Source organism: Streptomyces sp. NPDC096311 (genome assembly GCF_044763085.1).
Classification (GTDB): Bacteria; Actinomycetota; Actinomycetes; order Streptomycetales; family Streptomycetaceae; genus Streptomyces.
Genome location: NZ_JBIWFN010000002.1, coordinates 443,541 through 557,514 on the forward strand (window position 1 = coordinate 443,541; position 113,974 = coordinate 557,514).

A 113,974-nucleotide genomic window follows, 5' to 3' on the forward strand; every position below is an offset into this window, starting at 1 on the left:
GCCCGAGCCCGAGCCCCGAGGCGTGGTCGGGACCGAGACCGCAGGCGCGGCCGAGCCCGAGGCCGGAGACGAGGGCGTGGCTGAGCCTGTTGCTCCCCCGGCCGCCCTCGGCGACCCCGGCCTCCCCGCCACCGGCTGGGACGCGGTCCGGCACGCCCGCTCCCCCGAACGCCCCCGGGCCGCCGCCTACCTGGACGCCTACTTCTCGCGCCGCGCCGCGATCAGCGGCGACCGCTGCGGCGGCAGCGACGACGGCATGCTGTGCGGGTTCGGTTCCGGACCCGCGGGGCGGACCGTGGCGTACGCCGCCCAGTGCGGGACCGCGACCCGCCCCGCCGGATACCGCACCGCCGCCCGGCTGATCCGGCTCGCCGGCCGGCTCGGCATCCCCGTACTGACGCTGGTGGACACCCCGGGCGCCGCCAACGACGCGGACGCCGAGCGGCAGGGCGCGGGCTCGGCGATCGCGGATCTGTTCGCCGCGGTGGCCACCGCCCGTACGCCCGTCACCACCCTGGTGATCGGAGAGGGCGGCTCGGGCGGCGCGCTCGCGCTGGCCGCGCCCGGCAACACCTGGGCCACGCCGGACAGTTACTTCTCCGTCATCGCGCCGGAGCTCGCGGCCGCGATCCTCAAGCGCCCGGCGAGCGAGGTGCGCGACACGGCGGACCAACTCCGGATCCGGCCGCAGGACCTGGTGGAGCTGGGGGTGATCCGGGGCATCGTGGAGCACGCGGGGCGCTGAGCGTGCCACCCGGGCAGTGACGCCGCGGCGGCGCCGGCTCCCCCCTCCCAAGGGGAACCGGCGCCGCCCGTCCAGAGGGGACCGCGGGCTTACCGCACCCCCACCGCCCGGATGACCTCCTGGCTCACCGAGCCGCCCCGGTCGTCCCGTGCGGAAGCCCGCAGGGAGATGAACTCCGCGCCGCGCGGCACGCTCAACGTCCCCTTCCAGGACGCCGCGCCGCCACCGCCCGACAGCGCGACCGCCTGCCACGACTTCCCGTCGTCGTAGGACACCTCCAGCTTCCCGCCCCCGATGGTTCCGGTGCCGGACGCGCCCTTCACGTACTCGGCGTGGATCCCCACCGGCACCCGGCCGCCGCCGCGCACCGCGCCCGCGAGGTCGGTGTCGATGTCGTAGCCGAGGTTGATGAGCGGAAGGAACGTCCAGCGGTCCGCGGGCGTGGCCGCCGAGCGGAGGGTCCACTCGGAGTGCCCCTGGGTGGACAGCGTCCAGCGGTCGGGGTCGAGGGTGGTGTCCGTGACGACCTTGTAGGTGTGTTCGTCGGCGGGCGCGTCCCACACATACGCGCCGGAGCTCTTGCGCCGGTCGACCAGGGTGCCGTCCTGGTACACGGACGTGAACTGGGTCATCCCGGTGTCGTCGCTCCACACGTCGCCGAAGCCCGTGTGGTCGGGCCCGGAGTCGCCCCAGCCGGGCGTGTTGAACTGGATCTGGTTGCCCGCGCGCTGCTGTCCCCAGCCGAGCCCGGTGCCGAGCCACGCGTGCCAGACCGGCTTGAACCAGTTCAGCGTCGCGTGCGAGCCCCCGCGGTAGTGGACGAGCCCACTGCGCTCCTCCAGCGCGCCCGCCCCGAGGTTCACGGACTCCATCCACGTCTGTCCGGTGCCCGTGGAGACGTAGTCGGTCCGCTCGGCGGGGTAGTCGATCCGCTCCTGGAAGCCGATCCCGATGGGGAAGGCGTCGGTGACCGAGTAACGGAACTCGCTGCCGGAGACGGGCTTGACCGCGTGGAACCTGGTGTCCAGCACGGCGAGGTCACGCGCGCCCGGTTCGTACGTCAGGTCGCCGCGCGGAATGGCCCCCTCGTGCCCTTCCGAGAGGTCGTAGACGTACGGCGTGTCGCGCGTCCCGGTCATGTCGAGATGTCCAGCATCCCGCAGCCGTGCCGCGTCCGCCGCGTTCACCGTGGCGATCTGCAGCGGCCGGTCCGCGCCGTCGTCCGTGCCGAACCAGGCGTTGAGCCGCCCGGCCGCGCCATCGGTGACGAACAGCGCCCTGGCGCCCGCGTCCTGGGCCGCCTGGGCGAGCGCGGCGGGCTCGACACCGTCGGCGAGTGTCGCGAGCACGGCCTTGCCGCTCACCCCGGTGAACGGTCCGGTCCCGACGTCCACCAGCGGCAGCTTGCTCCGGCCCTCGATCAGGGTCCCGCCCGGCTGGGCGACGGCCTCACCGACGCCCTTCACCTCCAGCAACGGCTTCCCCAGCCGCCACACGGTCCGGTACTCGAAGGTGCCCTGGGTGACCTTCGAGGTCGGCGCGGCGAAGATGCTGTCGTACTTCACGGGCACCTGGACGGCGCCGAACTGGTCGGAGCCGCCCGCGTTCCGGTCGTACTCCATGAGCAGCTGCCGGGTCTCGGTCCGCCGCTTCACCTCGGCCCGGATCTCCCGGAGCTGCCGTCCGTCGAGGGTGACCTCACGGTCCCGGTCGAGGGTGATCCCGGGCGCGGCGAGGAAGCCGAGCCCGAGCGAGTCGGCGCCGTGACTGCCGTGCACGTCGAGGAAGGAGGTGAGGCTGTACGTCCCCGGCCTGAGCCGGAGTTTCAGGGTGCCGGAGTCGTCGACCGAGGCCGGGAACGGGTCCACGCCCGCCGCGAGTTGCTGCACCGCGAGGTAGGCGGCGGTCGGCTCGCCCGCGCGGTCCTTGACGTGGACGGTGAGCGTGTACCGCTCCTCCTCCTTCACCAGCCCGAACACGGTGTGCGCGACGGGCGTGCCACCGACGGACGCGACGATCTGCCCGGAGGTGTCGCCCACGGGCGCCTTCGAGCCGTCGCCCGTCACGGTCGTCGACGCGCTGCCGTGCGCGGGCACGGTGAGCGTGGAGTCGGCGAGGGTGGCCACCCCGTCGTCGGCGCCCCGCACGGCGAGGCTCAACTCGACGTCGGAGTCCGAGGAGTTGGTGTAGGTCACGGTCTTCGTGACGGGATGGTTCGCCTCGTACGGCCAGCTGTAGAAACCGAGATCGGCGCTCCCGGTGGCAGTGACCTTCGCGTCGATCGCGTCCGGCACACTCACCCGGCCCGAGCCCAGCACATAGGCGGACGCGTCGAGTTGCTTCGACGTCGACATCAGGGCGTCCTTGAGCTGGGCGCCGGTCCAGTCGGGGTGCTTCTCGGCGAGCAGGGCGGCCACACCGGCGACATGCGGCGTCGCCATCGACGTACCGCTCATGGAGGTGTAGTAGCCACTGCCGGCGACGAGCTGGGAGCGGGCCGCCAGGATGTCGACGCCGGGTGCGGACAGGTCGGGCTTGAGGGCGTTGTCGCCGTAGCGCGGTCCTGCACTGGTGAAGTAGGCGGCCTGGTCGGCGGAGTCCACCGCGCCGACGGTCAGCGCGGCGTCGGCGGCGCCGGGCGAGCCGATGGAGGAGGGGGCGCCGGTGTTGCCCGCGGCGACGACGAAGAGGGCGCCGGTCTCCTTGGACAGCGTGTTCACCGCCTGGGCCATGGGATCCGTGCCGTCACTCGCCTCGGTCGAGCCGAGGCTCATGGAGATCACCTTGGCGTGCACGTCCCGCGCGGCCCACTCCATGCCCGCGATGATCTGCGAGTCGCTGCCCGAGCCCTGGTCGCTGAGTACCTTGCCGACGGCGAGCGTCGCGTCGGGCGCGACACCCCGCTCCTTGCCGTCGGAGGCGGCACCGCTGCCGCCGACCGTGGACGTCGTGTGCGTACCGTGCCCGTTGCGGTCGGCGACCTCCTGCCCGTCGATGAAGCTCTTGCTGACGGCCACCCGTCCGGCCAGGTCGGGATGGTCGGCGTCCACCCCCGTGTCGAGCACGGCGACCGTGACGCCCTTCCCGGTGAGCCCGGCCTCCCAGGCCTGTGGCGTACCGATCTGGGCGTTGCTCTCGGCCAGGTCGGCGTGCACACGCCCGTCGAGCCAGACCTTGTCGACCGTCCCGCCCTGCCGGGTGAGGGACTGCCAGAAGGTGCGCCCCTTGTCGGCGGCGACGGCGGCGCCCCGGATGCTGGGCAGCGCGCGCTTCTGCTCGGCCCCGCGCAAGGTGGCCGCGCGCCCCTTCCCGTACGTCACGATCAGCGGCAGCTCGGCCGTCTTCCGGTCGGTGAGCCCCTGACGTATCAGCTCGCTCACGTCGAACAGCCGCCGGTCGAGGGTGCCCGCCCGCAGATAGGGCAGGGCCTCGTCCGGTACGACGGTCACGGCGCCGTTCGTCACCTGGGTGCGGACCGCCCCCGTGGCGCCCCGGGGCCGCTCGACCGCGACCGTCTTCTTGCCGGCGCCGAGGTCGGTGACGGTCACCTTGTCGCCGGTGACGAGCGTGACGGTGCGGGTGACGGAGGCGGCGCGCGTCGGGGCCGGGGCGGCTGCCTCGGCCGCGCCCGCCCGCCCCGTGGGCAGTACGGCGAGCACGAGCCCGGCGGACAGCAGAGCCGCCCCCCGTCTGACTGGTCCTCTGGTCATGGATGACCTCTCCTCGTCGGCACGTGGTGGCTCCGGTGCTGCGAAGAGTTTCGGGGGGCCGGTGGTGCGCGGGAGTTGACGGAACCTGGCGAGAAACTGCCCTGGCGGGTTTCCGCCAGGGCGCCGAGATCACCGATCCGGACAAGACCGCCCATCCGGCATCCGGACAGGACCACCCATCCAGCGGCACCCCGCCCGGCCCCCCACAAAAGGCGCCTGGTCCGGCGCCCGTCCACGATGCGAGGAAGGACCGCCACTCGGCGGAGCCCCCACGGTCTGCTCTCGGGAGGACCTGCCATGACCGCCAGTCTCGAGCGCTTGCGCCGCTGCCACTTCGCCGTCGACCTGGGCGCGGCCCGGACCCGGGTGTATGTGAAGGGCGCGGGCCTGGTCGTCGATCAGCCGAGTGTCGCCGCGATCAACACCAGGAACGGCGCCCTGATCGCGGTCGGCGAGTTCGCGGAGAAGATGACGGGCCGTACCCCCGACTACATCCGGGTCATGCGGCCGGTGTCCGGCGGCACGGTCGTCGACATCGAGATGGCCCAGCGCATGCTGCGCCAGTTGCTCGGCGACAAGGTCCGCCGTTCCCTGCGCCGCAAGCCCCGGCTGCGCGCCGCGGCCTGCACCCCGCACGACGCGGATCCGCTGGCGCAGCGCGCCGCGATCGAGACGCTGGTCGGGCTGGGGGCGCGGCGGGTCGAGCTGGTCGACACGCTGATCGCCGCCGCCGTCGGGTGCGGGCTGCCCGTCGAACAGCCGGAAGCCACCATGATCATGGTGTGCGGAGCGGCCGCCACCCAGGTCGCCGTGCTGTCCCTGGGGTCCATCGTGACCGCCGAGCGCATTCCGGTGGGCGGCGAGGCCGTCGACCGCGCGATCGTGCAGCACCTGCGCCACCAGCACGAGCTGATGCTTCCTTCGCAGTCGGTACGGCCCCTGCAGCTCGCCCTCTCCGGCAACGGGCTCACCCCGCACGGCCCGGCGTCCACGGAGATCCACGGGCGGGACGTGGCGACCGGCCTCGCCCGGTCCGTACAGGTCGACACCGCCGCCGTACGCGATGCCATCCAGACCCCGCTGACCGCCGTACTGGACGGGATCGGGAAGGTGCTGCGGGCCTGCCCGCCCGACCTGGTGGCCGACCTCGCCGACCGCGGCATCATGATGGTCGGCGGCAGCGCGCTGCTGCCGGGCCTCGACCAGATGCTGCGGCAGGCGACAGGCATGCCGGTGCACATCGCCGAGCGTCCCGACGTGTGCGCGGTGCAGGGCCTGGGCTACATGCTGGAGGGCAAGATCGAGCCACTGATGCTGGACCCGCTGGCGCTCTGACGGCCGGGCCCGGAACGAGTCCCCGGTATGCACGACCTGGTCCCCCGCCTGCCTTCGCTCCTGGAAGCCGTCCTCAGCGTCGGTACCGACCTCGAACTGCGGGCCACGCTCCAGCACATCGTGGACGCCGCCGCCGAGCTCACGGAGGCCCGGTACGCGGCGCTGGAGATGACCGATCCGGGACGGGACGGGCTCAGGGGGATCCGTACGGCGGAACGGCCCGAACCGCCGGAAGCGCCCGAGCCGCCCGCGCCGCCGGAAGCGCCCGAGCCGCCCGCGCCGCCGGAATTGCCGGAGCCGCCGGAACTGGTCGTGCCGATCCACGTCGACGACGAGGTCTTCGGCGACCTGCGCCTCGCCGGGAAGCGCGACGGCCCGTTCACGGACGAGGACGAGCAACTCGTACGGGTCCTGGCGACCCAGGCCGGCATCGCGATCGGCAACGCCCGGCTGTACGAGACGGCACGGCAGCGTGAGCGCTGGATCGAGGGCGCGGCGGCCGTCACCACCGCGCTGCTCAGCGGCGAGAGCGCCGCCGACGCGCTGATGACGGTCGCCGAACGGGCCCGGCGCCTGGCCGAGGCCTCGGCCGGTGTCATCCTCCAGCCCACCGAGAGCGGCGGCATGGAGATCGTCACCGCCTCCACGCTCGACGACCCCGGTGACATCGTCGGCACCGTGATCGAGCCGGGCAGCCCTGTTCTCGAACAACTCCTCGGCGGTGAACCGGTGTTCATCGACGACTTGGCGACCGACCCCCGGATGACCACGCATGTAGGGCACCGGTTCGGGCCGAGCATGATGCTGCCGCTCCAGGCGGGCGGCCGTCTCCTCGGCACGCTCGCCCTCCCCCGCCGGCGCGGCGGCCGTCCCTACACCGCGGTGGAGCGCCTGCTCGCCACCCAGTTCGCCTCACAGGCCGCGCTGGCGCTGGTGCACGCCGCGGCCCAGCACAGCAGGGAGCGGCTCGCGGTCTACGAGGACCGCGACCGGATCGCCCGCGACCTGCACGACCTCGTCGTCCAGCGGCTGTTCGCGACCGGCATGATGCTGGAGTCCACACAGCGCAGGAGCGCCGGAGCAGGCGATACGGACAGGGATGTGCACACGATGCTCGGCCGTGCCGTCGACGAACTCCAGTCCACCGTCCAGGAGGTCCGCACGGCGATCTTCGCGCTCCAGCAGCCGCCGGCCGACGCCCCCACCACCTTCCGCGGCAAGGTCCTGCGCGAGGCGGCGGGCGCGGGCGCGGTGCTGGGTTTCCAGCCGTCCACCCGGTTCACCGGCGCGGTGGACAACCGTCTCGCGGAGCCCGTCGCCGGCCGGCTGCTCACCGCACTGCGCCGCGCCCTGGCCGCCGCCTCCCGCCGCGCCGGTGTCTCCCGCGTCGAGATCACGGTCGACGTGACGGCGAACCTCCCCGACGGACGTCCCGGGGTCCGCCTGACGGTCTTCGACGACAGCGGCGCGGGTACGACGGTCACCTGGCAGTCGCCTCTGTGAGCCGCATCCACCACTCACTTGACGTCCCCTCAGGGCCTCCGTAGCGTCGCAGCTCGTACGCCCACATGACCAATATTCACATCCGAGGACGGGATGGCCATGACTCAGCGACGTGTGGTGGTGTCAGGCGGCGGTACCGGGATCGGCCTGGCGACGGCGGAGGCGTTCGCCGCGGACGGGGACCGGGTGGTGCTCCTCGGCCGCCGCGAGGACGTGTTGCGCAAGGCTGCCGACACCTTGAACGGCCAGTACGGCGAGTCGACGGCGAGCTGGTGCGCGGCGGACCTCGCCGACCCCGAACAGGTGGGCCGGGCAAGGGATTTCATCACGGCGGACGAGACCCCGGTGGACGTGCTGGTGGCCAACGCGGGCGGCAACGTGGCCCGTGAGCCCGACGGCACGCTCGCCTCCCTCGCGGACAGCTACCGCGACAACTTCGACGCCAATGTGCTGACCGCGGTGCTGCTCACCGAGGCCCTGCTCCCCCACATGCGCCGCCCCGGTGGCCGTATCGTGCAGCTCTCCTCCATCGCCTCGCTGCGCGGGCCCGGCTCGTACGGCGGCTCCAAGGCCTGGGTCAACACGTACACCTACGCCCTCGCGCAGCGCGTCGGCCCCGAGGGCATCACCGTGAACGCGGTCGCCCCCGGTTTCGTCGGCGACACGGAGTTCTTCGGCGCCCGCGCGACACCGGAGTTCATCGCCTCCCGGGTCGGCCAGACCCTGACCGGCAAGCCGGGTCACCCTTCCGAGATCGCCGCCGCCGTCCGGTACGTGGCGTCACCGGAGGCGGCGTACCTGACGGGGCAGTTGCTGCACATCAACGGGGGCGCGGCGTTGGGCCGTTAGAGCCTGTCTTCTGGATCAGGCCGGGGACGCCTGGACGGGCGGGCGCGGCGTCACGGTCACCTCCGGGATGGTGCCGCCGCAGCGCAGTACGACGTCGAGGACACGGAGGAACTCCGCCACGTCGAGCAGGGAACCCGTCAGATAGCCGCGCTGCCGCCAGACCGGGTAGACCTGGGCCGCGTACTCCCGGTCCCAGCCGTCGCTGAACCCGGTCCTGGCGTCCCCTTCCCCGCCCGCGCAGTCCCCGACCACGAACCGGGTGAAGCCCACGCTCGGGTGCTCGACGCGGAAGGCCTCGACGAGCTTCTCCAGGGCCGCCTTGCTCACGTGATAGGCCGCGAACCCCGGCCAGGACGGCGTGAGCGAGCCGCCGATGGAGGACAGGTAGGCGGCGACCCCGCCCGACTTCGTCAGATGCGGCAGCGCGGCGCTCGTGACCAGCGCCGCGCCGATCACATTGGTGTCCATGGCGCGGCGCCAGGCGTCGGCGTCGAGCTTCTCGACCGGGGCGAGGGGGCCGATGCCGGTGGCGTAGACGAGCGCGTCGATGCCGCCCAGCCCGGCGGCGGCCTCCTCGACCGCCGCCCGGCAGGACGACTCGTCGGTCACGTCACAGGCGACGGCGAGCGCGTCCGGGCCCGCCTCCTTCGCCGCGTCGACCAGCCGGTCGCGCCGGCGTGCCAGCAGGGCGACCCGGTCGCCGCGGCGCCCGAGATCGACCCCGATGCAGCGACCCAGTCCACTCGACGCCCCGACCACGACAGCCTTCATGCCAGAACCTCATTCTCAGTATCCGACAATCCCCTTCCGCCGCTTCTATCACGAGTCGAGGCCGATGGGCAGACCCCCCGCAACGCCTCTGCGCCTCCTCACGCGCGCACGCCGACGCCTACACACTCATGGCTGCGCCTACACACTCATGGCTACGCACTCGCGCGCAGATACCCCGAGTTCGCCACCTGCCCGAGGAACGTCAGCCGGGTGTCGGTCGCCATGTGCTTGTCGAAGGCCTCCTTGATACCGGGCCACTTGGGGTGCCCGAAGTCGTCGAGTACGACGATCCCGCCGGGCGCGACGATCTGCTCGGCCCACTCCAGGTCCGCGGCGACACCCGAGGCGGAGTGGTCACCGTCGACGATGATCACCCCGTAGGAACGGTCGGAGACCAGGGCGCGCACCTCGGGGTCCTCGGAGAAGCCCTGCTGGACGCGGGCCGCGGCACCGGCCGCGCCGACCAGGGCCAGATTGGCGCGCACCGCGGCGCCGCGCACGGGAGTGCCCGTCGGGTCGGCCCCCTCGGTGGTGCCGGGCTGCAACTGGAGGCCCGCGAGCGGGTCCACGATCGTCAGACGCGGGTCACGTCCCGCGCGCTCCATCATCCGGATCAGGGCCGCGCCGAACATCCCGTACAGGGTGCCGATCTCGAGGATCTCGTCGTTCGGCGGGTCGAGCAGCGGGACGGCGGAGAGCTTGCCGCAGATGTTCATGGTGCCGCCGGCGATCCGGCCGACCCCGAGCGCCTCCAGAGCGATGAGCAGCCGGAACGCCTGGGAGATGTTCCGCTCCGCCCCGCTCTTGTCTCCGCTCACCTGCGCCAACTCCTCGATGGCGCGGTCGAGATGGATCTGGGCCGGCATGCGCGACACGCCGCGCCCCGTCCCGTCGATCAGCAGTTCGAGGGGACGCTGACGATTGCGCAGTGTCGCCAGCTCGCGCTGGAGCCCGCCTTCGGATCCGTCCCCGATGGAGCGGCGGATCTGGCGTTCGATGCGCTGATCGATGAGGTCGGCGATCGGACGCAGGGCACGCCTGGCGGCCTTGGTGGTGAGTAACGCTCGCATGGCTCTTTGACCCTCGCAGGTATAGGAGAAGTGCTGCGTACACGGGGGGACAGAAGGTGCGCACACCCTGATGACGACTGGTTGCGCAGTGGGGATCCAACGCCCAAAGGACGGTAAAGCGTAAACGTCCCACAGATAAATCACAGCGAACACCGGCCCCCCAAAAGGGGACGTGTGGATGATGCTTGGGCCACGGGAGGGTTACGTGCGCCGATATGTGCCGCGCCACCAGCTGAATGACGGGTCAGGAGGGAGCGGGGGTTCACGGAGCGGGGTCGGGCCGCGACACCCCGCGCCCGGTGGATCTTCCTCGTACCGTGGAGCTCTCTCCCCCATCCCTCCCTCCCCCCCGACTCCACGAGGACCGCTCATGACGACCGTGACACTCCTGCACCCCGGCGCCATGGGCGCGGAGGTCGGCGCCCAGGCACACCGCGCCGGGACCCGGGTGCTCCACGTCCCCACCGGCCGTGGTTCCGCCAGCGTCGAACGGGCCAGGAAGGCCGGCCTGGAGGCGGCCGCATCACTCGGGTCCGCCCTGGCCGTCAGCGACCTGGTCCTGTCGATCTGCCCACCGCACGCGGCGGAGGACGTCGCACGCGAGGTCCTCGAGCACGCCTTCACCGGTGTCTACGTGGAGGCGAACGCCATCAGCCCCGACCGGGCCCTCCGTATCGACGGGGCCTGCCGCGAACGCGGCGTCGTCATGGTCGACGGCTCGATCATCGGCGCTCCCCCCGGAGCGGACAGCACCCCGCGGCTGTACCTGAGCGGCGAACAGGAGGCTGTCGGCCGGGTGGCCGCGGTGTTCGAGGGCACCGCCGTGCTCGCCAGACCGCTCGACGCCGGGGTCGGCGCCGCGTCGGCGCTGAAGATGGCCTTCGCCTCCTTCCAGAAGTCCGCCCGCGCCCTGGCCGCCGTCTCGCACGCGCTCGCCACACGTCACGGTGTGGATGCCGAACTGACCCTGGAGGCCGAGTCGATCACCTCCAGGATTCTCGCCGAAGTGGAGTACCTGCCCAGCGTCGCGGCCCGCGCCTGGCGTTGGGCCCCCGAGATGGAGGAGATCGCCGCCACCCTCCGCTCCACCGGCCTCCCGCCCGACCTGGCGGAGGCCAGCGCCACGGTTCTGCGCCACTGGACCGCCGACAAGGACCGCTTCGACCTCCCCCTGGAGGAGGTCCTCGCCCACCTTCACACACCTGACGACCTGGACTGACGGACCGACAGGCCCCCCGCCGGGCAGCGGACATCTCCAAGCCGTCGAGTACGACCCCGCCGGGCACCCCCTGAAGCTCACGCCCTTCACCCTCGCCGTCCCCAAGGACGTTACGTGCGGGAAACCTTGACGATCACTGTCCCGGGTGCCACGATTCCGGCGCCGCCATGTTTACGTAAACATCGCCACCGACCCAGCCCCGGCCATGAGAACAGGCCTCGCCGTGCCGGCCGATGTTTACGTAAACACAGCGTTCCGGTCGGTGGATCAGGGAGGAGCGGACGGATGGGTTCAGCGCCGCGGGCAAGGGTGCACGGCGCCCGGTGGCCGGTGGCCGTCGAAGCCGAGACGGCGCAGGAACCGCGCCTCGCACCTGCCTCGAGTACGCCGAGGCCCACCCGCGCGGGGCGACAGGACCGCCCTCGCACTCCCCCACCGGTGAAGCAGCACCGGTAAGCACCACCGCACCACCGATTCAGCACCGGTCGTCACCAGGCCCACGACGGCGAGCCGACGCGCCCCGCGTCCCGTCCGGCCCGGCGAACCTTCCGACGGCCGCCCAGCCCCGCGCAGGCTCCGCCGGGCGCTGAGCCGCAGTCACCTGAAAGGGCAAGTCGATGCGCAACACCCCCGCCAGAACCCGCCTCACGCCCCGCCTGCGCGCCGCCTTCGTGGCGCTTCTCATCGCCGGCACCAGCGGCACGGCCGTCGCCGCGACCAGTGGCACGGCCGTCGCCGGCGGCACGTCCCACGCCGCGCCGGGCAAGGACACGACCCAGTTCAAGGGCGTGAACTGGGCCGACCCGCGCGACAACTTCGCCGACGACCCCGTCGTACTGTCCGGCCTGTCGACCTCCGACAGCTACGCCCGGACCTACGCCAAGGCGAGCCGGATCATCTCGGCGTTCCGCGCGAACCTCGGCGCCAACACCGTCCGGCTGCCCATCAACCCGTACACGGTCAACGGCTCGTACTGGAAGTCCTACCGCGGGGTCATCGACGCCGCGTCGGACAAGGGCTTCAAGGTCATCGTCTCCTACTGGGAGGGCACGGGCGCCCGCAAGGACGGCTTCATCGACGACCCCGCCACGTTCTGGCCCATGTGGAACACGGTGGTCAAGACCTACAAGAACGACAAGCAGGTCTACTTCGAGCCGATGAACGAGCCCCACGGCTACACCGACACCGAGTGGGCCGACATCGCGGCGAAGTGGCTGGCCACCTACCCCTCCGTCCCGCGCGACCGGGTGTTCGTCAGCGGTGCCGGCTACAACGACCACGTCACCTCCGTCTGCGCCGATCCGCGCCTGAAGGGCACCTACCTCTCCCTGCACCACTACGGCTTCTGGAAGGACTACGCCACCTACGACCAGTGGGTGTCCGACCTCAAGGAGCGCATCGGTGACTGCGCCGGCCGTACCGTCGCCGACGAGTTCGGCGCCCCGATGACCACCGGCCTCGACTACAACAAGCCGGACGCCTCCAACAACTACGTCAACTACGTCCAGGCCGTCACCGACACCTTCCGCGAGCTGAAGATGGGCTCCGTCTACTGGCCCGGCCTGCGTACCGACGACACGTACTCCCTGCAGACCCTGACGGGTGACCCCGCCCGCCCGTGGCTCGCCACCACCAACCAGTCCGGCGCCGACCGCCTCGCGTGGGCCTGGGGCCGCGGAAAGCCCGTCCAGCCCTGACCCGGCCCCCCGGCCCGCGCGTCCCTCGCGGGCCCGATCGGGCCACTCCCGGCTCGAACTGACGTCACGCCAGGGAACGGCGATTCCCCGGTCGTTCCCCCGGACGAGTACAAAGAACGCGAAACGCACGACTGCGGCCCCCGGATCAGCTCCGGGGGCCGCAACCTCGTTGCCGGCACACCACGAACGCGGCGGGTGGGACTCGAGCCCACGGCCGCCCGGATGACGAGTCCTTCGGGGATCTCGGCGCGAGAGCGGAGCCCCACCCCCGGACGGGGGGCGGGGACGGCCGCGGGTGGCTCAGGGCGACTCGGTCGTCGCTCCGGACGGTGCGGCGAGCTCCTTCAGGTGCCGGCGCCACGCCGCCGTCACGTTCGGCGGGATCTTCGTGGTCAGGCCTGCCTTCTTGGTGAACGCGAGCCCCCGGCTGTAGGCGCCACCGCCGCAGCCGTCGGACTGGCGGGTGAGCTTCACGTCGGTGGACGCGTCGATCTCGGGGCGGGTGCTCCCCTTCGGGGTGACCCGGAAGCGCACCGAGCCGCCGTCCGGGTCCACGTCGTCCGGGAGACCGAGGTTCACGCGCGTGATGTCCTCCTGCCGCAGCTCGCCCTTCGCGCACGTGCCCCGCGCACACAACTCGTAGGAGGCACCGGCGAGGTCGCCGTATCCCTCCCGCAGGAACATCACGCCCACGCCGGACGTGACGCCGACCCCAGCGCACGGCTGGGACGACGTCGTGCAGGCGGACACGGCCGCGAGCAGGGCGGACACGCCGACGAGCACGCGCAGTCGAATCATCCGTCTCACCATTTCCTGACTCCTCCGGGGAGCGCCTTCTCCGCCAGCGCGATGTCCGTGAAGATCACCTTGCACTTGCCGTCCCAGGCGTCGCTGCCCGCAGCAGTCCTCGTCCGCTCGGTTCAGCCAAGGAGAGGGAACCTTCGCACGGCGGATTCCCTTACCGACGCGCCGACGCTCCACCCCTGGTACCGGGGTAGAGCATCGTCCCTGACGTCCACCGGCTCGTCCGATCAGTCGGCGGACGTTGCCCCGAACACTTGGGCCGGGATATCGGCCCTACGAGCCACCGCGAAGGCATCGCTCCAGGCCGCCCTCGTGCGTCAGTCCGTTCTGATGCTGTCCAGCACGTTCAGCCTCGCGGCCCGTCGGGCCGGCCACAGCGCTGCCAGCAGGCCCACCAGGGCCGCACCGGCAATGTACGCGGCGAGCTGCGCGTACGGGAAGACGGTCGTGAGTCCGGTCATCGCACTGCTCAGCAGCCGGACGCCGGCCCAGGCCAGGAAGCTGCCGACGGCGATGCCCAGTGCCGCGCCGAAGGACGCGATCAGGACCGCCTCCAGACGGACCATCCGCCTCACCGCACCGCGGGGCAGTCCGACCGCTCTGAGCATGCCTATCTCGCGCTTCCGCTCCAGTACGGCCATGGCGAGGGTGTTGACGACGCCCAGGGTCGCAATGATCACGGACATGGCGAGCAGTGCGTACATGGCGTCCAGCAGCAGGTTGATCTGCGAACTGAAGTGGTCCCGCATCTGCTGTTTGGTGCGGACGTTGATGAGCGGGTTGTCGCCGGTGGAATCCTTGAGCGCCTGCTGCAGTGACGCTGTGGCCCCGGTGACCCCTTTGACCAGGACCGTGCTGTAGAACGGCGCGGTGGTGTGCGGGCTCAGCACCGACCGGCTCATCAGCACGGATCCGAGTACCTCGCTGTTCTGGTAGACCCCGCCGACCGTCAACCGGCCGCTGCTGCCGTCCGGATAGGTCACCGGGACCGTACTGCCGACGGTCCAGTCGTCGTCGACCAGGTGGTCCTGGTCGACCAGGATCTCGCCCCGCCGGAGGGCCATGGTGGAGCCGCTGACCATGTTCGGGACGATCAACTGGTCGAAGCTCTTCGCGTCGACGCCGGTGACGGGAAGGTCCTTGCCGCCCGAACGGAGGCGCTGGTCGTCCAGCGCGCTGTACGCGGCCACGCCCGGGGTCCTGGCGATCGCGGGCAGCAGCGTCGGAGCGACCGGCAGACTGAGCAGCGCGCTGACCGCGTAGTCGGCCCTCATGTTCTGGGTGACCTGCTTGTCGATGGCGTGGGTGACGGACGCGCCGAGGACCGTCAACGCGCTGATCAGGGTGATACCGACGGTGAGTGCCGAGGCGGTCGCGGCGGTACGCCGCGGGTTGCGCACCGCGTTCTGCCGGGCCAGTGTGCCGGAGATCCCGAACAGCCAGGTGCAGAGCGGGCCGGCCAGCGCGATCGCCGGCCGGGACAGCGCGGGGGTGAGAACGAACACTCCGACCAGCGTGCTCACCGCACCACCCGCGACCAGCAGGTCACCGGCCGAGCCGCCCCTGACGGCCCCCCAGAGGACCAGTGCCAGGCCGGCTCCGGCCAGGGCGACGCCGATGCTGTTGCGAACAACGAGGCTTTTGTGGGTGGCCGGGGTGTCGTTGCTGCGCATCGCGGCGACCGGGGCCACGCGGGAGGCACGCAGACCGGGCAGCAGAGTCGCGAGGGCGGTGACCATGGTCCCGGTGAGCAGGGTGACGAGAACAGTGGCGGGCGAGACGACCAGCGTGCTGGTGGAGACATGGCTGCCCATGGAGCCCATGAGGCCCTGGAGTGCGGCACCGATCCCGATGCCCGTGACCAGACCGGCCACCGAGGCGCTGACACCCACGAGCAGGGCTTCCAGCAGCACCGAGTGGGTGATCTGGCGGCGACTGGCTCCGATGGCCCGCAGCAGAGCCAGCTCACGGGTGCGCTGTGCGATCAGCATGGTGAAAGTGTTGGCGATCAGGAAGACGCCGACGAACAGAGCGATCCCGGCGAAGGCCAGCAGTACGTTCCTCATCCCGGACATGTCGCTCCGCGCCTTTGCGGCCATGTCCGCGTTGAGCCGGGCGCCGGTCTTCACCGTGATGTTCCCGCTGTGCGGGACGACCGGCAGGATGTCACCGCGCAGCTCGTTCTGGCTGGTGCCGGGCGTCGCGACGACCTGGATGCTGTCGTACTGGCCCGGCTCGAGGTAGAGGCGCTGCGCGGTGGCGGTGTCGAACAGGACGAGTGAGCCGCCTGCCCTGACCTGTGGGTCGTCGGTGGTGAAGATGCCGGTGACCGTCATCTCCAGCACGGGCCCGTTGACGGCCGCCCGCACGGTGTCGCCGACCTTGAAGTCGTTGTCGCTCGCGGTCCTGCGATCGATGGCGATCATGCCTGCCGAGGCCGGTCCGGCGCCCTGTGCCATCGGGTACTCGGGGTCCTGTCCGCCCGCGGAGGGAACCCAGTTGGCGCCCTGGGTGTTGCCGCGGCTGCCGATGAGATCGCCGTGCGGGTCGGAGAGCCCGGCGAAGCCGGTGACGGTGCCGCGTGCCGAGCGCGTCCCCGGCAAAGCGGCGATCCTGCGCACCGTGGACTCGGTCAGCGGGCTCCGGGCGCCGGTGTTCTGTCCGGCCCCCGAGTCCGTGTCCGTGCTCACGGCGGTGTCGGTGACCTGGGCCGAGATCCGTGAGTAGCGGTCGGAGACGCCGTCCTTGACGGACTGTCCGATCGCGTCGGAGAAGATCAGGGTTCCGGCGACGAAGGCGGTGCCGAGGAGCACAGCCAGCATCGTCATCAGCAGACGGCCTTTGTGGGCCCGCACATGGCGAAGTGCGGTGCGATACATGGTGGTCGGCTCCTCTTCAGCTGGTGCGGGCCACGGCGTCGAGACGACGCATCCGGTCCAGGACGCTGTCCGCGGTCGGGGCCCGCAGGTCGTCGACGATGCGGCCGTCCGCGAGGAACACCACGCGGTCCGCGTACGAGGCGGCGATCGGGTCGTGGGTGACCATCACCACGGTCTGTCCGAGGTCGCGCACGCAGTCGCGGAGGAAGGCGAGGATCTGCGCGCCGGAGCGCGAGTCCAGGTTGCCGGTGGGCTCGTCAGCGAAAACGATCTCCGGTTTGGAGGCCAGAGCACGGGCGCAGGCCACCCGCTGCTGCTGGCCGCCCGAGAGCTGGGACGGTCGGTGGCCGAGGCGGTCGGCCAGGCCGACGGTCGCCACCACCCGGTCCAGCCACGCCTGGTCGGGCTTTCGTCCGGCGATGGCCAGGGGAAGGGTGATGTTCTCCAGCGCGGTGAGCGTCGCCAGCAGGTTGAACGACTGGAAGACGAAACCGATCCGGTCCCGGCGCAGCGTGGTGAGCCGCTTGTCGTCGAGGCCACCCAGTTCGGTGTCGCCGATCCGGGCAGAGCCCGCGGTGACCGGTTCCAGGCCGGCCATGCAGTGCATCAGTGTGGACTTGCCGGAGCCGGACGGACCCATGATGGCGGTGAACTGCCCCCGCAGGAACTCGACACCGAGGTTGTCCAGGGCAGTGACGTGGGTCCCACCCTCGCCGTAGATCTTGCTGAGGCCGACAGCAGACGCTGCTGCTGTGAGGGAATCGTTGGTCACCAGGCTTCTCCCGTCGTAAGGGGCTCTCAAGGTGGCGGGCGGGCGGTACCCGGCGCATCTGCCTGGAGGCATACGCCGCAGGGCCGATGCCCCCGCCCTCCCCGCGCGCCTACGCTCGGGCCATGCGTCCTGATCCGAGCCCCCCGCTGCCGGCACGGCTGCGGCCGGGTCACCGGCTCGCGCTGGAGCTCGCGGGTTCCACCGCGTACGGCCTGTCGGCCTGGGGTCTGCCTGCCCACGGCACCGGCCTTCGGCTCGTGGCGGCAGCCGCCGCAGCCGTACTGCTCACCGCGGCATGGGCAGTCGGCCGGCACTGCCCGCTCGCCGCCTTCGGCGCGGCACTGACGGCCTTCTGGCTGACCCCGCTGGCCGAAGTCCCGCCGGGCGCGACGCTCGGATTCCTGGCGTTGGGGCCGATGGCATGGGTGCTGTACCTCGTGGCCACCAACTGCCGCATCCGTACGGCGGCGGTCGTGCTCGTCCTCTCCCTCTCCGGTGCGGTGGCCACCGCGCTGCCGGACTTCACGCACCGCGGCGGGATCGTCCCCTTCGGGCTGGTCCTCGTCACCGCCTGGACGACCGGCTACGCGGTTCGGCAACGGCGCGGGTACGCGCGGGAACTGCTCGCGCAGACCATCGCCCAGGAACGGTTGCGGATCGCCCGGGAGCTGCACGACGTGGTGGCCCACGGCATGAGCGTGATCACCGTCCAGGCGGGCTACGGCCACCTGGTGATCGACGACCGGCCCGACCGGGCCCGCGCCGCGCTCGACGTCATCGAGACCACGGGCCGCGAGACAACCACCGAGATGCGCCGGCTGCTCGGCGTTCTGCGTACGGAGGACACCGCCCCCGCGCTCGCCCCGGCCCCCGGGCTGGCCGACCTGGACCGGTTGCTGGCATCGACGGCCGAAGCGGGCGTACGGGTCGAGCTGGTGATCACCGGCAACCCGCGCGCCCTGCCCGTCGGGATCGACACATCGGCGTACCGAATCGTCCAGGAGGCCCTCACCAACGTCGTGAAGCACGCCGAAACCTCCCGCGCCTGCGCCCGTATCGGCTACGGGCCGGACGAACTGCTCATCGAGATCACCGACCAGGGGCAGGGCCGCCCGGGCCACATGGGACCAGGACATGGCCTCATCGGCATGCGGGAACGGGCTGCCATGTGCGGGGGCGACTTCCGGGCCGGGCCGGTGCCCGGCGGCGGTTTCCAGGTCTGCGTCCAACTGCCGCTCACCGCCCGGGACTCCACCGGACGCCGCGCATGACGGTCCGCGTCGTCGTGGCGGACGACCAGGCCCTGGTACGCGCCGGCCTGTGCGGCATCATCGGCACCGCACCGGACCTGGCAGTGGTCGGCGAGGCGGCCACCGGCACCGAAGCCGTCGCCCTCGCCCTCGACACACACCCCGACGTCGTCCTCATGGACGTCCGGATGCCCGACATGGACGGCATCGAGGCCAGCCGGCTCATCACGGGCACCGGCACCGTACGGGTACTCATGCTCACCACCTTCGACCTGGACGAATATGTCTACGGTGCGCTGCGCGCCGGAGCCAGCGGCTTCCTGCTCAAGGACGCCCCGCCGGCGGATCTGCTCGCCGCCGTCCGCGTGGTCGCCGCCGGGGACGCACTGCTCGCCCCGGGCATCACCAGGCGGCTGATCAAGGAGTTCGCCGCCCGGTCCGCCCCCGCACCCACGATGCCGACAGGCATCACCAAACGCGAACGCGAAGTCCTTGTCCTGGTCGCCGAGGGCCTGTCCAACTCCGAGATCGCCCGGCACCTGCACATCACCCAGGGAACCGCCAAGACCCACGTGGGACACCTGCTGACCAAACTCGGGGCCCGCGACCGTGTGCAGTTGGTGGTCCTCGCCCACCGCACCGGCCTCGCCGACGGGAGCTCATAGGGCTGCCACGGAGTAGTGGAACGCCACCGACCAACCCGGCAGATCATGGGGCAGACAACGCCACTGACCGCCCCCGGCTCTGGTAGAAGATCGCGTTCACGACCTCCCGGAGACCACAGGTGCCGGGCCCGTCTCCGACCGGCTCATCCGGTCCTGTTTCCAGGCCGTGGTCATCGGCTCGATCAACGCCCACTGCTCGTCCGACAAGTCGCTCGGTCAGGGTCTTCGCTCCATGCCCCGCATCCCAGCATGCGCAGGAAGGACCTTGGAGAACCCGACCACCGCGCCGGGACGCCGCCCTGCCCAAGCGGTGAAAACACCCCGACCACGCGCCGGTCGACGATCAACGACGTCTCATCACCCCAACGAAAAGGCCGGGTTAGTCTGCCGGAATGGAGATCGCCGAGCGGTCGCCCGCCGTCGGCGTGGGGCAATGAACGGCTTCGCGGGGCACGTGTGGGTCCTCTCCCTCGTCGCGGCGGTCTGCGCGCTGATCATGGTCCATCTGCTGGCCGTACGCAGGACCGCCGGTTCCTCCCTCACGGGAGCCGTCGTGCTCACGCTGGCCGTCGCCGCGATCCCCGCCGTACGCGGTGAACCGCCGCACTACGTGGCGGGGGTCGCGCTGACGGCCGGTGGGGTGGTGGCGGTCGTCTGGGCGACGGGCCGCTCCCGTCGGCACCGGTCGGCCCGCCGGTCCGCGCTGGCGGACTTCGAGGCCGGCACGGCGGCGGTCCCGCTGTTCGCGGCGCTGGCGGAACGGGACCGGCTGGCGGCGGAGCTGCACGACGTGGCCGCGCATCGGCTGACCGGGATCGTGGTGGCCGCGGGCGCCGCGCTCCGGCTCGCCGACCGGGAACGGACCGGTGACGCGCTGCGCCACGCCGACGAGGCGGGCCGGGAGGCCGTCCGCGAACTGGAGCGCCTCACCGAGCTGGACGCGACCGCGGCCGGCTTCACCGAGGTCGACGCGCTGGCCGCCGCGCACGCGGTGGACTACCGGCGCACGGTCGACAAGGCACCGGCGGGCAGTACGGAAGCGGCGTACCGGGTCGTCCGGGAGGCGTTGACCAACGCGGCCCGGTACGCCGAGGGCGCGACCGTGCGCGTCCGGATCGAGCCGACGGACGACCGGGACGAGCCCGTACGGGCCGGCGGCGATCACCTGTTCGTCGTCACCGTCACGGACGACGGCGGTACGGCCGTCGAGCCGGGCCTGGGGACCGGGCGCGGTCTCGCGGGGCTGGCGGCCACGGTCACCGCGACGGGCGGGACGTTCCGCGCGGGACCCGTGGGGCAAGGCCGCCGAGAGGGCTGGAGCGTGCGGGCCTCGCTGCCCGCGGCGACGGTTCTTCCCCTCCGCCGGTGGCCCCTGTGGCGTGGGACGGCCGCGCTCGACTACGCGCTGGTGGCCCTGGCGATCGCGCTGTCGCTCGGTGCGAGCCTGCTGTCGGCCGACGTCCCGGCTCCGTTCGGCGGCCTGCTGCCCGCACTGGTGACCGTCGTGCTGTCGGGCCTGCACGCCGTGCCGCTGGCCTGGCGCTCACGGGCGCCCGGCCGCGCGCTCGCGGCGGTGCTGTCGGCGCTGCTGCTGTGGTGGGCCTGCGACCGGGCGGGCTGGACCCAGCCGCCGGTGAGCGACATCTTCCTGGTGTACGGGTGGGTCGAGCTGACGCTCGTCCACAGCGTCGGGGTGCGTCTGCCGTGGCGCCGAGGCCTGTTCGCGCCGCTCGCCGTGGCCGCCGTGGGCGGGCTCGCGCTGGCGAGCGGCAGCGGCATCACCGGCAGCCGTACGGCGGCCTGGGCCGTACTGGCGGGCGTGCTGGCCCTCCCCGCCCTCGCCGTCTGGTCGTGGGGGCGCCGGACCGCCCGGCGGCATGAGCGGCTGCGGGCCGCGGACGCCCGGCGGCGGGTCCTGCTCGACGGGGACGCCGACGCGGCGGTGTCCGCGCAGCGTCTGCTGTTCGCCACCGGGCTGCGGGACACGGCGCTCCGGCACGCGCGGGCGGTCGTCGCCGCAGCGGAGGAGGGGGACCTGCGGGCCGTGCGGGAAGAGGCCCGCGCCGGACTGACCGCTCTGCGGGACCTGCTGTCCGGGCTGCGCGCAGGGGACGCCGCCGACGACGCCCCTCCGCCCACCGTCGCCGGGATCACCGCGCTGGCCGCGCGCTACGGCGCCGTCGTCCGGTACGTCGGAGCACGCCGTCCGCTGCCCGCCGCCGTGGAGGTCTTCGCGTACCGGACCGCCTGCGCGCTCATGGCCGTGGGCGTCACCCTCACCGTGCGCACGCTCTCCGACGGCGTGGAGGTCTCCGGTCCGGCACCCGCCGTTCCCGCGGTCGAGCGGCGGCTGCGCGCCCTCGCGGACGCCGCCGGCGGTACCCTCTCGACGACCGACCGCGGTGCGGTACGCGTGTGGCTCCCGGAGGCGTTCCCATGGCGATCAGAGTGACCGTCGCGGACGACCAGGCCGTCGTACGGGCCGGGATCGCGGCGATCCTCGACGCGGAAGACGACCTGTGCGTCGTCGGGCAGGCGGCGGACGGCGACACGGCGGTCGAACTCGCGCTGTCGGCGCGGCCGGACGTCGCGCTGATGGATGTCCGCATGCCGGGGATCGGCGGGCTCGCGGCGACCGCCGCGATCACCGAACGCAGCCCGGCGACCCGTGTTCTGGTGCTCACCACCTTCGGTCTCGACGAGTACCTGTTCGCCGCGCTGCGCGCCGGGGCCGCCGGTTTCCTGCTCAAGGACGCCGAGCCGGAGCGGGTGATCGACGCGGTACGGGTGGTCCACGGGGGCGCCGCGCTGCTCGATCCGGCGGTGACCCGCAGGCTGATCGACCGGTTCACGGACGGGCCCGGTCCGCTCGATGCGGCCCGGCTCGACCTGCTCACCCCGCGCGAGACGGAGGTGTTGCGGCAGGTCGCGCGGGGGCTGTCCAACGCGGAGATCGCGGCGGTGCTGGGGGTGAGTCCGCCCACCGTGAAGGACCACGTCTCCGTCCTCCTCGGCAAGCTCGGCGTACGCGACCGGGTGCAGGCGACGATCGCCGCGTACGAGACGGGGCTGATCCGGCCCGGCAGCGGGCCGTGAGGTGACTCGGCAGCAGGCCGTGAGGTGAGTCGGCACCCCGCCGTGAGGTGGGGGTGACACCCCGCCGCAGGGCGGCCCTCGCACGCGGCGGGACCGTCCCTGAGCTGGACGGATCGCCCGCGTCGGCTTCCTAGCCTCGAAGGCATGTCACGCATACTTCTCCACCGTGTCGCCGGCGGGGTCCTGCTGTTCCTGGCGCTCTTGCTGACCCCCGCCGTGGCGGTGGCCGGTTTCCTCGCCGCGGCGTTCGTCACCGCGAGCGTGCCGGTCCTGGTCATCGTCGGTCTCGTCTGCGGCGCCCTGGCCGGCGGGCTGCTGGGCCGGGCGGCGTTCGCCCTGTTCGGCCTCGACCGCCGCCCGGCGCGGCGGGCGTCCGCGTTCCTCACGGTCGGCCTGACCGCGGCCGTCGCCGTCCTCGCCGCCGTCACCGTCCTGCGTCCGATGCCCACCACGACGGCCGCCCCCGCCCCGCCCGGCGTGCGGTTCTGGGATCTGCCGACCGGTTCACGCATCGCCTACGTCCACGCCCCCGCCACAGGCAAGGCCAGACCGACCCCGGTGATCTTCCTGCACGGCGGTCCTGGCACCCCCGGCGAGGGCGTCCCCACCGGGGGCCGTGAACTCGCGGCGGACGGCTTCGACGTCTACTCCTACGACCAGCTCGGCGCCGGCCGCTCCACCCGGCTGCGGGACGTCACCGGATACACCGTCGCCCGCCAGGTCGCCGACCTGGAAGCGATCCGGCGCACACTCGGCGCCGACCGGATCATCCTCGTCGGCCAGTCCTGGGGCGGATCACTCACCGCCCAGTACCTGGCCGCCCATGGCGAGCACGTCGCCAAAGCGGTCTTCACCTCGCCGGGCGCGCTGTGGGGCCGTCAATACCCCGGCTCCAAGGCCGGGGAACCCTGGAACCGCCTCTCCCCCGCACAGAACGCCCGGCTCGACCGGCTGAACAGCGCACCCCGCATCATCGCGGCGAGCCTGCTCCTCCAGATCAACCCCGGCGCCGCGCACGCGCTGGTCGGCGACCACGAGGTCGACCACTGGATGCACCAAGTCGCCCTCCAGGGAAAAGACAGCACCTCGTGCGAGGACGCTCCGCCCGCCACGGCGCACGACAACCCTCAGGGCTTCTACAGCAACCAGATGACCGTCAAGGACTTCGAGCAGCTCCCCGACCCACGGCCCCGTCTGCGCACCCTGAGCGTCCCCTCTCTGATCATGCGAGGGGAATGCGACTTCATCAAGCCCGCCGTGACCGCCGAGTACCAACACACCCTCGCATGCTCCGAGTTGGTGACCGTCAAGGGAGCCGGACACTCCATCTCAGGCGAACAGCCCGGCCGCTACACCGCACTGCTGCGGGCCTTCCTCCTGGACGAACCGCTGCCGACGGGCACCGGCTGAGTCCGGAACGGGCGGTCGGGTCGGGTCGGGTCGGGTCGGGTCGGGTCGGGTCGGGTCGGGGGGAGCTTCGTGCGGGCCGTCGGCGCCTCCGGTCTCCAGGATCTGCCGGGGTCCTGGTGACCGAAGCGGCCATCCGGTGTTCAGCCGAGGTGGCAACGAATCGTCCCGGAGAAACCGTCGGCCTGGACACGGCTGCGCCGTCCCGGCCCCTGTACGGCCGCGCTCATCGACGACGTTTTGCCTGGTCAGACCAGGTAAAACGGGTCGACATCCCTTCGTCTTTGTCGGTCTGTTCCTCTCTATACGTCCCGAACGCGTCCCGAACGCACCCAGGGTGGACGTCCTCGGCGAACGCGGAGACGATCAAGCCAGCTCAGAAAACGGTCTCGACCTCGCCCTCAGCGGATTGACCTTCACACGCGCTGAGGCTCCACCCCATCGATCCATCACCCACTACGCCGTGGCGGGTTGAGCCGCAGGTACCCTGCGGCTTCGTACCGGGTCAGCAGCAGTGCGGCCGGGGCCGTCGGCGTCCTGGCGACCCCACCGATCAACGCCTCGGTGGTGGTCTGAGCGCGGACCTTGATCCTTCTCTCACCAAGTCAAGCCAGGAGAACCCAGAAGGCGGAGGGCCGAGCAGGCAAGGCGCCACATCATCTGCTGTCGTGGCCGGGCGCCTGCGGGCCGGCGGGTGCCGGTGATCAGCAGGGTGTGACGCCGCCGCGCGGCACGTGGCGTGCCCAAGACCGAGGCCGTGCAAGCGGTTACGTCAGATCAGATCGGGCGCGGGGGCACGCATGACCAGGAACGCCTGGTCGATGAGGGCGCCCAGGTCGTCGGCCCCGTCGGTCCGTGCCCAGCGCAGGGTGGCCAGTTCCAGGGCGGTCAGGGCGGCCGCCGACCGTAGCACCGTCTCGAAGTCGTCCTCGCCACGGCCGAGCCGTTCGGCCAGTACGCCGCTGAGCGTTCCTTGCCAGCGGCGGTGCTTCTCCATCTCATGCGTCCGCAGCGAGGGCGTCGACTCGATCAGACGGGCCAGCGCGAGCCCGCCTTCGGGGTCCTCGTTGCGAGCGTCGGTGATCACGTCGAGGGCGCGCCGCAGCGCCGTCCACGCGTCTTCGCCGGCCGGTCGAGCGGCCAGGGCTTCGGCGATCCTCGCGCCGTATCCGTCGAGTGCGGCGAGGACCGCGTCCTCCTTGCTGCCGAAGTAGCGGAAGAAGGTGGCGCGCGATACACCGGCGGCCGCGGCGATCTCGGGCACCGTGACGTTCTCGAAGCCACGCGCGGCGAACAGGCCCGTTGCGACTCGGGCGACCTCGGCCCGCATGGCTTGGCGCATGCGGGGCTGGAGCGGCGTTGACGACTCGGTCATGACTCCATACTGTAGTAGTGAGACCCAGTCTCACCGAGAGATTGAGTCTCATCATGGAAGGGAAGCAATCACCATGTTCAAGCTGCCGCCCCTGCTGCACATCGGCCAGGTCGTGCACGACGCCCGCGCCGCGGTCAAGGATCTGCAAGACCGCTACGGACTTGAGGAGATCCGCCCTGCCATCGAGCTGACCCTCAACAACCAGGTCGATGGCAGCGAGCACGGCGTCTTCAACGCGCGCTACCACTTCCTCGGGCTCGGCAACACCGAGTTGGAGATCATCGAGCCCGTGGGCAGTGCCCCCTCCCCGTACACCCAGTTCCTGGAGGAATTCGGTGAGGGCCTGCACCACCTGGCCTTCAATGTCGACTCGATCGAGGAGCACCTGGCCGCCGCCCCCTCGGCGAAGCTGCTGGTCGACGCGCCCATGCCGTACGACAGCCGGATGGTGTACGCGCAAGGGCTCGTGCCCGGCGCCCTGATGGAGCTGATCGAGGTTCCGGGCGACTTCGCCGAGGCCGTCGCCCGCTACAGCCAGGACGGCTGACAACGGACCCGGCGACAGGAGGGCCCTGAACTCCCTTGGAAACCCGCCCGACTCCCGGGCCCTCCTGTCGGCTGCTCCACCCACCACGACAGCCACATCTCACCCTGAACCATCCGCCCCTTCGTGCCACCGGAAGGCTCGAACCATGAAATGGACCGCAGCCCAGGTCCCCGACCTGTCCGGACGGACCTTCGCCGTCACCGGGGCCAACAGCGGCCTGGGCCTGGCCACCACCCGCACCCTCGCCCAGCACGGCGCGCGTGTCGTCATGGCCGTCCGCAGCCTGAACAAAGGACATGAAGCCGCCGCACGGATCCACGACGAACACCCCCGCGCGCGTCTGGAGGTGCGCGACCTGGACCTGGCCGATCTCGAGTCAGTGCGCGGCTTCGTCACGGCCCTGCACGCCGACGGGGTCCGCGTCGACGTGCTGATCAACAACGCGGGCGTGATGGCACCGCCCCACTCCCTGAGCCCACAGGGATTCGAGAGTCAGTTCGCCGCTGGGCACCTCGGCCATTTCGCTCTGACCGGGCTCCTGCTGGAGATCCTGAGCGCAGGCCGTGACCCACGAGTGGTGACGGTCAGCTCGATGATGCACCGAGGCGGCCGGATCCACTTCGACGACCTCAACGGCACCCGCCACTACGCGCCACAGGAGTTCTACCGGCAGGCGAAATTCGCCCAGACCGTCTTCGCGCTCGAACTGCACCGGCGCCTCGGCGCTGCCGGCAGCCCGGTACGCAGCCTGCTCGCACACCCTGGCTACACCGCCACAAACCTGGCCACCACCGGCCCGAGGGGAATCCCTCGCCTCGCCGGACACATCGGCAACCGGCTCCTCGCGCAGAACGTGACCATGGGAGTCCTGCCACAGCTATACGCGAGCACCGCCCCCGACGCGCGCAGCGGACAGTTCTACGGCCCTGACGGACTACGTGAAATGCGCGGCTACCCGACCCCCGTCCGACCCGACCCCGCCGCCGAGGATCCCGCCACGGCACAGCACCTGTGGGAGTTGTCCGAAAACCTCACCGGCATCCGCTACAACCTGTCCGCACCAGCCTGATCGAACCGGCCACCCTCGCCCCTCATGAGCGCATCGCTCATGAGACGGTCTCCAGCGTCGAGGACGTCCTCGCATCTCTCGACCGCGTGCGAGAGTGGCCGCATGGGCCGCACGGTGTCCCGTGGCGCCTTGAAAGGGCGGTAAGTGAGCTGATTTCCCTTCTCGCTCCTTCGCTTCGGGCAGCCAGATCGCGCCCGGTGGCGCGACATGAGCGAGCTGCGGGGTGCGCGGAACGACTACTCGCGCATGGTCAGGCCGCCGTCGACGGAGAGGATCTGGCCGGTGATCCAGCTGCCTTCGTCGGACAGGAGGAAGGCGAGCATGGAGGCGAGGTCGTCCGGCTGGCCGAGGCGAGGGAGGGCGGTGCCCTGCAGGAACTCCTCCGTGGCCTCGTCCGTCATCACCTTCGCGGCCGCTTCCGTCAGGACCGCGCCCGGGGCGACGGCGTTGGCGCGCACGTTCTGCTTGCCCCAGGTGCGAGCCGTGTGACGGGTCAGCGAGTGCAGCGCGTGCTTGGAGGCGCTGTAGGCGGTGGGGGCAGGGCCTCCCAGGAAGGGGCCGGCCGAGGAGACGTTGACGATCGAGCCGCCGCCGGCGGCGACGATGGCGGGCAGGCTTTCCCGGATGACGATGCCGGTGCCGATGAGGTTGGTCCGCATCACCTCGGTCCATACGTCGACGTCCAGCGTGTCTACGCCCAGGTCCCGGCTCATGAGATCCGGGCGGACCGCCGCGGCGACGTTGGCGACGCCGTCGAGCCGGCCGAACGATTGGGTGGCCTTGGCGACGAAGGACTCGATCGAGGCCTCGTCGCGCAGGTCGAACTGGGCGGTCAGCAGATTGTCCGCCAGCGCCCCGGCCTGGTCGCGGGTCTGCGCGAGGCCCTCGGCGCGGGTGCCCCCGGCCACGACCTGTGCCCCCTCGGACAGCAGACGCAGTACGGTGGCCGCCCCTATTCCGGATCCGCCGCCGGTCACGATGAAGGTCTTGCCCTTCAGCCCTTCCATTTTCTTCTCCTTGGTCATGAAGGCCGCCTGGGGCGATCCGTTCGGTCCATTGCCTTCTCCGTGAGCGGTTCGGCCCGGCGGATCAGTCCGCCGGGCGGGACCGCTCACTAGCGGTTGTGTGCGCTGTTCAGCGGGACCGCCTGGGTGTCGTGGTAGTAGAGCCGCGCCTCGGCGACCTTGCCGTCGCGCACGATCAGCTCCTCGGCCACGACCACGTTCTCGCCGGTCCTGAGGTCGGGGAAACGGAGCAGTCCGATGGCGGTGTCGCCGTCGACCACGATCCGCTCGACCGTCATCTTCATGACGTTCAGATGCTCGGAGATCGACCCGGTGAGCGCCGCGACACCGGCGAGCGTGCGGTGTTCCCCGCCCCAGGGCAGGTACGGCGGCTGGCGCACGACCAGGTCGTCGGCGAACAGCTCGCCGAGCGTGGTCGGTTCGCCCGACAGGAGCGCGTCGTACACGGCCTGAACGAGCGTGCGGGTCGCCCCGGTCTCCTCGGCCAGGGTCTTTGTCATGAGAATTCCTCCTTGACGGTGCTGGATGGTGCTGGATGGTGAAGGCTGCGTGAGTCCGTTCGGCATGTGACGGCGATGCGCGGCCGCTGTCAGGCCGCGGGTGTATTCCGCCAATGGATCCGCCAATGGACCCGATATTCGTGACTGCCCGTGGGGCATCGCTCTTCGGGGCGTCGCGCATCGTGGCGCTGCGCGAGCCCGGATCAGGGCCTGTCGGTCCTGGTGGCCTAGGCCACCGGGGACAGGTCCGCGGCGTAGCGGTGGGCCAGGTCGTGGGCCTCGGCGAGGGAGGTCTCGTGGAGCGGGACCAGGTGCTTCAGCGGCTCCATGACGAGCGCGTACGTCAGCTCGGGAGTGATGGTGCGGACGTCGAGGTCCAGCGCGTCGCCGAGGATGGTCTCCAGGGCGGGAACGACGAAGTCCTTGCCGTACTGCGGGCTGCCGGGACCGTAACCGCCGCCGCGGGCGGAGACGAGGACGGCCGGGCGGCCGGAGACGGGGCCGGCGTCGCCCGTTCCGAAGGTCCTCCCGACGATCATGATGTGGTCGAGCCATGCCTTGAACACCGAGGGCATCGAGTAGTTGTACATCGGGACCGCGAACAGGTAGGCGCTCGCGCCCAGGAACTCCTCGACGAGTTCGTCCTGCAGTGCCGCTGCCGCACGCTGCTCGGGGGTCTGCTGGTCGGCAGGGGTCGTACGGGCGGTGATGCCGGCAGCGTCCAGGTGGCCGAGCGGGTTGAGGGCGAGGTCGCGGGTGACGACGTCTCCGCTCCAGTCCTTGGCGAAGGAGTCGGCGACCTGCCGGGAGTACGAGGCGTCGCCGGAGGCGGAGGAGTCGATACGGAGAAGGTAAGTCATGGTCGCGCTCTCTGCGTCGGGGGATCTCGGATCTCGGGGATCTCCGAAATCTCAGGGTTCGGGACGGTTCGGGAGGCGTGCGTGTGGCGACGCCTCCACGTCCTCACTTTTTGTTCGTAGCCCCACCGTCATTAGTTTTGAAAGCGTTACAAAAGGCACACTCATGTGTGCGGTGAGGAGTGGCGGCAGTCATGAGCTCGGGCAAGATCGGAGCGGCGCGTGCCGACGTACTGCGAGATGTGCGGCGCAAGCCGGGCCCGTGCGCGCAGTGGGACAGCGAGGAGACGAACTTCATCCGCGAGATCCTCGACCTGGTCGGCGACAAGTGGAGCGTGCTGATCATCGGCACGCTCGCCGAAGGCCCGCTCCGCTACTCCGACCTCGCGGACGCGATCCCCGGCATCTCCCAGCGCATGCTCACCCTCACCCTCAAGCACCTCCAGCGCGCCGGGCTCGTGAACCGCACCGCCTACGCGGAAGTCCCGCCCCGCGTCGAGTACTCCCTGACGGACCTGGGCACCTCACTCCTTTCCACCGTCCTGGACCTGGCCGCGTGGTCCGCCAACCACCACGACGAAATCCGCGACCGCCAGCGCGCATTCGACGCCGAGGCGACACCAAGGAAGTGACCGTTCCGGGCCGACGCCTTCAGAGACCGTGAGCGACCGCCAGTCCCGCAAGAACGGCTTCTGACGAACGCTGGGCCCTGATCGAGCACGCGTTCGCCACCTGGAAGGCCCAACACCGCCCCGTCAGCGGCCACCAGGGCGGATGCAGGGTCGTGCGAAGCCGCCGCGGTGATCACACAGGCCGAGCCGAACGGGTTCTGGAGGGGCAAGAGAGCGTTCGTCTCTCACGGCACGGCACGGCACGGCACGGCACGGTCACCGTCGCCGCGATCCGGCCGTGGATCCGTCAGTGAGAACGAGGAGGGGGAACAAACTCAGCTGGTGAGCACGACCCACACCGCGGCGCCGAGGAAGAGCACGCTTCCGGTAAGCAGGCTGATGACCGTGGGTCGGAGGTGCTTCCGGGTGAACACCCTTGCATTCTCGGGGCGTTCGGGCAGATAGACGACCGGCACATGGGTTCCAAGGTCCATCCCCATCCGCTTCCCCGTCGCCACGGGCGTGAACCTGACGGGTCGGCTCTGCCGGTCGGTGAACTCGATGACGGGCGTCAAATCAAATTCGTCCGACGGCGCCAGATACTGGTCCACCACCACCCCCTCGGCGTGTACGCCGTACCGACGCAGCCGCGCTTGCAGCCGCGCCTCCCGCACACCGCCCCACAGACACAGCAGGCCCGCCAACACGGCCAGTACGAAACCGACCACTTCACCTGCCGTCATCTGTCCCCTTGCTCTCCCTCGCCCAGCTCCACCCGGCACGGGCCGCACACCAGGATGACGCGGCACCCGGTCCGATGGTTCATGAAGGTGCGCGGGCACACCGGCGCCTCGGGCTGACGCGGCCGTGGCCGGGGGGGGTGCCCACGAAGGGCCGGTAGCTACGCACATGCCGCTCGGCACACCGGAGGCGCCTGGGATGTGCGCCCGAAGGTCCGACACGACGGCGAAGTCCTCCGCGAGATCCGGACTGTTGGCAAGAGCCAGGAGCAGACCGTCGACGCCGCCACCAAGTGGATCCGGAAGTACTGCGTCGGCTTCGACTACGAGATCTTGCGTACCGAGAACCTGACCGATCGTTACTCGGAAGACCGGCGTTCTCACTTCGCACTTCTGCGCTGCTTCATCGCCCGGCCCGAGGGGCAGGCAGCCGACACCTTCATCCTGCCTCAACAGCCGCCACCGACCGACGGCGTTGACCCGGACGAGGGATTGCGTCCCGCCGTGTGACCTGCGTCCCGAATTTGTCCTGCCGGTCGTGACAGCATGACCACCAAGGGCCGCCAAGACCCTCACGGGTTCGTCTCCGACCAGCGAAGGTACTGGTCAGATCGATTCTGCCCGCGTAGCGCGGAGTGGGGCGGGTGGGACTCGAACCCACGGCCGACGGATTATGAGTCCGCTGCTCTAACCGGCTGAGCTACCGCCCCTTACGGCGCGTCGCGCACATTTGTGCGCGCCGTCTGCCGCAGCATAGCCGCTCATACGATCTCCTGCTTCGGATGGTCGGCAACGCATGACCATGAGGACTTCGGCATGGCCTGCGCGGTTCCGCCGGACATGAAAAAGGACCCCTGAGGGGTCCTCTTCCGTTGCTCTCCCGACTGGACTCGAACCAGTAACCTGCCGGTTAACAGCCGGCTGCTCTGCCAATTGAGCTACAGGAGATCGAGCTCCCCCGACTGGACTCGAACCAGTAACCTGCCGGTTAACAGCCGGCTGCTCTGCCAATTGAGCTACGGAGGATTGCCTCGTTGCATCGAACGCACCTACCCGGGTATTCGCCAGGGGGCGTGTGCTCGCTGCGACACATACATTAGCGCAAGCAGGGGGGTGCTCCGCCAATCGGTTCCCCCCGCACCGATGCCGACGCAAGGGAAGGGTGGCCGCCATGCGCTACCGGCTCACATTCGTCGCCGGACTGGCTCTGGGTTACGTGCTCGGCACGCGCGCCGGGCGCGAGCGCTACGAGCAGCTGAAGAAGTCCGCGCGCCAGGTCGCGCAGAACCCCGCGGTGCGCAACACCGCCGAGACCGCCGCCCAGCAGGGGCGCGAGATCGCGGGCAAGGCGTTCCACACGGTCGGCGAGAAGGTGGGCGACCACGTCCCCGACTCGGTCACCGCCCGCGTCCGCTCGCTGCGCGAACGCAACACCAACGGCACTCGCGAGGACGACTGGGGCACCAGCAACACCTAGGGCCCCGCGAGAGGCGCGGGGAACCACCCGATCAGCCCCCACCGGCCGAAAGCCGAACGACTACGGCAGGCAGGGCGAGGGGATCCCTGACGGGGTCGGTGAACGCGCCACCCCGTCCGACCTGCGCCCCGGCCCGGCGGACACCCCGTGAGCCGGTCACTACCACCCGGCTCGGCGCGCCCATCCCCCGCCGTACGGCAGAATTTCCGCCATGGGGATAGTCGCCGGGTTGGACAGTTCGCCCGATTTCACTCGTATCGTCGTCTGCGACACGGACACGGGAGCCGTGCTCAGGCAGGGATATGCCCCGCATCCGGTGGAAACCACCGAGGGCGGCGGCCGTCCTTCCGATGTCGATCCGCAGGCCTGGCTGCTGTCCCTGGGCGAGGCGGCCGGCGGCGGGCTCCTCGAAGGCGTGCAGGCCATCGGCGTCTCCGCGCAGCAGAACGCGCTCGTTCCGCTGGACACGCAGGGCAACACGGTGCGGCCGGCCATGGTCGGCGGTGACAAGCGCGCACAGGTCGCCGCAGCCGATCTCGTCGACGCGCTCGGCGGGCGCGAGGCATGGGCGCAGGCCGTGGGCCACGTGCCGCAGGCCGCCCAGCCGGTGACCAAGCTGCGCTGGCTGAACAAGACCGAGCCCGACGCCGCGCTGCGCACCGCCGTGCTGTTGCAGGCGCACGACTGGCTGGTGTGGCAGTTGCTCGGGCGGCCGATGCGGCGGACCACCGACCGGGGCGGGGCCTCCGGGACCGGCTACTGGTCGGCGGCGACCGGCGGCTACCGGCCGGATCTCGTCGAACTCGCGCTCGGCCACCAGGCCACGCTGCCCGACGTGCTGGGCCCGTCCGAGGCGGCGGGGACGACACCCGAGGGACTGCTGATCTCCGCGGGCACCGGGGAGACCATGGCGGCGGCCTTCGGGCTCGGTATCGGGCTCGGGGACGCGGTCGTGTCCCTCGGCGCCTCCGGGTCCGTGATGGCCGTACACCCCGAGGCGCTGGTCGACTCCTCCGGGATGATCACCTCACTGGCGGACGCGACCGGCATGCATCTGCCGGTGGTGACCACCCTCAACGCCGTACGGACCCTGCGCGGCGCCGTCGAACTGCTCGGCCTGTCCGACCTGGAGAGCCTGTCCGAGCTGGCGATGAAGTCCACGCCGGGCTCCCACGGGCTGGTCCTGCTGCCGTACCTGGAGGGCGAGCGGACCCCGAACCTGCCGCACACCGCCGGGACGCTCGCGGGACTGCGGCGCGAGTCGATGCGGCCCGAACACCTGGCGCGGGCCGCCTTCGAGGGCATGCTGTGCGGGCTCGCGGACGCGCTCGACGTGCTGCGCGGGCGCGGCGTGGACGTACGGCGGGTGTTCCTGCTCGGGGCGGCCGCCGAGCTGCCGGCCGTACAGGCCGCGGCGCCCGCGCTGTTCGGCGCGCAGGTCGTCGTCCCCCAGCCGGCGGACTACGCGGCGCTGGGCGCGGCCCGTCAGGCGGCCTGGGCCCTCGGCGTCTCGCAGGGCACGCTCGATCCCCAGCTGCCACCCGTCTGGCAGGGTGCGGTCGCCCAGATTCTGGAGCCCGGTGAGGAACTGGCCGTGGGTCAGGCCGTACGGCAGCAGTACGTGTCCGTACGGGAACAGACGCATCCTGGGGCGTTCCGGGCATAGGGGGCGCGGAGGAGGTGCGGACGGGTGTTCCGGTGGGCGCAGAGGCCGACAAGGACCCTATGACGTACGTCTCAAGGTCCGGTTCCGGTCCGCTCTTGGTCCGCTCTTGGATTAATCGGTTGAGGTAACACGGGTGGAGTGTTCGACGATAGGGGGTGGTGCACCACCGACCGCACTGCCGTCGACGACTCCGAGAGAAGCCGCGTGCTCATACGACTGCTTCGGACCTACCTCAGTCCGTACAAGAAACCCATCGCTCTCCTCGTGCTGCTGCAGTTCCTGCAGACCTGCGCGACCCTGTACCTGCCGACCCTGAACGCACACATCATCGACAACGGTGTCGTCAAGGGGGACACGGGTTACATCCTGTCCTTCGGTGCCCTGATGATCGGGATCTCGCTGGTCCAGGTCTTCTGCAACATCGGCGCCGTCTACTACGGCGCCCGTACGGCGTCCTCCGTCGGCCGGGACATCCGGGCCGCCGTCTTCGACCGGGTGCAGTCCTTCTCCGCACGCGAGGTGGGCCACTTCGGGGCCCCCTCCCTGATCACCCGCACCACCAATGACGTCCAGCAGGTGCAGATGCTCACCCTGATGACGTTCACCCTGCTGGTGTCGGCGCCGATCATGTGTGTGGGCGGCATCGTGCTGGCCCTCGGCCTGGACGTGCCGCTCTCCGCGGTGCTGGTCGCCGTGGTGCCGGTGCTCGGCATCGGAGTGACCCTGATCGTGCGCCGGCTGCGCCCGCTGTTCAGGACCATGCAGGTGCGCCTGGACACCGTGAACCGGGTGCTGCGCGAGCAGATCACCGGTAACCGCGTCATCCGCGCCTTCGTCCGCGACGACTACGAGAAGGACCGCTTCGAGTCCGCGAACGCCCAGCTGACCGAGGTGTCCCTCGGAACCGGCCGGATGCTCGCCCTGATGTTCCCGATGGTCATGACCGTCGTGAACCTCTCGTCGATCGCCGTGGTCTGGTTCGGCGCCCACCGCATCGCCAGCGGCGGCATGCAGATCGGCGACCTGACCGCGTTCCTCGCCTACCTCATGCAGATCGTGATGTCCGTGATGATGGCCACCTTCATGTTCATGATGGTGCCGCGCGCGGAGGTCTGTGCCGAGCGCATCGAAGAGGTCCTGGACACCTCGTCGAGCGTCGTGCCGCCGAGCGCGCCCGTCGTGGAGCTGCGGCGCCACGGCCACCTGGAGATCCGCGGCGCCGGGTTCCGCTACCCGGGCGCCGAGGAGCCCGTCCTGAAGTCCATCGAACTGGTGGCGCGGCCGGGTGAGACGACCGCCGTGATCGGGTCGACGGGCAGCGGCAAGTCGACGCTGCTCGGTCTCGTGCCCCGGCTCTTCGACGCCACCGACGGAGAAGTCCTCGTCGACGGCGTGGACGTGTCGACCGTCGAGCCGACGCTGCTCGCCAGGACGGTCGGGCTCGTCCCCCAGAAGCCGTACCTCTTCGCGGGGACGGTCGCCACCAACCTCCGGTACGGCAATCCGGACGCGACCGACGAGGAACTGTGGCACGCGCTGGAGGTGGCGCAGGCCAAGGGCTTCGTGGAGCGGCTGGAGAACGGCCTGGACTCGCCGATCGCACAGGGCGGCACCAACGTCTCCGGCGGTCAGCGCCAGCGTCTCGCCATCGCCCGCACCCTCGTCCAGCGCCCCGAGATCTACCTCTTCGACGACTCCTTCTCCGCGCTCGACTACGCGACCGACGCGGCGCTGCGCGCGGCGCTCTCCCAGGAGACCGCCGAGGCGACCGTGGTGATCGTCGCCCAGCGGGTGTCGACCATTCGGGACGCGGACCGGATCGTGGTCCTCGACGAGGGCCGGGTGGTGGGCACGGGGCGTCACCACGAGCTCATGGCCGACAACGAGACCTATCGGGAGATCGTTCTCTCCCAGCTGACGGAAGCGGAGGCCGCCTGATGGCCGGGCCCATGGGACGCATGATGGCCGGGGGCGGCCCCGATCAGCGCTCGATGGATTTCAAGGTGTCCGGGAAGAGGCTCCTGGCCCAGTTCAAACCCGAACGCGTCACCATGTACGGGATGCTGGTCGCCGTCGTCCTGAGCGTGGGGCTCTCGGTGGTCGGACCGAAGATCCTCGGCAAGGCCACCGACCTGGTCTTCTCGGGCATCATCGGGCGGCAGATGCCGGCCGGCGCCACCAAGGCCGAGGTCCTCGCCTCCATGCGGCGGCGCGGTGAGGGCGGCATGGCCGACATGCTCGCCGGGACGGACTTCACCCCCGGCAAGGGCATCGACTTCGATGCCGTCGGAAACGTACTGCTGCTCGCGCTCTGTACGTTCCTGCTGGCCGGCCTGCTGATGGCGGTGGCGACGCGCCTGGTGAACCGGGCCGTCAACAAGACCGTCTACCACATGCGCGAGGACCTGCAGGCGAAGCTCTCGCGGCTACCGCTGTCGTACTTCGACAAGCGCCAGCGCGGTGAGGTGCTCAGCCGCGCCACGAACGACATCGACAACATCCAGCAGACCCTGCAGCAGTCGATGGGCCAGCTGGTGAACTCCCTGCTGACCATCATCGGCGTGCTCGCGATGATGTTCTGGGTGTCGTGGCTGCTCGCGCTGGTCGCGCTCGTCACGGTCCCGCTCTCCTTCTTCGTCGCCACGCGCATCGGCAAGCGCTCCCAGCCGCACTTCGTGCAGCAGTGGCGCACCACCGGCAAGCTCAACGCCCACATCGAGGAGATGTACACCGGGCACACGCTGGTGAAGGTGTTCGGGCGGCAGGAGGAGTCGGCGGCGCAGTTCGCCGAGCAGAACGAGAAGTTGTACGAGGCCGGGTTCAAGGCGCAGTTCAACAGCGGGGTCATGCAGCCGCTAATGATGTTCGTGTCGAACCTGAACTACGTACTGGTGGCGGTGGTCGGCGGTCTGCGCGTCGCGTCCGGCTCGCTGTCGATCGGCGACGTCCAGGCCTTCATCCAGTACTCCCGCCAGTTCTCGATGCCGCTGACGCAGGTCGCCTCGATGGCGAACCTCGTGCAGTCCGGTGTCGCGTCGGCGGAGCGCATCTTCGAACTCCTCGACGCGGAGGAGCAGGAGGCCGACCCGGTGCCGGCGGCGCGCCCCGACGAGCTGCGCGGGCGGGTGGCGCTGGAGAACGTGTCCTTCCGCTACGACCCCGAGACGCCGCTCATCGAGGACCTGTCGCTGAAGGTGGAGCCGGGCCACACGGTGGCGATCGTCGGCCCGACCGGTGCCGGCAAGACCACGCTGGTGAACCTCCTGATGCGGTTCTACGACGTCACCGGCGGCCGGATCACCCTCGACGGGGTCGACATCGCGTCCATGTCCCGGGACGAACTCCGGGCCGGGATCGGGATGGTGCTCCAGGACACCTGGCTGTTCGGCGGCACGATCGCGGAGAACATCGCGTACGGGGCCTCGCGTGAGGTCACCCGCGGGGAGATCGAGGAGGCGGCGCGGGCCGCGCACGCGGACCGTTTCATCCGTACGCTCCCCGAGGGCTACGACACCGTCATCGACGACGAGGGGACGGGGGTCAGCGCGGGCGAGAAGCAGCTGATCACCATCGCGCGGGCGTTCCTGTCCGACCCGGTGATCCTCGTCCTCGACGAGGCGACCAGTTCCGTCGACACCCGTACGGAGGTGCTGATCCAGAAGGCGATGGCGAAGCTCGCGCACGGGCGGACGTCGTTCGTGATCGCCCACCGGCTCTCCACGATCCGGGACGCGGACACCATCCTCGTGATGGAGAACGGGTCGATCGTCGAGCAGGGCGCGCATGCGGAGCTGTTGGCGGCGAACGGGGCGTACGCGCGCCTGTACAAGGCGCAGTTCGCCCAGGCGGTGGCCGAGGTCGACTAGGGGCTGAGGATGGGTAGGGGTGCGGGGAGGTGTTTCCTCGCCCCCGCCGCCCCTACCCGTCCCGTCCTTGGAGGCTCCGCCCCGCTGTGGACCACCCCGCGGCCCGGGTCAGTCCAGGTAGCCGCGGAGTTGGTCCGCGAAGGCGTGGTCCCTCAGTTTGTTGAGGGTCTTGGACTCGATCTGGCGGATGCGTTCGCGGGTGACGCCGAAGATGCGGCCGATCTCCTCGAGCGTGCGGGGGCGGCCGTCGGCGAGCCCGTACCGGAGCTGGACGACCTTGCGTTCACGCTCGCCGAGCGTGGACAGCACCGCTTCCAGGTGTTCCCGCAGGAGCAGGAAGGCCGCGGACTCCACCGGAGAGGTGGCATCCCCGTCCTCGATCAGGTCGCCGAGCGCGACGTCGTCCTCCTCCCCCACCGGCGCGTGCAACGACACCGGCTCCTGGGCAAGACGCAACACCTCACTCACCCGCTCACCGGGAAGGTCGAGGTGCGCGGCGACCTCGTCCGGCGTCGGTTCGTAGCCGCGCTCCTGCAGCATCCGCCGCTGGACCCGCACGACCCGGTTGATCAACTCGACCACGTGGACGGGGACCCGGATCGTACGGGCCTGATCCGCGAGCGCCCGTGACATGGCCTGCCGGATCCACCAGGTCGCGTACGTCGAGAACTTGTACCCACGGGCGTAGTCGAACTTCTCCACCGCCCTGATCAGACCGAGGTTCCCCTCCTGGACCAGGTCGAGCATGGTGAGCCCGCGGCCCACATAGCGTTTCGCGACCGAGACGACGAGGCGCAGGTTCGCCTCGATGAGGCGGCGCTTGGCCATGCGGCCCATGACGACGAGTTTGTCGAGGTCGAGGGCGAGCTGGCTGTCCAGGTCGGGGGCGAGGCGGAGCTTCTCCTCGGCGAAGAGTCCGGCCTCGACGCGACGGGCGAGTTCGACCTCCTCCGCCGCGGTGAGCAGCGGAATGCGGCCGATCTCGCGCAGGTACTGGCGGAACAGGTCCGAGGAGGGGCCTCCGGTGTCCGTGCCGCGTCCCCGGGGCAGTGCGACGGGCTCCGGGGCCTCGGCCTCGGTTTCGACCTCCACGGGCTCGGCCTCGGCCTCGACGGCGTCCGCCGCCGGACCGTCCGGCTCCGTCTCGGGGTGGTGCGCGGCACCCCGCTGCGGGGGCACCGCCGTGACGACGTCGGGCTCGGCGTCCGTATCCGCGTCCGTGAGGTTGTCGGTCTGTGTGAGGGTCTGGGTCTGCACGGGGGCGACCTCCAGGAATGTCGCTGCTGAGGCGTGCGGCAGCGGTACGTCGGGGATGGGGTCGACGGCCTCGCCGCTGTCCATCCCGTAGTCGTTTGGCGGAACCGCGGGAATCGGAAACCCGTCGCGTGCGGGTCGGCCGCGCTCCGAGGACTCAGGCACCGGAACCCAGTGTGGAGTACGACACATCGCCGCCACGAGGGGCGTGCGGTGACTTTTTGCGTCCGGTCCGTGACCCGGTGGTTACCGTGCCCTCCGAGTGCGCAGCTCAGCGCGCGCGAAACCGATTGAACGGCGTACGGGATTGGCATGTGCGCCGGGCCCATCCGGGCAGCCCGGCCCTCGGACCGGGCAGGGGCGGCCTCAGAGCGCCTCCGCGCCCCGCTCGCGCAGCGCCTGTCCGTACTGCTGGAGCACCCACAACTCGTTCTGCACGGCCGCCAGCTGGGCCGGGTCGCCGTGGGCGCTGGCGCGGGACAGGGCGCCCTGGACGTCCACGATGCGGCGCTCGACGGCGCGGCGGCGGACCATGACGAGCTGGTCGCCCGCGTAGGTCTCGTCGACGGTCTTGCGCATGATCGCCTCGACGGCCAGCTCGGTGACCATGGAGCGGACCACGTCGTCCGGAGCGGCCTCGCGGACCCGGACCAGGTACTCCTGTGGGTCCTGCGTGCCGTACTCGGCGCCGCCCGACTCCATGATCGCCAGGCGTACGGCTGCGTAGGGCGCGGCGGTGAACTCGTCGATCCCGTAGGCGTCGAAGGCCGGGGAGACCAGCTCGGGCCGCTGGAGGGCGAGCTTGAGCAGCTCGCGCTCGGTGGCGTAGACGGGATTGCGGAGGACGAGCGCCGGGCCGCCCGCGGGCGTCCGGACGGCGGCGTACGCCTGCTGGGGGCGCTGGCCGCCCGCGGGGGCCGGGCCCTTGCCGCCGCGGTCGCGGGCCCAACGGGCCAGCTGGGCCACCCGCTTGACCACGAACTGGGTGTCCAGGATGCCGAGCATGCCGGCGAGCTGCACGGCGACCTCGTGCTGGGCGCCGCTGTTCTTGATGCGGGCGACGATGGGCGCCGCCTCGTCCAGGGCCGCCGCGCGTCCCGCCGGGGTCTCCAGGTCGTAGCGCAGGATGATCTGGCGCAGGGCGAACTCGAAGAGGGGCGTGCGGGGTTCGACGAGGTCGGCGACCGCCTCGTCGCCCTTGGCGAGGCGCAGGTCGCAGGGGTCCATGCCGTCCGGCGCGATGGCGATGTACGTCTCGGCGGCGAACTTCTGGTCGTCCTCGAAGGCGCGCAGGGCGGCCTTCTGGCCCGCCGAGTCGCCGTCGAAGGTGAAGATCACACGGGCCGAGCCGTTGTCCATCAGGAGGCGTCTGAGGATCTTGATGTGGTCGCCGCCGAACGCCGTGCCGCAGGTCGCGATCGCGGTGGTGATGCCGGCCAGGTGGCAGGCCATGACGTCGGTGTAGCCCTCGACGACGACCGCGCGGCTGGCCTTGGCGATGTCCTTCTTGGCGAGGTCGATGCCGTAGAGGACCTGGGACTTCCGGTAGATCGCGGTGTCGGGCGTGTTCAGGTACTTCGGGCCGTTGTCCGCCTCGTACAGCTTGCGCGCGCCGAAGCCGACGACCTCGCCGCCGATGTCGCGGATCGGCCACATCAGGCGCCCGCGGAAGCGGTCGATGGGGCCCCGGCGGCCCTCCTGGGAGAGGCCGGAGAGGAGCAGCTCCTTGTCGGTGAAGCCCTTGCCGCGCAGGTGGCGGGTGAGGTGGTCCCAGCCCTGGGGGCTGTAGCCGACGCCGAAGTGCGCGGCGGCGGCCTGGTCGAAACCGCGCTCGGCGAGGAACTTGCGGCCCGCGTCGGCCTCGGGGCTGGTGTCGAGCTGCTCCACGTAGTACTGAGCGGCGATCTTGTGCGCCTCGACCAGGCGGATCCGCTCGCCGCGCTGGTGGGCGGGGTTGTACCCGCCCTCCTCGTAGCGCAGGGTGATGCCGGCCTGCCCGGCGAGGCGCTCGACGGCCTCGGAGAAGGTGAGGTGGTCGACCTTCATCACGAACGTGATGGTGTCGCCGCCCTCCTGGCAGCCGAAGCAGTGGAAGAGACCCTTGCTCGGGCTGACCTGGAAGGACGGGGACTTCTCGTCGTGGAAGGGGCACAGACCCTTGAGGTTTCCGCCGCCCGCGTTGCGCAGCTGGAGGTACTCGGACACGACGGCGTCGATCGGGACCGCGTCCCGAACCGCCTTCACGTCCTCGTCGTTGATCCTTCCAGCCACGAGGTGATTCTACGGGGCCGGACTGACACTCCTGGGGCGAGGCGAACGCCCCCGGCCGGGGGGCCGGGGGTAGCCCCCCGGGAATCGCGGCCGGGGGTGGTGCGACAGTCGATGGCCGCCGTTCGCCGCGGGGACCTCTGATCGGTCAGGGGACAAGGCTCTCCAGCGGTACGTGCGGGTTCGCCAGCGCCTCGGTGTCCACCTGGGCCCGGGACCGGATCAGCCGCTGGACGGTTTCCGTGACGTCCCACACATTCACGTTCATCCCGGCCAGCACCCGCCCGTCCTTCATCCAGAAGGCGATGAACTGGCGCTTGCCCGCGTCGCCCCGGATCACCACTTCGTCGTACGTCCCCGGGGGTGCCCAGCCCGAGTACTCGAGCCCCACGTCGTACTGGTCGGAGAAGAAATAGGGCACGCGGTCGTACACCGCGCCGCGGTCCAGCATCGAGCGGGCCGCCGCCGGTCCGCCGTTGAGGGCGTTGGCCCAGTGCTCGACACGCAGCCGGGTGTCGAAGAGGGCGTGCGGGAAGGAGGCGACGTCACCGGCGGCGTAGATGTCGGGGTCGGAGGTGCGCAGGCGGTCGTCGACCACGACACCTCCGCCGTACGCGCGGTCGGCGATCTCCAGGCCCGCGGCCTCGGCGAGCCCGATGCGCGGCGCCGCCCCGATGGCCGCCAGGACGTCGTGGGCCGGGTGCTCCTCGCCGTCGTCGGTGCGGGCGGCCAGCACCATGCCGTCCTGGCCGACGATCTCGGTGAGCCGGGCCCCGAAGTGGAAACGGACGCCGTGCTCGCGGTGCAGCTCGGCGAAGAGGTTCCCCAGCTCGGGGCCGAGAACCGCGTGCAGCGGGGTCGGATGGGGCTCGACGACGGTGACCTCGGCGCCGTACTCGCGGGCCGCCGCCGCGACCTCCAGGCCGATCCAGCCGCCGCCCGCGATCACGATGTGGCCGTTGTCACGGCCGAGCGCGGCCAGGACGCCCTTGAGGCGTTCGGCGTGGGCGAGGCGGCGCAGGTGGTGGACGCCCGCGAGATCCGTCCCGGGGATGTCGAGGCGGCGCGGCTCGGCACCGGTCGCGAGGAGCAGCTTGTCGTAGTGGACGAGGGTGCCGTCGTCGCCGAAGCGGACGGTCTTCGCCGTGCGGTCGATGGCGTCGACGGTCTGGCCGAGGTGCAGCTCCACGTCGTTCTGCGCGTACCAGGCGGGTTCGTGCACGAAGACGCTGTCCCGCTCCTCCTTGCCGAGCAGGTAGCCCTTGGAGAGCGGCGGGCGCTCGTAAGGGTGGTCACGTTCGTCGCAGATCAGTATCACGCGGCCGGTGAAACCCTCCGCTCGGAGCGTCTCGGCCGCCTTGGCGCCGGCCAGGCCTCCTCCGACGATGACGAATGTCTGATCCGCGTCGACCACTTGATGCCTCCTCGTAACGTTGTCGCCAGGCGAGCGTCCCGCACGCAGCGTGATGCGGGAAGAGGGAGTGGCCCGATCAGGCCACGCAGGGTCACACTCCGCCGCCGCCTGTGGGGCGGGTGGTGAGCCTGAGGTGCAGTGAACGTGCCGAGGCGTCGGTGAGCGAAGCAATCTGGTCGACGATCACCCGCTTGCGCGCACGATCGTCCCCGGCCTCGTCGAACAGCGCCCGGAACTGCGGGTCGAGACCGTCCGGGGCGCGGGCGGTGAGCGCCTCGGCCAGCTCGGCGACGACGATCCGCTGATCGGCGCGCAGCCGCTCCTGCTCGGCACGCTGCATGACGTACCGGTCGGCGACGGCCTTGAGGACGGCGCACTCGTGGCGGGCGGCGCGCGGGACGACCAGCTCCGCCGCGTACCGGGTGAGCCGGCCGGTGCCGTACCGCGTGCGGGTGGCGCCCTCGGCGGCCAGGCAGAAGCGGCCGATGAGCTGGCTGGTGGCGTCCTTCAACCGGGCCTGCGCGACGGCCGATCCGTCGTACCCGTGCGGCCACCACTCCTGTTCCAGAAGCCGGTCGAGGGCCGCGGAGAGCTCGGCCGGGTCGGTGTCCGCGGGCACGTACCGGCCGATGGCGACCTCGAAGATCTCCTCGCGTTCCGGCTCGGCGTGCAGGCAGTTGGGGTCGATGTGACCGGCGTGCAGACCGTCCTCGACGTCGTGCACCGAGTACGCCACGTCGTCGGACCAGTCCATGACCTGGGCCTCGAAGCACGTACGGGTGCCGGGGGCGCCCTTGCGGACCCAGTCGAAGACCGGCCGGTCGTCCTCGTAGGCCCCGAACTTCGGCGAGGCGGGGTCGGTGGGGTGGGCGCCGCGCGGCCAGGGGTACTTGGTGGCGGCGTCGAGGGCGGCGCGGGTGAGGTTCAGTCCCACGCTGACGAGTTCGCCCGTCTCCTGCGCGTGGACGAAGCGCTTGGGCTCGATCCTGGTCAGCAGGCGCAGCGACTGCGCGTTGCCCTCGAAGCCGCCGCAGTCCTGCGCGAACTCGTTCAGCGCCTGTTCGCCGTTGTGTCCGAAGGGCGGGTGGCCGAGGTCGTGGGAGAGGCAGGCCGCCTCGACGAGGTCGGGGTCGCAGCCGAGGGCGGCGCCGAGCTCGCGGCCGACCTGGGCGCACTCCAGGGAGTGGGTGAGACGGGTGCGGGCGCTCGCGTCCCAGGCCTGACTGCGCGTGCCGGGGGTGACGACCTGGGTCTTGCCCGCGAGGCGGCGCAGCGCGGAGGAGTGCAGCACGCGTGCGCGGTCGCGCTGGAAGGCGGTGCGGCCGGGGCGTTTGTCGGGCTCGGCGGCCCAGCGCTCGACGGACGACTCGTCGTACATGTCGTACGCGCCCGGCGTGGCGGGGTCGTCGTATGCCGTCGGTGCCTTCGCAGTGCCGTCCATGTACCCGACAGTAAACGCAGGCGGTGACAAACGGGGCGTGGCCTACCGCCAGGAGGCGTGGATCAGGCCGAGGCCAGCTCGCGTTCCGGCGCCGGTTCGGGGGTCGCCACGGCCTGGTCGTAGCGGTGCAGGACCAGGCGGGCCATCGCGGCGTGGGTGCCCAGCGGGGCGGCGGCGATCCAGGGGGCGGCCGCGGCGCACTCGGTGGCGAAGCGGCCGGGCGCGGTGAAGTAGGAGGCGACGGCGATGCGGTGGCGGCCACGCGCGGCCAGGGCGCGCACGGCGGCGGCGACGGTGGGCGCGGCGGCGGAGGCGTACGCGGGGACGACGGGCACGCCGAGGCGTTCGGCCAGCAGCTGGGCGGTGCGGCGGGTGTCGGTGATCGACTCCGGGTCGCGCGAGCCCGCGGCGGCCAGCACGACCCCGCCGGCGCGCCGGGCCGCGTCGCTCATCCCGGTCCGCCAGCCGGCCTCGACGAGCCGCGCGTACAGCGTCTCGACGAGGAGCGGGTGCGGGCCGAGCGGGGCGGCGATGCGGGCCCGCAGTCCCGGTACGGCGGCCGCGGCCTCGGGGATGTCCCGCTTGACGTGGTAGCCGCGGCTGAGCAGCAGCGGCACGAGAACGGCACCGTCGGCGGCGTCCTCGGCGTCGAGGGAGGCGAGCGTATCGGCCAGCAGCGGTTCGTTGAGCTCGATGTGGCCGAGGTGCACGGACAGGTGCGGGCGCAGCTCGCGGACGCGCTCGGTCAAGGTGCGTACGGTGCTCAGCGCGCGCGGGTCGCGGCTGCCGTGCGCGACGAGGACGAGCGGCGGCGGCGCGGGGCGGCGGGCCCCGTTCAGCGACACGAGGCTGAGCTGACTGCCGAGCTGGCTGGTGATCGCGTTCATGAGTTGCGCCGTACTGTCGAGGTGGGCGCCACCGAGCGGCTGCCCGCCGATGGGGGTCCCCGCACTCGGGCGGAACCGAGAGTGGGGCAGGGTCCTGGACTCGTCGTGAGAAGGGTTCGACGCCGTCATGGACCGATGGTGACGGCACGAGGTTGCGGCGCGGTTGCACGGGCGTGTCAGGTGTTTTCCGGGGCTTCACGGCCCGGTGCGGTGACGGTGTGAGCACCTCCCACCTGCGCTTCCGCGGCGCCGAGTGAGCCCGGTCACGGTACCCGGGCGAACCGAACGGGCTTACGCTGCGTCCCCATCTGTCGAATACCGACGTGATCGGACGCCACCGGGGGGACGAACAACCATGCCGCGCCTGCCGCACCCGAGGATCCTCAGACCGCGGCTGCCCCGCCTGCCGCGCACCCGCGCCGGGCAGCGGCGGGCCGTGCAGACGGTCATGCTGCTGTGCGTGCTGGCGCTGCTTCCGGTGACATGGCTGTACGTGAGCACGGCCGACGGACTGCGTACGACGGCCGACGCGCCGCGCACCGAGGTCGCGGTGGTGTTCGGGGCCGGACTGTGGAACGGCGAGCCGTCCCCGTACCTCGCGCACCGGCTGGACGCGGCGGCGAAGCTGTACCGGGCCGGGCGGATCGAGGCCGTGCTCGTCACCGGGGACAACAGCCGCAAGGACTACGACGAACCGGATGCGATGCGGACCTATCTGACGAAGCGTGGGGTGCCGGACCGGCGGATCGTCAGCGACTACGCCGGGTTCGACACCTGGGACTCCTGCGTGCGGGCCCGGAAGATCTTCGGTGTCCACGAGGCCGTGCTGATCAGCCAGAACTTCCACATCCGGCGGGCCGTCGCGCTGTGCCGGGCGGCGGGCGTGCGGTCGTACGGCGTCGGGGTCGACGCCACCCACGACGTCACCTGGTACTACGGGGGCACCCGCGAGGTGTTCGCGGCGGGCAAGGCCCTGCTGGACGCGGTGTTCAAGCGCGATCCGCAGTTCCTGGGGCCGAAGGAGCCGGGGGTGACGCGGGCCCTCGCGGCGGCACGGAAGTGAGGACGGTCATCGATCCCGCCGGTCTGACGCCCGCGGAACGCCGTGTCTGGGAGGCCTTTCCGCTCGGCGAGGGCGTCGACTTCCGTGAGGAACCCGCCTCCTCCGCCGACTCCGGCGGGAACCCCGCCGACGACCCCGCGACCGGCGCCTCCTGGGGCCCCGAGCGGACCGTGCGCGCCGAGGTGCTGCGGGCCCTGCTGATCGACGGACCGGCGCACGACGGCGAGATAGCCGGCCTGAAGCTCACCGGCGCGCGCATCACCGGACAGCTGGATCTCGTGTACGGGACGGTCGAACAGGCCGTGCAGCTGCGGTTCTGCCACTTCGAGCAGCCTCTGAAGCTGTACGGGGCGCAGCTGCGCGCACTGGTGCTGAGCGACTCGGTGCTCCCCGGGCTCAAGGCCGGCAACCTGCGGGTCGACGGGGTACTGCGGCTCAGCTGCTGCCGGGTCACCGGGCCGATACGGCTCCAGGGCGCGAAGATCTCCGGCGCCGTGTTCGTCAACGGGGCGCGGCTGGGCCGCCCGGCGGCACCGGACACCCCGGACACCCCGGACCCGGAAGGGGCCGAGGAACCGGTTCTCCAGCTCAACCACGCGACCATCGGCACCGACCTGTGGGCCGTCGGCCTCCTCGCGCACGGCCAGGTACGGCTGAACGGGGCCACGGTCGGCGGTCAGGTCACCCTCGACGACGCCGAGCTGCACGTACCGGCGGGCGGGACCGCCCTGCACGCCGAGACCCTGTCGGTCGGCACCGACCTGCGGGCCGTGCGGCTGCGCGCGCGGGGCCGGGTCAACCTGAGCGGGTCGAGGATTCCCCACCAGCTCAATCTGGCCTACGCCCGGCTGTCCAACCCCGGAGGTCCGGCCCTGCGTGCCAGCAGCTGTGTCATCGGCGAGCTGTGGCTGCGCGAGGCCGCGCCGATCGTGGGCACCGTGAACCTGCGCCGCTCCCAGCTGGACCTTCTGCACGTGCCTCCGGGGGTGTGGCCCGACCGCGTCCGGATCGACGGCCTCGGCTACCGCACCCTCGCCCCGCATCTGCCCGCCGAGCAGCGGCTGCCGCTGCTGGAACGCGAGGAGGGCGGCTATCTTCCCCACGCCTACGAGCAGTTGGCCGCCGCGTACCGCACGGCGGGCGACGACGCCGCCGCGCGCACGGTCCAGCTGGCCAAACTCCGCCGGCACCGCCGCACCCTCCCCCGCTACGCCAGGTTCTGGGGCCGGCTCCAGGACGCGGCCGTCGGCTACGGCTACCGGCCGATGCGCGCGGCGGGCTGGCTGCTGTTGCTGCTGTGCACCGGCGCCACCGCCTTCGCACTGCACCATCCGCCCGCCCTGAAGCCCGCCGAGGCGCCCGGCTTCAACCCGGTCTTCTACACCCTCGACCTTCTGCTGCCCCTCGTGGACTTCGGTCAGGAGACGGCCTTCGCGCCGCGCGGCTGGTACCAGTGGCTCTCGTATCTGCTGATCGCCGTCGGCTGGATCCTGGCCACGACGATCGCGGCGGGCGTCACACGCTCCCTGAACCGCCAGTAGCCTCCGGCCCGCCCTCCCTGCGGTGAACGGCTCCCGTGAATAGGCCCGTTGACGGTGCCCCCGGCACTAGCATGAGCCCCTGCCCACCACCGCGCCGGGGCTCTGGACCGGTGCGGGATCGACTCGGCGGCGGGGGATCGCGTGACGCAGGAGTTCAGCTACCGCTGGGGCCATTCCGCTCTCACCGCCGATTTCGACCTGGACGGCCGCACACCCCGCCTGGTCCGGCTGACCGTGCCCGGTGAACCGGAGCCCAAGAACGCCGCCGAGGCCGCCGGGGCCGCGCTGCCGCTCGTCGACGTGACCCTCCTCGGAGAGGGCACCGGCTGGTCCGGGCCGCGCTTCACCGGTACGGCGCTCGGGCAGCGCCTGACCCACCGCGCCCACCACGCGGCGTACGGCGACGGCTGGCACCATCTCACCGTCCAGCTCCAGGACAGGCGGGGCGGTCTGACCGTCTTCGTCGAGTACTCCTCACCGGACGCGGTACCGGTGCTGCGCGCCCGCGTCCGGATCCGCAACGACGGCGACACCCCCGTCACCGTGCGCTCAGTGAGCAGTCTGCTGCTGGGCGCGCTGCCCTCGCCCGACGTGCTCGACGTGCACCGGGCACGCAACGACTGGCTCGCCGAATGCCGTTGGTACGCCGAGGAGTTGCGGGAGTCCGTGCCCGACGTCGGCCGGGCGTTCCATGGGCACGACGGCCGGGCCGGGGTGCGGCTCGCCGGGCGCGGGAGCTGGCCCACCGACGGGCATCTGGCGATGGGCGCGCTCACCGACCGCACCGACGGGCGCTGCTGGCTCTGGCAGATCGAGTCCGCCGCGAGCTGGCTGTGGGAGGCGGGCGAGGCGGACCACCGCACATACCTCTCCCTGAGCGGTCCGACCGCGGACGACCACTCATGGCGTCAGGTCCTGTCCCCGGGGGCGGAGTTCGTCTCCGAGTACGCGGCTCTCGCGCTCGGCGACGGTTTCGACGGAGCGCTCACCGCGCTGACCGACTACCGGCGCCGGATCCGCCGTCCGCACCCCGACCACGACCAACTCCCCGTCGTCTTCAACGACTACATGAACACCCTCATGGGCGACCCGACCACCGAGAAGCTGCTGCCGCTGATCGACGCGGCGGCCGAGGCGGGCGCGGAGTACTTCTGCGTCGATGCCGGGTGGTACGACGACGAGGGCGGGGACGGGGACGGGGATGCGGAGGGGGACACGGGCGAGGACGAGGGCGGGGGCGGCGGCGGCTGGTGGGACAGTGTCGGCGCCTGGCTGCCGTCGGCGCGGCGCTTCCCCGGCCCTGACGGCCTCCACGCCGTGCTCGGCCGGATCCGGGAGCGCGGGATGGTGCCGGGGCTGTGGCTGGAACCGGAGGTGGTCGGCGTCCGCAGTCCGCTCGCCACCGAGTTGCCGGACGAGGCCTTCCTGCGCCACGAAGGCGGCGTGCGCGTCACCGAACAGGGCCGCCACCAGCTGGACCTGACGCATCCGGCCGCCCGCGCGCACCTCGACCGGACGGTCGACCGGCTCGTCGGCGAGTGGGGTGTGGGCTATCTCAAGCTCGACTACAACATCACCACCTCCGCGCCCGGTCTCCTCGACCACACGCGCGCCTGGCTGTCCTGGCTGTCGGCCGTCCTGGACCGCCACCCGGGTCTGGTCGTCGAGAACTGCGGTTCGGGCGGGCTGCGCATGGACGGCGCGTCACTGGCCGTGGCCCAGCTCCAGTCCACCTCCGACCAGCAGGACCCCCTGCGCTACCCGCCCATCGCGGCCGCCGCGCCGACCGCGGTGCCGCCCGAGCAGGGGGCCGTGTGGGCGTACCCGCAACCGGAGTTCACGGACGAGGAGATCGCCTTCACCCTCGGCTCGGCGCTGCTGGGACGGGTTCATCTCTCCGGGCGTCTGGACCGCATGACACCGCCCCAACTCGGGCTCGTGCGCGAGGCGTTGGTGACGTACAAGGCCGTCCGGGGCGATCTGTGCCGGTCGGTGCCGTTCTGGCCGCTGGGGCTGCCCGGGTGGCGGGACGCGTGGGTGGCGCTGGGGATGCGGGTGCCGTTCCTCGACACCACGTATGTGCTGGTGTGGCGCAGAGCGGGCGATCACCCCGAAGTCGCCCTGCCCGCGGCGCACTTGGCGGGGCGGGAGGTACGGGTCGACGTACTGCACGGGTCGGCGGGGCCGGTGGTCTGGGACGGGTCGGCGCTGCGGGTGACGTTGCCGCAGGCTCCGGCGGTGCTGCTGACGCGGCTCACCGTGTAGCGGTCACCTGGGCGAGGGCGCTGCCCCTGTCTCCGCAGGCGCGTGCGGAGCGGACGAGGAGTCGGGGGTCACTGGGGACGAGGTGTTCGGGGATTTCGAGGTGTCCGGGGGCTTCGAGGTGTCCGAGGGACTCGACGAGCACGAGTTGATCCCGAGCCCCAGAGCGGCCCCCGCACCCGCGCCGCCCAGCGCGAGGAGACGGCGCCGGGTGATGTCGCTGTCGGTCATGGCGGGACCCTAGGGGCGGCCCGGGGCGCGGCCGTGGGGGCGCGCGGAGTCACGCGGACTCGCCACCCGCACGAGTGGGCTCCTCGATGACAGGCGCACCCGTGCCCTCAACGACCCGCGTGCCAGTCCCCGCCCTCGACGAGGGTGCCGCCGGCCCGCAACCGCGCGGCAACGGCCGGGGCGGCCACGTACACCCAGGCCCGTACGGCCGTGCCGTCCGCGCGGATCACCTCCCGCGCCACCCGCTCGTACAGGTTGCGGGGGTCGCCCGGCACGTACTCCTCCAGCCGGTCCAGCGCGCCGAGCACCTGTCCGTACGCCTCCGGGAGCGCGGTCACCAACTCCCCGCGCACGACACCTCCCGGCTCCTCCACGGCGTACGGATATCCGGGCCCTTCGTACAGCACGGCTCCCCGCATCCGGCCGGGCTCCTCCGACTCCGTACGGCCGCGGAGGAACAGGTCGTGGTAGTGCCCGCCGGGGCGCAGGGTGCCGTAGACGAAGAAGGGGACGGTCACGCGCTGGTCTCCGACTCCACGCTCTCCTCCCCCACGGTCTCCCCTTCCACGGTCTCCTCCTCGATCCAGCGCAGATAGTCCGCGCTCCCCCGGACGACGGGCGTCGCGATGATCTCGGGGGTGTCGTAGTCGTGCGCCGCGAGGAGATACGTCTCCAGCGCGTCGTACCGCGCACCCGTGGTCTTGAACAGCACCTGCCACTCGCTCGCGGTCTCCACCGCCCCCTTCCACCGGTAGACGGAGGTCACCGGCCCGGTGATCTGCGCGCAGGCCGCGACCCGCGCCTCGACCGCGCCGCGCGCGAGCGCCTCCGCCTTCCCGGGGGCGTCGGTCGTGGTCAGCACGGTCAGCCAGGAAGCCGCTCCGGCGGCCATCTCCATGATCGTCTCCCATTCGTGAGGGTGCGGAAACGATTCTCTCCACACCTCGCGGAATCGCGCACGGGCTATGGACATGACATGTCATGGACCTTTAACTCTGACTCGACATCAGCGCCCCCACGCGTCTGAGCGCCCCTCCCCGAGGAGACCGATGAGTCGGATCCGGATACGGCAGACCCGAGGTACCCGACCGCACACCCGAGGCTCCCGCCTGGCCGCGGCCGGTGTGGCCGCGGCCGCCACCGCCCTGCTGGCGGCCGCGCTGACCCCCACCGCGGGCGCCACCGGCCGGCCCGGCCGCGCCACCGCGATCGACAACGCCGCCGCGGCTCTGGTGAAGGAGGCCACCCGGCTGGGCCTGACCTCCGCCGAGGGCACCAGCGTCCGTGACGTGGTCGTCGACGCGGACGGCGGCCAGCATGTGCGCTACGACCGCACGTACCGGAAACTGCCGGTCCTGGGCGGCGACTTCGTCGTCCACCTCGCCCGCGACGGCTCCTACCGCGGCGCGAACCGGGCCACCTCCCGCGACCTCTCCGTCCCCACCACCACGCCCGCGCTCGCCGCCCCCGAGGCCGCCGACCTGGCCACCGCCGCACTGCGCGCCGCGCACCTCGGCGAGACGCTGAAGAAGGTGACGGCCAGGCCCCAGCTCGTCGTGGACGCCCTGCACGGCGCACCCCGGCTGGCCTGGCGCACCAACGTGGTGGGCCAGGACTCGCTGGGCAACCCGGTCGCCCGCACCGTGCTGACCGACGCCCGCAGCGGCCGGCAGATCGACGCGTGGGACAGCATCGAGACCGCGACGGGTGACGGCCGGTCCCTCTACAGCGGCACGGTCCCGCTGGAGACCACGCTCTCCGGATCGACGTACCAGCTCAAGGACCCGACGCGCGGGAACACGTACACGGGCGACGCGGCGAACAAGACGGACCTGTGCGTCTTCGGGATCTGCGTCAGCCGCGCTCCGGCGACCCTCTTCACGGACGCCGACAACCACTGGGGAACCGGGGCGGCTTCGGACCGTTCCTCGGCCGCGGTCGACGCCCAGTACGGCACGAACGAGACCTGGGACTACTACAAGAACATCCACGGCCGCACCGGCATCGCGGGCGACGGCAAGGGCTCGTACAACCGCGTGCACTACGGCAACAACTACAACAACGCGTTCTGGGACGACAGTTGCTTCTGCATGACGTACGGGGACGGTGACGGGACGACGCTCGGGCCGCTGGTCGGGCTCGACGTGGCCGGTCACGAGATGTCCCACGGTGTCACGTCGAAGACGGCGGCGCTGACGTACTCGGGCGAGTCCGGCGGCCTGAACGAGGCGACCTCCGACATCTTCGGCACGCTGGTGGAGTTCTACGCGAACAACTCCACCGACCCCGGGGACTATCTGATCGGCGAGAAGATAGTCCGCTCCGGCTTCGGCAAGGCGGCCCTGCGGTTCATGGACCAGCCCTCCAAGGACGGCAACTCGGCGGACTGCTGGAGCTCCTCGGTCGGTAATCTCGACGTCCACTACTCGTCCGGCGTCGCGAACCACTTCGCGTACCTGCTCGCCGAGGGCAGCGGCGCGAAGACCATCAACGGGGTCAGCTACAACTCCCCCACCTGCAACAACTCCACGGTCACCGGCATCGGCCGGGACAAGCTCGGCGCGATCTGGTACCGGGCGCTGACGGTCTACATGACGTCCTCGACCAACTACGCGGGCGCGCGGACGGCGACACTGAGCGCGGCGAAGGACCTGTACGGGGCCACAAGCACGGAGTACAACGCGGTGGCGGCGGCCTGGTCCGCGGTGTCCGTGAGCTGAACGCCAGGCGCCTGGCAGGGCTTCGACCGGCTGCAAGCAGGGCCTCGACCGGCTGCCCCGGCACGCCCCGGCACGTGCGGCACACGCTCGTGCCGGGGCGGCCGGGGAGGCCGGGGAGGCCGGAGCGGCCGAGGAGGCCGGAGCGGCCGGAGCGGTCGACTCGCGGCGCCCCGGGCCGTCCGGGTGGGCGTGACGGCGCGGTCCGGGACGCCGGGTGCGGTGCCCGCGGCGGCCGGTCGGCGACGACGGGACCGAAACGGCCCTCGTGCTCGCCTTCATGGCGCACGGGCCGTCACCTCAACCATCCTTGAGGTCACTGCGCCTCCCACCCGCCCCCGTCACCCGTTCGCACGCCCTCCCTGCCCTCTTCGGCTTCTTTGCCGCGACACCTCAGCCGTACGCCGGTGACCTGCTGGAACGCCACCGTTCCGGCCCCTCGGACACCCTCGTCCGGCACTCTTTCCCCGTATTTATGACGCCCTGTCAGGAAGCGAACCCGGCCGACTGCCACTTACCTCGGAAGGGCAGGGGCACGACCGACACAGCGGCACTTGGGGGTGCCGCCGGCCGCGCCCCCTCGGAGGAGCACAGCCATGCGACGCACAGCCCGTCTGCTGACCGGTACCGCGCTCGCCGTCGCCGCGGTGGGCCTCGCCACAGCGCCCGCGTACGGCGGGTCCACGGAGAGTCTGGAGGTGTTCCCCTCCACCGTCGTCCCGGGGGCCGACGTCACCGTCAACACGGCGGCGTGCGGGGCGGACGGCACCGCCACGGGTGACGCCAGCGCGGTCGGCGCGGGCATCTTCATACTCGCCGCCAGCGCCCACGAACAGGACGCGATCGGCCAGTTCAAGGTGCCGCCGAGTGCCCAGCCGGGGACGTACGAGATCGTCGCGAAATGCTCCCGCGGCCGACAGGTCACCGGCGACCTGATCGTGAACCTGACCGCCACACGCGAACAGATCCATCTGCCGCGTGGGCATGTGAACACGGGGGTCGGCGGCGCACTCGGCCCCGACCCCGTGCAGACCGCGGCGGGAGTGGCGGCCCTGGCCGTCGCCGCCGCGGGCGGTACCTGGCTCCTGCATCGCCGGGCGAGAGGCGACGGGATCTGACGGACACCCTCCGCTGTCCGTCCGCCGGTACCGCCGTCCCCTCCCCCTCCGTGGCCCGACGCCCCTCGCGGCCCGGAGGGGGAAGGGGACCCACCACGACCACGACCGCGACCACGACCACGGTTGCGACGAGGACCACGACGACCGCCACGACCACAACCGCACAACCCCTGACCCCGAGAGGAGGCTCATATGCGCCGGGTCAGCAACACCGCGATAGCTTCCGTCACCGTGGTCGCCCTCTGCTCAGGGACCTGGCTGCTCCACAACGGCACCCAGGTCCACCCGCCGCCCCAGCCCTCCGCCGCCCAGGCCGGCACCGGCGACGCCCTCCGGCAGGGCGCTCCCGCGCTCCGCCACTCCCCGCCCGAGCGCATCCGCATCCCCTCCATCGGCGTGAACGCCCCGCTGATGGGTCTCGGCCTCACCCCGCAGGGCAGCCTCGACGTCCCGCCCGCCGGGCAGAAGAACCTCGCGGGCTGGTACCAGGCCGGCACCACCCCCGGCGAGCGAGGCACCGCGATCGTCGCGGGCCACGTCGACAACGCCAACGGTCCCGCCGTCTTCTACAACCTCGGCGCCCTCAAGAAGGGCAGCGCCATCGAGGTGGCCCGCCGCGACGGCGGCACCGCGCTGTTCACCGTCGACGCCGTCGAGGTCTACGCGGCCCGCGACTTCCCGGACGAGAAGGTGTACGGCGCCGCGTCCCGCCCCGAACTGCGCGTCATCACCTGCGGCGGCGACTACTCGAAGGCCACCGGGTACCAGGGGAACGTGGTCGTCTTCGCCCACCTCACCGGCAGCCGCTGACCGGCACCTGCGGCGCCTACGCGATCCACTGCTGGTACGCCAGATTCGCCACCAGCGCGAACACCACCGTCAGCAGCACCACCCGGACGAACCCGCTGCCCTTCTTGAGCGCCGTGTGCGCCCCCACCATGCCGCCCACCAGGTTGAACACGGCCATCAGCGCGGCCAGTTGCCAGTACACCGTCCCCTTCCAGGCGAAGGTCGCGAGGGCGCCCGCGTTGGTGCAGCAATTGACGATCTTCGCGGTGGCGGAGGCGGTCACCAGGTCGAAGTGGAGCAGCGCGGTCAGCGCCAGGACGAGGAACGTACCCGTGCCGGGGCCGATGAGCCCGTCGTAGAAGCCGATCCCGAGGCCCGCGAGCCCGATCGCGGCCAGCACGCGCCGCGCGGACACGGGCTCGGTCGAGGGCGCCGTACCGAAGGCGGGCCGCAGCATGACGAAGGTCCCGACGCCGAGCAGCACCACCATGACCACCGGCTTCAGCACGTCCGTACTCAGCCCGGCGGCCACGAAGGCACCGGCCGTGGAGCCCGCCAGCGCCGCGAGCCCGATCCGCACGGCCAGCCGCACATCCACCGGCGCCTTGCGCGCGTACGTCACCGCCGCGCCGGTCGTCCCGACGATCGCGACCGCCTTGTTCGTCCCGAGCGCGTACGCCGCCGGTGTACCGCCCGGCAGTCCGAGCAGCATCGCGGGGAGCAGAAGCAGCCCGCCACCGCCCACCACGGCGTCGATCCAGCCCGCCGCGAGGGAGGCGAGGCAGAGCACAACGACGATGGTCAGCGATATGTCGGGCATGATCGCGACCCTATGTGACGGTCACCGAGTCCAGGTAGCGCAGGACCGCCAGCACCCGTCGGTGCCCGGTGCCCGACGGCGGCAGGTCGAGCTTGGTGAAGATGTTGGCGATGTGTTTCTCGACGGCGCGTTCCGAGACGGTGAAGGCGCCGGCGATCGACTGGTTCGTCCGGCCCTCCGCCATCAGGGCGAGCACCTCGCGCTCGCGCGGTGTGAGCCTGTCGAGGGCGGTGGCGCGCCGGCTCGCACCGAAGAGCTGCGCGACGACCTCGGGGTCGAGGGCGGTGCCGCCTGCGGCGACCCGTTCCATGGCGTCCACGAACTCGCCGATGTCGACGACCCGTTCCTTCAGCAGATATCCGATCCCGGCCGGGTCGGCGAGCAGTTGCCGGGCGTACGTCGTCTCCACGTACTGCGAGAGGATCAGCACCCCGGTGCCGGGGTGGTCCTTGCGCAGCCGTACGGCCGCCCGTACACCCTCGTCGGTCTGCGTGGGCGGCAGCCTGATGTCGACGACGGCCAGGTCCGGACGGTGCTCGGCCACGGCGGCGAGCAGCGTCTCGGCGTCCCCGACGGCCGCCGCGACCTCCACGTCCCGCAACCGCAGCAGCTGGACCAGCCCCTCTCGCAGGAGGGCGGAGTCCTCGGCGATGACGACGCGCATGTGATCCCCGTGATCGTCAGGAGCGGCTCGGACAGGAGGGCGGCTCGGTCAGCAGGGAAGCTCGACCGTGACCACCGTAGGGCCTCCCGGAGGGCTGTCGCAGGTGAGGGTGCCGTCGACGGTCCGGGCGCGGGCCAGCAGCCCGGTCAGGCCCGAGCCCGCGCCGATCACCGCTCCCCCGCGTCCGTCGTCGCGCACGCTCAGCCGCAGCAGTCCGTCCCGGGCGGTCACGCTCACCGCCGCACCGCTCGCCCCGCTGTGCTTGGCGGCGTTGGCGAGGAGTTCGGCGGCGCAGAAGTACGCGATCGACTCGACGGCCGGGCTCGGGCGGTCCGTGATGTCGGCGGCGACCTCGACGGGCAGGGCGCTGTCGGCGGCGAGGGTGGCCAGGGCGGTGTCCAGGCCCTGGTCCAGTACGGGAGGGTGGATGCCCTTCACCAGATGGCGCAGGTCGGCGATGGCCTGGGTCGCGTTGCCCCGCGCGGTGTCGACGACGGCGAGGAGCCGGTCGGGGGAAGCCCCCGCGCCGATCAGCTCCCTGATCATCGTGAGGTGCATCGCGAGGCCGACGAGCCGGGCCTGCGTCCCGTCGTGCAGGTCGCGTTCGATCCGGCGCAGGGTCGCCGCCGCGTCGTCCACGGCCTGAGCGCGGGTCTCCTCCAGGGTGCGGATGCGGCGCTCGGCGGGGTCGGGGCCGAGCAGCGCGCCGAGCAGCGCCCGGTGCGGGGCGAGGGCCTGGCGCAGCAGCCAGGACGCGGTGGCGAGGAGGAGGAGCCCGAGGGCCGCCGGGATCAGCCACCGTGGCCAGGAGTCGACCTGGAACCCGAAGAACTCCAGCGACACCCGGTGCGTCGTGCCGTCGCTCGCCCGCCGGGTGTCGTAGTTCCACCGCTTGAGGAGGGGGTGGAGGGTGAGCAGGACGCCATAGACGTAGCCGATGACGACGGCGGTGTACCCGAAGACGGCGGTGAAGGGGGTGGCCAGCGCGCAGGCGACGGCGCGCCACCCGCTCCGGTCACCGAGCAGCGCCCGCCGCCAGCCCAGGATCCCGGCACCTTCGCGGCGCTCCGGCTCCTCGATCTCCAGCCCCAACAGGCCCCGCGCGAGGGCACGTTGGAGCCTGCCGAGCGCCAGCGCCCCGCGCACGGTGACGGCGACCAGCCACAGTCCCAGCGTGGTCACGGACAGCACGCCCCCGACCAACAGCCCCACGAAGGTGAGGACGAACCCGACCAGGGCGAGCGGGAAGGCGATCACCCCGTAGAGAAGCGCCGCGAGGGCCTTCCGCCCGAAGGGGAAGGCCACGAGTGCGCGGAGGCGGTTGCGGAGGGGGTGCATGGCGTCAACCTAGGAGAGGAGTGCCGCGGCGAGGCGGAGCTGGACGGCTGCCAGGGCCCGGCCGAGCCACGGCATGAGCAGCAGGAAGCCGAACCCGCCGACGATCGCGTGGAACGCCCAGGCCCCCGCGAAGGTCGGCCCTCCCCACGCGTCTGAGGAGTCGGAACCGGCGGCGCGCAGCGGCCAGCCCAGGTTCATCGGCACCAGGGACCAGCCGTAGACGGTGACGGCCAGCACCAGGAGATTGAGGGGTACGGCGGCCGTGGCGTGGGCCAGTCCCCGCGAGGACCCGGACAGCTCCCGGCCCAGGAGACGCCGGACGAGCCCCCGCTGCCACCGCCCGGTCGGGGCGCCCAGCAGAGCCAGCGGGACGCAGAGCACCCCCACGGGGAACGCCAGCACCGCGTACGCGACCCGGCGCCAGGTGCCCGCGGTGAACGCTTCACGGACGAACAGCCAGGCCCGTACGGCGGAGTCGTCGCGGGGCGGCGGGAGCGGCGGCTTCTGCTTCTGCTCCGGCTTCTGCTCCGGCTTCTCGGAGATGGCCATGTTTCTGTCCCCCTGTTCGTCAGCGGGTGGATCCCGATGCCTCAAGGCTTCCGTGCCAGGGCGCCGCGATCGATCGTGCCCGCACGAGGACCGGGGGTTCGGTTGACCCCACCCAACCCTCACAACCGGGTGTCGCTCCCGCTGAGGGCAGCGTTCCTCCCGGGAAACAGCCGTGATGCGACCGGGTAACACCGGCGTCGCAGGCTGCGGTGCATGACCTCGAATGCGCCCGCCCCCTGACCCGGTTCACCCTCGCTCTCGGCCCGGGAGAGACCGGGAGAAGCCGGGAGGGCCCGGGAGGGAACCGCATCGCTCCCCCGCGGACAGCGCCCCGCTGCTCCACCTGCTCACCAACGACGGAGGCTCCTGAATGTCCACGGACACGACGATGACGACGGCGGCGAACGCCACCGACGGCAGCGCGCACACCATCGTGCTCGTCGGCCATGGCATGGTCGGCCAGCGCTTCCTCGAAGCGCTCGCCGAACGCGGCCTGACCGCCACGCACCGTGTGGTCGTGCTGTGCGAGGAGCCGCGCCCGGCGTACGACCGCGTCCAGCTCACCTCGTACTTCTCGGGCCGCACTGCGGAGGAACTCTCCCTCACCGACGCCGAGTTCATCACCACGCACGGCATCGAACTGCACCTCGGCGACCCGGCCGAGACGATCGACCGGGAGGCCAGGCAGGTCACCGCGCGCTCGGGTCTGGTCATCACGTACGACACCCTGGTCCTCGCCACCGGCTCGTACCCCTTCGTCCCGCCGGTGCCCGGCAAGGACGCCGAGGGCTGCTTCGTGTACCGCACCATCGACGACCTGCTCGCCATCGAGGAGTACGCGAAGGCACGGGCGACGACCGGCGCGGTGGTCGGCGGCGGCCTGCTCGGGCTCGAAGCCGCGGGCGCGCTGAAGGGACTCGGGCTGAGCACGCACATCGTGGAGTTCGCGCCGCGTCTGATGCCCGTACAGGTCGACGAGGGCGGCGGCGCGGCGCTCCTGCGCACCATCCAGGACATGGGCCTGAGCGTGCACACGGGCACGGGCACCCAGGAGATCGTCACCGGCGACGACGGCGCGGTGACCGGGATGAAGCTCTCCGACGGCTCCGAACTCCCCACGGATCTCGTGGTGTTCTCGGCCGGCGTCCGCCCGCGCGACCAGCTCGCCCGCGACACCGGGCTCACGGTCGGCGCGCGCGGCGGCATCACGGTCGACGACCAGTGCCGCACGTCGGACCCGCACGTGTTCGCGATCGGCGAGTGCGCCCTCGCCTCGGACGGCCGGGTGTACGGCCTGGTCGCGCCCGGCTACGAGATGGCCGAGACGGCCGCCGCGACGATCGCCGCGGACGAGGCCAGCTTCACGGGCGCCGACCTGTCCACGAAGCTGAAGTTGCTCGGCGTCGACGTCGCGTCCTTCGGCGACGCGCACGGCGCCACCTCCGACTGCCTCGACGTCGTCTACTCCGACTCACGCTCGGGCACGTACAAGAAGCTGGTCATCGGCCGCGACGGCGAGCTGCTCGGCGGCATCCTGGTCGGCGACGCGGACGCGTACGGCACCCTGCGGGCCTTCACCGGCTCTGTGCCGCCGATCGCCCCCGAGCAGCTGGTGCTCCCGGCGGGCGCGGGCGCCCCGGTCGCGCTCGGCCCCTCCGCGCTCCCCGACTCCGCGGTCATCTGTTCCTGCCACAACGTCACCAAGGGCACGATCCGCGGCGCGGTCACCGAGCACTCCTGCACCACCGTGCCCGAGGTCAAGAAGTGCACCAAGGCCGGTACGGGGTGCGGGAGTTGTGTCAAGGTCCTCGGCCAGCTCGTCAACGAGGAGCTGGAGGCGAGCGGCGTCGAGGTCGACCACGGCCTGTGCGGCTGCTTCTCCCAGACCCGCGAGGAGCTGTACGAGATCGCCCTCGCGCTGCGCGTCCCCTCCTTCCAGGTCCTGCTGGACCGCTACGGCCGTGAGGGCGCCCGGGGTGGCGAGGGCTGCGAGGTCTGCAAGCCGGCCGTCGCCTCGATCATCGCCTCCCTCGCCCCGACCATCGGCGCCAGCGGCTATGTCCTGGACGGCGAGCAGGCTGCCCTCCAGGACACCAACGACCACTTCCTCGCCAACCTCCAGAAGAACGGCTCGTATTCGATCGTGCCGCGCGTCCCCGGCGGCGAGATCACCCCGGAGAAGCTGATCGTGATCGGCGAGGTGGCCCGGGACTTCGGCCTCTACACGAAGATCACGGGCGGCCAGCGCATCGACCTGTTCGGCGCGCGGGTCGAGCAACTCCCCCTCATCTGGGCGAGGCTGGTGGACGCGGGCTTCGAGTCGGGCCACGCCTACGGAAAGGCCCTGCGCACGGTCAAATCCTGCGTCGGGCAGACCTGGTGCCGCTACGGCGTCCAGGACTCCGTCCGCATGGCGATCGACCTGGAGCTGCGCTACCGGGGTCTGCGCTCCCCGCACAAGCTCAAGTCGGCGGTCTCCGGATGCGCCCGCGAGTGCGCCGAGGCCCAGTCCAAGGACTTCGGCGTGATCGCCACCGCCAACGGATGGAACCTGTACGTCGGCGGCAACGGCGGCGCCACCCCGCGTCACGCGGACCTGCTCGCACAGGACCTCTCCGACGCCGAACTCGTCCGCCTGATCGACCGGTTCCTGATGTTCTACATCCGCACGGCGGACCGTCTGGAGCGCACGTCGACCTGGCTGGAGCGGATTCCGGGCGGCCTGGACCACGTACGCGAGGTGGTCGTGGAGGACTCGCTCGGCATCTGCGAGGAACTGGAGTCGCTGATGGCCGCGCATGTCGCCGCCTACCGCGACGAGTGGGCCGAGACCATCAACGACCCCGAGAAACTGGCCCGGTTCGTGTCCTTCGTGAACGCCCCGGACACCCCCGACCCGGTCGTCGGCTTCGTCCCCGAGCGCGACCAGATCAAGCCGGACCTGCCGCTGCTGAGCATCGGCCGCCGCCCCTCGGAAGCCCTGGAAGGAAGCGCCCAGCGATGACCCTGGCACCCGAAACAACCACCCTCGTCGTCCACATCCGCCTGACGGACTCCTGGTTGGCCCTCTGCGACGTGTCCGCGCTGACGCCGGGCCGCGGAGTCGCCGCCCTGCTCCCGGACGGCGGCCAGGCGGCCGTCTTCCTCGACCGCGCGGGCCGGATGTACGCCATCGACAACCGCGATCCGTTCAGCGGCGCGGCGGTCCTCTCCCGCGGTCTGATCGGCTCCCACCAGGGCCGCCCGTTCGTGGCCTCGCCCCTGCTGAAGCAGCGGTTCGACCTGGAGTCGGGCCGGTGCCTGGACGACGAGACGGTACGGGTGACGACGTACGAGGTCCGGACTTCCTGACGGCCGGGGTGACCGGGACCTCCTCGCGCCCGCCGGTCACCCCGACCTTACTTGACCGATCATTCTCGATTGTCCTACGGTCACCCCATGGCCAGGACCAAGGAATTCGACCCGGACGCCGCGCTGCAGTCGGCCCTGGAGCTGTTCTGGCGGCGCGGCTACGAGGCGACATCCATGACGGACCTCGTCGAACACCTCGGCGTCGGCCGCGCCAGCCTCTACGCGACCTTCGGCAACAAGCACGAGCTGTATCTGAAGGCACTGGACCGCTACCAGCAGGCGCGCAATCCGCAGCTCCTGCGGGAGCTCTCCCAGCCGGGTCCCGCACTGCCCGCCGTACGAGCGGTGGTGCGCCGCTTCGCGACCGAGGCGGCGACCGAGGGAGGGCGCCTGAGCGGCTGTTTCGTCACCAACACGGCCGCCGAACTGGCCCCCCACGACACGGCCGCGGCCCGCCGCGTCGAGCACAACTGGGACCACCTCGAGACCCTGCTGCACTCGGCCCTGGTCCGCGCGCAGGCCCAGGGCGAACTGCCCGCCGACCGCAACCCGCTCGCCCTCGCCCGCATGCTGCTGGTCCTGATGCAGGGCCTACGGGTGGTGGGCAAGGCGTCCGCGGACCCGGCCCGGGTCCAGGACGCGGCGGAACAGGCGCTGACGCTACTCGACTGAAGGCCACGCCCCAAGGCCCACGTACGCCTTCATACTGAACCGATCAGTCAAATAAGGGGATCCGGAATGACCACACGCACACGCTTCTCGGGAAAGACGGCCCTCGTCACGGGCGCCGGATCCGGCATAGGCCGGACCACCGCCCTGGCGTTCGCCGCGGAGGACGCGCAGGTGGTCGTCGCCGGCCGCACCGCCGCATCGCTCGACGAGACGGTCGCGTTGATCGAGGCCAAGGGCGGAAAGGCGCTGGCAGTGACCGCGGACGTGTCACGCTCGGACGAGGTGCACGCCCTCGTCGAGGCGGCCGTCGACCGTTTCGGCTCCCTGGACGTGGCGGTGAACAACGCGGCGGTCTTCCACGGCGGAACCCCGCTGGCCGACCTTCCGGAGGCCGACTGGCACGCCGAACTGGACATCAACGTCACCGGCGTGTTCCTCGCCCTTCAGGCGGAGATCCGGCAGATGCGGACGCAGCCGTCCGGCGGCGCGATCGTCAATCTCGCCTCCACCATCGGCCTGCACACCCGGCGCCCGGGCGTCGCCGCCTACGCCGCCGCCAAGGCCGCCGTCACCGCGCTGTCCCGCGCCGCGGCCCTCGACCACATCGCCGACGGAGTCAGGATCAACGTCGTCAGCCCCGGCGCCTCCGCCACCACGATGTCACTGCGGCCGGGCGAGTCGGAGGCCGAGCGGGTGGAGCGGGCACGTCACGACCTGCCGCTGGGCCGCGTGTCGAAGACCGAGGAGGTGGCGGCGGCCGTCCTCTACCTGGCGTCGGACGACGCGGCGTCGGTCGTGGGCACGGACCTGGTGGTGGACAGCGGAGGCGCCCTCTGACGCGGGCTGGACGCGGACCGGGGCTCAGGTCACTTCGGAGCGAGAGCGTCGTAGGTCACGCCGGTGAGCTGCTCGGAGGCGTTCCAGAGGCGCTCGCCGGCGGCGTCGTTGCGCGTCCACCCGGCCCGCCAGGAGCTCGCGGGCGCGCCGCGCCACATCGCGAACGAGGGTCCGGTGAAGGAGTCGGGCCGTACACCGGGCGCCGTGGCGGCGTACAGCGTGGGCAGGGCCCCGGCGTCCGGGCTCTGCGCGAGGAGCCGGTTCCCGATCTCCATGACGCGCTCGGCGCCCTTGCGCCCCGCGAGCTTCGGCCCGGCGGTCTGGAGGTTGGTGGAGGCGTACCCGGGGTGAGCTGCGGCAGCGACGACGTCGGACCCGACGCCGGCCAGCCGCCGCGCCAGTTCGCGGGTGAACAGAAGATTGGCGGTCTTGGACCGCCCGTAGGCGACCCAGCGCCGATACCCACCGCGCTCGCTGTCGAGGTCGCGGATGTCGATATTGGCGAGCACGTGGAACATGCTCGACACGGTCACGACGCGGGCGCCCGGGGTGGCGAGCAGCGCGGGAAGCAGCAGCCCAGTGAGCGCGAAGTGCCCCAGATGATTGACCCCGAACTGAGTCTCGAACCCATCGGACGTACGCGCGAACGGCAGAGCCATGACCCCGGCGTTGTTGACGAGAAGATCAAGCCGCTCGCCGTACACAAGGTCGAACATCGCCGCGAACTCCGCCACGGAGTCGAGATCCCCAAGGTCCAACCGTACGAACTCCACGTCCGCGCCGGGCACTTCGGAGGTGATCCGGTCCCCCGCCTCACTCCCCCGCGCCTCGCTCCGACAGGCGAGCACCACCCGCGCCCCACGCCGCGCCAGCTCACGTGCCGTGACGAACCCGATTCCGCTGTTGGCCCCGGTGACGACGGCCGTACGGCCACGCTGATCAGGGATGTCACTCACATTCCACCCGGCCATGCCCAGACCCCTCTCCACCACTGCTCGTCACTCACCGTACGCTCAGTCTCGCCGGATCAACTCGGGATCAATCCTCCGCCCCACAAGCGGCAACGCGCCCACGGCGGCGACGACCAGCACCCCGAGAGCACACACGAGCAGCAACGGAACCCCGCCCCCGTCCCAGAAGACGGCCCCACCCCCGGTGACCAGATAGCTCGACTCGGCCATCTTCCCCACCACCACGGCCAACACCAACCCCACAGCCAACGGCAACACCACCTGCACCACCTGCACAGCCCGCAACGTCCGCGCCCGCGCCCCCAACAAGGCCAACGCAGTAACCTGCGGCCGCCGCTCGACGGCCCGGTCGGTGGCCGCGACGAGGTAGGCGGCTACACCGATGATCAGGCCGAGGATCATGCCTACGGCGAGAAGGGTTTTTACGATGGTGACCCGTTGGAACGAGTCGACGATCAGCCCCGGAGTGGTGACACCGGCCATGGGGGAGATACCGCCGATGCCGTCGAGGACGGTACGGACGGTTTTCTCGGACGGACCACTGACGAGTGTGAGGGTGGCGCTCTCCGGGCGTGCGTTCGGGGGCAGTGCGGCTGGGGGGATCAGGATCGCTCCGCTCGGCAGGACGTGGATGTCCTCATGGTCGCGATACCGGACGGCCTGCTGCGGCACAGTGAGCTTCAGGTCACGGGAGTGCTGTCCCACCTTCAGCCTGAAGACGACGCTGCCGCCCGCCTTGGCATTGTCCTCAGGTTGCGTGGCATCCCACAGCCTCATGGGCTGCCCTTCCACGCACCCCTTGACCCACGGCACCGCCTTGCGCAGTTGACCGCACGTCGCCACCACGGCCCCAGGGCTGGGGGCCGCTCCCGTGTCGGCGGAGTCCGACCTCAGGGTGACGACATGCGCGCGGAGCCCCGGCACCGCCTCGACGGCCCGTCGCTGCGGCCCACTCAGCTCTCCGTACGAGATCTCGTACGTCTGGACGGCCAAGACGCTTTTGGCGACCCCGTTCAGTTCGATGACGACCCCCTGCGCGAGGGAAGCCGCGAAGACCAGCAGTACGAGCCCGGTGGCCACCCGGATCGCACCGCCGGGCTCGGCCTCGTTGCGCCGCATCGCGAGCCCGAGGGAGAGCGACGGGGTGGTGCGCGCCATCCGTTGCGCGAGGAATCGGGACAGCGACGGAAGCGAGAGCGCGAGCCCGACACCGGCCAGGATGATGGCCAGCGGCATCAGCAACGAGGACACGGCGGTGCTTGTGGGAGCATGGCCGGTCGCGCCCGCGACGCAGTAGCCCGTGATGACTCCCAGACCTGCAATCAGCGGCAGGAAAACCCATTTCGAGGGCGGCTTCTCCACCGCGCCGCGCCGGACGGCAAGGGGATTGGCAGCGGCCTTCCCCGCACTGGCGCGACCCACGTACCAGGCGAGCGCCGGGCATCCGACGAGACACACCACGAGGGTCTGGAACGTCAGCGCGCCATCAGCCGGATACCACGTGAAGCCCGGCAGGCCGACTCGTGAGACGAGTTGGTTCACGGCCCAGTACTCGCCGAGTCCGAGGATCGCGCCCAGCCCGGCGGCGGCGACGGTCTCGGCGGCGTTCACCCGCTGAGTCCCCTTCTTGCTCAACCCCAGCAGGCGCAGCGCGGCCAGCCTTCGTGCCCGGTCGGCCGCGGAGAGGCGTGCGCAGACCGAGAGGAAGACGGCGAGCGGGAGCAGCACGACCGCCGACAGTGCGAACCGCAGGATGCCGAGGGTCGTCGGGTCCAACGTAGGAGGTGGCCCGTAGCGCTCGCCGAACCGCTCCACAGGGCTGCCGCCGGCGAGTGCTGCACGGCTCATGCCTACGTACGCGATGAGTTCATCGGGGCGAGCCAGCCCCTCGGCACCGATCAGCCCGACTTCCTCCCCTGGGACCAGCTGGGCCAACGCCGGTTTGTGCAGCCGCAGTTCGTGCAGCCGTGGCGAGACGAACACTTCACCGACCCGGGGGAACGAGGGGAGTCCCGGGGGCGGCTCGACAGCCCTGGTACCACGCGCGGTGAAGACGCGGGTGAGGGGTGTTGAGCCGTAGGGATCCGTGCGGTCGAGGGTCAGGGGGTAGCCGTCGAAGACGGCCAGACCTGACTGATCCCGTGGAGTAACGGCTTGCCTGCCGGTGACGCGGCCGTCCTGCGCCTCCAGGATTCCGGGAATCGCCAGCACGATGGCCAGACAGCACACGCCGAGCGAGCTGCCGAGTGTCATAAGGAAGAACCGCACACGATTACCGCGTCCGCTGCCGAACAGCAGCCTCAGCCCCAGGAGGAGTTCCCTCATGACGCACTCTGCTCCCGCGCGGTGAGAACGCCGTCGGACATCGTGTAGCGGTTGTCCGCTTGAGCCGCGACTGCCGAATCGTGCGTGACGAGTAGGACAGCCGTGCCCTGCGAACGGGCCAGCTCAAGGAACTCCTTGAGCACGGTGGCCGCGTTTTCACTGTCGAGCGAGCCGGTCGGCTCGTCGGCGAAGACCACTGCGGGCCGGTGCACGAGAGCACGGGCGACAGCAACGCGTTGACTCTGGCCGCCGGACACCTGAGAAGGGCGCCGCTCCCTCAGATCCGCGAGGCCCAGACGCCCCAATACCTCGCCGGCAGCGGCGAGCGCGGGGGCCTTGCGCTGCCCGGCCAGCCTCAGCGGCAGAGCGGTGTTCTCCTCCACGGTCAGCTCGGGCAGAAGCTCGCCGTATTGGAAGACGAAACCGAAACGGTCTCTCCTCAAGGCGCTGAGTTCTTCGTCGTCGAGATCTCCCAACAGACGTCCTTCGAAATGGACTTCACCGTTGGTGACGGGCAGAACCCCGGCGAGGCAGTACAGCAGGGACGACTTGCCTGAGCCGCTCTGCCCCGTAATTGCCGTGACCTCACCTCGGCGGAGGGCGATGGAAGCCCCTCTGACGGCCTGTGACGAGCCGTAATGGAGGTCGATTCCCTTACCAGAGAGGATTTCTAACGTTTTGATCTGAACTCCCGAAGGGAAGCGGGCCCGGGCCTGCGCCCGGGCCCGGGCGCTGGTGTAACCGCTCAGTTCTTCTTGTAGTGCAGTTCGGCGGTACAGAGGTCCGACTGAGCGGCCCCCCGGTCGACGCAGGCACGGATGTAGGCATCGTCCGTGTACTGCTGCGCCCCGTCCCAGTTGGACTTGTGCAGGGACACCGTGCGCCCCTGCTTGCCGTAGTACCGGACCGCACCGTGCCCCTCGACACGGACCTGCATGTAGACGTTGTGACCATCCCGCGCCACGGCGTCGTGAAGGGATCCGGCCCACTCGAAGGAACCGTGATTTTGCCCCGGAGGGTTGAACTTGTACCGCCCCTCGTAGAAGTACACGCCCTGCACCGTCATCTCAGGGAGTTCATGCCAGGCTGCCGCGGCTGCCGTGCCCGCCCCACCCAAAAAGACGCCAGCCGCCACCACACCAGCCCATGCCTTCTTCATCTGTCACCCCTCTACCTCCCGACGACCCCACCGGCCCCCAGGAGTTACAGAAGGTAATGGATCAGTAACGCGCTGAATCCTTTGGCCTACGAATCGCCATCCCATCAGGTGATCCGGAAGCACGAGAAGCACGAGCGGGCGCCGAACTCGTCGGCCGGTGCCAGGGCGTTGCGTAGTCGTTCGAGAAGGGCTGGGTCTCGGGGGAGAACCATTCGGGGTGTGGCCCGGCAACGGAGTCGACGACGCCTCGGCATGGGCCACGGAGGCGGGGGAAACAGGGCGACGGGGTGGTGGTGCGGTGCGGGATCCTCGCGGCGAAGGGCTCCGGGGCCGTCCCGGTCCCGGCCATGTCCGCCGTCGACGCGTTCCCCGACCCCGGCATCACCACCTGCACCCGCACCCGCACCCCGCCGCTGCGCAGAGAACTCCTCGACCTGGACACGGTCAGCGTCGAACGGCACCGGGCCTGGCCCCCTGTTGGAGCGGTACGGCAGTAACGGTGCGGGGCCGGTGCGTGCGGTGCACGGGGCCGTCGAGCAGATCCTCGGCAACCTGCTGTCGAACGCGCTGCGACCGGCTCTGCGCGCTCCCGACGCACCCAAGGGCGGTACGGGCCCGGTCGAGACCTGGTGCAGCGGCCGGCCCGCACCGGTGGCGGCGAGGCCGAGTTGAGTGCGGCGCCGTACGGAGGGCTCGACGGCTTCGTACGGCTGTGCCCGGTCGCACGACGGGGCGGCACCTCGGCACAGGGTGTATGGCCAACACCCTGAACCGGGAACTCAGCATCTGCCGCCCCTCACCGCTGGCAGCGTCCGAACGTCACGACGTAGGTGCCGGCGCTGGGCGACGAGGCTCCGGCCCGGTCCGCCGAGCCGGGCTGGGCCCACGGGCCTATCTCGCGCAGCGACGGCTTGAGGATGATGGCGCGGTGGCCGGGGCTGCTCATCCACCAGTTGACGGCGGCCTGCGGAGTTCCCGATCCGCCCCACCCGGTGTACGTGATCTCGTTGAACTCCCACGAGCGGGGGTTGGGACAGTATCCGGCCGCCTGGATGCGGGTCTGCGGTGTCGAGCCGGTTTGGGGGTTGCGGTGCGGGTCCTTGCCCGGTCCCCACCACTTCAGCTGGACGGCCGCGACAGCATGCTGCTGGGCCGCGTTCGTCAGGGCCTGGCTAATGGTGAGGGAAGGCAGTCCGCGCTGTGTGCGCTGCGCGTTGATCAGGCACATCACGGCAGCCCTCGCCTGGGTGACCGTCCCGGCGGTCGGGGCCCGGTTGGCGGCGGCCTGGTCGCAGGTCACGGCCGCCGCGGGCGCGGCCACCACGACAGGGAAGAGTGTGGCCGACAGGGCGGCAGCCGCGGCAGTGCTCAGCAGTTTTCCGGTGCGCGACGTGTGGTTTTGCACGGATACTCCACCTCCTGCGAACACGAACGGTGTTGTCATCCAGGCTGCCATCGGCTCTGGCCCGTCGCCATCCGGGGCCGCGGGTCGGACGTGCCGCTCGCGGATGCGCTTCCTGGATGCCGTGACCCCAACCTGGTGAACGAAAGCGTGTTCGGTGGTGAACGGGCCTCTTGGCAGGGACGAGGTTGTCGGCCAACTCTCCGCCCAAGGAGGCCCGTTGCTGTCCCTGTGCACCATTCTCGAGCCGGTCGGTGCCACTTCAGCCACCCTGGCGTGCGACTGCTACGTCCACCAGCGCGGGGCGATCGACGAGAGCCCCACCCGGAGGGCACAACGGCCTCACGCGAGTTCAACGGCAACCAACGCCGGCAAACGCCAACTTGCCTGGTCAGCGACGTAGCTTGACAGTCGCCGCAGATGATGCACGACGGGGCGGCACCTCCGCACAAGGTGCCGCCCCGTTTCTTTCGTACGCCGGAGCCGTCGGCCGTCGGTGAGGGTCAGGGTCGACCGTCGGCGGCTCCGGAGTTCCGGCAGGCTAGCGGTGGTCGCTGCCCTTCGCCGTCGACGCCGCGCGGCCCGCCTCCAGGCGTGCCACCGGGATCCGGAAGGGAGAGCAGGACACGTAGTCCAGTCCCACCTCGTGGAAGAAGTGGACGGACTCTGGGTCGCCGCCGTGTTCGCCGCAGACGCCGAGCTTCAGGTCGGGGCGGGTGGCGCGGCCGGCCTGCACGGCCGACTTCACCAGGGAACCCACGCCGTCCCTGTCGATGGTCTCGAAGGGGGAGACGCCGAAGATCCCCTTCTCCAGGTACGCGGTGAAGAAGCTCGCCTCCACGTCGTCCCGGGAGAAGCCCCAGACGGTCTGCGTGAGGTCGTTCGTACCGAAGGAGAAGAACTCGGCGGCCTCGGCGATCTGACCGGCGGTCAGGGCGGCCCGCGGAAGTTCGATCATCGTGCCGATGGCGAGCCTGAGGTTCGTGCCGGCGGCCGCCTGCACCTCCGCGATGACCTGGTCGGCCTCCTCGCGGACGATCTCCAGCTCCTGGACCGTACCGACGAGGGGGATCATGATCTCGGCCCGCGGGTCGCCCTTGGCGTTCTTGCGCTCGGCCGCCGCCTCCGCGATCGCCCGTACCTGCATGGTGAACAGGCCGGGGATGACCAGGCCGAGACGTACGCCGCGCAGACCCAGCATCGGGTTCTGCTCGTGCAGGCGGTGCACGGCCTGGAGCAGGCGCAGGTCGTTCTCGTTGGCGTCGCCGCGCGACTCGGCCAGTGCCACCCGTACGGACAGTTCGGTCACGTCCGGCAGGAACTCGTGCAGCGGCGGGTCCAGGAGACGGATCGTCACCGGGAGGCCGTCCATCGCCTCGAAGAGTTCGACGAAGTCCCGCTTCTGGAGGGGCAGGAGCTCCCTGAGGGAGTCCTCGCGCTCCGCCTCCGTGTCGGCCAGGATCAGGCGCTCGACCAGTTCGCGCCGGTCACCGAGGAACATGTGCTCGGTGCGGCACAGGCCGATGCCCTGCGCGCCGAAGCGGCGGGCACGGAGGGCGTCCTCCGCGTTGTCCGCGTTGGCGCGGACGCGCAGGCGGCGGACCCGGTCCGCGTACGCCATGATCCGGTGGACGGCCGCGACCAGCTCGTCCGCGTCGTCGGCGCCCGCGTGCATCCGGCCCTCGAAGTACTCGACGACCGGGGAGGGCACGACCGGGACCTCGCCCAGGTAGACCTTGCCCGTCGAGCCGTCGATCGAGACGACGTCACCCTCCTCGATGACCACTCCGCCCGGGGCCGTCATACGGCGCCGCTTGGTGTCGACCTCGAGCTCCTCGGCGCCGCACACGCACGTCTTGCCCATGCCGCGCGCCACGACGGCGGCGTGCGAGGTCTTGCCGCCACGCGAGGTCAGGATGCCCTCGGCCGCGATCATGCCGTCCAGGTCGTCGGGGTTGGTCTCGCGGCGGATCAGGATGACCTTCTCGCCCGAACGCGACCACTTGATCGCGGTGTACGAGTCGAAGACCGCCTTGCCGACCGCCGCGCCCGGCGAAGCCGCGATGCCCCGGCCGATCTGGTCGACCTTCGCCTGGTCGTCGAAGCGCGGGAACATCAGCTGCGCGAGCTGGGCGCCCGTCACACGCTGGAGGGCCTCCGCCTCGTCGATCAGGCCCTGGTCCACCAGCTGCGTGGCGATACGGAAGGCCGCACCCGCCGTGCGCTTGCCGACGCGGGTCTGGAGCATCCACAGCTGGCCGCGCTCGATGGTGAACTCGATGTCGCAGAGATCCTTGTAGTGGTTCTCCAGGGTCTCCATGATCTGCATCAGCTGGTCGTACGACTTCTTGTCGATCGACTCCAGCTCGGCGAGCGGGACCGTGTTGCGGATGCCCGCGACCACGTCCTCGCCCTGTGCGTTCTGGAGGTAGTCGCCGTACACGCCCTGGTGGCCGGATGCGGGGTCGCGCGTGAACGCCACACCCGTGCCCGAGTCGGGGCCGAGGTTGCCGAAGACCATCGAACAGACGTTGACCGCGGTGCCGAGGTCGTGCGGGATGCGCTCCTGGCGGCGGTAGAGCTTGGCGCGGTCGGTGTTCCAGGAGTCGAAGACCGCGTGGATCGCGAGGTCCATCTGCTCGCGCGGGTCCTGCGGGAAGTCCCGGCCGGCCTCGGTCTTGACGATCCTCTTGAACTTGGTGACCAGCTTCTTGAGGTCCGCGGCCTCCAGCTCCGTGTCGACCGTGACCTTCTTGGCCGTCTTCGCCGCGTCCAGCGCGTCCTCGAAGAGCTCGCCGTCGACGCCGAGGACCGTCTTGCCGAACATCTGGATCAGACGGCGGTACGAGTCCCACGCGAAGCGGTCGTCGCCGGCCTGCTTGGCCAGGCCCTGGACCGACTTGTCGGAGAGGCCGATGTTCAGCACGGTGTCCATCATGCCCGGCATGGAGAACTTCGCACCGGAACGGACGGATACGAGGAGGGGATCGTCGGCCTGGCCGAGCTTCTTGCCCATCGCCGCTTCGAGGGCCTCGAGGTGCGCGCTCACCTCGTCACGCAGTGCCGCCGGCTCCTCGCCGCTGCCGAGGTAGGTCTTGCACGCCTCGGTGGTGATGGTGAAGCCCGGAGGGACGGGAAGGCCCAGGTTGGTCATCTCGGCGAGGTTCGCACCCTTGCCACCGAGGAGGTCCTTGAGGTCCCTGTTGCCTTCGGTGAAGTCGTAAACGAACTTCGTCCCCTCAACGCCGCTGTCGCTCTCGGCTACATGGGGATCTTTGTTTTCCGACACGAGTCTCGACTCCTCGACGTCGCGGTGGCTGCCCTGACGGCGAGGAACATACCCAGATCGAAGGCGCCTGGGTACGTCCACTTGCACGTCATGCGCCTGTAACCACCCGTCCGCCACTCGATTGAAAGTCAAGCCTTGGCAAGCGGTCACGGGGAGATGTTTTCACTTCTTGAACGAATCAACCCCCTCAGCTAGGAGTATACGCTCAGATGAGCAGCCTCCGACACGTCTGAGTTTAATCGATGAACGATCAAGGGATGGCACTGAGTGCCACCCCTTAGGGAAGTGCAGTCGCCCAAGATCCGCTCATCTGAGCGCCACCCCTATCAAGGGTGGCGAGAATCACGCGGTGAAGACGTCCTGAATTTCATCATGCGGACCACGAGGTGGACGCGACGCGAACGCGACACACGGATGTCACACGCCCCGCCACCCCTGTGCGTCACACAGGCGTCACACACCCAGCGCCGCCAGCCGTTCCTCCACCCGCTCCGGCGCGTACAGGTACTCCACGACCAGCGCACCGGCCCCCACCAGCCCCGCCCGCTCCCCGAGCCGCGAGGTCACCACGTCCAGATGAGCGGTCGAACGCGGCAGCGCCCGCTGGTACAGCAGCTCGCGCACACCCGTGAGGAACGGGGTTCCGGCCAGATCCCCGGCGATCATCAGGACGCCGGGATTCAGCAGGGTCACCACCGTCGCGAGCACGTCCCCGACCTGGCGCCCCGCCTCCCGCGCGAGCGCCATCGCCTCCGGGTGCCCGGCCGTCAGCAGGTCGCGCACATCCGATCCGGAGGTGGCCGGTACGCCGGACTCGGCGAGTCTGCGCGCCACCGCGCCACCGCTCGCGACGGCGGCCAGACAGCCGTACGAACCGCACCGGCACAGCGCGTCCGCGCCCACCCGGATGTGCCCGATGTCCCCGGCGCCCCCGTCGACGCCCCGGTAGATGGAGCCGCCGACGACCATGCCCGCACCGATACCGGTGGAGACCTTGACCAGGGCGAACGCCGAACAGTCCGGATAACCGGTGCGCTGTTCCCCGTACGCCATGAGGTTGGCGTCGTTGTCGACGAGTACGGGGATCAGGGTGCCGTTCCTGGTGACCCCGGCGCCCGTGGCACCACCGGCGCTACCGGCACCACCGGCGCTCTTGATGCCGGCGTGCTCGGCGAAGGCACGTCCCAGACGCCCGCGTATGTCGTAGCCGTCCCAGCCGGGCATGATCGGCGGCTGCACCACCCTGCCGGTGTCGGTGTCGACCGGGCCCGGCACCGCGATCCCGATCCCGCACACCGCGTCCGCGCGCTGCCCGGCCTTCTCCAGCAGCTCGGCGAACCAGCGGCCGAGTTCGCCGAGCACGGCGTCCGGGCCGTCCTCGATGCGCAGGCTTCCGTGGTGCTCGGCCTGGATCTCGCCGCTCAGTGAGACGACGGCGGCCCGGCCGTGCCGGGTGTCGAGGTCGGCGGCGAGGACGACGGCGTGTTCGTCGTCGAACTCGAGGGTGATCGAGGGCCGGCCGCCCTGGGGGGAGTCCACCGGGCCGCCCGCGCCCTCGCGCAGCCAGCCCGCGCGGAAGAGCCGGTCGAGGCGCTGGCCGACGGTGGCCCGCGACAGACCGGTGGCCTGCTGCAGCGCGCCGCGCGTCGTGGCACGCCCGCTGCGCACCAGTTCGAGCAGTTCCCCGGCGCTTGCCTGATGCCCGGCCCTCATGGCCTTCGCCGCCCTTCCCGCCGTCCCCGCCATGCCTGTCATGCCCAACCCCTTGCGTTCACCAACTCTGCATTACATATTGAGTTTTGCGTGTTAAATAGACGTAACCCTACGGTAGCTAGTGCCGAACCGATCGGCCGGACGTCTTCGGGGAGACCTGAGTGGACAGCACAACCCAACTCACCATCCGCCGCACGGGGAACACCACCCCCGCGCGCACCTCGGGTTCCCCCGCCCCGCCCGGCTCGCACGAGATCACCCACTCCGGCACGCACGTATACGATCCCGACCGGCCCGCCGGGTCGCTGCACCTCAGGGCGGCCCGGGTACTCGAAGGCAACTGGACGGGAACGTCCACGGTTCCCTCGCACGGTCTGTATCCGCACCAGTGGTCCTGGGACTCCGCCTTCGTCGCGATCGGCCTGCGCCACCTGTCCCCCTTGAGGGCACAGACGGAACTGGAGACGCTGCTCGGCGCCCAATGGGGTGACGGCCGGATCCCGCACATCGTGTTCAACCCCTCCGTCCCGCTCGACGCCTACTTCCCGAGCCCCGACTTCTGGCGCTCCTCGACCGCGGGGCGCGCTGCGGGCGCCCCGCGCACCGTACAGACGTCGGGCATCGTGCAGCCACCGGTGCACGCGCTCGCCGCCTGGCTGGTGCACCAGGCCGACCCGGGTCTGTCCCGGTCGCGTTCCTTTCTCTCCCGGATGTATCCCCGGCTGGCCGCCTGGCACCGCTATCTGCTGCACCGGCGGGACCTGGGCGGCGGCGGGCTCGCCTCCGTGGTCCACCCGTGGGAGCAGGGCATGGACAACAGCCCGTGCTGGGACGCCCCGCTCAGCCGTGTCACCCCGGCCGCGCCGCGCTCCTTCCGCCGCGCCGACCTCGACCACGGGTCCGCGGAGGACCGGCCGACGGACCTCGACTACGGCCGGTACGTGCGACTCGCGACGGACTACCGGGACGGCGGGTACGCCGACGGCGCCGGCGAGTTCGCCGTCGAGGACCCCGCGTTCAACGCGCTGCTGATCGCCTCCGAGCACGCGCTCGCCGCGATCGCGCAGGAACTGGGCGCGGCGGGGACGGCGCGGCACGCCCGCGCGGAACGGTTGACGGCGGCACTGGTGGAGCGCCTGTGGGACCCGACGGAGGGGATGTTCTTCTGCCGGGATGTGTACGGCGAGGACGGGGGTGGTGGGGAGTCGTACGGCGGGGATGCGCGCGACGGGGGCGAGAGCGGTGCGCTCAGTTCGGAGCGGCGCTCTCCTGAGAGCGGTGCTCCTGCCTTGGAGCGGCGCTCTTCCGAGAGCGGTGCTCGCGGATCGGAGCGGGGCTCTCGGAGCGGCGCTCTCGCTTCGGAGCAGCGCTCTCGCGCCGGGGCACTGATCCCCGAACGCAGCGTGGCGGGGCTGCTCCCGCTCATCCTCCCCACACTCCCCCGCGACATCGCCGCCACCCTGGTCCGCACGGCGGGCGGGCCGCACTTCGGGCTCGGCGGGGTCGCCCGGCTGGCGCCGAGTTACGACCTGACCGGGCACGCCTTCGACCCGCACCGCTACTGGCGCGGCCCGGCGTGGTTCAACACGAACTGGCTGCTGGAGCGCGGGCTGCGGCTGCACGGGGAGCACGGGCGCGCGGAGGAGTTGCGGGCGGCGCTGCTTCAGACGGCGGACACGTCCGGGTTCGCGGAGTACGTGGATCCGTACACCGGCGAGGCCTGCGGCGCGCTCGGCTTCAGCTGGACGGCCGCGCTGACGCTGGACCTGCTGCACGAGCCCGCGCGAGCCGACCAGGCGGATCGGTCGACGCACAGCGTGTCCCATCCGGGGCGCCGCGCGTTCGACAAGGCACAGGGCACGCCGCCACACACATCGCACGCATCACACACGACACACAGTTCATTCGAGACGGGCGCCAAAGGAGGGGACCGGGGATGACGGACCGGCATCATCTGCTCGTGCACGGTGGAACGTTCGCCGCCGTGGGCGACGGCGGGGACATCAGCGGGGTGCGCGGCGGCAGCTCCCCGGACGGGTTATTCGTACGGGACGCCCGGCACCTCAGCCGCTGGCAGCTGACCGTCGACGGCGCGGTGCCCGAGGCGCTGACGCCGGTCGCGGACGGCGACACGGCGCGCTGTGTGCTCGTCCCGCGCGGCGGGCGCAACGAACCGCCCGCGTACACGCTCTTCCGTGAACAGGCCGTCACCGACGGCGCGTTCGTGGAGGCGCTGCGCGTCACCAACAACCGCCCGTCGCCCACGAGCGTGCGCATCGCGCTGACCATGGACGTCGACTTCACGGACCAGTTCGAGCTGCGCTCCGACCACCGTACGTACGCCAAGACCGGCGCCGTACGGGGGCGTCAGGTCCTCGATGACGGGGTGGAGTTCAGCTACCAGCGCGGGGAGTGGCGGTCCTGTACGACGGTCACCTCCGAGCCGCCGCCGGACGGGGTCGAGGAGACCGGCACCGGCGCCCGTCGCCTCGTGTGGACCCTGGACCTCGAACCACACGCCTCGGCGGTGCTTGCGCTGCGCGTGGCGGCCCGCCCGCACGGGGCGCTGAAGGACCCGGAGGTGCCCGCCTCACCCTCCGCGGCGAATGAACAACTCCTGGCGCTGGAAGGTGAGTTCGCGGACGGCGTGCCCTTCCCGACCGGCTGGCCGGAGCTGGCCGCGGCCTGTGCGCGCGGGCTGTCCGATCTCGCGGTGCTCCAGGTCCCGGCGACGGGCCCGGACGGCGAGGAGCTGCGGGTGCCGGCGGCCGGAGTGCCGTGGTTCCTCACACTCCTGGGCCGCGACGCCCTGCTGACCTCGCTGTTCGCACTCCCCTACCGCCCCGAGCTCGCCGCCGCCACACTGCCCGCGCTCGCCGCGACGCAGGCGGTCGAGAGGGGAGCGGGTGCGGTGGCCCAGCCCGGCAAGATCGTGCACGAGGTGCGGCACGGTGAGCTGGCGCACTTCGGGCAGGTGCCGTACGGGCGGTACTACGGATCGGTGGACGCGACGCCGCTGTTCCTGGTACTGCTCGGCGCGTACACCGAGCAGACGGGTGACCCGGCCCTGGCCCGGCGGCTGGAGGCCAACGCCCGGGCGGCGATCGGCTGGATGCTCGACCACGGCGGTCTGACCTCCGTGGGCTATCTCGTCTACCGAGCGGACGGCGGCGGCCTCGCCAACCAGAACTGGAAGGACTCCCCCGGCGCGATCTGCTCCGCCGACGGGAGCCGTCCCAGTGGGCCGGTGATGGCCGCGGGCGCGCAGGGATACGCGTACGACGCGCTGCGCCGCACCGCCCACCTGGCCCGTACGGTCTGGGGCGACGAGGTCTACGCCGCTCTGCTCGAACAGGCGGCGGCCGACCTCCGTGACCGTTTCCAGCGGGACTTCTGGATGAGTGAACACGCCTTCCCCGCGCTGGCGTTGGACGGTGACGGCCGTCAGGTCGACGCCCTCGCCTCGGACGCCGGGCACCTGCTGTGGTCGGGGCTGCTCGACAAGGAGTACGGCGAACTGGTCGGCCACCGCCTGCTGGAGCCGGACTTCTTCTCCGGCTGGGGAGTGCGCACCCTGGCCGCCGGCCAGCCGGCGTACCACCCGTTGTCGTACCACCGCGGTTCGGTCTGGCCCCACGACAACGCGCTGATCACGCTGGGACTGGCCCGCTACGGCCTGCACGACGAGGCCCGGACGGTCGCCCACGCGCTCGTCGACGCCGCCACGGTCGCCGGCCACCGTCTGCCGGAGGTCCTCGCGGGGTACGGCCGCGAGACACACGGGGAGCCGGTGCCTTATCCGCACGCGTGCGTGCGGGAGTCCCGTTCGGCGGCGGCGCCGCTGGCGTTGCTCACGGCGGTCGGAGGCGCTTGAGGGAACCCCCGGCCCCCGGCCCCCCGGCAGGAGAGTCAGCCCCCGGACGTGTCCAGTTCCGCGTCCTCGCCGATGCCCGCGCAGTCGTACGGGTCCTTGAGCCAGCCGTCCGGCAGGACGACCCTGTTGTTGCCGGACGTGCGGCCGCGGGGCCCGTCCGCGCCCGTGGGCCAGGGCTGGTCGAGGTCCAACTCGGCGAGGCCGTCGGAGAGTTCGGCGAGGGACGACGTGATCGCGAGCCGCTTGCGCATTTCGGAGCCGACCGCGAAGCCCTTCAGGTACCAGGCCACGTGCTTGCGGAAGTCGATGACGCCACGCGCCTCGTCGCCGATCCACTCGCCGAGCAGGGTGGCGTGGCGGACCATGACGGCCGCGACCTCGCGCAGGGTCGGGCGGGCGTAGGCGTCCTGGCGCCCCTCGAAGGCGGCCACCAGGTCGCCGAACAGCCACGGCCTGCCGAGGCAGCCGCGCCCGACCACGACCCCGTCGCAGCCGGTCTCGCGCACCATCCGCAGCGCGTCCTCCGCCGACCAGATGTCGCCGTTGCCGAGGACGGGGATCTCCGGCACATGCTCCTTGAGGCGCGCGATGGCGTCCCAGTCGGCCGTGCCGCCGTAGTGCTGGGCGGCCGTGCGGCCGTGCAGGGCGATGGCGGTGACGCCCTCCTCGACGGCGATCCGTCCGGCGTCGAGGAACGTCATGTGGTCGTCGTCGATGCCCTTGCGCATCTTCATCGTCACCGGGAGGTCGCCCGCCCCGCTGACGGCCTCGCGCAGGATCGCCCGCAGAAGGTTGCGCTTGTAGGGGAGGGCGGAGCCGCCGCCCTTGCGGGTGACCTTCGGGACCGGGCAGCCGAAGTTCAGGTCGATGTGGTCGGCGAGGCCCTCCTCCGCGATCATGCGGACGGCCTTGCCGACGGTCGCCGGGTCCACGCCGTACAGCTGGATCGAGCGCGGCTTCTCGGTCGCGTCGAAGTGGATCAGCTGCATGGTCTTCTCGTTGCGCTCGACCAGCGCCCGCGTGGTGATCATCTCGCTGACGAACAGGCCCTTGCCGCCGCTGAACTCGCGGCACAGCGTGCGGAACGGCGCGTTCGTGATCCCGGCCATGGGGGCGAGGACGACGGGCGGCTGGACCGTGTGGGGGCCGATCGACAGCGGGGAAGCGGCGACGGCGGCGGGGGCGAGGGCGGTCGTGGACATTCCCCCATTGTCGCGTACGCGGACGGGTGCGATGACTGTGGTGACTGTCATGAATGAGTGCGGTGCGCAACAAAGGAGGGTCAGGGGAGGGTCATTAGTTAGACGCACTATCGACACGAGCGTAGGCTGGAGGAATGCCCGAGCTCAGTCCCCGCCACCGTCTTCTCGTCCTCGCGATCTGCTGCATGAGCCTGCTGATCGTGAGCCTCGACAACACGGTCCTGAACGTCGCCCTCCCCTCCATGCAGAAGGAACTGCACGCGAGCGTGGCGGGCCTCCAGTGGACCATCGACGCGTACACGCTGGTCCTGGCGTCGCTGCTGATGCTCGCGGGCTCGACCGCCGACCGCATCGGCCGCCGCCGGGTCTTCAAGGCGGGCCTGGTGATCTTCACCCTCGGTTCGGTCCTGTGCTCCGTCGCTCCGAACCTGGACTCGCTCGTCGCCTTCCGCATGGTGCAGGCGGTCGGCGGCTCGATGCTGAACCCGGTCGCGATGTCGATCATCACCAACACCTTCACGGACCCGCGCGAGCGCGCCCGCGCGATCGGCGTCTGGGGTGGCGTGGTCGGCATATCGATGGCCGCGGGGCCGATCGTCGGCGGCCTGCTCGTGGACTCGGTCGGCTGGCGGTCGATCTTCTGGATCAACCTCCCGGTCGGCCTCGCCGCGCTCCTGCTCACCTGGCGTTACGTCCCCGAGTCCCGCGCCCCCAAGGCCCGCCGCCCCGACCCGGTCGGGCAGCTCCTCGTCATCGCACTGCTCGGCTCCCTGACGTACGCGATCATCGAGGCGCCCAGCTCCGGCGCCCCCAGGACCCTCGCCTTCGGCGCGATCGCCCTCGCCGCGCTGCTCGGCCTGCTGTGGTACGAGCCCCGGCGCGCCGAACCCCTCATCGACCTGCGCTTCTTCCGTTCGGCGCCGTTCAGCGGGGCGACGGTCGTCGCCATCAGCGCGTTCGCCGCGCTCAGCGGGTTCCTGTTCCTCTCGACGCTCTATCTGCAGAACGTGCGCGGTCTGGACGCGCTGCACGCGGGCCTGTGGATGCTGCCCATGGCGGTCATGTGCTTCGTGTGCGCGCCGTTGTCGGGGCGGCTGGTCGGCAACCGGGGGCCGCGACTGCCCCTGCTGATCGCGGGCGTCTCGATGACCGCGAGCGGGATTCTCTTCGCCGCGTTCGAAGGCGAGACGTCGAACGTCACGCTCGTCATCGGGTACGTCCTCTTCGGCCTCGGCTTCGGCTTCGTGAACGCCCCGATCACCAACACCGCCGTCTCCGGCATGCCCCGCACCCAGGCCGGCGTCGCTGCCGCCGTCGCCTCCACCAGCCGCCAGATCGGCGGCACCCTCGGTGTCGCCGTGGTCGGCGCGGTCCTGGCCTCCGGCATCCACGCTTCGGCGTACCGGGAGACGTTCGTGTCGGCCGCCCGCCCCGGCTGGTGGATCCTGGCCGGCTGCGGTCTCGCCGTGCTTGTCCTGGGCGCGTTGACCAGCGGACGCTGGGCACGTGGGACGGCCGAGCGCACGGCACGGCAGCTGGAGTCGACGGAGGTCAGGGACTCGGTGGGCGTCCGCGCCTAGGCGGGCCCGGGGCCCTGTCGGCCTAGGCCGCTTCCGTCTCCGCCGTCAGCGCGATCTCGTGCAGCTGCCTCAGACGTTCGCGGCTCTGCTCGTCCACGGGCGCGTACGTCACCATGCGGGCGCCCATGTCGGGGGCGAGCCACAGGTCGGTGTGGTCGACGGTGAGCAGCCCGACGTACGGGTTCAGGAACTGCTTGGTCTTGCTGCGCGAGCCGCCGTACACCTCGTACCGCTCCCAGATCTCACGGAACTCCGCCGACTCCGTCCGCAGCCGCTTGACCAACAGCTTCCAGGCGGGCTCGCCGAGGTGGCCGGCCATCGAGCCGCGCAGCTTGGCGGCCATCACACGCATGGTCTCGTCGAGGAGCACGATCGACTCGCGCCACTCCGGGTGGGTGTAGGCGAGGATCATGAGGTTGCGGTCCTCGGGCGGTACGGAGTTGAGGTCGCGCATCATCAGCCGGGCGTACGTGCGGTTGTACGCCAGGATGTCGTAGCGGCTGTTCTGGATGCAGGCCGGAACCGGCTCCAGCTGGGACAGCACCTCGAGCAGGGCCGGGGTGAGGGTCGGGCACCGCGCGGCGGGCGTGGGGTCGACGGCTCCGGCCAGCCGGAAGAGGTGGGCGCGCTCGCTGGTGTCGAGCAGCAGGGTGCGGGCCAGGGCGTCGAGAACCTGTTCGGAGACCTGGATGTCGCGGGCCTGTTCGAGCCAGGTGTACCAGGTGACGCCGACGGCGGAGAGCTGCGCGACCTCCTCGCGGCGCAGGCCCGGCGTGCGCCGGCGGCGGCCGCGGGGCAGTCCGACCTGTTCCGGTGTGATGCGCTCACGGCGGTTGCGCAGGAAGGTGGCGAGCTCGTGCCGCCGGATCTCGCTGCCGCGGGGGGCGGCGGAGCCGTGCGGCTCGGGGTCCACCGGCCGCGGAGACGTCACGGACACCGCCCGCTGAGCAGGATCGATCACCGCCCGCTGAGCAGGGTCGATGGCCTTCACCGGCCGGGGGGCGGTGCTCTCCTGCGTCATCGTCGTCATGCCTCCAGCCTGCCGTTCGCCGGAACCTGTTGCCAGGTAGTGCTTCTACCAGGATAAGGACACTCTGGTACCCGTCTGAGGTCAGGAGAAGTCTGGAGGACGTGACCGAAACCGGAACCCTCAGGACTCCAGTCCGCTCGCCCTCCACGGCACCCGTACTCAGCGGCCTCGGCCTCTTCACCGTGCTGCTCGGAGCGGCGCTGCCCCTCATCGACTTCTTCATCGTCAACGTAGCCCTCCCGACCATCGGCCGGGACCTGAACGCGAGCGAGGCCGTCCTCGAACTCGTCGTCGCCGGGTACGGAGTCGCGTACGCCGTCCTGCTCGTCCTGGGCGGCCGCCTCGGCGACCTCTTCGGGCGACGCCAGTTCTTCCTCGGCGGCATGGCGGCCTTCGGCATCACCTCCCTGGCGTGCGGGCTCGCGCCCAGCGCCTGGACGCTGGTGGCGGCGCGCGTCGCCCAGGGCGCGGCGTCCGCGGCGATGCTGCCGCAGGTGCTCGCCACCATCCAGGCGGCGACGGCGGGCCCGCGCCGCGCCAAGGCCATGGGCCTGTACGGGGCCACGGCCGGTCTGTCCATGGTGGCCGGGCAGATACTCGGCGGCCTCCTCGTCGCGGCGGACATCGCGGGCACCGGCTGGCGTGCGGTGTTCCTCGTGAACGTGCCCGTCGTGATCCTCGGCCTGATCCTGGCCACGCGCGCCGTCCCCGAGACGCGCTCGCAGCACCCGGAGCCGATCGACACCCCTGGCACGGTGCTGCTCGCCGTGTCCCTTCTCGCGCTCCTCGCCCCGCTCACCGAGGGCAGGGCGGCGGGCTGGCCCCTGTGGACCTGGCTGTCGCTGGCGCTGTTCCCCCTCGCCGCCGCGGCGTTCTACTTCGTCGAGCGCCGGGAGGACCGCGAGGGCCGTACGCCCCTGGTGCCGCCGAGCCTGTTCGCGCTGACCTCGCTCCGCCGGGGCCTGATCATGATCGTGCCGTTCTCGATCGGTTTCAGCGGCTTCATGTTCGTGATCGCGGTGGCGCTGCAGCGAGGTGCGGGCCTCGGCCCGGTCCCGGCGGGCCTGGCCCTGGCGCCGATGGCCGCGGTCTTCTTCGTCGTCTCCCTCTGCGGCCCCCGGCTGATCGCCCGCTACGGCACCCGGATCGTCACCGCGGGTGGGCTGATCCAGGCGGTGGGCGTGGCCCTCATCGCGCTGGCCGCCTGGCGGTCCTGGCCTGACCTGGGCGTATGGCAACTGCTGCCGGGCGCGGCGGTCGCGGGCGCGGGCCAGGCGCTCCAGCTCCCCGTCCTCATCCGGATCATCCTCTCCGAGGTGCCGTCCGCGCGGGCCGGCGTCGGCAGTGGCGTCATGGCCACCACCCAGCAGTCGGCCCTCGCCGTCGGCGTCGCCACCCTGGGCACCCTCTTCCTGTCCCTCGCCTCGAGCAACGGCATGCGGGACGCCCTCGTCACCACCCTCCTGGTCCAACTGGCGGGCGTGGCCCTGACGACGGCCCTGAGCCTGCGCCTGCCGCGCACGATCAGCTGAACGGCCGGAGCAGTCGGAGCATCCGCTCCATGACGCAACTCCTCAGTGGCGGACCAGACAGAAGGGATGTCCTGCCGGATCGGCGTAGACGTGCCAGGCCCGCCCGTCGCGGACGTCCAGCGGCGTCGCGCCCAGGGCCAGGACCCGTTCCCGCGCCCGGTCCAGGTCGGGGACGCCGAAGTCCAGGTGGAACTGCTGGGGGTGGGCGGGATCGGGCCACCGCGGAGGGCGGTACTCCGCGGCCGGCACGTATGGGAAGGCGAGCACGAGACCGGACGGCGTGTGCAGCGTCGACCAGGCCTCGCCGAGCGCCCAGCGTCGGTCCGGCCGGTTGACACTCCCGCCGAGCAAGGCCTCGTAGAACTCGGCGAGTCGGAGCGGCTCGGGGCAGTCCAGCACCACGCACTGCAGTTCGGCGATCACGTGCCGAACTCAACTTCCCGGACGGGCGGGTGGGGCGGCCAGGGTCTCCGGCTGGTGGGCGCGGCGTAGGGCGTTCGCGACGAAGCCGTTCGCCTTCAGTTCCTCGACGAGGTCGTGGAGGAAGCGGACGGTCTCGGGGTGGCGGGCCCTCGTCGTGCCGACCGCCTGGCGGATCTGCATGAACCGGTCCTCGATCAGGCGGAGTTCGGGGCGCGCCGCGACGAACTCCGTCATCGGCTGCCTGATCCCGGCCGCGACCTCCAGCCCCTCGGCTCCGAACGCCTCGACCCCGTCCTCCCCACGCACCACGCTCGCGTGCCGAAGCGTGCGGGAGAGGAAGAGGTCGTAGGCGGACCCGCGCTTCACACCGATCCGTACGCCGGGACGGTCGACCTCGGCGACGGTCGTCAGGTCCGAGTCGCGGGGCACGGCGTACACGCCCTCGATCACGACGTACGGCGCCGTGAACGCGACCTCGGCCTCCCGCGCGGGTTCGACGGCCAGGAAGCACAGGTCGGCACGGCCCTCCGCCATCGCCTCGTACGACTTGCGGGCCGCGTCGAAGCAGAGGAGTTCCACGGGGACGTCCAGGCGGGCGCCGATCTCCCGCGCGAGGTCGACGGTGATACCGGCCGGGGCCGTCGGTGTGCCCTGGGCCAGCACGGGATTGCCCAGGTTGATCGAGGCCCGCAGGGTGCCCTGGGGCGCGAGGTCCTTGGTGATGGCGGGAGTTCCGGTCGTCATGAGCGGAGTGTAGATCGGGGCGGTGCGGGAGTTCGGAGGGTGGCGGGAGTGCGGAGGGTGGGGGTGCGGAGGGTGAGGGGAGGGTGGAGGGGCGGCGACGGGTCGTGATCGCGTACGACCACGCGGTGAACTCGCGGCCGAAGAACCCCCGTTGATCTTCCTGATGCTGCACACTCCTTGCTGCGAAAGGCTTGCCGCCAACGCCTTGCCGGGCAAGCGGAGCGGTAACACCTGGAGGTGTCATGCTGCAGATCAACACGAGCAAGGTAAGCCGCTGGGACCAGCACGGCCGCGAGCACGTCGTCCATGTCCAACGCGCCGGTGTACAGCGCACGATCAGATGTGACACCTGCGGCTGGCGCAAGGGCGCGCAGTTCCTGCCGTGGCTGAAGGCGGAGGAACACCTCGCCGAGGCGCATCAGGCAACGGTGGACCCGACGGAGGGATAGTCCTCCGCCGGGTCCACCGGTCCGTCGGGAACACCGGTCCGTCGGGGCCGTGGATCACGGCGCCCCACTCGGGCATCGCGCGTTCACCAAAGCGCGTCCGGAACGTGCGAAGCCCCCGGCTCCCGCATCGGGGAACCGGGGGCTCGAGAAGGCAGGTCAGCAGCCGATGAGGCGAGCCGCCAGGTAGCCCTCGATCTGGTCGAGGGAGACGCGCTCCTGCTTCATCGAGTCGCGCTCGCGCACCGTGACGGCGTTGTCGTCGAGCGTGTCGAAGTCGACCGTGACGCAGAACGGGGTGCCGATCTCGTCCTGGCGACGGTAGCGGCGGCCGATGGCGCCCGCGTCGTCGAAGTCGATGTTCCAGTGCTGGCGCAGGGCCATGGCGAGACCCTTGGCCTTCGGGGACAGCTCGGGGTTGCGGGAGAGCGGGAGGACGGCGACCTTGACCGGCGCGAGGCGCGGGTCGAGGCGCAGCACCGTGCGCTTCTCCATCTTGCCCTTGGCGTTGGGGGCCTCGTCCTCGACGTAGGCGTCCAGCAGGAACGCCAGCATCGCGCGGCCGACACCGGCGGCGGGCTCGATGACGTACGGAGTCCAGCGCTCGCCGGCCTCCTGGTCGAAGTAGGAGAGGTCCTGGCCGGAGGCCTTGGAGTGCGCGCCGAGGTCGTAGTCGGTGCGGTTCGCGACGCCCTCCAGCTCGCCCCACTCGTTACCGCCGAAGCTGAAGCGGTACTCGATGTCGGCGGTGCGCTTGGAGTAGTGGGAGAGCTTCTCCTTGGGGTGCTCGAACCAGCGCATGTTCTCTTCGCGCAGACCGAGGCCGGTGTACCAGTTCCAGCGCTCCTGCATCCAGTACTCCTGCCACTTCTCGTCCTCGCCCGGCTTGACGAAGAACTCCATCTCCATCTGCTCGAACTCGCGGGTGCGGAAGATGAAGTTGCCGGGCGTGATCTCGTTGCGGAAGGACTTGCCCATCTGCGCGATGCCGAAGGGCGGCTTGCGGCGCGAGGTCTGCTGGACCTGGGCGAAGTTGGTGAAGATGCCCTGGGCCGTCTCGGGGCGCAGGTAAGCGACGGAGCCGCTGTCCTGCGTGGGGCCGAGGTGGGTGGTGAGCAGGCCCGAGAACTGCTTGGGCTCGGTGAACGTGCCCTTGTTGCCGCAGTTGGGGCAGTTGAGGTCGGCGAGGCCGTTCTCCGGGAGGCGGCCGTGCTTCGCCTCGTAGGCCTCCTCCAGGTGGTCGGCGCGGTAGCGCTTGTGGCAGGAGGTGCACTCGGTGAGCGGGTCGGTGAAGGTGGCCACGTGACCCGACGCGACCCAGACCTCGGTCGCCAGGATCACCGACGAGTCGATACCGACGACGTCCTCGCGGGAGGTGACCATGTAGCGCCACCACTGGCGCTTGATGTTCTCCTTGAGTTCGACGCCGAGCGGGCCGTAGTCCCAGGCGGCACGCTGTCCGCCGTAGATCTCACTACTGGGGAAAACGAAGCCACGGCGCTTGCTCAGGCTGACGATGGTGTCGATCTTGTCGGCGGCCACGGTGCTCTCTTCATTACGAACGGACGGCAGCGAATGATTCAGGTTACCGGCGCCGCCCACCCTCGTATCAAATCGGTTCGGGGACACCTCGTCCCATCGTGCCCCTTACCGGCTCATTCGCCGCCTCGTTTACTCAGGGCTTACCGAAGGCTTGTTGACAATCGTTTCCAGGTTTGTTGAAAATGACTGTCATGAACGTACGACGGCGCCTCGCCGCTTCTCGCATCAGCACGGCCGGGTCCGCGGCCCTGGCCACCGCCGTCGGCCTCGGCGCCCTCACCGGCTGCTCGGCTTCCACGGCGGCCGACGGCAAGAGCGACGGGAAGCTCGACATCGTGGCGTCGTTCTACCCCCTGCAGTACCTCGCCGAGCAGATCGGCGGGACGCACGTGCACGTCACGACCCTGACCCAGCCCGGTCAGGAGCCGCACGACCTGGAGATCAGCGTCCGGCAGACCGTGCAGCTCGAGTCGGCGGACGCCGTCGTCTACCTCAGGAACCTGCAGCCGGCCGTCGACGACGCCGTGGCGCAGTCCGAGGTCAAGACCAAGATCGACGCCGCGTCGCTGACCACGCTGGAGAAGCACGGCACCGAGGTCGGCGGCCACGCGGCCTCGCACGACACCTCCAAGAGCGAGGAGTCCGGCGCCGCCGACCCGCACATCTGGCTCGACCCCGTGAAGTACCGCGAGGTCGCCGAAGGGGTCGCCAAGGCCCTCAAGAAGGCCGACCCGAAGCACGCCGCGGACTACGACAAGAACATGGCGGCGCTGCGGAAGAAGTTCGCCGGTCTCGACGCCCAGTACAAGACCGGGCTGGCGGACACCAGGACCAAGGTCTTCATCACCACGCACGCCGCCTTCGGCTACCTCGCCGAGCGCTACGGCCTCACCGAGGAGGCCATCAACGGCCTGGACCCGGAGTCGGAGCCCAGCGCGAACCGTGTGAAGGACCTTGAGAAGATGGCGAAGGCCGACGGCGTCTCGACGGTGTTCTACGAGACGCTCGTCAGCGACAAGACCGCCAAGACCATCGCCGGCGACGCGAACCTGAAGACGGACGTCCTCGACCCGATCGAGGGCATCACCGGCAAGTCCAGGGGCAGCGACTACTTCCAGGTCATGGAGTCGAACCTGAAGGCGCTGCGCACGGCGTTGGGCGCCAAGTGACACCCCGTCCCAGTTCCAGGAGGACAGCGTGAGCGAGCCCGTCATATCCCTGCGCGGCGTGACCGCCGAGCTGGGTTCGCGCCCCGTCCTGCGCGGCATCGACCTCAGCGTGCACCGCGGCGAGGTCGTCGCGCTGCTCGGCGCCAACGGCTCCGGCAAGTCGACGGCCATCCGCAGCGTCATCGGCCAGGTCCCGGTCAGCGGCGGCGCGATAGAGATCTTCGGCACCCCGCGGCGCCGCTTCCGCGACTGGAAGCGGGTGGGGTACGTGCCGCAGCGCACGACCGCCGCGGGCGGCGTGCCCGCCACGGTGACCGAGATCGTCGCCTCCGGCCGGCTCTCCCGCGCCCGCTTCGGCGTGCTGCGGAGGGCCGACCACGAGGCCGTACGGCACGCCCTGGAGCTCGTCGGCATGGCGGACCGCGCCAAGGACTCGGTGAACGCCCTGTCGGGCGGCCAGCACCAGCGCGTACTGATCGCCCGCGCCCTCGCCTGCGAACCCGAGCTGCTGATCATGGACGAGCCGATGGCGGGCGTCGACCTCGCGAGCCAGGAGGTGCTGGCCCGGACCCTGCGCGAGCAGGTCGCGGCGGGCACCACCGTCCTGCTCGTCCTGCACGAGCTGGGCCCCCTGGAGCCACTGATCGACCGCGCGGTCGTCCTGCGCGACGGCTGCGTCCTGCACGACGGCCCGCCCCCACGGGCGGTCGGCCAGCACGCCCTGCCCGGCCACGACCACGTACACCCGCACGCGGCTCACGACGCCGAACCGATCCGGACGGGACTGCTGAGCTGATGGGACCGTTGAGCTGATGGAATTCCTGAACTACGACTTCATGCGGCGGGCCCTGCTCGCCGCCGTCCTGGTGGGCATCACCGCGCCCGCCATCGGCATCTACCTCGTCCAGCGCCGCCAGGCCCTGCTGGGCGACGGCATCGGCCATGTCGCGATGACCGGGATCGGCCTCGGCTTCCTGCTCTCGACCAATCCCGTGTGGATGGCGACGGCCGTCTCGGCCCTCGGCGCCATCCTGATGGAGCTGATCCGCTGGTACGGCAAGACGCGCGGCGACATCGCCCTCGCCATGCTCTTCTACGGCGGCATGGCGGGCGGCGTGATGCTCACCAGCCTGGCGGGGGGTTCCACCGCCAACCTGACCTCGTACCTCTTCGGCTCGCTCTCCACGGTGAGCGAGTCCGACGTCACGGCGATCTGCTTCCTCGCCGCCTTCGTCGTCCTGGTCACGATCGGCCTGCGCCGACAGCTGTTCGCGGTCAGCCAGGACGAGGAGTTCGCGCGAGTGACGGGCCTGCCGGTGCGCGCCCTGAACCTGCTCACCGCCGTCACCGCCGCCGTCACCGTGACGGTCGCGATGCGGGTGGTCGGCCTGCTCCTGGTCAGCGCGCTGATGGTGGTCCCGGTGGCCGCCGCCCAGCAGCTCAGCCGCAGCTTCGCCGCCACCTTCGCGATCGCGGTGGCCATCGGCGTCAGCGTGACGATCGGCGGCACCGTGACGTCGTACTACCAGGACGTGCCGCCCGGTGCGACGATCGTGTTGCTGACCATCGGCGCGTTCATCGTGCTCACCGCACTGGCGACCCCGCTGGCCCGGCGCCGGGCCCGGGCCCTGGCGGCCGCGCAGGGGGCCGCAGACCCCGCGGAGTGCGCGATTCCGGCCACCCGTGGCCCGGAACGCAAGGTCGGCGTCTGACCACGCACAGTCCGGGCTGGCACAATGGCCGGGCAAGGGCAGACGTGAGGAGGCAACGGTGACAACCGCTGGATCGCCCGTTCGGGGCCGTTCCACCCGGCAGCGTGCCGCCGTGGCGGCGGCGCTCGACGAGGTGGACGAGTTCCGCAGTGCGCAGGAGCTCCACGACATGCTCAAGCACAAGGGTGACTCCGTCGGACTCACCACCGTGTACCGCACGCTGCAGTCCCTCGCCGACGCCGGCGAGGTCGACGTGCTGCGAACCTCCGACGGCGAGTCCGTCTACCGCCGCTGCTCCACCGGCGAGCACCACCACCACCTCGTCTGCCGCGTCTGTGGCAAGGCGGTCGAGGTCGAGGGCCCGGCCGTCGAGAAGTGGGCGGAGGCGATCGCGGTGGAGCACGGCTATGTGAACGTCGCGCACACGGTGGAGATCTTCGGCACCTGTGCGGAGTGCGCATCCGCCAAGGGGTAACGGGGGGCTGCTTTTTGGCTGCGGGTCGGTGGGGGCTGGGCGCGCAGTTCCTCGCGCCTCCGAGGGGCGCCTCCTGACGGAGCGCCCCCTCACACATCGGGCCCTATTCCTCGTGGCCCCGCATGCCCTGCTCCATCGCGAGCAGTTGCTCGTTCGGGACGGCGCCGCCGAAGCGGCGGTCGCGCTGGGCGAACTCGACGCACGCCCGCCACAGGTCGCGCCGGTCGAAGTCCGGCCACAGCACGTTCTGGAAGACCATCTCGGCGTAGGCGCTCTGCCAGAGCAGGTAGTTGGAGGTGCGCTGCTCGCCGCTCGGCCGCAGGAACAGGTCCACGTCGGGCATGTCCGGGTAGTAGAGGTACTTCGCGAAGGTCTTCTCGGTGACCTTCGACGGGTCGAGCCGGCCGGCCTTGATGTCCTGAGCCAAGGCCTGCGCGGCGTCGGTGATTTCGGCGCGACCGCCGTAGTTCATGCAGAAGTACAGCGTCAGCCGGTCGTTGTCCTTGGTCTGCTCCTGGGCGACCTGGAGCTCCTTGGCCACCGACTTCCACAGCTTGGGCATCCGGCCCACCCAGCGGACCCGGATGCCGAGTTCGTCGAGCTGGTCGCGGGTCTTGCGGATGAAGTCGCGGTTGAAGTTCATCAGGAAGCGCACCTCGTCGGGCGAGCGCTTCCAGTTCTCGGTGGAGAAGGCGTACAGCGAGATGGCGCCGACCCCCATCTCGATCGCGCCCTGCAGCACGTCGAGGACGCGCTCGGCGCCGACCTTGTGCCCCTCGGTACGCGGCAGCCCGCGCTCCTTCGCCCAGCGGCCGTTCCCGTCCATGACGATCGCCACGTGGTTCGGGATCAGCTCACCGGGGAGCTTGGGCGCGACAGCGCCGGAGGGGTGCGGTTCCGGCGTCTTGTACTCGCGGCGCTGGCGTCCCAGGATCCCGCGTACGACCATGTGCTTCTCGTCTCCCTCAGTCTTACTTTTCCACGTACCGGAGTGAGCGCAGCCCGCGCTCCAGATGCCAGTGCAGATAGGCCGACACCAGCCCGCTGCCCTCCCGGACATACCGCGGCTCGCACGCGTCCGCGGTCTCCCAGTCTCCCGTCAGCAGCGCGCCGAGCAGCTCGAGGGCCCCCGCCGAGGGTACGACGCTGCCGGGCACCCGGCAGTCCACACAGACGGAACCTCCCGCCGCGACCGAGAAGAACCGATTCGGTCCCGGCATCCCGCACTTCGCGCAGGCGCTGAAGCTGGGCGCGTAGCCGTTCACGGCGAGGGAGCGCAGCAGGAAGGCGTCGAGGACGAGGTGCGGTTCGTGCTCGCCCCGGGCGAGGGTGCGCAGCCCGCCGACGAGCAGCAGATACTGCTGCACGGCGGGCTCCCCCTCGTGATCGGTGAAGCGCTCGGCGGTTTCGAGCATGGCCGTACCGGCGGTGTAGCGCGCGTAGTCCGTCACGATCCCACCGCCGTACGGAGCGATCGTCTCGCTCTGCGTGCACAGCGGCAGGCCGCGCCCGATCAGCTCGCTCCCCCGCGCGAAGAACTGCACGTCCACGTGCGAGAAGGGTTCGAGCCGGGCCCCGAACTTCGACTTGGTCCGCCGTACACCACGGGCCACGGCCCGTACGCGGCCGTGACCGCGGGTGAGCAGCGTGATGATCCGGTCCGCCTCACCCAGCTTCTGGGTGCGCAGCACGATGCCGTCGTCGCGGAACAGACTCATGGGGCCATTCTCGCGTACGCGAGGACATGCACCGGCGGGTGCCGTACTTCTTGCAGGTGAATACGGCCGACTCGCCTGGCGGCCGACCACTCACGTCAGTAAGACTCTCGGTATGAGCCTGGAGCGAGTCACCATCACCATCCCGAGCGAGACGCTCGAGGCGGTCAAGTCGGCCGCCGAGCGCGAAGGCCTGAGCGTCTCCGCCTGGCTTTCGCGGGCCGCTGAACACGCGGCGAAGATCGAAGCCGGGCTGGCCGCGGCGGAGGAGGCCATGGCATACGTCGATGCGCCCACGCCGGACGAGCAGGCGTGGGTCGACGATTTCATGAACCGCGTCACTCAGCCCACACTCACGGCCGAGCAGTCGCAGGGTGCCGTGTGAACACGCTCAGGCCCGTGGTCTATGACGCCGGGGCACTGATCGCCGCGGAACGGAACCACTCCGCTTTCTGGCAAGCCCACCGCTCCTATCTCACCGCGGGCGGCCTGCCCCTGGCACCCGCACCGGTCGTGGCGCAGGCCTGGCGGGATGGCGCCCGCCAGGCCCAGCTGGCCCGGATCCTCAACGGCTGCGAGGTCCCCGTACTCGATCACGCACTCGCCAGGAGGGTGGGGGCGCTCTTGGGACAGGCCGCCACGTCGGACCCGGTCGACGGCACCGTCGCGGTGCTGGCGGCGGACCTCGGTGCCGTGATCGTCACGTCGGACCCCGGAGACATCCAGCACCTCCTGGACCGGCTCGGTCCTGCCGGCAAGCGTGCCGAGGTCGCTCCGTTGCGCTGACGTCCGCCGAACCACCGCTCACGGGACCTCACCGCGGCTGCGTGCGTTCGCATACGCCGTGGCCGCGCTGAGCCGCTCCGCCGCGGTGGCCCGTCGGACGGTGTCCGGCGCGCAGTCCCACTCCTTGCCCCCACCCGGCGGTCTCAGCTGTACGTACGGTCCCTCGTGTCCCATCACCATGCCCACCCTCCCTGTGTGCGTGTCGACGACGTACGAGCCGATCGGCGGCTTCGTCGGCGGCCTCACCGCGGCGCCGCCGCGAGCCGGGTCGCGACCTCGATGGAGCAGCCGCCCCATTCGACACGCGGACAAGGTGCCTCGCGCGCCGGACTCGCCGGGCCGATCCGGAGCGACGGCAACGTAATTCCGGCCCTCTTCAGTGCCGCCCGCAATTCCTTCACCGTTACCTCCGCCTCTTCGACGCAGAGCGCCGCGTGCTGTGCCTTCACCCTGTTCCCCTGACTTTCCGAGTTTCACTCTTCGCATCTCCAGGGTGACGCTCCGCATCTACACTCGGCGGGAGTCTGTCCATTGCAAGTTCGGCGCGCCGTAAGGGGTTTGGCCGACATCGGCCATCGGCCAGTTCGAACAGGCCATTCGGAAACCACCGTTGGATGCGGCGCGCGGATTACTTCTCCTTGGACCGGCGGCTCGTGTCCCCAGCGCTCCCCACACCTCAGGTCAGCCACCCTTGCCGATGTGCGAGTGACGCAGGCATTAGTCTGATGCCGCGGAACAGGCGTGCGACACAGGTGATTTGGGAAAGGTAACCGGCCATGCCGCTGAGCACCGGGGAATCGGAGTCCATCGGGTCGATAGGCGGCTACACGCTCGTCGACCGGCTCGGCAGCGGTGGCATGGGCGTCGTCTACCTGGCACGTTCCGCCTCGGGACGGCAGGTCGCGGTCAAGGTCGTACACGCGCAGTACGCGCAGGACGAGGAGTTCCGCGTCCGCTTCCGGCAGGAGATCTCGGCGGCCCGCCGGGTGAGCGGAGCGTTCACCGCTCCCGTGGTGGACGCCGATCCGGACGCCGAAGTGCCGTGGATGGCGACGCTGTACGTGCCGGGCCGGACGCTGTCCGAAATCGTGGCGGAGGAAGGTCCGTTGAGCGGGCACACGCTGCGCACACTGGCGTTGGGGCTCGTCGAGGCGCTGCGGGACATCCACCAGGCGGGTGTGGTGCACCGGGACCTGAAGCCGAGCAACGTCCTGCTGGCCGAGGACGGTCCGCGCGTCATCGACTTCGGTATCTCGCGCGCCGCCGACAACCAGGCCCTCACCGTGACGGGGCGGCTGATCGGCACCCCGCCCTTCATGTCCCCGGAACAGTTCGCCTCGCCCCGGGACGTCACCGCCGCCTCGGACGTGTTCTCGCTGGGCTCGCTGCTGGTGTACGCCGCCACCGGCAACCGCCCCTTCGACGGCGGCAGTCCCTACATGACGGGCTATCAGGTGGTGCACGAGCAGCCGGTCCTGGACGGCGTACCGGAGCCCCTCAGGAGCATCGCCGAGCGCTGTCTGGACAAGGACGCGACCGCCCGGCCCGACCTCACCGAGCTGCACCGGCTGTTCAGGGACCTGCCGGACGTGGCGACCACTCCGGTGACGACCACTCCGGCCGTGTCGGGCCTGCCGACCGTCGCGAGAGGCCGGAGGGCCGCCCGGAGGCGCAGTGACACGACGACCTCGACCGGCTCCGGGCGCCGCAGCCGCCGGGTGCGCCTCCTCGTCGCACTCGGCGCGGCCCTGGCCGTCACGGCGGTGTCCGCGTCGGTGTACTACCTGGTGGCGCGCCCCAAGAGCACCGAGGGCACGCCCGGCGGGCGGACCACCGCGTCCCGCGCCGCCACTTCTCCCGCCGCGGCGCTCCCCACCGGCTGGAAGTCCTGGCGCGCGAACCTCACCCAGGCCCCGGACAAGGCGTACGCGGACATCACCATCAGCGGCTCGGAATCCGGCTGCGTGTCCGGCGGCTCCTCCCTGTACTGCGCGGGAACCGGCTTCACGGTCGCCAAGCTCGACGCCGCCTCCGGCCGCGTCGAGTGGCGGGCCGGCCACACCCCGCAGACCACGCTGCCGCTCGGCGTCCGGAACGGGATCGTGTACACCTACGAGAAGCCGGGCCTGAACGTGCGCGAGACCTGGCGGCTGGTCGCCCTGGACGCCGGCACCGGAAAGCGGCTCTGGTACCGCCCGATCAACGAAGTCCGGCCCGCCGCCCTGTTCGACGGCGGCGCCCTGGCGAAGTCGGACGACGGGGACGACGGGACGGAGTTCGTCGCCTTCGACGCCCGGACGGGCAAGGACCTGTGGCGGGCCCCGGCGAAGTCGTCGGCGGGCAACTCCTGCACCCCGCTGGCCCTGGACGGCGTCCCCTACGGGCTGTGCACGCCGGAGAACACCGACACGGGCTCGACCGGCCTGGTGCGCCTCGACCCGGCCGACGGCACGGCGCACGACCTCGCCACGCTGCCCCGCGGGGTGGTACCGCTCGGCACCACGGGCGGGCAGCCGCTCTTCGCGGTGCCACGGAACGCGGCGGAGGACGAGTCCGTCGACGATGCGGACACACCGTACTCAGGCCTGCTGAGGGTGAACCCGACCAGCGGCGCCCTCGACCGGATCCCCCTGGCGGGCCCGCCGCGCGGCTCGGTCACCCTCCTCGACGGCGTCGTGTACTTCGTCCGGCCCGACGGGACCGTCACCGCGGTCAGGGCGACCGACGGCGCCCGGCTCTGGCAGCGTGAGACGCAGATCGAGAATCTGTCGAAGCCGGTGCTGTCGACGACGTACGACGACCTCTTCTTCGCCAACCGCTACGGCCGGCTGCTCGCGCTCGACCGCGCGACCGGCGCCGCGCGGTGGAACACGGACAAGCTGGACAACCCGGGGAACTCGCCGGAGACCACGGTCCCGAGCCTGCTGCTGGTGAAGGACGCGATCGTGGCCGTCGCGGGCGACACGGCCTTCTCCATACGCCCGGACCGCCCCAAGGCCACACCGAAGCCGGCCGCGGCCACCCACTGACGCGAAGCACGGCTCGACGTCACGTCACGTCGTGTCGCGTCGTGTCACGTATCGCTGAGGCCCACGTCCCAGAGCTCCCGGAACCGCTTGACCCGCTGCCTGAGATGATCCTCGCGGGCGTTGAGCGTGGTCTTGGCGTTCTCGTGCAACAGGTCCGGCTCGACTTCGTAGCAGAGTGTCTCGTCGAAGATGACGAAGTCGTTCGTCGTGCCGCGCCGGACGTTCAGCGGGAGTTCGGACAGGGCCACGACGCGCGTGTCGATGCCCATGTTCCGCTGGTCCTGGCAGAGTTGGAGCAGGGCCGGGTCGGCGCCTTCCGGCTTCTGCACGATGAACAGGCGCCGCACCTTCACACCCCGTTGTGCGATGGCCTCCGCCTGTGCCTGGAGGTAGCGGAGGGCGGGCTCGCTGTCCCAGTAGTTCCGCTCCACGAAGCTGCTGGTGGCGTCCATGGTCCCGGTGGTGCACTTGGTGAGGGCCATCAGCCAGTCGTGGTTCTCACCGGGGCAGTCGGCACTCATCGTGGTGAGGTTCTCCATGACCGACGCGAGGCGATCGATCTCCTCGCGGGCGAAGGCGCTCACGAGGCCGGGACCCAGGGAACTCACCCGCGTGGCGCTGCGGGCCAGTCTCGTCACCCCGTCCAGGCGGAGCGTGGAGTGGTCGAGGGTGTCGAAGAGTTCGGTCGCCTCGCTGATGTCCGTGAACCTCCGGTCGACCAGGGTCCGCATCTCGCGGTGGTGACCGGTCAGACGGTCGGCGACTTCCCGTGCGTACGCCTGCTGACCGGTCTCCACCGAGGCCAGCCGTCGTTCGAAGTCGACCATGTACTGGACGATGAGCGTCGCGCCGCCGATGACGATGGAAACCGCGAGTTGCCACAGCTTGTTCTGGTCCTGGTTGATCAGGTTGGTCGTCACATACGCGATGGTGGCCACGACCACGGTGACCAGTGTCTTCAGCAGAACCGGCGGTATGCGCAAGCCCTCCGCCGCCCCCGGAGCCGGTATCGGTGCCGGTGCCGGTGCCGGTGCCGGTGCCGGTGCCCCTGACGATCCGTCCATTCCTGCCTCTCCCCCCGCGGGATCGATCCTGGGATGTTCCGATCAGCGTGACGCCAGTGCCTCACGCAGCAACGGTATGGCCTGGAGGGCCAGTTGGTCCCGGATGCGCTGAACCAGGGTCTGCCACTGCCGGCTGAATCCGGGTTCTCGTTCGAGTACCTCCCAGAGCGGGCCCAGTGCAGGGTCCACGTGGGCCCTCGGCATCCACAGGTGCAGCAGATGGTCGACGGCCGGGCGCAGTGCCAGGACGGTGGCGGCCCCGCCGGTCGCTCCGAGCCGGCTGGTGTCCAGCATCCGTACGACCGTCGTCAAGAGCCAGTCGTGGAGGGCGAGGTCCTCGCACAGGCCCGCGACGGCGGACGCCTCCGCCGCCGCCGGGACGCGCAGTTCCACGGTGCGCAGTTCGTCCTCGGCGAGGGTGAAGCGTTCGATCGAGGCGCCTTCGCCGTCCCGGGTCCGCAGGGCCACCCAGCGCAGCCGGGTGGCGCGGGACTTGAAGGGGGCCTTCCGATCGAGGAGGGGATGTCTGCGCAGTTGCGCGAGCAGGCCCTCGGCGATCAGTCCGAGATGCAGCTCGCCCTTCTGGGGATCCCGCAGAATTCCCTGGGCCAAGGCCTTTTCGGGCAGCTTGCCGAACGGCTCCAGCACTCCGGGACGCACCAGGTAGTGGCCCCACGGCTGCCGTCGGTCCGGTCCCGTGGCCGGGGCCCGGAAGTACGCGGTGGCCTGGAGGACACGGCCTTCGGTGAGCGCGGCGCGGGCGACGACCGTACCGACCGCGCGCACCTTCGCCCCGCCTGCGGCCGGCAGTCGGCAGTCCACCCCGGTGAGCGTGTCCGGCGAGAGCGCGTACACCTGGGGCCGTTCGGAGACGAGGACGCGTTCGTCGGCGCGCAGCTGCAGGAAGTGGGCGGCGGCCCGGGTGTCCAGCGGCTGGAAGGACGGCAGCAGACAGGTGCGCACTTCGCCGCAGGCGAGCACCGCGTGGGTCGTGTCCATGGGGCTTCGCATCACAGGCCCGTGTAGAAGACGTACGCGACACGGTCCGCGACGGCGTCCGGCACGGGCGTGCCCTCGCGGACGGCGCGTTCGGTGACCTGCCGCAGCGCTCCGGAGTCCACGTCGGTCTGGTCGAGGATGACGCGCACCGCGTGTTCGACGGGCACGAACCGGTTGGGGAGCACGGAACAGGTGCGGTAGGCGCTGAAGGGTGCCGCGGAGGTGGTGAGCTGAAGCAGCGGCGGGAGTTCGTCCCAGTCGCGCGGGAAGTCGCCGGAGCTCCAGGGGCGCGGTGCGAGGACGGGCTCGCCCTCGTTGCGCAGGAGGCCGAGGCGGGCCAGTTGCCAGACCGCGGCGAGGAAGGGGCAGGACCAGGTGCGGTGTCCCTCCTTGTCGTCGTCCCACAGTTCGATGTCCAGGAAGACGGAGTGGCGGCGTGCCGCGGTCTCGTGGGGCGGCCGCCAGGCGGTGGCCGTCGTCATCGCCCGCGTGGTGCCGGCGGACGGGGTGCGTTCGCCGTTGGCGAGCCAGCCGGTCACGCCGACGGGCGGACGCAGGCCGTAGGTGCCGGGCGGGGGTGATTCGACCAGGCGGTGGGAGACGGACTCGGCGAGGGGCACCTTGTCCGCGACGGCGCAGCCGGATTCCCTGGCCAGGTAGTCGATGACCAGCCCGGCCCGCTCGGCCTCGGCGAGCAGCAGCGGGACGAGGTCGGCGGGCGAGGAGAAGCGGGTGAAGTAGTCGTCGATCAGGAAGCAGGTGCTGATGCGGGGCCGCTTGCCCGCGGCCCGGACGGTGGCCTCCGCGCGGGCCGCGTCCGCCCAGGGCCGTACCCGTGCGAAGTGCCGGCGCAGTCGGTCGGGGCCCTCCTCGAAGTCCTCCATGTACAAGTGGCCCAGTTCCAGGGAGAGATGGGAGAGCGGTACGGATCGGGTGCTGGGCTCCGCGGTGGTCTCCCGGAAGACGGCTTCTGTCACGGCTGCCCCCAGTACATGTCGTCGGTCAGCCTTCGGGCGAGGTTCTCCAGCGCCTCCAGGGTCTGCTTGTTGGCGATCTGGGTGGAGAGGACGTCCTCTTCGGTGATGAGCTGCTCGCGCCACTGCAGGACGGGTTCGAGGGGGACGCTTCCGAGTACCCGGCTGTCACCGATGCCGTGTTCCGAGGCCAGCACGCGCAGTTCCTCTTCGCACTTGTGCATCCAGGCGATCTGCGCGGGTGACACATGGGACCACAGCGGGGATTCGGGGTCGGGTACGGCCGCGCGGACGAAGCGGATGGCGTCCCGGAGTACGCGCTTGTCGTGTCCCCTGGCCTCTCCGGCTTCCAGGATGCCGTGTTTCTCGAACACCAGCCCGTGCACGGCGATCACGTGCTGCCGGGTCCAGCGGTGGAAGACCAGCCAGCGGGTCTCGACGCCGCGCATCTCCGGCTGTGCGGTCACCTCCAGCGCCATCTCCACCGCGTAGCTGCGGCCGGCGCTCAGGTCCACGATGATCAGGTCGAACTCTCCGTTCAGACGGAGCATCAGGTCCGCGCAACGGCGGAGGGTCCCCTGGTTCGTGGCGAACTCGCCGCCGCTGGGGTCGCCGGGCAGCAGGACGAGTCGGCCCGCGCCGTTGGGCTTGTTCCGCAGGACGGGGTGCTCGGTGAGCTTCCAGATGTCGAAGCGGGCCGGCTCGCCGATCGTGCCCTCCAGGTAGGAGTGCAGGCCGCTGCCCTCGGTACCGCGCGGGGATGTCGGTATGTCGAAGACGGCCACGGCGGTGGGTGAGCCGAAGTCGAAGTCCACGTAGCACACGTCGTCCCCGGCGAGCGCACGCTGATAGGCGAGATTCGCGCTGGTGACGGAGCGGCCCGTGCCTCCCTTGTCGGAGGCGGCGAAGACGAACACGGTTCAGGCCCCCTGAGCGTCGTCCCTGGCCTGGGCCAGGGTTTCGAGTTCACCGAGCACCGACAGGGCCAACGCGCAGGCCGAACCGGGCCGTTCGCCGACGATCCTGCGTGCGCGGCGGAGCCTGATCTCCAGGCTCTTCAGCGCCCTCCCCTGCCCGCTGCCCGGGATGGCCGGCACCTCCAGTTGTTCATGGCCCAGGAGGTGGGTCGATTCGCTGAGCAGGGCGCGTGCGAGGGCGGTGAGTTCGGTGCTGCGTATGGGTCGCTGGGAGTAGAGGTCGTGGGCGGCGACCATGCATTCGGTGACGCGCTCGGTGACGCTCCAGGACGGGGGTTCCTCACTCCGCGGCGCCGACGGATAGACGGCGTGGACGTCGTCCCACAGACCTGTTCCCTCGCCCTCCTCGATGCGGCGCTGCCACAGATGCTCGAAGACCTGTTCCGCGAGCCGCAGGAGCCGGTCGTGGGAGTCCGGGTTGCGGGACAGCGTGCAGAGCTGCACGGTCCGTTTGAGCAGCTGCGCCGAGAAGTCGACGATGGTCCACTGCATGGGTGGGCCCAGGGCCTCGCTGCCCTGCAGCGGCAGTGCGACACCGGGCCGGTGCAGGAGCAGGGCGCTCGCGTCGTCACGGGCCATCCGGCTGGTGATCCGGCCGTGTTCGGCGAGGCGCTCCATGACGTCGACGGTGCGGGTGAGGTCGTCGTCGGTGGCGCGGCGGCGTACCAGGTCGTGGACGAGGATGGCGGCGACGGAGAGCGAGAAGTACGGGGATTCCAGTTGCTGGCCCGTGGTCCGCCAGGGGATGTCCTCCAGCGGCCAGCGCTCGGCGTCGAAGCGGGCGATGCCCGACCAGTACTGCTGGGTGATCTCCCAGCGCAGTCGGAGTGCTTCGGCGAGTTTCTGCTGTTCGGGGTTGAGCAGGCCGAGGGTCAGGGTGCGGTCCGAGAAGAGGTCCTGGATGCCGTCCAGGGCGACGACGGTGAAGTAGAGGTACGGCACGGGGTCGGCGACGCCGTCCGGCTGCGGCCCGATCGGTTCGTCGGTCTCCACTTCGGGCGCGTCCTTCACCAGACTCCAGGTCCAGCCGCACTCGAAGAGCCCGCTCTCGTCGCAGAGGCCTTCCTCGACCTCGACACCGAGGACGACGCTCTCCGTGAGGGTGGCGCGCAGCGACCGGAAGCGGCGCTGGAAGGTCTGCAGGACGAGCCGTGGGGGCAGCCGCCCCTGGCCGAGGAGTGCGCAGAGCGTACGGCCCTGGGGGGAGTCGGCGTCGAAGACGTTGACGGTGAACGAGCGGAGCAGGCTCACCATGGCGGCGGTGAGCCGGTTGCTGCAGGCCGTCTTGAGTTCCTGGATCAGGTGCAGCATGTCGCGGCGGCCGGTCCTGGCCTCGTACGTCCTGAGGAAGCCGAGGGTGGCGAGGCAGAGGGTGACCGACATCGAGTAGGAGTCGACGACCTCCATCTCCCGCTGTTTTTCGGTGAGTTCCTGGCCGTCCTCCTGGGGGGCGAAGTAGTGGCCGCCCGCGAAGGTCGGCCTCTCGTCGTCACCGGTGTGCCTGCGCATGAAGTCGCTGACGGCCTTCAGGAGGAGCCCGGGGATCTCCGTCCGCCCGCCGGGCCGTCCCAGTGCCTTCTCCACGTCGTACTGGGTGAGGTCCGGGTCGTCGAGGCGAAATCCGGCGATCTCGGTGGCCGGGTACATCAGACAGAGCAGCCGCTCGGCATCCGCCACGCTGCTGAGCCCGCCCCATTTCCCCCAGGACCAGACGCCGTCGTCGATCGAATTTCTGGCCATCGCCCGCCATATGTCCAACAGGTGCTGACGCGGCTCGATCCGCATCCCCATGCCCCCTCACAGGTGATGTCGCCCAAACGGCCTGCTTTCGACGGTATCAGGATCACGCAGTCCGCAGGCCAGAATCATTCCCGTGTATCCCTCGCGGAGAACGTTCGGCAATCCCATCCGGCACGTCTCCACATTTCCCGCGAAACCCACGAGACTGTCGCGCACCTGGGATTCACTCACGTCACATGCGGGAAAATAATTCTCGCCCACGACATAGCCCTTGGAATGCTCCATGAACGCGGCCGCGAAGGGGGCTCCCGGCGCGAGGGCGCGCATGAAGCATTCCAGCGCGTACGAAAACTCCACGTGGGAGGTCGTCATGGACTCGGCCACGAAGAACATGGTCCCCATGGACCACTTCCCCTCTCGGCGGACCAGATCGAAGAGATTGCCCCTCTCGATCCGGACGGCCCGGCGGAACCTCGTCCGGGGGTCGCCGCCGAGTGCCGCGTACGGCCCGCTCCGGCACAGGGCGTCCCAGAACTGGTCCCAGTTCGGGTCGTACCGGCGCACCTGGGCTTTCAGATAGCTCACATTCGCGGCCGAGCGGTCGAGCAGCGTGATCTCCTCGCACCAGGGCAGCATCGCGAGAGCGGGGTAGAGATTGGCTCCGGCGCCCACGTCGATACCCTGGATCCGGTCAGCGGGATTCCTGCGGAAATGATCACTGAAATGGCTGCGCACGACGGCGATGATCTCTTCGTCCTCGGCGGCCATGGAGAGGTAGTTGTGATCAATGTAGTAACCAGGGTCGAAGTGGTCCCAGGGTGCGTCCGCGTTCAACTGGTCGACGTGCCCCGGTGATCTCGAATCCATGCCCCAAGGTATCAACACGACCAGGCCATCGGCTCTCCTTCAACCTGATCCGGCGCACGGGCGGAGGCAAGGGGGGCGCATCGCAGCAATCGGTGAAGCGATCTTCGATTCACCCCTTGAAGGATTGTGTCGCGCCACGCGATGCTGACCGGATGTCCGCTCATCCTTTGGTCCCGCTCTCGCCACCCTCCGAAATTGGGCCCTTTCACATACGACCGGCATCAGAGGACGATCTGCCCGCGCTCGTCCGCCTGGACACCGAGCTGTTCCCGGACTTCGCGTACCCGTACTTCGTACTGCGCCAGTTCCTCGACCTGTACCAAGACCGTCTCCTCGTGCTCGACGACGGCTCCTCCCTCCACGGCTACGCGCTGAGCGCACTCTCCGCGGACGGCCGCACGAGCTGGATCCTGGGCCTGGGTGTCGCCGAGCGACTGCGCGGACGGGGGCTGGCCCGACGACTCATGCAGGAGACGCTTCGAAGGCTGCCCGCCGACGGAGTGCACGAGGTGTGGCTCACCGTGGAGCCCGCCAACACCGCCGCGATCACCCTCTACCACTCCCTGGGCTTCACCCGACAGGGCGCCCGGAAGGACTATTTCGGGCCCGGCCACGACCGCCTTCTGCTGGCATTGCGCCACTGACCTCGACAAGCCTGCCGGCGCGGGGCCCGCTCACCGGGTCACGGACACCAGCCCCGCCTCATACGCGATGATGACCAGCTGGACCCGGTCCCGTGCGTCCAGCTTGGACAGCAGGCGGGTCAGGTACGTCTTCGCCGTGGCGACGCTGATGAAGAGCCGTTCGGCTATCTCGGCGTTGGACAGACCCGTGCCGACCAGGGTGAGGACCTCGCGCTCGCGGTCCGTGATCGCGGTCAGGTCGCGGCGTGGACGCGCCGGCCCGGAGGAGCGGGCGGAGGTGAAGTCCTGGATCAGGCGGCGGGTGACGCTGGGGGCGATGAGGGCGTCGCCGGCCGCCACGACCCGTAGGGCGCCGATGATGTCGTCCAGGGCCATGTCCTTGACCAGGAACCCCGACGCGCCCGCGCGCAGCGCCCCGTACACGTAGTCGTCGTCGTCGAAGGTGGTCAGGACGACGATCCTCGACTCGCCCGCACCCGTCGTGATCCGGCGGGTCGCCTCTATGCCGTCCACGCCGGGCATGCGGATGTCCATCACCACGACGTCGGGCCGGAGTTGCTCGGTGCGGGTCACCGCCTCCTCGCCGTCCGCGGCCTCCCCCACCACCTCCATGTCCTCGATGTCGGCGATGACCATCCGCAGGGCCGTGCGGATCAGCTGCTGGTCGTCGGCGAGGACGACACGGATCGGCATCACGCGGCCACCGTCGCCGCGGGCGCCGGGACCGGCAGGCGGGCCGTCACCCGGAAGCCGCCCTCGGGACGGGGGCCCGCCGTGAACTCGCCGTGCAGCAGGGCCACGCGCTCGCGCATCCCGACCAGGCCGAAGCCGGTGTCGGTGGTGGCGCCCCGGCCGTCGTCGGTGACCTCGACGGCCACGTGCTCCTCCAGGTAGTCGACCGTCACGCGGCAGGCGGTCGTCGCCGCGTGGCGTACGACGTTCGTGATCGACTCCTGGACGATCCGGAAGACGGAGAGGTCGATGTCCGGGGGGAGTTGGCGGCGCGCGCCCTTCCAGTGGACGTCGACCTGGACGCCCGCCGCCGTTGTCGCGGCGGCCAGGCGGTCGAGGTCGGCAAGGCCCTCGGCCGGGTGCAACCGGTCGCTCCCGGCGGCGGCCCGGTCCTGGTCCCGGTCCGCCTGGCGCAGGGCGACCAGCATCCGGCGCAGCCCCGACAGGGTCTCCCGTCCGGCCGTCTCCACCGCCGTCATCGCCTCGCGCGCGGCATCCGGCTGGGTGTGGACGACGCGGGCCGCCGCCCCGGCCTGCAGGGCGATGATGCCGATGCTGTGGGCGACCATGTCGTGCATCTCGCGGGCGATGCGCAGGCGTTCGTCGGTGACCGCCTGGCTGGCGGCCTGGGCGCGGAGCGTCTCGCCGTACTCGCGGGTGCGGTGGGAGGCGTCGCCGAGGAGCCAGGCGACGACGGCCGTCAGCGCCACGGTCAGCTCTTCCAGCGTGCCGATGCCCCATCCGCGCAGCAGCCGTACGGTCTCCCAGACCACCAGGACGGCGAGCGCCATGCACAGGGCGGTGACTCCGGTGCGGCGGGGGCGGCCGGCCGCGATGAAGTAGAGGGCGAGGTCGACGGCGAGGAACTGGGCCGGCTGGATCGCTCCCGCGGCCAGGTTGGTGGTGAGGAAGGCGGCGGCCGTCAGGAGCAGGGCGAGGGCCCTCAGCGGCCGTCGGTGCAACCACACGCTGCCGAGCAGCGCCAGGGCGCAGGCGATGGTCAGGATCAGCAGGCCGTCCCAGCGGTAGAACTGGACGGCGGCGAACTCGTTGGCCGTCTCCTCACCGGGGAGCCGGATGCGGGCGAGGAAGGTGAACGCCGTGCTCGCGCTCCAGGCCAGGGCCACCCAGACACCGGGCGGCACGAGTTTGAGGCGGGGCGGGAGCGGCATGGCATGCATGCGGCGATCGTAGGCACGGGGGCCGTGGACGGGCATCGGTCCGGGGACGTACACCCCTGGTCGACACCGGCGGGGGAGAGTGTCGGCCACGGGGCGATACCGCGCGCGGGGCGCCGAGGAGACGGTGGTCGTGTGATCGAAGTCAACGAACTGACCAAACGGTACGGCGACACCACCGCCGTACGGAATCTGACGTTCCAGGTGCGCCCGGGGCACGTCACCGGGTTCCTCGGCCCGAACGGCGCGGGCAAGACGACGACGCTGCGCATGCTGCTCGGGCTGATCGGGCCGACCGGCGGGAGCGCGACGATCGACGGGCAGCCGTTCCGGCGTCATCCGCGCGGGCTGCGGCACGTGGGCGCGCTGCTCGACGCGGGCGATGTGCACGGCGGGCGCAGCGCGCGGGCCCATCTGGAGGCGCTGGCGCGGAGCAATCGCATCCCCCGGAGCCGGGTGGACGAGGTGCTGGAGGAGGTGGGGCTCGCGGGGGCCGCGGCGCGGCGCAGGGTCGACGGGTTCTCGCTGGGCATGCGGCAGCGGCTCGGCATCGCCACCGCGCTGCTCGGCGAACCTCCGGTGCTGCTCTTCGACGAACCCCTCAACGGGCTCGATCCCGAAGGTGTGTTGTGGGTGCGGGAACTTTTCCGCAGGCTCGCGGCCGAGGGTCGTACCGTCTTCGTCTCCAGCCATCTGATGTCCGAGATGGAGCACACCGCGGACGAGCTGATCGTCATCGGACGGGGTGAGCTGATCGCCGCGGAGAGCGTGACCGCGTTCGCGGCGCGCGGCACCCGGCCGACGGTGACCGTGCGGACGCCGGACCTCGCGAAGCTCACGGCCGTGCTGTCCGAGGAGGGCGCGGCGGTGGCGCCGTACGACGACCGGACCCTCAGGGTGACGGGCCTGAGCGCGGCCCGCATCGGTGAACTCGCCTTCCACCGCCGGATCCTGCTCGAGGAACTGACCCCGCAGGCCGCGTCCCTGGAGGCCGCCTTCATGGAACTGACCGCCGATAGCACCGAGTTCCTCGCCGGAGACGCCCGATGACCGCTCTCGCCCTCACCCCCGCTCCCCCGCACCCCGCCGCGCGGTTCACCGATCTCCTCGCCGCCGAGTGGATCAAACTCCGTTCCCTGCGCTCGACCTACTGGGCGCTCGGCGCGGGCGCCCTCGCCGTCATCGGCTTCAACGCCAACGCGGCACGGGTGCACGCGCACGACTATCCGCGCTACAACCCCCAAATGCGCTCCATCGCCTGGGAGTTGGCCTTGCGTGACGCCTTCACCGACGGGTCGGCCCTGATCCTGATCCTCGCGGCGGCAAGCATCGGCGCGATCACGGTCGTCGGGGAGTACTCGACGGGCCTGATCCGCACGACCCTCGCGGCCGTCCCGGACCGGCGTGCCCTGATGGCGGCGAAGGTCGTGATGGTGACGGCGGTGATGACGCTGTACGGCGCGTTCGTCGCGAGTGCCTCCTTCGCCTCGACGCAGGCGATCCTGACCACCCGTGATGCCGCCGTGTCGATCACCCACGTCGGTGCCCTGCGCGTGGTCGTCGCCTCCGCGCTGCTCGCCCCGGTCTGCGCGTTGGCGGGCATGGCCTTGGGGGCCCTGATCCGGCACAGCGCGAGCACGATGGTCGCCGTCACCGCCGTCCTGCTCCTCGTCCCCAGCTTCATCACCGACCGCTACCGCTGGACGGCCGCCGTGCGGCACGCCCTGCCCGTCAACGCCTGGACGCGGCTGACCGACGTCGCCTACGGCCACGATCCCTTCACCCGGCTTCCGCGCTACGGGGCGACGGTGACCGGCAGTTGGGTGGTGCTGGCGGCGTGGGCGGTGGTGTCGGCGGTGATCGTCGTGGTGGCGGTGGACCGCCGGGACGTGTGAGAGGTCGCATGGGACGGGCGCGTACGGAGTTGTCAGTGGGCGGCCGTACTGTGCACCCAACGCACACCACGCCGTACGGCATCACGCGCACTGGAGGAACCATGTCCGCGAGCGCCCGTCTCGTCACCACGCTCGCAGGCCCGCTGGAGTCGGCCACGGCCGGCTTCCCAGGAGAGCGGTGCCTGCCCGGCCGGACGCTGATCCTGCAGAGCGACGACACCCAGCTGGCCGCGTACGACCTGGCCGCGGCGCTCGCGGGTGAGGCGTCGGTGGCCCGCTTCCCGTTGCCGTGGCCGCGCCGCTTCGGGACGTGCACCGTGTCGCCGGGGCTGGACGTCGCCGTCTTCGCGGGCGTGCACGCGGTGCGGGCGGTGAACCGGCGGGGCGCCACTCTGTGGGAGGTGCGGCACGGCTGCTGGGAGGGGAGCTGCCGGGAGATGCACGCCTCGTTCGACGAATACGGCATAAACGGCGAAAACGGCGAAAACACTGACAGACGTGGGCACTTGTACGCCGACAGCGGCTCGGTGGTCTTCTCCGCGGACGGCAAGCTCGTGTGGGCCCATGTGCGCGGGCCGCTCGCGGCGGGCGGCGGGGACCCGGACGTGATCGAGGAATGGCTGGTGCTGGACGCCACCGACGGGACGGTCCTCGGGCAGGCGGACACCCAGACCGTGGCCGCCGGTTCGGGGCACGTGTTGCACCCGGATCCCGGGCAGATGGGGCTGAGCGTCGGCGAGGGACAGGACGGGGCGCCGCTGCTGTGGGGACGCTGGGACGGCGAGCGGCTCACGGTCGACCGGATCGGCGACGACGACCGCTGCCTGATGGCGGTGAGCCCGTCCGGCGAGCACTTCCTGACGGTGACCCACTACCAGGAGGCTCTGGCCCTGCACCGGGTCGAGGACGGCTCGGTGGTCTCGGAGCTGGACGCGGAGGAGGTCATTCCGGATCACCCCGCCCTGCACCCGGACAACGACGAGCCCGAAGTGCGCTGGGACTACTACGGCGGCTTCCTCGACGAGCACACCGTCATCGCGGGCACGAGCGAGGCCGACGAGGAGTACGGGGCGGGGCGGCACTGGCTGGTCGACGTGCGGGACATGCGGCTGCTCGGCGAGGTCACCTACCCCTTCCCGATATCCGGCGTGCCCAGCACCCTGGGCGACGGCAGCTGGTACACGATCGCCGAGGACACGAAGGAACTCCAGGTGTGGCGCCTGGGCGGCGTCTAGCGCCGGTCCGGTTGCGGGGGTGGGCTGGTTCAGCCCACCCCCCTGGACTCCTGGGCCGCCCTCGCCTCGATGCCGCGGAAGTGGTCGGCCATCGCGCGTTGGGCGGCCTCCACGTCGCGGGCGCGCAGGGCGGTGACGATGTCGCGGTGGCGGCGGACGGTCATTTCGGGGGACGGGTCGTCGGTCCAGCCGCGTATGCCGGCGACCCGGCTGAAGACGGTCCAGAAGGCGCCCAGGAGCTGTGGCACGAGCGCGTTGCCGAGCGAGGCGTACAGCAACTCGTGGAACTCGCGGTCGAGTTCCGGGAAGGGGCGCCCTGAGCGGCCCGTCTCCTCCATCTCGGCCACAACGGCTTCGAGGCGGTCGAGCTCCGGCTCGGTGAGCACGGCCGCGACCCGGCGTATCAGCCCCTCCTCCAGCACCTCCCGTACCTGGAGGATCTCCGCCAGCGCCCCGGTCTCGTTCTTGTCGTCGGGCTGGGCGAGCGTGCGGAAGGTGAGGCCGTCCACGAAGGGGGTCAGGGAGGCCTCGCCCACGTAGGTGCCGTAGCCGTGCCGGATGTCGACTATGTCGAGGGCCTGCAATGCCTTGAGGGCCTCGCGGACGGAGTTGCGGCTGACGCCGAGGTCCTGCATCAGCTCGGTCTCGGTGGGCAGCGGGGCGCCCGCCTGGAGCCTGCGGTCGAGGATCAGCTGCATGACCTCGCGCTGGATCTGACTGCTCACCCGGCGCTCGGACCTGCGCTCGGGCCCGCGCCGGTTCCCGGTCTCCTCAGACATGCGCCGCATCGTACGCTCACTGGACATCCGACGTCCCACCTCCGGGTGGATTCAGCACCAACTACCCAGGTTTCACGGCTTCATTGGTCGCACCTCTGGAAGATACGCCATTCGTGTGCGATCCCTTGACCGCCCTCACGGGCCCTCTTATGGTCACGCTGCCCACCATGACGTAGGACGTCGTATCTCCCGCCTCTCCCTGGAGGAACCGTGCGCGACGTGACCGACCACTCGGCGCTGCACCGCCGACGTTTCCTGAAGTACTCCGGCGCCCTCGGCGCGGCCGCGGCCCTCTCCTCCTCGCTGGCGGCCTGTTCGTCCGGGCCGCAGTCCACCAATGACACCGGCGGCGGGAAGGGCGGCAAGGACGCGACGCTCACCGCCGTCATCGGCTACGGGAACGACGGCAGCTGGGACCCGACGCAGACCGCGTCCGCCTTCGCCATGGCGGCCAACAACCACATCTACGAGGGGCTGCTGGACACGGACCCGATCTCGCGCGAGCCGTACGCGGCGCTCGCGACCCAGGTGCCGGGCGATCTCAGCGGCACGTCCTGGAAGTTCACACTGCGGGCCGGGGCCACCTTCCACGACGGAAAGCCCGTCACCGCCGACGACGTGGTCTTCGTCTTCGACCGGATCCTCGACCCGAAGACGCAGACCCTCGGCAAGGGCTTCTTCGTGAGCTGGCTGAAGGAGGTTCGGAAGATCGACGCGTCGAACGTCGAACTGGTGCTGAAGTTCCCCTTCCCGGAAGGCATCGCGCGGCTCACCCTCGCCAAGATCATGCCCAAGCACGTCTTCTCCCAGCCGGGTGCCTGGGACGACGCGATCAAGGGGAAGGCGGTGGGCTCGGGGCCGTACCGGCAGACTGCCCACCACCCCAAGTCGAACACCACCTTCGAAGCGTTCGCCGCCTACAACGGCCCGCGCAAGGCGGCCTTCAAGAAGATGAACTGGCTGACCATCGTGGACGCGGCGCCGCGCGTCGCGAAGATCTCGGGCGCGAGCGCCGGGGCCCAGATCGCCGACAACATCCCGTACGCCAACATCGAGCAGCTGAGGAAGGGCGGCATGACCGTCGAAGGCGGCGCGGGGATGAACAACCTCTTCCTGATGTTCAACACCCAGCACAAGCCCTTCGACGACGTCCGCGTGCGCCAGGCCCTGCACTACGCCATCGACACCGGCAAGATGGTCGAGGTCGCCCTCCACGGACACGGCAAGCCGTCGAGCTCGTTCCTCAACGAGGGGAACCCGGCCTACCGGCCGGCGAAGACCGTGTACGGCTACGACCCGCAGAAGGCCAAGCAGCTCCTGAAGGCCGCCGGGGTCTCCGGGCTGAAGATCGAGATCCTGTCCGTGAACGTCAGCTGGATCGTCGACTGCCTGCCGACCATCAAGGCGTCCTGGGACGCGATCGGCGTCGAGACCACGCTCTCGCCGCAGGAGACGACGGCCGTCTTCACGAAGATGGACCAGAAGCAGGACTACCAGGTGGTGGCCGCCGCCTCGAACCCCAACCAGTTCGGCCTGGACGCCGATCTGATCATGCACTACAACTACGGCCCCGAGAACCTGTGGATGCAGTACGCCCGGTGGGCGGGCGACCCGGTCGCGAAGCAGCTCTTCAAGGACATGGACCAGGCGACGCGGGAGCCGGACGCCGACAAGAAGAAGACGATGATCCAGGACTACATCGACGTCGTCGCCGAACAGGCCGTGCTCTACCCGGTCGTGCACAACGAGCTGATGACGGCCTGGGACCCCAGGAAGCTCACGGGGATCAGGGCCCAGCCCTATCCGGGCGTCAACCTCCTCCAGGCCAAGTGGGCCTGACGTAGATGACGGCCATCGTCCGCATCCTGGCCCGCCGTGTCGCCCTGCTCGTACCGCTGATGCTCGGCATCGTGCTGTTCGTGTTCCTGGTGATGCGGTTCTCGGACGTCGACCCGGCGTCCGCGTTCTTCCAGGGCGCCAACCCCACTCCACAGCAACTGCACGACTTCCGGCAGCAGAACGGCCTGCTCGACCCTCTCCCGGTGCGTTACGTCCACTTCATCGGCGATCTGCTCCACGGCGACCTGGGCACCAGCGCGCTGACCCGGGCGCCGGTCGTCGACCAGGTCACCACCGCACTGCCGCTCACCCTCCAGCTCACCTTCCTCGGCCTCGCCATCGCGGTGGTGCTCGCGCTGCTCGGCGGGGTCACCGCCGCGATCCACCGCGACCGACTGCCCGACCAGGTCATCCGGGTCGTGTCGCTGACCGGGGTCGCGGCGCCCGGCTTCTGGCTGGCGCTGCTGATGATCCAGTACCTGGCCGTGGACCGCGGCTGGTTCCCGACCGGCGGATACATCAACCCCGGTGACTCGCTGAGCGGCTGGCTGAAGACGATGACGCTCCCCGCCTTCGCGCTGTCCCTCCCGGTCGCCGCCCAGCTCACCCGGATCGTGCGCACGGCCGTGGTCGAGGAACTAGACAAGGACTACGTCCGGACGGCCATCGGCAGCGGACTGCCGCCGGTGGTCGTGGTCGGCCGCAATGTGCTCCGCAACGCGCTGATCAACCCGCTGACCGTGCTCGGCCTGCGCGTCGGCTATCTGCTCGGCGGCGCGGTCGTCATCGAGACGATCTTCTCGCTCCCCGGCATGGGCAAGCTGATGATCGACGCCGTGAAGAACGGCGACCCGGCGGTCGTCCAGGGCGTCGTCCTGACCACGGCCACCGGGTTCGTGGTCGTGAACCTCGCCATCGACATCCTGTATCTGCTGGTCAATCCGCGACTGAGGGATGCCACGTGACGATCCCCCCGCTCTCCCGCCGACGTCTCACCGAGGGCCTCGCCCGGCCCGGCATCCGACTGCGACGCCTGCCCGTCCTCTCCCGGATCGCCCTCGGCTTCCTCACCCTCGTGGTCCTGCTGGCCGTGTTCGCGCCCCTGCTCTCCCCGCACGACCCGCTCGACCAGCAACCGCAGGTCGACGGCACCGGCGCCCCTTCCGGCAGCCACTGGATGGGGCAGGACAGCCTCGGCCGGGACATCCTGAGCCGGCTGATGTACGGCGCCCGCTGGTCCCTCGCGATCGGCCTGGGCGCCACCGCGCTCGCCCTCGTCGTCGGCGCGCTCCTCGGCGCGATCGCCGCGACCTCACGGGGAGCCGTCGACGAGACGCTGATGCGCTGCCTGGACGTCGTGATGGCGTTCCCCGGCATCGCGCTGGCCGCCGTCCTGGTCGCCGTCTTCGGCGGCGGCATCACGGTGCTGATCTGCGCGATCGCGTTCCTGTTCACCCCGTCGGTGGCCAGGGTCGTCCGCGCGAACGTCCTCGACCAGTACGGCGAGGACTATGTGACGGCGGAACGGGTGATCGGCGCCCGCACCCCGCACATCGTGCTGCGCCACGTGGCCGTCAACTGCGCCGCCCCCGTGCTGGTGTTCTGCACGGTCCAGGTCGCCGAGGCCATCGTCTTCGAGGCCTCGCTGTCCTTCATCGGCGCGGGCGTCCGGCCGCCCGACCCGTCCTGGGGCAGTGTCATCGCGGACGGCAAGAACATGGTGCTGACCGGCGGTTGGTGGGCGACGGTCTTCCCGGGTCTGCTGATGCTGATCACCGTACTGTCGCTGAACATCCTCTCCGAGGGCGTCTCGGACGCGTGGGCGGCGCCCGTGGCACGGGAGGTGGCGGCGACGGCGACCGCGGGTGACCGGCTGGAGACGCCCGAACCCGGCAGCGGAGAGGTCCTCGAACTGCCCGGTCTGACGGAGGCCGCCGCCCGCCTGCGCTCCCGGGCCCGCCCCCTGCCCACCGGCCGGCCCGTCCTCTCCGTGGAGAACCTCGTCATCGGCTTCGACGCCCGGCACGGCGGGGTGGACATCGTCGACGGCATCGGCTTCGACGTGCACCCCGGTGAGGTCCTGGGTCTGGTCGGCGAGTCGGGCTGCGGCAAGTCGCTGACGGCGCTCGCGGTGATGGGCCTGGAACCGAAGGGGGCCCGGGTCCGGGGCCATGTCCGGTTCGATCAACGCCAGTTGGTGGGCGAGCCGATGCGCGTACGACGCCGTCTGCTGGGCCACGAGATGGCGATGGTCTACCAGGACGCGCTGTCGTCCCTGAACCCGGCGATGACGATCAGGGCGCAGCTGAAGCAGCTGGTGCGCCGGGGCGGCAGACAGACCCCCGCGGAGCTGCTCGCTCTGGTCGGTCTCGACCCCGGCCGCACCCTGCGCAGCTACCCCCACGAGCTCTCCGGCGGCCAGCGCCAGCGTGTCCTGATCGCGATGGCCCTGTCCCGGGGCCCGAAACTGATCGTGGCGGACGAACCGACCACGGCCCTGGACGTGACGGTCCAGGCACAGATCATCACCCTGCTGCTGAAGCTGCGGGAAGAGCTGGGCTTCGCGCTGATCCTCGTCTCGCACGACCTGGCCCTCGTCGCGGACGTCACGGACCGCGTGGTGGTGATGTACGGCGGTCAGATCGTGGAGACGGGCGTGACGGCGGACCTGGTGGAGGCGCCGGCCCACCACTACACGCGCGGCCTGCTCGGCAGCGTCCTGTCCCTGGAGTCGGCGGCCGAACGGATGACGCAGATCAAGGGGGTCGTGCCCGCCCCCGCCGACTTCCCGGCGGGCTGCCGGTTCGCCGACCGCTGTCCGCTGGCGAGCGAGGTGTGCCGGACGACGGCGCCCGGCCTGCTGGGCACCCGGACCCACACGGCCGCGTGCCATCACCCCGCGGTCGATCTGATCACCGCACAGAGCGAGGCCGTCCAGTGAACGCGCTCATCACCCTCTCCGACGCCCATGTCGTCCACAAGGCCCGCTCCGGCGGCCTGTTCACCCGCGACCGGGTGTACGCCCTGACCGGCGCCGACCTCACCATCGCGCCCGGCGAGACGATCGGCGTCGTCGGCGAGTCCGGGTGCGGGAAGTCGACGCTGGCGAAGGTGCTGGTGGGCGTCCAGCGGCCGACGTCCGGCACCGTGCGCTTCCGCGACCGTGACCTGTGGTCGATGCGGCCCGCCGAGCGACGAGCGTCCGTCGGCGGCAGCACGGGCATGGTCTTCCAGGACCCGTCGACGGCCCTGAACCGCCGCCTGCCCGTACGCCGGATCCTGCGAGACCCCCTCGACGTGCACCGGCGCGGCACGGCACGGGAACGGGACGACCGGGTGCGGGAGCTGATGTCCCTGGTGGGCCTCCCCCGCGCCCTGGCGGACGCCCTGCCCGGCCGGCTGTCCGGCGGTCAGCGTCAGCGGGTGGCCATCGCGCGCGCCCTGGCCCTGGACCCGGACCTGGTGGTGGCGGACGAACCGACGAGCGCGCTGGACGTCTCGGTCCGCGCCCAGATCCTCAACCTCCTGCTGGACCTGAAGGAGCGCCTGAACCTGGCCCTGGTCTTCGTCTCGCACGACATCCAGACGGTACGGAGGATGAGCGACCGGGTGATCACGATGTACCTCGGCCGGATCGTGGAGGAGTCCCCGGCCGCCCGGGTCACCGACCGCGCCCGGCACCCGTACACCCGGGCCCTCTTCTCTGCCACGCCCGGCCTCCTGGACCCGATCGACCCGATCCCGCTGGTGGGCCCGGTGCCCTCGGCCACGCACCCGCCGACCGGCTGCCCGTTCCGCACCCGCTGCTGGAAGGCCGACGGGGAGTGCGTGAGCGTGATGCCGGACTTCACGGCCGCGTCGACGCCGGACCACCGCTTCCGGTGCCACCATCCTGTGGAGGAGGACCAGTCGACGCGCGACCTGGTGGCCCAGGCCGTGTCCGCGGCGCCCGCCGTGGCCGACATCCCCGCCCAGCAGCAGCCTTGATCGTCCCGAGGGAGCCTTCATGCCGATCCCCGCCCCGCTGACCGGTGTCGTTCCGCCCGTCTGCACGCCCCTGACACCGGACCGTGAGGTGGACGTCCCCTCGCTCATCAGGCTCGTGGACCACCTCGTGGACGGGGGCGTCGACGGCCTCTTCGTCCTTGGTTCGTCCTCGGAGGCGGCGTTCCTGACGGACGCCCAGCGGCAGCTGGTCGTGGAGACGGTGGT

The 113,974-nt window shown here is 70.9% G+C and carries 100 protein-coding genes and 3 tRNA genes (1 of these 103 running past the window's edge); 52 read left to right on the forward strand and 51 right to left on the reverse strand.

Annotated features, from left to right (window positions below):
- The coding region (locus tag ACIRA5_RS06640) for a carboxyl transferase domain-containing protein (protein WP_403687984.1) at positions 1-745 on the forward strand (745 nt) is incomplete at its 5' end.
- An 89-nt stretch (positions 746-834) separates the two neighbouring features.
- Here ACIRA5_RS06640 and ACIRA5_RS06645 read toward each other — a convergent pair.
- Positions 835-4,455 (reverse strand): S8 family serine peptidase, encoded by a 3,621-nt coding sequence (locus ACIRA5_RS06645; RefSeq protein ID WP_403687988.1) that lies wholly within the window; start codon positions 4,453-4,455, stop codon positions 835-837.
- Positions 4,456-4,752: 297 nt separating this feature from the next.
- Here ACIRA5_RS06645 and ACIRA5_RS06650 point away from each other — a divergent pair, with 297 nt between their 5' ends.
- The 3 genes from ACIRA5_RS06650 to ACIRA5_RS06660 all read left to right on the forward strand — a co-directional run bounded on the left by ACIRA5_RS06650 (position 4,753) and on the right by ACIRA5_RS06660 (position 8,142).
- Complete coding sequence (locus ACIRA5_RS06650; protein WP_403687990.1) at positions 4,753-5,790, forward strand: rod shape-determining protein; 1,038 nt, start codon at positions 4,753-4,755, stop codon at positions 5,788-5,790.
- 27 nt (positions 5,791-5,817) lie between these two features.
- Positions 5,818-7,293, forward strand: a complete 1,476-nt coding sequence (locus ACIRA5_RS06655; RefSeq protein WP_403687992.1) for a GAF domain-containing protein — start codon at positions 5,818-5,820, stop codon at positions 7,291-7,293.
- Positions 7,294-7,392: 99 nt separating this feature from the next.
- Positions 7,393-8,142 (forward strand): SDR family oxidoreductase, encoded by a 750-nt coding sequence (locus ACIRA5_RS06660; RefSeq protein WP_352046046.1) that lies wholly within the window; start codon positions 7,393-7,395, stop codon positions 8,140-8,142.
- A gap of 15 nt (positions 8,143-8,157) precedes the next feature.
- Here ACIRA5_RS06660 and ACIRA5_RS06665 read toward each other — a convergent pair whose 3' ends face one another.
- On the reverse strand, positions 8,158-8,913 hold the full coding sequence (locus ACIRA5_RS06665) for an SDR family oxidoreductase (RefSeq protein WP_403687993.1): 756 nt from the start codon (positions 8,911-8,913) through the stop codon (positions 8,158-8,160).
- Positions 8,914-9,065: 152 nt separating this feature from the next.
- Complete coding sequence (locus ACIRA5_RS06670) at positions 9,066-9,983, reverse strand: class I SAM-dependent methyltransferase (protein ID WP_403687994.1); 918 nt, start codon at positions 9,981-9,983, stop codon at positions 9,066-9,068.
- 370 nt (positions 9,984-10,353) lie between these two features.
- Between ACIRA5_RS06670 and ACIRA5_RS06675 the strand changes: the two genes are divergently transcribed.
- A complete protein-coding gene (locus ACIRA5_RS06675; protein ID WP_403687997.1) occupies positions 10,354-11,202 on the forward strand; it encodes a DUF1932 domain-containing protein in 849 nt (282 codons plus the stop codon).
- Positions 11,203-11,819: 617 nt separating this feature from the next.
- Entirely contained in the window at positions 11,820-12,899 is a 1,080-nt protein-coding gene (locus ACIRA5_RS06680; RefSeq protein WP_403687999.1) for a glycoside hydrolase family 5 protein, read from the forward strand.
- A gap of 300 nt (positions 12,900-13,199) precedes the next feature.
- Here the strand turns inward: ACIRA5_RS06680 and ACIRA5_RS06685 are convergent, their stop codons facing one another.
- The 3 genes from ACIRA5_RS06685 to ACIRA5_RS06695 form a co-directional block, all read right to left on the reverse strand.
- On the reverse strand, positions 13,200-13,697 hold the full coding sequence (locus ACIRA5_RS06685) for a hypothetical protein (protein ID WP_403688000.1): 498 nt from the start codon (positions 13,695-13,697) through the stop codon (positions 13,200-13,202).
- A gap of 323 nt (positions 13,698-14,020) precedes the next feature.
- Positions 14,021-16,582, reverse strand: a complete 2,562-nt coding sequence (locus ACIRA5_RS06690; RefSeq protein WP_403688002.1) for an ABC transporter permease — start codon at positions 16,580-16,582, stop codon at positions 14,021-14,023.
- A gap of 16 nt (positions 16,583-16,598) precedes the next feature.
- On the reverse strand, positions 16,599-17,426 hold the full coding sequence (locus ACIRA5_RS06695) for an ABC transporter ATP-binding protein (protein WP_403688004.1): 828 nt from the start codon (positions 17,424-17,426) through the stop codon (positions 16,599-16,601).
- A 50-nt stretch (positions 17,427-17,476) separates the two neighbouring features.
- On the opposite strand from ACIRA5_RS06695, the gene ACIRA5_RS06700 reads away from it, so the two are divergent.
- The 5 genes from ACIRA5_RS06700 to ACIRA5_RS06720 all read left to right on the forward strand — a co-directional run bounded on the left by ACIRA5_RS06700 (position 17,477) and on the right by ACIRA5_RS06720 (position 23,775).
- Complete coding sequence (locus tag ACIRA5_RS06700) at positions 17,477-18,625, forward strand: sensor histidine kinase (protein WP_403688006.1); 1,149 nt, start codon at positions 17,477-17,479, stop codon at positions 18,623-18,625.
- Positions 18,622-19,269 carry a response regulator gene (locus ACIRA5_RS06705; protein ID WP_403688009.1) on the forward strand — a complete coding sequence of 216 codons (648 nt, stop codon included), beginning with the start codon at positions 18,622-18,624 and terminating at the stop codon, positions 19,267-19,269. Before ACIRA5_RS06700 ends, ACIRA5_RS06705 begins: the two co-directional genes overlap by 4 nt.
- Before the next feature lie 433 nt (positions 19,270-19,702).
- On the forward strand, positions 19,703-21,721 hold the full coding sequence (locus ACIRA5_RS06710; protein ID WP_403688012.1) for a histidine kinase: 2,019 nt from the start codon (positions 19,703-19,705) through the stop codon (positions 21,719-21,721).
- Entirely contained in the window at positions 21,706-22,365 is a 660-nt protein-coding gene (locus tag ACIRA5_RS06715) for a response regulator (protein ID WP_403688015.1), read from the forward strand. The genes ACIRA5_RS06710 and ACIRA5_RS06715 overlap by 16 nt, the downstream gene beginning before the upstream one ends.
- Positions 22,366-22,509: 144 nt before the next feature.
- Complete coding sequence (locus ACIRA5_RS06720) at positions 22,510-23,775, forward strand: alpha/beta fold hydrolase (protein ID WP_403688018.1); 1,266 nt, start codon at positions 22,510-22,512, stop codon at positions 23,773-23,775.
- A 769-nt stretch (positions 23,776-24,544) separates the two neighbouring features.
- On the opposite strand, the gene ACIRA5_RS06725 is transcribed toward ACIRA5_RS06720, so the two are convergent.
- Positions 24,545-25,147: a TetR family transcriptional regulator gene (locus ACIRA5_RS06725; RefSeq protein WP_403688020.1), complete on the reverse strand. Its 603-nt coding sequence runs from the start codon at positions 25,145-25,147 to the stop codon at positions 24,545-24,547.
- Positions 25,148-25,220: 73 nt separating this feature from the next.
- Here ACIRA5_RS06725 and ACIRA5_RS06730 point away from each other — a divergent pair, with 73 nt between their 5' ends.
- On the forward strand, positions 25,221-25,694 hold the full coding sequence (locus ACIRA5_RS06730; RefSeq protein ID WP_403688023.1) for a VOC family protein: 474 nt from the start codon (positions 25,221-25,223) through the stop codon (positions 25,692-25,694).
- Positions 25,695-25,839: 145 nt separating this feature from the next.
- On the forward strand, positions 25,840-26,763 hold the full coding sequence (locus ACIRA5_RS06735; protein ID WP_403688025.1) for an oxidoreductase: 924 nt from the start codon (positions 25,840-25,842) through the stop codon (positions 26,761-26,763).
- Positions 26,764-26,999: 236 nt separating this feature from the next.
- Here the strand turns inward: ACIRA5_RS06735 and ACIRA5_RS06740 are convergent, their stop codons facing one another.
- From ACIRA5_RS06740 to ACIRA5_RS06750, 3 genes are all read right to left on the reverse strand, one after another.
- Positions 27,000-27,770, reverse strand: coding sequence for an SDR family NAD(P)-dependent oxidoreductase (locus ACIRA5_RS06740; protein WP_403688027.1), 771 nt, complete (start codon positions 27,768-27,770; stop codon positions 27,000-27,002).
- 107 nt (positions 27,771-27,877) lie between these two features.
- Positions 27,878-28,288, reverse strand: coding sequence for a nuclear transport factor 2 family protein (locus ACIRA5_RS06745; protein ID WP_403688030.1), 411 nt, complete (start codon positions 28,286-28,288; stop codon positions 27,878-27,880).
- Positions 28,289-28,515: 227 nt separating this feature from the next.
- On the reverse strand, positions 28,516-29,148 hold the full coding sequence (locus tag ACIRA5_RS06750; RefSeq protein ID WP_403688033.1) for an FMN-dependent NADH-azoreductase: 633 nt from the start codon (positions 29,146-29,148) through the stop codon (positions 28,516-28,518).
- Between the two features lie 191 nt (positions 29,149-29,339).
- Between ACIRA5_RS06750 and ACIRA5_RS06755 the strand changes: the two genes are divergently transcribed.
- Positions 29,340-29,777 (forward strand): winged helix-turn-helix transcriptional regulator, encoded by a 438-nt coding sequence (locus ACIRA5_RS06755; RefSeq protein ID WP_403688034.1) that lies wholly within the window; start codon positions 29,340-29,342, stop codon positions 29,775-29,777.
- Between the two features lie 314 nt (positions 29,778-30,091).
- On the opposite strand, the gene ACIRA5_RS06760 is transcribed toward ACIRA5_RS06755, so the two are convergent.
- Positions 30,092-30,499 carry a DUF3592 domain-containing protein gene (locus ACIRA5_RS06760; RefSeq protein WP_403688036.1) on the reverse strand — a complete coding sequence of 136 codons (408 nt, stop codon included), beginning with the start codon at positions 30,497-30,499 and terminating at the stop codon, positions 30,092-30,094.
- Between the two features lie 198 nt (positions 30,500-30,697).
- On the opposite strand from ACIRA5_RS06760, the gene ACIRA5_RS06765 reads away from it, so the two are divergent.
- Positions 30,698-31,006: a hypothetical protein gene (locus tag ACIRA5_RS06765; RefSeq protein ID WP_403688039.1), complete on the forward strand. Its 309-nt coding sequence runs from the start codon at positions 30,698-30,700 to the stop codon at positions 31,004-31,006.
- Between the two features lie 126 nt (positions 31,007-31,132).
- On the opposite strand, the gene ACIRA5_RS06770 is transcribed toward ACIRA5_RS06765, so the two are convergent.
- The 3 genes from ACIRA5_RS06770 to ACIRA5_RS06780 form a co-directional block, all read right to left on the reverse strand.
- Positions 31,133-31,206: transfer RNA gene (locus ACIRA5_RS06770), tRNA-Ile, on the reverse strand.
- Between the two features lie 165 nt (positions 31,207-31,371).
- A tRNA-Asn gene (locus tag ACIRA5_RS06775) sits at positions 31,372-31,444 on the reverse strand.
- A 5-nt stretch (positions 31,445-31,449) separates the two neighbouring features.
- Positions 31,450-31,522, reverse strand: a tRNA-Asn gene (locus ACIRA5_RS06780).
- Positions 31,523-31,667: 145 nt separating this feature from the next.
- Here ACIRA5_RS06780 and ACIRA5_RS06785 point away from each other — a divergent pair.
- The 4 genes from ACIRA5_RS06785 to ACIRA5_RS06800 all read left to right on the forward strand — a co-directional run bounded on the left by ACIRA5_RS06785 (position 31,668) and on the right by ACIRA5_RS06800 (position 37,505).
- Positions 31,668-31,973 (forward strand): hypothetical protein, encoded by a 306-nt coding sequence (locus tag ACIRA5_RS06785; protein WP_054233549.1) that lies wholly within the window; start codon positions 31,668-31,670, stop codon positions 31,971-31,973.
- Between the two features lie 211 nt (positions 31,974-32,184).
- Positions 32,185-33,639 carry an FGGY family carbohydrate kinase gene (locus ACIRA5_RS06790; RefSeq protein ID WP_403688042.1) on the forward strand — a complete coding sequence of 485 codons (1,455 nt, stop codon included), beginning with the start codon at positions 32,185-32,187 and terminating at the stop codon, positions 33,637-33,639.
- Positions 33,640-33,843: 204 nt separating this feature from the next.
- Positions 33,844-35,577, forward strand: coding sequence for an ABC transporter ATP-binding protein (locus tag ACIRA5_RS06795; RefSeq protein ID WP_403688045.1), 1,734 nt, complete (start codon positions 33,844-33,846; stop codon positions 35,575-35,577).
- Entirely contained in the window at positions 35,577-37,505 is a 1,929-nt protein-coding gene (locus tag ACIRA5_RS06800) for an ABC transporter ATP-binding protein (RefSeq protein ID WP_403688048.1), read from the forward strand. The genes ACIRA5_RS06795 and ACIRA5_RS06800 overlap by 1 nt, the downstream gene beginning before the upstream one ends.
- Positions 37,506-37,613: 108 nt before the next feature.
- Here the strand turns inward: ACIRA5_RS06800 and ACIRA5_RS06805 are convergent, their stop codons facing one another.
- From ACIRA5_RS06805 to ACIRA5_RS06825, 5 genes are all read right to left on the reverse strand, one after another.
- Positions 37,614-38,924 carry an RNA polymerase sigma factor gene (locus ACIRA5_RS06805; RefSeq protein ID WP_403688051.1) on the reverse strand — a complete coding sequence of 437 codons (1,311 nt, stop codon included), beginning with the start codon at positions 38,922-38,924 and terminating at the stop codon, positions 37,614-37,616.
- Between the two features lie 201 nt (positions 38,925-39,125).
- Positions 39,126-41,030 (reverse strand): DNA primase, encoded by a 1,905-nt coding sequence (gene dnaG, locus ACIRA5_RS06810; protein WP_403688053.1) that lies wholly within the window; start codon positions 41,028-41,030, stop codon positions 39,126-39,128.
- Between the two features lie 145 nt (positions 41,031-41,175).
- Positions 41,176-42,441 (reverse strand): NAD(P)/FAD-dependent oxidoreductase, encoded by a 1,266-nt coding sequence (locus tag ACIRA5_RS06815; protein ID WP_403688056.1) that lies wholly within the window; start codon positions 42,439-42,441, stop codon positions 41,176-41,178.
- 91 nt (positions 42,442-42,532) lie between these two features.
- On the reverse strand, positions 42,533-43,882 hold the full coding sequence (locus ACIRA5_RS06820) for a deoxyguanosinetriphosphate triphosphohydrolase (protein WP_403688059.1): 1,350 nt from the start codon (positions 43,880-43,882) through the stop codon (positions 42,533-42,535).
- 62 nt (positions 43,883-43,944) lie between these two features.
- Positions 43,945-44,769 carry a sirohydrochlorin chelatase gene (locus ACIRA5_RS06825; protein ID WP_403688061.1) on the reverse strand — a complete coding sequence of 275 codons (825 nt, stop codon included), beginning with the start codon at positions 44,767-44,769 and terminating at the stop codon, positions 43,945-43,947.
- Positions 44,770-45,124: 355 nt separating this feature from the next.
- Between ACIRA5_RS06825 and ACIRA5_RS06830 the strand changes: the two genes are divergently transcribed.
- The 3 genes from ACIRA5_RS06830 (at position 45,125) to ACIRA5_RS06840 (ending at position 49,638) form a co-directional block, all read left to right on the forward strand.
- Entirely contained in the window at positions 45,125-45,832 is a 708-nt protein-coding gene (locus ACIRA5_RS06830) for a vancomycin high temperature exclusion protein (RefSeq protein ID WP_403688063.1), read from the forward strand.
- A gap of 8 nt (positions 45,833-45,840) precedes the next feature.
- Complete coding sequence (locus tag ACIRA5_RS06835) at positions 45,841-47,373, forward strand: membrane-associated oxidoreductase (RefSeq protein ID WP_403688618.1); 1,533 nt, start codon at positions 45,841-45,843, stop codon at positions 47,371-47,373.
- Positions 47,374-47,514: 141 nt separating this feature from the next.
- Complete coding sequence (locus ACIRA5_RS06840; protein ID WP_403688065.1) at positions 47,515-49,638, forward strand: alpha-galactosidase; 2,124 nt, start codon at positions 47,515-47,517, stop codon at positions 49,636-49,638.
- Positions 49,639-49,641: 3 nt separating this feature from the next.
- Here ACIRA5_RS06840 and ACIRA5_RS06845 read toward each other — a convergent pair whose 3' ends face one another.
- The 3 genes from ACIRA5_RS06845 to cutA form a co-directional block, all read right to left on the reverse strand.
- Positions 49,642-49,866: a hypothetical protein gene (locus tag ACIRA5_RS06845; RefSeq protein WP_403688067.1), complete on the reverse strand. Its 225-nt coding sequence runs from the start codon at positions 49,864-49,866 to the stop codon at positions 49,642-49,644.
- Positions 49,867-49,973: 107 nt separating this feature from the next.
- Entirely contained in the window at positions 49,974-50,384 is a 411-nt protein-coding gene (locus tag ACIRA5_RS06850) for a gamma-glutamylcyclotransferase family protein (protein WP_403688069.1), read from the reverse strand.
- Complete coding sequence (cutA, locus tag ACIRA5_RS06855) at positions 50,381-50,758, reverse strand: divalent-cation tolerance protein CutA (RefSeq protein ID WP_403688620.1); 378 nt, start codon at positions 50,756-50,758, stop codon at positions 50,381-50,383. Before cutA ends, ACIRA5_RS06850 begins: the two co-directional genes overlap by 4 nt.
- Before the next feature lie 157 nt (positions 50,759-50,915).
- On the opposite strand from cutA, the gene ACIRA5_RS06860 reads away from it, so the two are divergent.
- From ACIRA5_RS06860 to ACIRA5_RS06870, 3 genes are all read left to right on the forward strand, one after another.
- Positions 50,916-52,586 carry a M4 family metallopeptidase gene (locus ACIRA5_RS06860; protein WP_403688072.1) on the forward strand — a complete coding sequence of 557 codons (1,671 nt, stop codon included), beginning with the start codon at positions 50,916-50,918 and terminating at the stop codon, positions 52,584-52,586.
- A gap of 593 nt (positions 52,587-53,179) precedes the next feature.
- Positions 53,180-53,701, forward strand: a complete 522-nt coding sequence (locus ACIRA5_RS06865; protein ID WP_403688073.1) for a hypothetical protein — start codon at positions 53,180-53,182, stop codon at positions 53,699-53,701.
- Between the two features lie 192 nt (positions 53,702-53,893).
- On the forward strand, positions 53,894-54,511 hold the full coding sequence (locus ACIRA5_RS06870; RefSeq protein WP_190168765.1) for a class F sortase: 618 nt from the start codon (positions 53,894-53,896) through the stop codon (positions 54,509-54,511).
- 16 nt (positions 54,512-54,527) lie between these two features.
- On the opposite strand, the gene ACIRA5_RS06875 is transcribed toward ACIRA5_RS06870, so the two are convergent.
- From ACIRA5_RS06875 to ACIRA5_RS06890, 4 genes are read right to left on the reverse strand one after another with little or no spacing between them, the layout of a single operon-like run.
- Positions 54,528-55,310 carry a TSUP family transporter gene (locus ACIRA5_RS06875; RefSeq protein ID WP_352046103.1) on the reverse strand — a complete coding sequence of 261 codons (783 nt, stop codon included), beginning with the start codon at positions 55,308-55,310 and terminating at the stop codon, positions 54,528-54,530.
- 10 nt (positions 55,311-55,320) lie between these two features.
- Positions 55,321-55,974 (reverse strand): response regulator, encoded by a 654-nt coding sequence (locus tag ACIRA5_RS06880; protein ID WP_403688076.1) that lies wholly within the window; start codon positions 55,972-55,974, stop codon positions 55,321-55,323.
- 48 nt (positions 55,975-56,022) lie between these two features.
- Positions 56,023-57,312: a sensor histidine kinase gene (locus ACIRA5_RS06885; RefSeq protein WP_403688077.1), complete on the reverse strand. Its 1,290-nt coding sequence runs from the start codon at positions 57,310-57,312 to the stop codon at positions 56,023-56,025.
- Between the two features lie 9 nt (positions 57,313-57,321).
- Complete coding sequence (locus tag ACIRA5_RS06890; RefSeq protein WP_403688079.1) at positions 57,322-57,861, reverse strand: hypothetical protein; 540 nt, start codon at positions 57,859-57,861, stop codon at positions 57,322-57,324.
- A gap of 370 nt (positions 57,862-58,231) precedes the next feature.
- Here ACIRA5_RS06890 and nirB point away from each other — a divergent pair, with 370 nt between their 5' ends.
- The 4 genes from nirB to ACIRA5_RS06910 all read left to right on the forward strand — a co-directional run bounded on the left by nirB (position 58,232) and on the right by ACIRA5_RS06910 (position 62,721).
- A complete protein-coding gene (gene nirB, locus ACIRA5_RS06895) occupies positions 58,232-60,865 on the forward strand; it encodes a nitrite reductase large subunit NirB (protein ID WP_403688081.1) in 2,634 nt (877 codons plus the stop codon).
- Positions 60,862-61,212 (forward strand): nitrite reductase small subunit NirD, encoded by a 351-nt coding sequence (gene nirD / locus ACIRA5_RS06900; RefSeq protein WP_403688083.1) that lies wholly within the window; start codon positions 60,862-60,864, stop codon positions 61,210-61,212. Before nirB ends, nirD begins: the two co-directional genes overlap by 4 nt.
- An 87-nt stretch (positions 61,213-61,299) precedes the next feature.
- Positions 61,300-61,884 carry a TetR/AcrR family transcriptional regulator gene (locus tag ACIRA5_RS06905; RefSeq protein ID WP_403688084.1) on the forward strand — a complete coding sequence of 195 codons (585 nt, stop codon included), beginning with the start codon at positions 61,300-61,302 and terminating at the stop codon, positions 61,882-61,884.
- Positions 61,885-61,950: 66 nt separating this feature from the next.
- Positions 61,951-62,721, forward strand: a complete 771-nt coding sequence (locus ACIRA5_RS06910; RefSeq protein WP_403688086.1) for an SDR family NAD(P)-dependent oxidoreductase — start codon at positions 61,951-61,953, stop codon at positions 62,719-62,721.
- A 29-nt stretch (positions 62,722-62,750) separates the two neighbouring features.
- On the opposite strand, the gene ACIRA5_RS06915 is transcribed toward ACIRA5_RS06910, so the two are convergent.
- From ACIRA5_RS06915 to ACIRA5_RS06930, 4 genes are all read right to left on the reverse strand, one after another.
- The gene (locus ACIRA5_RS06915; RefSeq protein ID WP_403688087.1) at positions 62,751-63,692 is read right to left on the reverse strand and encodes an oxidoreductase; all 942 of its coding nucleotides are present in this window, start codon (positions 63,690-63,692) and stop codon (positions 62,751-62,753) included.
- A gap of 42 nt (positions 63,693-63,734) precedes the next feature.
- On the reverse strand, positions 63,735-66,017 hold the full coding sequence (locus tag ACIRA5_RS06920; protein WP_403688089.1) for an FtsX-like permease family protein: 2,283 nt from the start codon (positions 66,015-66,017) through the stop codon (positions 63,735-63,737).
- On the reverse strand, positions 66,014-66,667 hold the full coding sequence (locus ACIRA5_RS06925) for an ABC transporter ATP-binding protein (RefSeq protein ID WP_403688623.1): 654 nt from the start codon (positions 66,665-66,667) through the stop codon (positions 66,014-66,016). The genes ACIRA5_RS06920 and ACIRA5_RS06925 overlap by 4 nt, the downstream gene beginning before the upstream one ends.
- Positions 66,668-66,762: 95 nt before the next feature.
- Entirely contained in the window at positions 66,763-67,083 is a 321-nt protein-coding gene (locus tag ACIRA5_RS06930; RefSeq protein WP_403688663.1) for a hypothetical protein, read from the reverse strand.
- 440 nt (positions 67,084-67,523) lie between these two features.
- Between ACIRA5_RS06930 and ACIRA5_RS06935 the strand changes: the two genes are divergently transcribed.
- Together ACIRA5_RS06935 and ACIRA5_RS06940 are read left to right on the forward strand one after the other, a co-directional pair.
- On the forward strand, positions 67,524-67,673 hold the full coding sequence (locus ACIRA5_RS06935; RefSeq protein ID WP_403688092.1) for a hypothetical protein: 150 nt from the start codon (positions 67,524-67,526) through the stop codon (positions 67,671-67,673).
- Between the two features lie 13 nt (positions 67,674-67,686).
- Entirely contained in the window at positions 67,687-67,848 is a 162-nt protein-coding gene (locus tag ACIRA5_RS06940; protein WP_403688095.1) for a hypothetical protein, read from the forward strand.
- A gap of 124 nt (positions 67,849-67,972) precedes the next feature.
- On the opposite strand, the gene ACIRA5_RS06945 is transcribed toward ACIRA5_RS06940, so the two are convergent.
- From ACIRA5_RS06945 to ACIRA5_RS06955, 3 genes are all read right to left on the reverse strand, one after another.
- The gene (locus ACIRA5_RS06945; protein ID WP_403688097.1) at positions 67,973-68,581 is read right to left on the reverse strand and encodes a CAP domain-containing protein; all 609 of its coding nucleotides are present in this window, start codon (positions 68,579-68,581) and stop codon (positions 67,973-67,975) included.
- Positions 68,582-69,119: 538 nt separating this feature from the next.
- Positions 69,120-71,867, reverse strand: coding sequence for a pyruvate, phosphate dikinase (ppdK, locus tag ACIRA5_RS06950; protein ID WP_403688100.1), 2,748 nt, complete (start codon positions 71,865-71,867; stop codon positions 69,120-69,122).
- Positions 71,868-72,320: 453 nt separating this feature from the next.
- Positions 72,321-73,613, reverse strand: coding sequence for an ROK family protein (locus ACIRA5_RS06955; protein ID WP_403688626.1), 1,293 nt, complete (start codon positions 73,611-73,613; stop codon positions 72,321-72,323).
- A gap of 128 nt (positions 73,614-73,741) precedes the next feature.
- Between ACIRA5_RS06955 and ACIRA5_RS06960 the strand changes: the two genes are divergently transcribed.
- Positions 73,742-75,520 (forward strand): MGH1-like glycoside hydrolase domain-containing protein, encoded by a 1,779-nt coding sequence (locus ACIRA5_RS06960; RefSeq protein WP_403688103.1) that lies wholly within the window; start codon positions 73,742-73,744, stop codon positions 75,518-75,520.
- Positions 75,517-77,454, forward strand: coding sequence for a glycogen debranching N-terminal domain-containing protein (locus tag ACIRA5_RS06965; RefSeq protein WP_403688105.1), 1,938 nt, complete (start codon positions 75,517-75,519; stop codon positions 77,452-77,454). Before ACIRA5_RS06960 ends, ACIRA5_RS06965 begins: the two co-directional genes overlap by 4 nt.
- Positions 77,455-77,489: 35 nt before the next feature.
- Here ACIRA5_RS06965 and dusB read toward each other — a convergent pair whose 3' ends face one another.
- Positions 77,490-78,656 carry a tRNA dihydrouridine synthase DusB gene (dusB, locus tag ACIRA5_RS06970; protein WP_403688107.1) on the reverse strand — a complete coding sequence of 389 codons (1,167 nt, stop codon included), beginning with the start codon at positions 78,654-78,656 and terminating at the stop codon, positions 77,490-77,492.
- 134 nt (positions 78,657-78,790) lie between these two features.
- Here dusB and ACIRA5_RS06975 point away from each other — a divergent pair, with 134 nt between their 5' ends.
- Positions 78,791-80,236, forward strand: a complete 1,446-nt coding sequence (locus ACIRA5_RS06975; RefSeq protein ID WP_403688108.1) for an MFS transporter — start codon at positions 78,791-78,793, stop codon at positions 80,234-80,236.
- A 22-nt stretch (positions 80,237-80,258) separates the two neighbouring features.
- Here ACIRA5_RS06975 and ACIRA5_RS06980 read toward each other — a convergent pair whose 3' ends face one another.
- Positions 80,259-81,266, reverse strand: a complete 1,008-nt coding sequence (locus tag ACIRA5_RS06980; RefSeq protein WP_403688111.1) for a helix-turn-helix transcriptional regulator — start codon at positions 81,264-81,266, stop codon at positions 80,259-80,261.
- Between the two features lie 101 nt (positions 81,267-81,367).
- Here ACIRA5_RS06980 and ACIRA5_RS06985 point away from each other — a divergent pair, with 101 nt between their 5' ends.
- A complete protein-coding gene (locus tag ACIRA5_RS06985; RefSeq protein WP_403688113.1) occupies positions 81,368-82,798 on the forward strand; it encodes an MFS transporter in 1,431 nt (476 codons plus the stop codon).
- A 42-nt stretch (positions 82,799-82,840) separates the two neighbouring features.
- On the opposite strand, the gene ACIRA5_RS06990 is transcribed toward ACIRA5_RS06985, so the two are convergent.
- Positions 82,841-83,221: a VOC family protein gene (locus tag ACIRA5_RS06990; protein WP_403688115.1), complete on the reverse strand. Its 381-nt coding sequence runs from the start codon at positions 83,219-83,221 to the stop codon at positions 82,841-82,843.
- 9 nt (positions 83,222-83,230) lie between these two features.
- Positions 83,231-83,965 carry a transporter substrate-binding domain-containing protein gene (locus tag ACIRA5_RS06995; protein ID WP_403688117.1) on the reverse strand — a complete coding sequence of 245 codons (735 nt, stop codon included), beginning with the start codon at positions 83,963-83,965 and terminating at the stop codon, positions 83,231-83,233.
- Positions 83,966-84,207: 242 nt separating this feature from the next.
- Between ACIRA5_RS06995 and ACIRA5_RS07000 the strand changes: the two genes are divergently transcribed.
- The gene (locus tag ACIRA5_RS07000; protein WP_054235491.1) at positions 84,208-84,414 is read left to right on the forward strand and encodes a hypothetical protein; all 207 of its coding nucleotides are present in this window, start codon (positions 84,208-84,210) and stop codon (positions 84,412-84,414) included.
- A 156-nt stretch (positions 84,415-84,570) separates the two neighbouring features.
- Here ACIRA5_RS07000 and ACIRA5_RS07005 read toward each other — a convergent pair whose 3' ends face one another.
- The gene (locus ACIRA5_RS07005) at positions 84,571-85,953 is read right to left on the reverse strand and encodes a glycine--tRNA ligase (protein ID WP_403688120.1); all 1,383 of its coding nucleotides are present in this window, start codon (positions 85,951-85,953) and stop codon (positions 84,571-84,573) included.
- Positions 85,954-86,144: 191 nt separating this feature from the next.
- Here ACIRA5_RS07005 and ACIRA5_RS07010 point away from each other — a divergent pair, with 191 nt between their 5' ends.
- The 4 genes from ACIRA5_RS07010 to ACIRA5_RS07025 are packed head-to-tail and all read left to right on the forward strand — an operon-like array spanning position 86,145 to position 89,309.
- Positions 86,145-87,122, forward strand: coding sequence for a metal ABC transporter substrate-binding protein (locus tag ACIRA5_RS07010; protein WP_403688121.1), 978 nt, complete (start codon positions 86,145-86,147; stop codon positions 87,120-87,122).
- Positions 87,123-87,150: 28 nt separating this feature from the next.
- Complete coding sequence (locus ACIRA5_RS07015; protein WP_403688123.1) at positions 87,151-87,918, forward strand: metal ABC transporter ATP-binding protein; 768 nt, start codon at positions 87,151-87,153, stop codon at positions 87,916-87,918.
- A gap of 16 nt (positions 87,919-87,934) precedes the next feature.
- The gene (locus tag ACIRA5_RS07020) at positions 87,935-88,834 is read left to right on the forward strand and encodes a metal ABC transporter permease (RefSeq protein WP_403688125.1); all 900 of its coding nucleotides are present in this window, start codon (positions 87,935-87,937) and stop codon (positions 88,832-88,834) included.
- A gap of 58 nt (positions 88,835-88,892) precedes the next feature.
- A complete protein-coding gene (locus ACIRA5_RS07025) occupies positions 88,893-89,309 on the forward strand; it encodes a transcriptional repressor (protein ID WP_352046129.1) in 417 nt (138 codons plus the stop codon).
- A 103-nt stretch (positions 89,310-89,412) separates the two neighbouring features.
- Here the strand turns inward: ACIRA5_RS07025 and ACIRA5_RS07030 are convergent, their stop codons facing one another.
- Both ACIRA5_RS07030 and recO read right to left on the reverse strand, forming a co-directional pair.
- Complete coding sequence (locus ACIRA5_RS07030; RefSeq protein WP_403688128.1) at positions 89,413-90,258, reverse strand: isoprenyl transferase; 846 nt, start codon at positions 90,256-90,258, stop codon at positions 89,413-89,415.
- A gap of 22 nt (positions 90,259-90,280) precedes the next feature.
- Complete coding sequence (gene recO / locus ACIRA5_RS07035) at positions 90,281-91,027, reverse strand: DNA repair protein RecO (RefSeq protein WP_054235479.1); 747 nt, start codon at positions 91,025-91,027, stop codon at positions 90,281-90,283.
- 112 nt (positions 91,028-91,139) lie between these two features.
- Here recO and ACIRA5_RS07040 point away from each other — a divergent pair, with 112 nt between their 5' ends.
- Both ACIRA5_RS07040 and ACIRA5_RS07045 read left to right on the forward strand, forming a co-directional pair.
- Positions 91,140-91,409, forward strand: coding sequence for a CopG family transcriptional regulator (locus ACIRA5_RS07040; protein ID WP_403688131.1), 270 nt, complete (start codon positions 91,140-91,142; stop codon positions 91,407-91,409).
- A 14-nt stretch (positions 91,410-91,423) separates the two neighbouring features.
- The gene (locus tag ACIRA5_RS07045) at positions 91,424-91,810 is read left to right on the forward strand and encodes a twitching motility protein PilT (RefSeq protein ID WP_403688133.1); all 387 of its coding nucleotides are present in this window, start codon (positions 91,424-91,426) and stop codon (positions 91,808-91,810) included.
- Between the two features lie 18 nt (positions 91,811-91,828).
- Here the strand turns inward: ACIRA5_RS07045 and ACIRA5_RS07050 are convergent, their stop codons facing one another.
- Together ACIRA5_RS07050 and ACIRA5_RS07055 are read right to left on the reverse strand one after the other, a co-directional pair.
- The gene (locus ACIRA5_RS07050; RefSeq protein WP_403688135.1) at positions 91,829-92,107 is read right to left on the reverse strand and encodes a hypothetical protein; all 279 of its coding nucleotides are present in this window, start codon (positions 92,105-92,107) and stop codon (positions 91,829-91,831) included.
- Complete coding sequence (locus tag ACIRA5_RS07055) at positions 92,053-92,259, reverse strand: hypothetical protein (protein ID WP_403688137.1); 207 nt, start codon at positions 92,257-92,259, stop codon at positions 92,053-92,055. The genes ACIRA5_RS07050 and ACIRA5_RS07055 overlap by 55 nt, the downstream gene beginning before the upstream one ends.
- Positions 92,260-92,586: 327 nt before the next feature.
- On the opposite strand from ACIRA5_RS07055, the gene ACIRA5_RS07060 reads away from it, so the two are divergent.
- Positions 92,587-94,839: a serine/threonine-protein kinase gene (locus tag ACIRA5_RS07060; protein ID WP_403688139.1), complete on the forward strand. Its 2,253-nt coding sequence runs from the start codon at positions 92,587-92,589 to the stop codon at positions 94,837-94,839.
- 44 nt (positions 94,840-94,883) lie between these two features.
- Here ACIRA5_RS07060 and ACIRA5_RS07065 read toward each other — a convergent pair whose 3' ends face one another.
- From ACIRA5_RS07065 to ACIRA5_RS07090, 6 genes are all read right to left on the reverse strand, one after another.
- Positions 94,884-95,822 carry a DUF6879 family protein gene (locus ACIRA5_RS07065; RefSeq protein WP_403688142.1) on the reverse strand — a complete coding sequence of 313 codons (939 nt, stop codon included), beginning with the start codon at positions 95,820-95,822 and terminating at the stop codon, positions 94,884-94,886.
- A 123-nt stretch (positions 95,823-95,945) separates the two neighbouring features.
- A complete protein-coding gene (locus ACIRA5_RS07070) occupies positions 95,946-96,914 on the reverse strand; it encodes an SCO2521 family protein (protein WP_403688144.1) in 969 nt (322 codons plus the stop codon).
- On the reverse strand, positions 96,914-97,879 hold the full coding sequence (locus ACIRA5_RS07075; RefSeq protein WP_403688145.1) for an SCO2522 family protein: 966 nt from the start codon (positions 97,877-97,879) through the stop codon (positions 96,914-96,916). Before ACIRA5_RS07075 ends, ACIRA5_RS07070 begins: the two co-directional genes overlap by 1 nt.
- Positions 97,876-98,793, reverse strand: coding sequence for an SCO2523 family variant P-loop protein (locus ACIRA5_RS07080; protein WP_403688148.1), 918 nt, complete (start codon positions 98,791-98,793; stop codon positions 97,876-97,878). Before ACIRA5_RS07080 ends, ACIRA5_RS07075 begins: the two co-directional genes overlap by 4 nt.
- A 3-nt stretch (positions 98,794-98,796) precedes the next feature.
- A complete protein-coding gene (locus ACIRA5_RS07085) occupies positions 98,797-100,638 on the reverse strand; it encodes an SCO2524 family protein (RefSeq protein ID WP_403688150.1) in 1,842 nt (613 codons plus the stop codon).
- Between the two features lie 12 nt (positions 100,639-100,650).
- Entirely contained in the window at positions 100,651-101,460 is an 810-nt protein-coding gene (locus tag ACIRA5_RS07090; RefSeq protein ID WP_403688629.1) for an SCO2525 family SAM-dependent methyltransferase, read from the reverse strand.
- 152 nt (positions 101,461-101,612) lie between these two features.
- Here ACIRA5_RS07090 and ACIRA5_RS07095 point away from each other — a divergent pair, with 152 nt between their 5' ends.
- Positions 101,613-102,104, forward strand: coding sequence for a GNAT family N-acetyltransferase (locus ACIRA5_RS07095; protein WP_403688152.1), 492 nt, complete (start codon positions 101,613-101,615; stop codon positions 102,102-102,104).
- Positions 102,105-102,134: 30 nt separating this feature from the next.
- Here ACIRA5_RS07095 and ACIRA5_RS07100 read toward each other — a convergent pair whose 3' ends face one another.
- Both ACIRA5_RS07100 and ACIRA5_RS07105 read right to left on the reverse strand, forming a co-directional pair.
- The gene (locus tag ACIRA5_RS07100) at positions 102,135-102,797 is read right to left on the reverse strand and encodes a response regulator (protein ID WP_403688153.1); all 663 of its coding nucleotides are present in this window, start codon (positions 102,795-102,797) and stop codon (positions 102,135-102,137) included.
- On the reverse strand, positions 102,797-104,017 hold the full coding sequence (locus ACIRA5_RS07105; RefSeq protein WP_403688156.1) for a sensor histidine kinase: 1,221 nt from the start codon (positions 104,015-104,017) through the stop codon (positions 102,797-102,799). Before ACIRA5_RS07105 ends, ACIRA5_RS07100 begins: the two co-directional genes overlap by 1 nt.
- Before the next feature lie 132 nt (positions 104,018-104,149).
- Here ACIRA5_RS07105 and ACIRA5_RS07110 point away from each other — a divergent pair, with 132 nt between their 5' ends.
- From ACIRA5_RS07110 to ACIRA5_RS07120, 3 genes are all read left to right on the forward strand, one after another.
- Positions 104,150-105,064 (forward strand): ABC transporter ATP-binding protein, encoded by a 915-nt coding sequence (locus ACIRA5_RS07110; protein ID WP_403688158.1) that lies wholly within the window; start codon positions 104,150-104,152, stop codon positions 105,062-105,064.
- A complete protein-coding gene (locus ACIRA5_RS07115) occupies positions 105,061-105,909 on the forward strand; it encodes an ABC transporter permease (RefSeq protein ID WP_403688161.1) in 849 nt (282 codons plus the stop codon). The genes ACIRA5_RS07110 and ACIRA5_RS07115 overlap by 4 nt, the downstream gene beginning before the upstream one ends.
- Before the next feature lie 101 nt (positions 105,910-106,010).
- Entirely contained in the window at positions 106,011-107,144 is a 1,134-nt protein-coding gene (locus ACIRA5_RS07120) for a hypothetical protein (protein WP_403688163.1), read from the forward strand.
- Between the two features lie 29 nt (positions 107,145-107,173).
- Here ACIRA5_RS07120 and ACIRA5_RS07125 read toward each other — a convergent pair whose 3' ends face one another.
- The gene (locus tag ACIRA5_RS07125; RefSeq protein WP_403688165.1) at positions 107,174-107,923 is read right to left on the reverse strand and encodes a FadR/GntR family transcriptional regulator; all 750 of its coding nucleotides are present in this window, start codon (positions 107,921-107,923) and stop codon (positions 107,174-107,176) included.
- 210 nt (positions 107,924-108,133) lie between these two features.
- On the opposite strand from ACIRA5_RS07125, the gene ACIRA5_RS07130 reads away from it, so the two are divergent.
- The 5 genes in view from ACIRA5_RS07130 to ACIRA5_RS07150 are tightly spaced (at most 19 nt apart) and all read left to right on the forward strand, a layout consistent with a single transcriptional unit that may run on beyond the window.
- Complete coding sequence (locus ACIRA5_RS07130) at positions 108,134-109,762, forward strand: ABC transporter substrate-binding protein (protein ID WP_403688168.1); 1,629 nt, start codon at positions 108,134-108,136, stop codon at positions 109,760-109,762.
- A gap of 5 nt (positions 109,763-109,767) precedes the next feature.
- On the forward strand, positions 109,768-110,727 hold the full coding sequence (locus tag ACIRA5_RS07135; protein ID WP_352046147.1) for an ABC transporter permease: 960 nt from the start codon (positions 109,768-109,770) through the stop codon (positions 110,725-110,727).
- The gene (locus ACIRA5_RS07140) at positions 110,724-112,703 is read left to right on the forward strand and encodes a dipeptide/oligopeptide/nickel ABC transporter permease/ATP-binding protein (RefSeq protein ID WP_403688171.1); all 1,980 of its coding nucleotides are present in this window, start codon (positions 110,724-110,726) and stop codon (positions 112,701-112,703) included. Before ACIRA5_RS07135 ends, ACIRA5_RS07140 begins: the two co-directional genes overlap by 4 nt.
- Positions 112,700-113,749, forward strand: a complete 1,050-nt coding sequence (locus ACIRA5_RS07145) for an oligopeptide/dipeptide ABC transporter ATP-binding protein (protein ID WP_403688173.1) — start codon at positions 112,700-112,702, stop codon at positions 113,747-113,749. Before ACIRA5_RS07140 ends, ACIRA5_RS07145 begins: the two co-directional genes overlap by 4 nt.
- A gap of 19 nt (positions 113,750-113,768) precedes the next feature.
- On the forward strand, positions 113,769-113,974 hold the 5' end (the start) of the coding sequence (locus ACIRA5_RS07150; RefSeq protein ID WP_403688174.1) for a dihydrodipicolinate synthase family protein. The gene runs 730 nt beyond the window's last position; only the first 206 of its 936 coding nucleotides appear in the window; its start codon is at positions 113,769-113,771; its stop codon lies off the right edge, out of view.

Bases quoted from the DNA above. Each gene is read 5' to 3' on its own strand.
- ACIRA5_RS06645 (WP_403687988.1), bottom strand. From the start codon at position 4,455: ATGACCAGAGGACCAGTCAGACGGGGGGCGGCTCTGCTGTCCGCCGGG.
- ACIRA5_RS06650 (WP_403687990.1), top strand. From the start codon at position 4,753: ATGACCGCCAGTCTCGAGCGCTTGCGCCGCTGCCACTTCGCCGTCGAC.
- ACIRA5_RS06655 (WP_403687992.1), top strand. From the start codon at position 5,818: ATGCACGACCTGGTCCCCCGCCTGCCTTCGCTCCTGGAAGCCGTCCTC.
- ACIRA5_RS06660 (WP_352046046.1), top strand. From the start codon at position 7,393: ATGACTCAGCGACGTGTGGTGGTGTCAGGCGGCGGTACCGGGATCGGC.
- ACIRA5_RS06665 (WP_403687993.1), bottom strand. From the start codon at position 8,913: ATGAAGGCTGTCGTGGTCGGGGCGTCGAGTGGACTGGGTCGCTGCATC.
- ACIRA5_RS06670 (WP_403687994.1), bottom strand. From the start codon at position 9,983: ATGCGAGCGTTACTCACCACCAAGGCCGCCAGGCGTGCCCTGCGTCCG.
- ACIRA5_RS06675 (WP_403687997.1), top strand. From the start codon at position 10,354: ATGACGACCGTGACACTCCTGCACCCCGGCGCCATGGGCGCGGAGGTC.
- ACIRA5_RS06680 (WP_403687999.1), top strand. From the start codon at position 11,820: ATGCGCAACACCCCCGCCAGAACCCGCCTCACGCCCCGCCTGCGCGCC.
- ACIRA5_RS06685 (WP_403688000.1), bottom strand. From the start codon at position 13,697: ATGATTCGACTGCGCGTGCTCGTCGGCGTGTCCGCCCTGCTCGCGGCC.
- ACIRA5_RS06690 (WP_403688002.1), bottom strand. From the start codon at position 16,582: ATGTATCGCACCGCACTTCGCCATGTGCGGGCCCACAAAGGCCGTCTG.
- ACIRA5_RS06695 (WP_403688004.1), bottom strand. From the start codon at position 17,426: ATGCCTCCAGGCAGATGCGCCGGGTACCGCCCGCCCGCCACCTTGAGA.
- ACIRA5_RS06700 (WP_403688006.1), top strand. From the start codon at position 17,477: ATGCGTCCTGATCCGAGCCCCCCGCTGCCGGCACGGCTGCGGCCGGGT.
- ACIRA5_RS06705 (WP_403688009.1), top strand. From the start codon at position 18,622: ATGACGGTCCGCGTCGTCGTGGCGGACGACCAGGCCCTGGTACGCGCC.
- ACIRA5_RS06710 (WP_403688012.1), top strand. From the start codon at position 19,703: ATGAACGGCTTCGCGGGGCACGTGTGGGTCCTCTCCCTCGTCGCGGCG.
- ACIRA5_RS06715 (WP_403688015.1), top strand. From the start codon at position 21,706: ATGGCGATCAGAGTGACCGTCGCGGACGACCAGGCCGTCGTACGGGCC.
- ACIRA5_RS06720 (WP_403688018.1), top strand. From the start codon at position 22,510: ATGTCACGCATACTTCTCCACCGTGTCGCCGGCGGGGTCCTGCTGTTC.
- ACIRA5_RS06725 (WP_403688020.1), bottom strand. From the start codon at position 25,147: ATGACCGAGTCGTCAACGCCGCTCCAGCCCCGCATGCGCCAAGCCATG.
- ACIRA5_RS06730 (WP_403688023.1), top strand. From the start codon at position 25,221: ATGTTCAAGCTGCCGCCCCTGCTGCACATCGGCCAGGTCGTGCACGAC.
- ACIRA5_RS06735 (WP_403688025.1), top strand. From the start codon at position 25,840: ATGAAATGGACCGCAGCCCAGGTCCCCGACCTGTCCGGACGGACCTTC.
- ACIRA5_RS06740 (WP_403688027.1), bottom strand. From the start codon at position 27,770: ATGGAAGGGCTGAAGGGCAAGACCTTCATCGTGACCGGCGGCGGATCC.
- ACIRA5_RS06745 (WP_403688030.1), bottom strand. From the start codon at position 28,288: ATGACAAAGACCCTGGCCGAGGAGACCGGGGCGACCCGCACGCTCGTT.
- ACIRA5_RS06750 (WP_403688033.1), bottom strand. From the start codon at position 29,148: ATGACTTACCTTCTCCGTATCGACTCCTCCGCCTCCGGCGACGCCTCG.
- ACIRA5_RS06755 (WP_403688034.1), top strand. From the start codon at position 29,340: ATGAGCTCGGGCAAGATCGGAGCGGCGCGTGCCGACGTACTGCGAGAT.
- ACIRA5_RS06760 (WP_403688036.1), bottom strand. From the start codon at position 30,499: ATGACGGCAGGTGAAGTGGTCGGTTTCGTACTGGCCGTGTTGGCGGGC.
- ACIRA5_RS06785 (WP_054233549.1), top strand. From the start codon at position 31,668: ATGCGCTACCGGCTCACATTCGTCGCCGGACTGGCTCTGGGTTACGTG.
- ACIRA5_RS06790 (WP_403688042.1), top strand. From the start codon at position 32,185: ATGGGGATAGTCGCCGGGTTGGACAGTTCGCCCGATTTCACTCGTATC.
- ACIRA5_RS06800 (WP_403688048.1), top strand. From the start codon at position 35,577: ATGGCCGGGCCCATGGGACGCATGATGGCCGGGGGCGGCCCCGATCAG.
- ACIRA5_RS06820 (WP_403688059.1), bottom strand. From the start codon at position 43,882: ATGGACGGCACTGCGAAGGCACCGACGGCATACGACGACCCCGCCACG.
- ACIRA5_RS06825 (WP_403688061.1), bottom strand. From the start codon at position 44,769: ATGAACGCGATCACCAGCCAGCTCGGCAGTCAGCTCAGCCTCGTGTCG.
- ACIRA5_RS06830 (WP_403688063.1), top strand. From the start codon at position 45,125: ATGCCGCGCCTGCCGCACCCGAGGATCCTCAGACCGCGGCTGCCCCGC.
- ACIRA5_RS06845 (WP_403688067.1), bottom strand. From the start codon at position 49,866: ATGACCGACAGCGACATCACCCGGCGCCGTCTCCTCGCGCTGGGCGGC.
- cutA (WP_403688620.1), bottom strand. From the start codon at position 50,758: ATGGCCGCCGGAGCGGCTTCCTGGCTGACCGTGCTGACCACGACCGAC.
- ACIRA5_RS06860 (WP_403688072.1), top strand. From the start codon at position 50,916: ATGAGTCGGATCCGGATACGGCAGACCCGAGGTACCCGACCGCACACC.
- ACIRA5_RS06865 (WP_403688073.1), top strand. From the start codon at position 53,180: ATGCGACGCACAGCCCGTCTGCTGACCGGTACCGCGCTCGCCGTCGCC.
- ACIRA5_RS06870 (WP_190168765.1), top strand. From the start codon at position 53,894: ATGCGCCGGGTCAGCAACACCGCGATAGCTTCCGTCACCGTGGTCGCC.
- ACIRA5_RS06875 (WP_352046103.1), bottom strand. From the start codon at position 55,310: ATGCCCGACATATCGCTGACCATCGTCGTTGTGCTCTGCCTCGCCTCC.
- ACIRA5_RS06880 (WP_403688076.1), bottom strand. From the start codon at position 55,974: ATGCGCGTCGTCATCGCCGAGGACTCCGCCCTCCTGCGAGAGGGGCTG.
- ACIRA5_RS06885 (WP_403688077.1), bottom strand. From the start codon at position 57,312: ATGCACCCCCTCCGCAACCGCCTCCGCGCACTCGTGGCCTTCCCCTTC.
- ACIRA5_RS06890 (WP_403688079.1), bottom strand. From the start codon at position 57,861: ATGGCCATCTCCGAGAAGCCGGAGCAGAAGCCGGAGCAGAAGCAGAAG.
- nirB (WP_403688081.1), top strand. From the start codon at position 58,232: ATGTCCACGGACACGACGATGACGACGGCGGCGAACGCCACCGACGGC.
- nirD (WP_403688083.1), top strand. From the start codon at position 60,862: ATGACCCTGGCACCCGAAACAACCACCCTCGTCGTCCACATCCGCCTG.
- ACIRA5_RS06905 (WP_403688084.1), top strand. From the start codon at position 61,300: ATGGCCAGGACCAAGGAATTCGACCCGGACGCCGCGCTGCAGTCGGCC.
- ACIRA5_RS06910 (WP_403688086.1), top strand. From the start codon at position 61,951: ATGACCACACGCACACGCTTCTCGGGAAAGACGGCCCTCGTCACGGGC.
- ACIRA5_RS06915 (WP_403688087.1), bottom strand. From the start codon at position 63,692: ATGGCCGGGTGGAATGTGAGTGACATCCCTGATCAGCGTGGCCGTACG.
- ACIRA5_RS06920 (WP_403688089.1), bottom strand. From the start codon at position 66,017: ATGAGGGAACTCCTCCTGGGGCTGAGGCTGCTGTTCGGCAGCGGACGC.
- ACIRA5_RS06930 (WP_403688663.1), bottom strand. From the start codon at position 67,083: ATGACGGTGCAGGGCGTGTACTTCTACGAGGGGCGGTACAAGTTCAAC.
- ACIRA5_RS06935 (WP_403688092.1), top strand. From the start codon at position 67,524: ATGTCCGCCGTCGACGCGTTCCCCGACCCCGGCATCACCACCTGCACC.
- ACIRA5_RS06955 (WP_403688626.1), bottom strand. From the start codon at position 73,613: ATGGCGGGGACGGCGGGAAGGGCGGCGAAGGCCATGAGGGCCGGGCAT.
- ACIRA5_RS06965 (WP_403688105.1), top strand. From the start codon at position 75,517: ATGACGGACCGGCATCATCTGCTCGTGCACGGTGGAACGTTCGCCGCC.
- dusB (WP_403688107.1), bottom strand. From the start codon at position 78,656: ATGTCCACGACCGCCCTCGCCCCCGCCGCCGTCGCCGCTTCCCCGCTG.
- ACIRA5_RS06975 (WP_403688108.1), top strand. From the start codon at position 78,791: ATGCCCGAGCTCAGTCCCCGCCACCGTCTTCTCGTCCTCGCGATCTGC.
- ACIRA5_RS06980 (WP_403688111.1), bottom strand. From the start codon at position 81,266: ATGACGACGATGACGCAGGAGAGCACCGCCCCCCGGCCGGTGAAGGCC.
- ACIRA5_RS06995 (WP_403688117.1), bottom strand. From the start codon at position 83,965: ATGACGACCGGAACTCCCGCCATCACCAAGGACCTCGCGCCCCAGGGC.
- ACIRA5_RS07000 (WP_054235491.1), top strand. From the start codon at position 84,208: ATGCTGCAGATCAACACGAGCAAGGTAAGCCGCTGGGACCAGCACGGC.
- ACIRA5_RS07010 (WP_403688121.1), top strand. From the start codon at position 86,145: ATGAACGTACGACGGCGCCTCGCCGCTTCTCGCATCAGCACGGCCGGG.
- ACIRA5_RS07020 (WP_403688125.1), top strand. From the start codon at position 87,935: ATGGAATTCCTGAACTACGACTTCATGCGGCGGGCCCTGCTCGCCGCC.
- ACIRA5_RS07030 (WP_403688128.1), bottom strand. From the start codon at position 90,258: ATGGTCGTACGCGGGATCCTGGGACGCCAGCGCCGCGAGTACAAGACG.
- recO (WP_054235479.1), bottom strand. From the start codon at position 91,027: ATGAGTCTGTTCCGCGACGACGGCATCGTGCTGCGCACCCAGAAGCTG.
- ACIRA5_RS07040 (WP_403688131.1), top strand. From the start codon at position 91,140: ATGAGCCTGGAGCGAGTCACCATCACCATCCCGAGCGAGACGCTCGAG.
- ACIRA5_RS07050 (WP_403688135.1), bottom strand. From the start codon at position 92,107: ATGGGGCGGCTGCTCCATCGAGGTCGCGACCCGGCTCGCGGCGGCGCC.
- ACIRA5_RS07060 (WP_403688139.1), top strand. From the start codon at position 92,587: ATGCCGCTGAGCACCGGGGAATCGGAGTCCATCGGGTCGATAGGCGGC.
- ACIRA5_RS07070 (WP_403688144.1), bottom strand. From the start codon at position 96,914: ATGCGAAGCCCCATGGACACGACCCACGCGGTGCTCGCCTGCGGCGAA.
- ACIRA5_RS07085 (WP_403688150.1), bottom strand. From the start codon at position 100,638: ATGCGGATCGAGCCGCGTCAGCACCTGTTGGACATATGGCGGGCGATG.
- ACIRA5_RS07090 (WP_403688629.1), bottom strand. From the start codon at position 101,460: ATGGATTCGAGATCACCGGGGCACGTCGACCAGTTGAACGCGGACGCA.
- ACIRA5_RS07095 (WP_403688152.1), top strand. From the start codon at position 101,613: ATGTCCGCTCATCCTTTGGTCCCGCTCTCGCCACCCTCCGAAATTGGG.
- ACIRA5_RS07100 (WP_403688153.1), bottom strand. From the start codon at position 102,797: ATGCCGATCCGTGTCGTCCTCGCCGACGACCAGCAGCTGATCCGCACG.
- ACIRA5_RS07105 (WP_403688156.1), bottom strand. From the start codon at position 104,017: ATGCATGCCATGCCGCTCCCGCCCCGCCTCAAACTCGTGCCGCCCGGT.
- ACIRA5_RS07115 (WP_403688161.1), top strand. From the start codon at position 105,061: ATGACCGCTCTCGCCCTCACCCCCGCTCCCCCGCACCCCGCCGCGCGG.
- ACIRA5_RS07120 (WP_403688163.1), top strand. From the start codon at position 106,011: ATGTCCGCGAGCGCCCGTCTCGTCACCACGCTCGCAGGCCCGCTGGAG.
- ACIRA5_RS07125 (WP_403688165.1), bottom strand. From the start codon at position 107,923: ATGTCTGAGGAGACCGGGAACCGGCGCGGGCCCGAGCGCAGGTCCGAG.
- ACIRA5_RS07135 (WP_352046147.1), top strand. From the start codon at position 109,768: ATGACGGCCATCGTCCGCATCCTGGCCCGCCGTGTCGCCCTGCTCGTA.